Below are 107,718 nucleotides of genomic sequence, written 5' to 3'. Positions count from 1 at the left end.
GATGGCGCGCAAGCTGATGCGTTTCACCACCATTCTGGCGGTGCCGGCCCTGGCCCTCGGGCTGTGGCTCTGGCTGGGCTACGGCATTGGCCGGGGGGCGGGCAACGGCTGGATGCACGCCAAGCTTGCCGCGGTTGTCCTCATCCTGGGCTATCACCATGCCTGCGGCCTGCTGTTGCGCCGGTTCGTGGAAGGTACCCAGCGGCGCAGCCACGTCTGGTACCGCTGGTTCAACGAAGTGCCTGTGATCCTGCTGGTGGCCGTGGTGGTGCTGGTGGTGGTCAAGCCCTTCTGACGCTTTGAAAACCCGCTCCTCCGCCTGGCCGCTGGCACTGTTGTTTGCCGGCGTGGTGGTGTACGCCAGCCTGTACCCCTTCACGGGATGGCGCGTGCAGGGCGTGTCGCCGTTGGCCTTCCTGTGGGCGCCGCTGCCGCAGTATTGGACCGGTTTCGACGTGGCCTCCAACCTGCTGGGCTACGCCCCCCTGGGTTTTTTGTTGAGCCTGGCGATGCTGCGATCGGGCTGGGGGCGGTGGTCCTGGTGGTTGGCGTTCGGGGTGTCGGCTTTGTTGTCCCTGGCGGTGGAGACTCTGCAGAATTACCTGCCTATGCGGGTGCCGTCCAATGTCGACTTCGTGCTCAACAGCGCTGGCGCGGCCCTCGGCGCGGCCTGTGCCTGGGGGTTGGAGCGCCTGGGGGTGCTGCGCCACTGGAGCCAGTTTCGCGCCAACTGGTTCGAGCCCTCGGCCCACGGCAGCCTGGTGCTGCTGGCGCTCTGGCCGTTTGCGCTGCTCTACCCGCTGTCGGTGCCGTTTGGTCTGGGCCAGGTCTGGGATCGGCTGGAGGCTGGCCTGGTGCTCTTGCTGGAGGACACCCCTTTCCTGACCTGGGTGCCCGTGCGTTTGGAAGCTCCCGACCCGCTCAGCCCGCTGGCCGAGGCCTTCTGCATTTCGCTGTGCTTGCTGTCGCCTTTGTTGATGGGGTTTGCCGAAATGCGATCGGTGCTGCGCCGGGTCTTCTTCCTGCTGACGTTCTTTCTGGCCGCGGGGGGCGCGGCGGGCCTGTCGGCCGCCCTCACCTATGGGCCATCCCATGCCTGGGCGTGGGTCAGTCCGCAGGCCACCATGGGTCTGGTCATGGCGGTGCTGCTGGGCCTGGCGATGCTGGGCCTCCCGCGCCGGTTGTGCAACGTGGTGATGCTGCTGACCCTGGCGGTGTCGCTGACGCTCCTCAACCTCGCGCCCGACAGCCCCTACTTCGCGCAGTCGCTGGAAGTCTGGGAGCAGGGGCGCTTCATCCGTTTCCACGGAATTTCGCAGTGGCTGGGCTGGCTGTGGCCCTTTGCCGCCCTGATCTTCGGCCTGCGCGTGGTCGCGCGTGCACCGCTGGCCTCGGAGCGGACCACTAAAATTCCGCCATGAGCGAAAACAAGTCCTACTACGAGCGGCACATCTTCTTCTGCCTCAATCAGCGAGAAGGTGGCGAAGCCTCGTGCGCCCAGCACCGGGCGCAGGCCGCATTCGATCGCTGCAAGTCGCAGGCCAAGGCGCTGGGCCTGTCGGGCGCGGGCAAGGTGCGCGTCAACAAGGCAGGATGCCTGGACCGCTGTGCCGGTGGCCCGATCGCCGTCGTGTACCCGGAGGCGGTCTGGTACAGCTACGTGGATGAGCACGACATCGATGAAATCGTGCAATCGCACCTGCGCGACGGTGTGGTGGTGCAACGCCTGCTGACGCCACCGGACGTGGGGCGTTGAGGCGCGATGAACGCACAAACCGAGTTTCTGTCGATCATTGGCCCCGCGGGCCAGCTGGAGCTGGCGATCGACCGCCCCACGGAAGCGGCGCGAGGCACCGCCGTGATTGCCCACCCCCATCCCTTGCACGGTGGCACGCTGACCAACAAGGTGGTCCAAACCCTGGCGCGGGCCTGCGTGCAAGCCGGCTGGACCTCGGTGCGCTTCAACTTTCGCGGAGTCGGCCAGAGCGAGGGTGTCTACGACGAAGGGCGCGGCGAGCTCGACGATCTGATGGCGGTGATCGAGGCGCAGGCGCCAAGCGGCCCGCTGTGCCTGGCCGGCTTTTCGTTCGGCTCCTTCGTGACCAGCCATGCCGCCGCCCGGCTGCACGACTCGCGGGACATCCAGCACCTGGTGCTGATCGGCACCGCGGCCAGCCGTTTCGAGGTGGCGCCGGTGGCGGCGGAACTTCATGCCCGAACGCTGGTCGTTCATGGCGAGCAGGACGACACGGTGCCCTTGTCGTCCGTCATGGACTGGGCCCGCCCCCAATCGCTGCCGGTGCTGGTGGTGCCCGGTGGCGGCCATTTCTTCCACGGCCAGCTCCCGTTGTTGCGGGATCTGGTGCTGCGTCACCTGCGGGCCTGACCGCTCGCGGGTTCTCTTGTTTTCCCCTTTGAAGGACCGGATTTTGTTGCGTCGTCTCTTTTCCCGTTTTCTGTTGTGCCTGTCCCTCGGTGTGATGGTGCCCGCGCTGGCGCAGATGCCCGCCCCGCCCGAGGTGGCCGCGCGCGCCTACCTGCTGCTGGACGCGACCTCCGGCCAGGTGCTCGCCGCCAAGGACCCGGACCAGGCGGTCGAGCCCGCGTCGCTGACCAAGCTCATGACCGCCTACCTGGTGTTTGACGCGCTCAAGGCCGGCAAGATCAGCCTCACCCAGACCTTTGGCGTGAGCGAGCGCGCCTGGAAGATGCCCGGATCGCGCATGTTCATCGACCCCAAGATGCAGGTGCCGGTGGAGGATCTGATCAAGGGCATGATCGTGCAGTCAGGCAACGACGCGACGGTGGCGCTCGCCGAGGGCGTGGCCGGGTCGGTCGAGCGCTTCGTGCAGCTCATGAACGAACAGGCCAAGGCCCTGGGCATGGCGTCCACCACCTACCGCAACGTGGAAGGCCTCACCGAAGCCGGTCACACCACCACCGCGCGCGACTTGGCTACGCTGGCCACGCGCCTGATGGCCGACTTCCCCCAGTACGTGCCGTACTACGCCATCCAGCGCTACCGCTACCCGGGCACGCCCGCGGCCAACGACACCAATCGCAACCTGCTGCTGTTTCGCGACCCGAGCGTGGACGGCCTGAAAACCGGGCACACCAACGCGGCCGGCTATTGCCTGGTCGCCACCGCGCGCCGGCAGGTGCCAGGCCTGGGTGAGGGTGCCCAAGGGCAGCGGCGCCTGATCAGCGTGCTGCTGGGTGCATCCAGCGAAAACGCCCGTGCCGCCGAAAGCCAGAAGCTGCTCAACTGGGGCTACACCGCGTTCGACGCCGTGCGCCTGATTCCCGTTGGTCAGCCGGTGGCGACGCCCCGCATCTGGAAGGGCAAGGCCGATCAGGTCCGCCTGGGCCGGGCCGAAGGTGTGGTCGTGTCGGTGCCCGCGGGCGAGGGCGCCAAGCTCAAGTCCGAGGTGGTGCGGCCCGATCCGCTGGTGGCGCCCCTGATGAAGGGTCAGTCCGTCGGCACACTGCGCGTGACCACCGCCGGTGGCGCCACGGTGGCCGAAATCCCGTTGACCGTGCTCGAGACGGTCGAGGAAAGCGGCATCTTCGGCCGCGCCTGGGACGCGATCCGCCTCTGGATCCAGTGACGCTTCGAGCTTCACGGCCCTTCTGAGGGGCTCGCGTTGTCAGAAAATCGGCCACGTGCTACAGTAGAGGGCTTTTCGGAATCTTCCGAGGAGTTTTCGTTTTCGCTTTTTTCAAACGTTTAGGGACGTTTTAATGCCAACCATCAATCAACTCGTGCGCCACGGCCGGGAGGTCGAAAAGACCAAATCCAAGAGCCCGGCCATGGAAAACTCTCCGCAGCGTCGCGGTGTGTGCACCCGTGTGTACACCACGACCCCCAAGAAGCCCAACTCCGCTCTGCGCAAGGTTGCCAAGGTGCGCCTGACCAACGGTTTTGAGGTGATCTCCTACATCGGCGGTGAAGGCCACAACCTCCAGGAACACAGCGTCGTGCTGGTCCGTGGCGGTCGTGTCAAGGACTTGCCCGGTGTGCGTTACCACATCGTGCGCGGTTCGCTCGATCTGCAAGGCGTGAAAGACCGCAAGCAGTCGCGCTCCAAGTACGGTGCCAAGCGCCCCAAGAAGGCCTGATCGTTCGAAATTTCCGGTGTTTGTTCCGCCTGGCAGGTGGTTCAAGCGCAGTGGCCCACAACACGGAATGGTCCGTGCGGGTCGAGTAAGTGAGAGTTTTTGCATGACTCTCGCGGCCCCTGAAAAGGTGCCAACTGAAGCAATATGAGGTGAAAAAATGCCACGTCGTCGCGAAGTCCCTAAACGTGAAATCCTGCCGGATCCCAAGTTCGGCAATGTCGAGCTCTCCAAGTTCATGAACGTGATCATGGAAGGCGGCAAGAAGGCAGTCGCCGAGCGCATCATTTACGGTGCGCTGGAGCAGATCGAGAAGAAGAGCGGCAAAGATCCGGTCGAAATCTTCTCGGTCGCCATCAACAACGTCAAGCCCATGGTGGAAGTGAAGTCCCGCCGCGTGGGCGGTGCCAACTACCAGGTGCCGGTCGAAGTCCGGCCCGTGCGTCGTCTGGCCCTGTCCATGCGCTGGATCAAAGAGGCTGCCCGCAAGCGCAGCGAGAAGTCCATGGCCCTGCGCCTGGCCAACGAGCTGATCGAGGCCACCGAAGGCCGTGGCGGCGCCATGAAGCGGCGTGATGAAGTGCACCGCATGGCCGAAGCCAACAAGGCCTTCAGCCACTTCCGCTTCTGATCCGGGCTGCCGTCCAGCAGAGCATCCAGAACCGAGAGCCCGCATTCCCTGAATCAGGGGGGCGGGCTCGTCCCCTTTTCGGAGTATTTCCATGTCCCGCACCACGCCCCTTGAGCGTTATCGCAACATCGGTATTTCCGCGCACATCGATGCCGGCAAGACCACCACCACCGAACGCATCCTGTTCTACACCGGTGTGAACCACAAGATCGGCGAAGTTCACGATGGCGCCGCCACCATGGACTGGATGGAGCAGGAGCAGGAGCGTGGCATCACGATCACCTCGGCTGCCACCACCTGCTTCTGGAAGGGCATGGACCTGTCCTATCCCGAGCACCGCTTCAACATCATCGACACCCCCGGCCACGTGGACTTCACCATCGAGGTGGAGCGTTCCATGCGCGTGCTGGACGGCGCCTGCATGGTGTACTGCGCCGTGGGCGGCGTGCAGCCGCAGTCGGAAACTGTTTGGCGTCAGGCCAACAAGTACAAGGTGCCCCGCCTCGCGTTCGTCAACAAGATGGACCGCACCGGCGCCAACTTCTTCAAGGTCTATGACCAGATGCGTCTGCGCCTGAAGGCCAACCCTGTGCCGATCGTGATCCCGATCGGCGCCGAAGACAACTTCAAGGGCGTGGTCGACCTCATCAAGATGAAGGCGATCATCTGGGACGAGGCGTCCCAAGGCATGAAGTTCGAGTTCCAGGACATCCCGGCCGAACTGCAGGCGCAAGCCGAAGAATGGCGCGAGAAGATGATCGAGGCCGCCGCCGAATCCAGCGAAGAGCTGATGAACAAGTACCTTGAGGAAGGCAACCTGACGGAAGCCGAAATCAAGCAAGGCATTCGCGCGCGCACGCTGGCCACCGAAATCCAGCCCATGCTGTGCGGCACCGCGTTCAAGAACAAGGGCGTGCAGCGCATGCTCGACGCCGTGATCGACTTCCTGCCCTCGCCGGTGGACATTCCTCCCGTGGGCGGCACCGATGACAACGAGGAACCCACCTCGCGCAAGGCGTCCGACGACGAGAAGCTGTCCGCCCTGGCGTTCAAGCTGATGACCGACCCGTACGTGGGCCAGCTCACGTTCGTGCGCGTGTACTCCGGCGTGCTCAAGAAGGGCGACTCGGTCTACAACCCGGTCAAGGGCAAGAAGGAGCGCATCGGTCGTATCGTGCAGATGCACGCGAACAACCGCCTGGAAGTGGAAGAAATCCGCGCCGGCGACATCGCTGCCTGCGTGGGCCTCAAGGACGTGACCACGGGTGAGACCCTGTGCGATCCGGACGCCATCATCATGCTCGAGCGCATGGTCTTCCCCGAGCCCGTGATTGCGCAGGCCGTGGAACCCAAGACCAAGGCCGACCAGGAAAAGATGGGCATTGCGCTGCAACGCCTGGCTTCCGAAGATCCTTCGTTCCGCGTCAAGACCGACGAAGAGTCCGGCCAGACCATCATCTCCGGCATGGGCGAGCTGCACCTGGAAATCATTGTCGACCGCATGAAGCGCGAGTTCGGCGTGGAAGCCAACGTCGGCAAGCCCCAGGTGGCTTACCGCGAAACCATCCGCAAGAGCGTGGACGAAGCCGAAGGCAAGTTCGTGCGCCAGTCGGGCGGTAAAGGTCAGTACGGCCACGTGGTGTTCAAGATCGAACCCAACGAAGCCGGCAAGGGCTTCGAATTCGTGGACGCCATCAAGGGCGGCGTGGTGCCGCGCGAGTACATCCCGGCGGTGGAAAAGGGCGTGATCGAGGCGCTCAACGCCGGTGTGCTGGCGGGCTTCCCCGTCGTGGACGTCAAGGTCACGCTGCACTTCGGTTCGTACCACGACGTGGACTCGTCCGAAATGGCGTTCAAGATGGCCGCCATCTTCGGCTTCAAGGAAGGTTGCAAGAAGGCCAGCCCGGTCATCCTGGAACCCATGATGGCCGTGGAAGTGGAAACGCCTGAAGACTACGCCGGCAACGTGATGGGCGATCTGTCCAGCCGTCGCGGCATGGTGCAGGGCATGGAAGACATGGTGGGCGGCGGCAAGGCCATCAAGGCCGAAGTGCCCCTGTCCGAAATGTTCGGCTACTCGACCACGCTGCGCTCGATGTCGCAAGGCCGTGCCACGTACACGATGGAGTTCAAGCACTACTCCGAAGCGCCGCGCAACGTGTCCGAAGCCATCGTGGCTGCACGCGCGAAGTAAATACCTTGGGGATGGGGCGCTTTCGGGCGCGCTGTCCCCAATTGATCAGCCGGTCTGCGACCATGCGCCGCCCTGTTCCCGTGCGGGGCGATCCAGCAGTGTGGTGCAGACCTTAAACCGTGACACGGGTTTGTTCTTTAGGAATTGAAAATGGCAAAAGAGAAATTTGAGCGGACCAAGCCGCACGTGAACGTGGGCACGATTGGTCACGTGGACCATGGCAAGACGACGCTGACGGCGGCGATCACGACGGTGCTGGCGGCCAAGTTCGGCGGCGCGGCCAAGGCCTACGACCAGATCGATGCGGCACCGGAAGAGAAGGCGCGCGGCATCACGATCAACACCGCGCACGTGGAATACGAAACGGCCAACCGCCACTACGCCCACGTGGACTGCCCCGGCCACGCCGACTACGTCAAGAACATGATCACCGGTGCCGCCCAGATGGACGGCGCCATTCTGGTGTGCTCGGCCGCTGACGGTCCGATGCCCCAGACCCGCGAGCACATCCTGCTGGCGCGCCAGGTGGGCGTGCCTTACATCATCGTGTTCCTGAACAAGTGCGACATGGTCGACGACGCCGAGCTGCTCGAGCTGGTCGAGATGGAAGTGCGCGAGCTGCTGGACAAGTACGACTTCCCGGGCGACGCCACCCCCATCATCCACGGCTCGGCCAAGCTCGCCCTGGAAGGCGACAAGGGCAAGCTGGGCGAAGAAGCCATCATGAAGCTGGCTGACGCGCTGGACACCTACATCCCCACGCCCGAGCGCGCGGTGGACGGTGCCTTCCTGATGCCGGTGGAAGACGTGTTCTCCATCTCGGGCCGCGGCACCGTGGTGACGGGCCGTATCGAGCGCGGCATCATCAAGGTCGGCGAAGAAATCGAGATCGTGGGCATCTCCGCCACGCAGAAGACGACCTGCACGGGCGTGGAGATGTTCCGCAAGCTGCTGGACCAGGGCCAGGCGGGCGACAACGTGGGTATCCTGCTGCGCGGCACCAAGCGCGAAGACGTGCAGCGCGGCCAGGTGCTGTGCAAGCCCGGCTCGATCAAGCCGCACACGCACTTCACGGGTGAGGTGTACGTGCTGTCCAAGGACGAAGGTGGCCGTCACACGCCGTTCTTCAACAACTACCGTCCGCAGTTCTACTTCCGCACGACCGACGTGACCGGCTCGATCGAGCTGCCCGAAGGCAAGGAAATGGTGATGCCGGGTGACAACGTGTCGATCACGGTCAAGCTGATCGCCCCGATCGCCATGGAAGAAGGCCTGCGCTTTGCCATCCGCGAAGGCGGCCGCACCGTCGGCGCCGGCGTCGTCGCAAAAATCATCGCGTAAGGAGCGGGTATGTCCACCAAACAAAAAATCCGCATCCGCCTCAAGGCTTTCGACTACAAGCTGATCGACAGCTCGGCCGCCGAGATCGTTGACACCGCCAAGCGCACCGGCGCGATCGTCAAGGGTCCCGTGCCCCTGCCGACCCGCATGAAGCGCTTCGACATCCTGCGCTCGCCGCACGTCAACAAGACCAGCCGCGACCAGCTCGAAATCCGCACCCACCAGCGTCTGATGGACATCGTGGACCCGACCGACAAGACGGTCGACGCCCTGATGAAGCTCGACCTGCCGGCTGGCGTGGACGTCGAAATCAAGCTGCAGTAAGTTTCTCGCTTGGGCACCGTCGGGCCAGTCGCCCGGCGGTGCTTGCGGAGAAAAAGCCCGCCGGTTATACTGGCGGGCTTTCCGGCTTCTGGCCGGAGATTTCGTGGTGCCGTTTGATCCTGAATCATCGGCCCTTAGCGCGGAGCCTCGGTTCCGCACCATCAGCCCCGGCCAATTGAAGTCGGGAACGGAGAAAACAATGAGTCTTAGCAACTCCCTCGGGTTGTTGGGTCGCAAGGTGGGCATGATGCGTCTGTTCACCGATGACGGGGACGCAGTGCCTGTCACGGTGGTCGATGTGTCGAACAACCGTGTGACGCAGGTCAAAACCCTGGCCCATGACGGCTACGATGCGCTGCAGGTCACCTTTGGTGCCCGCCGTGCCTCCCGCGTGACCAAGCCCGAAGCGGGCCACCTGGCCAAGGCCGGTGTCGAAGCGGGTGAAATCATCCAGGAATTCCGCGTCGCCTCCGACGTCGCTGCCCAGTACCAGCCCGGTGCCGTGGTGGCCCCCAACGCGATCTTCGCGGCGGGTCAGAAGGTGGACGTGCAAGGCACCTCGATCGGTAAAGGCTTCGCCGGCACCATCAAGCGCCACAACTTCAGCTCGCAGCGCGCCTCGCACGGCAACAGCCGTTCGCACAACGTGCCGGGCTCCATCTCCATGGCCCAGGATCCGGGTCGCGTGTTCCCCGGCAAGAAGATGACCGGGCACATGGGCGATGTGACCAAGACCATCCAGAACCTCGACATCGTGCGCGTGGACGAAACCCGTCAACTGCTCATGATCCGCGGCGCCGTTCCCGGCTCCAACGGCGGTTTCGTGACCGTGCGTCCCGCCATCAAGGCCAAATCCGGCAAGGGAGCAAACTGATGCAAGTTGAACTCCTGAACGACCAGGGTCAAGCCTCGTCCAACGTGGATGTGCCCGAGACCGTGTTTGGTCGCGACTACAACGAAGCCCTGATCCACCAGCTCGTGGTGGCTTATCAGGCGAACGCCCGTCAAGGTACGCGTGCACAAAAAGACCGCCAGATGGTCAAGCACTCGACCAAGAAGCCGTTCAAGCAGAAGGGCACCGGCCGCGCACGCGCCGGTATGACGTCTTCGCCGCTGTGGCGCGGGGGCGGTCGCATTTTCCCGAACAGCCCTGACGAAAACTTCACCCAGAAGCTCAACAAGAAGATGTACCGCGCCGGCATGGCGTCCATCTTCTCGCAGCTCGTGCGTGAAGGCCGTCTGGCCGTGGTCGATTCCCTGAAAGTGGACTCGCCCAAGACCAAGCAGCTGGCCGACAAATTCAAAGCCATGAACCTGCAATCGGTGCTGGTGATCGCCGAGGAAGTCGACGAGAACCTGTACCTGGCTTCGCGCAACCTGCCCAACGTGCTGGTGGTCGAGCCGCGTTACGCCGATCCGCTGTCGCTGGTGCATTACAAGAAGGTCATCGTCACCAAGGCGGCGATCGACCAGCTCAAGGAGATGTTCGCATGAGCGTCACGAAATACGACGAAGGTCGCCTGATGCAGGTCCTCGTGGCACCGATCGTGTCCGAGAAGGCCACCCAGGTTGCCGAGCAAACCAACGCCGTGATGTTCAAGGTGTTGCGTGATGCCTCCAAGCCCGAGATCAAGGCGGCCGTTGAACTGATGTTCAAGGTCCAGGTCAAGGGCGTTTCCGTGCTCAACCAGAAGGGCAAGTCCAAGCGCTTTGGCAAGACCGTCGGTCGTCGCGACCACGTTCGCAAGGCCTATGTGACGCTGATGCCGGGTCAAGAGCTGAACTTCGGCGGAGAGGGCGTTTAATCATGGCAGTCATCAAGATGAAACCGACTTCGCCAGGCCGTCGCGGCATGGTGAAGGTCACGCGTGACCAACTGCACAAGGGTGCGGGTTTTGCGCCCCTGCTGGAGCCCCAATTCCAGAAGGCCGGCCGCAACAACAACGGTCACATCACCACCCGCCACAAGGGCGGTGGTCACAAGCACCACTACCGTGTGGTCGATTTCCGTCGCAACAAGGACGGCATCCCGGCCAAGGTCGAGCGCATCGAGTACGACCCGAACCGCACGGCGCACATCGCGCTGCTGTGCTACGCCGACGGCGAGCGCCGCTACATCATCGCCCCGCGTGGCGTTGAAGTGGGCGCAACCCTGCTGTCCGGCTCGGAGTCGCCGATCCGCGTGGGCAACACGCTGCCGATCCGCAACATCCCGGTCGGTTCGACCATCCACTGCATCGAGCTGCAGGTCGGCAAGGGCGCGCAAATCGCCCGTTCCGCCGGCGCCTCGGCTGTGCTGCTGGCCCGCGAAGGCATCTACGCCCAGGTGCGCATGCGCTCGGGTGAAGTGCGCAAGGTCCACGTGGATTGCCGCGCCACCATCGGCGAAGTGTCCAACCAGGAACACAGCCTGCGCCAGTTGGGCAAGGCCGGTGTGAAGCGTCACATGGGCATCCGCCCGACCGTTCGCGGTACCGCGATGAACCCGATCGACCACCCGCACGGTGGTGGTGAAGGCAAGACCGGCGAAGGCCGCGCTCCGGTGGATCCGTGGGGCAACCTGACCAAGGGCTATCGCACCCGCAACAACCGCCGCACGCAGTCGATGATCGTCTCGCGTCGCAAGAAGTAAAGGGTTGACAACATGACTCGCTCACTCAAAAAAGGTCCGTTTGTCGACCATCACCTGTTGGCCAAGGTTGAAAAAGCCCAAGCCACCAAGGACAAAAAGCCCGTCAAGACCTGGTCGCGCCGCTCGATGATCCTGCCCGATTTCATCGGCCTGACCATCGCCGTGCACAACGGCAAGCAGCACGTGCCCGTGTACATCACCGATCAGATGGTGGGACACAAGCTCGGCGAGTTTTCGCTGACGCGCACGTTCAAGGGCCACCCGGCCGACAAAAAAGCGAAGAAGTAAGGACTAACCATGGAAACCCGTTCAATCGTTCGAGGCGTTCGCCTCTCGGTCGACAAAGGCCGACTGGTTGCCGACCTGATTCGTGGCAAGAAGGTCGACCAGGCCCTCAACATCCTGGCGTTCACGCAGAAGAAGGCCGCTGGCATCGTCAAGAAGGCTCTTGAGTCCGCCATCGCCAACGCGGAACACAACGACGGCGCCGACATCGACGAACTGAAGGTCAAGACCATCTACGTCGAGCAAGGCACCACGCTCAAGCGCTTCTCGGCCCGCGCCAAAGGCCGCGGCAACCGCATCAGCAAACCCACGTGTCACATCTACGTGACGGTTGGCAACTGAAGAGGTCACAGGAATATGGGACAGAAAATCAACCCCACCGGGTTCCGCCTCGCAGTTTCCCGCAACTGGGCCAGCCGCTGGTACGCGAGCAACCGTGACTTCGCCGGCATGCTGGCTGAAGACATCAAGGTGCGCGAGTACCTCAAGGGCAAGCTGAAGAACGCCGCCGTTTCACGCGTCGTGATCGAGCGCCCCGCCAAGAACGCCCGCATCACCATCTACTCGGCGCGTCCGGGCGTGGTGATTGGCAAGAAGGGTGAGGACATCGAGAAGCTGAAGAAGGAACTGGCCGCCAAGCTGGGCGTGCCGGTTGCGGTCAACATCGAAGAAGTGCGCAAGCCCGAAATCGATGCCAAGCTGATCGCCGACAGCATCACGCAGCAGCTCGAAAAGCGCATCATGTTCCGCCGCGCCATGAAGCGCGCGATGCAGAACGCCATGCGCCTGGGCGCACAGGGCATCAAGATCATGTCGTCGGGTCGTCTCAACGGCATTGAAATCGCTCGTTGCGAGTGGTACCGCGAAGGTCGCGTGCCGCTTCACACCCTGCGCGCCGACATCGACTACGGCACGTCCGAAGCCAAGACCACCTACGGCATCATCGGTGTCAAGGTCTGGGTCTACAAGGGCGACACCCTGGGTCGCAACGATGCGCCCGTGGTGGCCGAGCCGCGTGTGGAAGAAGAGCGTCGTCCGCGTGGTCCGCGCCGCGAGCGTCCGGCAGGTCCTCCTGCCCGCGCCGCAGTTCGCCGCCCTGGCGCCAATGCCGCTCCGGCCGACGGCAGCGACAAGCCTGCCGAAGCCACCGGCACCGAAACCAAACCCGCCGTTAAGCGCGTTCGCAAAGACGCCGCGCCCGCATCTGCAGCTGCGGACGGCAAAGGAGAATAAACATGTTGCAACCTGCTCGCCGCAAGTTCCGTAAAGAACAAAAAGGCCGCAATACCGGCGTCGCCACCAGTGGCGCCACCGTCGCGTTCGGCGACTTCGGCCTGAAGTCGACCGACCGCGGTCGCCTGACGGCTCGCCAGATCGAGGCCGCACGCCGTGCGATCTCCCGTCACGTGAAGCGTGGCGGCCGCATCTGGATCCGCGTGTTCCCGGACAAGCCGATCTCCCAGAAGCCTGCCGAAGTCCGTATGGGCAACGGCAAGGGTTCGGTGGAGTACTACGTGGCCGAGATCCAGCCTGGCAAGGTGCTCTACGAAATCGTGGGCGTGCCCGAACAGCTGGCCCGCGAGGCATTCACGCTGGCGGCCGCCAAGCTTCCGTTGCGCACCACGTTCGTGACGCGCATGTTGGGTCAGTGATTCAGGAGAACACAAGATGAAAACTGCTGAACTGCGCCAAAAGGATGTGGCCGGCCTCGAAGCCGAAGTGAAGGCACTGCAAAAGGCCCATTTCGGTCTGCGCATGCAAAAAGCCACGCAACAACTCAACAACAACGCCACGCTGGGTGACACCCGCCGTGCGATCGCTCGCGCCAAGACCATCCTGGCCGAGAAGCAGCGCGCCGCCGCCGCGGCCAAATAAGGAGTGACCATGACGGAAGCTAAAACATCCCTCAAGCGCACCTTGGTTGGCAAGGTGGTCAGCGACAAGCGTTCCAAGACCGTGACGGTGTTGGTGGAGCGCCGTGTGAAGCACGAGCTCTACGACAAGATCGTGGCGAAATCCAGCAAGTACCACGCTCACGACGAAAAGAGCGAGTACAAGATGGGCGACGTGATCGAGATCACCGAGAGCCGTCCGCTGTCCAAGACCAAGAACTGGGTCGCCACGCGCCTGGTGCAAAAGGCCGCGCTGGTCTGAGCCCCATTGCGTTGCTTGCAGCGCAGATCGAAAAAGCGACCGACAATCCGGTCGCTTTTTCTTTTTCCGGCCCGACATGAACGGGCCTTCCAGCCACGGCCTGCGGGCCACACAACGAGGAGCACGACATGATCAAAGTGGGTGACAAGATTCCGGCGGCCACGCTGATGGAATACAGCGAAGTCGAAGGCAATGGCTGCAGCATCGGCCCGAACCCGGTGGACGTGCAGAAGGCGTCGGCGGGCAAGACGATCGCCGTGTTCGCGCTGCCCGGTGCGTTCACGCCGACCTGTTCCGCCAAGCACGTGCCGGGCTTTGTCCAGCACGCCGCTGACTTCAAAGCCGCGGGCGTGGACGAGATCTGGTGCCTGAGCGTGAACGACGCTTTCGTGATGGGCGCCTGGGCGCGCGATCAGAAGACGGGTGACAAGGTGCGCATGCTGGCCGACGGCAGCGCCGATTTCGCCAAGGCCACGGGCCTGACCCTGGACCTGACGGGCCGCGGCATGGGCTTGCGCAGCAACCGTTACTCGATGCTGGTCAAGGACGGCGTGGTGCAGTCGCTGAACGTGGAAGGCCCCGGCAAGTTCGAGGTGAGCGACGCCGACACCCTGCTGGCCCAGGCCAAAGCCGGCGCCTGATCCACCACCCATGAAAAAAGCCGCCGGTGTCGCCACCTGGCGGCTTTTTTGTGGGCGCTTGTCCGGCTAGAGATCGACCTTGAGGTAATGCGCACCCGGAATGGGGTTGTGGTAATACGGCGCCACCTCGACAAAACCCATCTCCTGGTACAGCGCGCGCGCCGTTTCCATGTCGCTCAGGGTGTCGAGCAGCATGGTGGTGTAGCCCGACAGCTGGCCGTCCGACAGCACGCGCTCCACCAGCAGGCGGCCCAGGCCGAAGCCGCGAAAGGCCGGGCGCACGAACAGGCGCTTCATCTCGCAGGCGTTGAGGTGGTCGGTGTTGTAGAGCGGGCGCATGGCACAGCAGCCAGCGGGTTCACCGTCCACGCAGGCCAGCAACAGCGTGCCCGCCGGTGGGGCGTAAGCGCCGGGCAGTTCGGCGAGCTCGGCGTCGAAGCCCTGGAAGCACAGGTCGATGCCCAGTCCTGCCTGGTATTCCAGGAAGAGCTGGCGAACGGTCTGCAGATCGTCGGGAAACTGGGCCGGTCTCAGCGAGATCACGGCGGTTCCGGTGTCGGTCATGGCGGTGGGGAGGGCGGGCGCGAAGCCCGGTGGGTGGCGTGGCTGCCACTATACGACAGCATGGGCCGACCGCCGCCCTAGAAGGCGTTGCCCAGGCTGACCAACCAGCCCACCGCCGCGGCGCACAGGCCCAGCACCACCAGGGCGAGCAGGCGCGTGCCCGCCGTGTCGCGGGTGCTGGGCACGGGGACCGGCACCTGCTTGTCGCCCACCACCATGGGCCGCACGAGGCCTTGCTTCTTCACCCACTTGTAGTAGGCGATGGCCAGCAGGTGCAGGCCCACGAGCACGAGGACGATGAGCTTGCCGACCTCCTTGTGGTAACCGGTCGCCAGCGACACCGTTTCGCCCGAGACGAAGCGCACCAGGGGGCCGAAGAAGGCGATCTCGTCGTCGCTCATGAGACCGGTGCCCACTTGGGCAGCGAGGATCAAGAGGAACGCGAAGACCGAGAGGGCCCCCAGCGGGCTGTGGCCCACCGAGTGCTCGGGTCGGCCCCGTCCCCGGAGGTAGGCCATCAGCGACGAGGGTGCATAGATGAAGCGGGTGAAGCGCGACCAGTGGCCGCCGATGAAGCCCCAGATCAGGCGGAACAGCAGCAGGGTCAACACCGCGTAGCCTAGGCGAAGGTGCCAGTTCATCCAGTTGCCGCCGATGCTGCCGGTGACGATCAGCCCGATGACGCAGGCCGCGAGCAGCCAGTGGAACAGACGGGTGGGCAGGTCCCAGACGCGGATGGTGTGCATGGTGATCGTGGAGGTTGGATTCGGAATCGAGGAATAGAGAAGGTATATCGGAAAACGTTCCAGTGGAACTTTGGCCAACTCCCTACACTCCTGAGCGGGTGGCTCCCGGAGCCACGCCGCAACGCCCCACAACCTCCTCAGGAGTTTTCATGAAAATAATCGCTCCCCTCGCCTTGGCCCTGGCCTTCGGCACCCTGTCGGCACCCGCCTTCGCGCAATTCCAGAAGCCCGAAGACGCGGTGAAGTACCGCAAGGGCGCCCTGACCGTGATGGCCAACCACTTCAGCCGCATCGGTGCGATGGCCAACGGCCGCGCGCCCTTCGATGCCAAGGTGGCCGCCGAGAGCGCCGCGATCGTGGAGACCATGAGCAAGCTGCCGTGGGAAGGCTTCGTGCCGGGCACCGACAAGGGCGACACCGGCGCCTTGCCCGTGATCTGGACCGAACAGGCCAAGTTCAAGGAGAACTCGGAGAAGCTCCAGAGCGCCACCGCCCAGCTGGCGGCCGCCGCGAAAACGGGCAACCTCGACAGCGTGAAGACCGCGTTCGGCGCCACGGCCCAGACCTGCAAGGCCTGCCACGACGCGTTCCGCAAATAAGACGGATCGCCTCCAAACAAAAAGGCCGGGAACGATCCCGGCCTTTTTCATGGAAGCTCGCCCGCGAAGGTTCAGGCCTGTTGGGCCAGCAGCTCTTCGATCAGCTTGTGCAGCGCGGGAAAATCAGGTTCCCCCACATAGCGTTTGACGATGCGGCCCTGTTTGTCCACCAGGTAGGTGGTGGGCGTGAGCTTGACGTCGCCCCATTGCTTGGCGATGTCGCCGGTGTTGTCCAGCGCGACCTTGAAGGGCAGCTGGCGCGACTGCGCGAAGTTGAGCACCCAGGCCGGCGGGTCGTACTCCATGGCCACGGCCACAGTCTCGAAGCCCTGTCCCTGGTACTTCTGGTACGTGGCGACGATGGAGGGCATTTCCTTCACACAGGTGACGCAGGTCGTGGCCCAGAAATTCACCAGCGTGACCTTGCCCTTGAGGTCGGCGGTGGTGGCCTTGCTGCCATCGAGCAGCACGAAGGTGGATTCGGGCGCCGCGTCGCGGCCCGCGCAACCCGCCAAGCCCAGGGCGCCGAGGGCACCCAGCGCGGCAGCCGCTTGAAGGGTGCGCCGACGGTGCTGGCCGCGGGGGCTGAGATCGGTCATTGTCTTTTCACTTCCCGGGGGCTACATTGCCCCACGTCATTCATTCATTGAACAGCTTGCTTCCCGGAGGAACCGCCATGCAGCGCCGCCAGTTTACCCAGTCCACCACCGCGATGATCGGCCTTCTGGTCCTCGCTGCCCATCAGCAGGCCAGGGCCTTGTCCTTGGGCGATCTCACCGAAGGCGACGCCAGCCAGGGCATCAAGGTAGCCCTGGAAAAGGGCGCGCTGGCCGCGGTGGCCTTGCTGGGCAAGACGGATGGATTCCTGGGCAACCCAAAAGTTCGGATTCCCTTGCCCGGATTTCTCGAGGATGCGTCCAAGCTGCTCAAGATGACCGGCCAGGGCAAACGGGTCGACGAACTGGTCACCAGCATGAATCGGGCTGCCGAGGCGGCCGTGCCGATGGGGCGCGATGTGTTGGTGGGGGCGGTGAAGTCCATGAACGTGACCGACGCCAAGAACATCCTGGGCGGGGGCGACAACGCCGTGACGCAGTTCTTTGCTGAAAAAACGCGCAGCCCGCTGGGCGAGAAGTTCCTGCCCATCGTGACCAAGGCCACCGAGAAGGTGGGTCTGGCCAACCAGTACAACAAGGTGGCTGGCAAGGCCGCGGGCATCGGGCTGGTCAAGTCGGAAGACGCCAATATCCAGCGCTACGTCACTGGCAAATCGCTCGACGGGCTCTACACCATCATTGGCGAGGAAGAGCGCAAGATCCGCCAGGACCCGGTGGGCACCGGCAGCGCCATCCTGAAAAAGGTCTTTGGCGCCTTGAAGTGAGCGCCTCCTTGCAAATACTTGCCCGAAATTACTTGAGCTTCTGCCTGGCCTCGGCCAGGCGGGCCTCCAGGTACTCACCGTAGAAGTCGGGCACCGCAATGCCGACCAGGCGCTCGGCGAGTTCCCGCCCGTCCGGGCCGAAGAACAGCACCGTCGGCGTGAAGCGGGCCTTCCACGCCCGGGCCAGTTCGGCCGGCGTGCTCAGTTGCCCATCAAAACCCTGCAGGTTGCCGGTGCGGTCCATCACGTCGATCTGCACCGCGTGGACCTTGCCCTCGCGCCGCATGGGCAGCAGGTAGTGGTTGCGCACGATGGCGCAATAGGGGCAGCCGGTCAGCGTGGTCATCACCACCAGAGGCTCGCCGCGGGCGGCAGCGGCTTGCGCGGCGCCGCGCAGCGAGGTGGGGGTGGGCAAGGCCTGCGCGGCGGTGGCGGGTGGGGGCGTGGCGATGTCGCTCATGGGTGTCACGAAGTTGGGGCGTCGTGGTTCAGACCGCGCCGCGGCGTTGAAGTTCGGCCAGGCGCTCGGGCGGGCAGGCCAGCCAGTCATCCAGCACCTCGGCCGTGTGCTGGCCCAACAGCGGTGGCGGCAGGTCGTTGCGCACCGGCGTGGCGCTGAGCTTGAGCGGGCTGGCGACGAGGTCGACCGCATCGGCCAGGGGGTGCGACCAGGTGTGCACCATGTCGCGCGAGCGCACGTGCTCGTCGGCGAACACCTCGGCGAGGTTGTTGATCGGGCCGCAGGGCACCTTGGCGGCTTCCAGCGCGGCCAGCCAGTCGGCTTTGCCGCGCGTCTTGAGCAGGTCGGCCAGCAGGGGCACCAGCACCTCGCGGTGGCGCACGCGGTTCTGGTTCTGCGCGAAGCGCGGGTCGGTGGCGAGCCCGGGCCGTCCGGCCACCGCGCAGAACTTGGCGAACTGGCCATCGTTGCCCACGGCCAGGATGATGTATTGCGCCTGGCCTTGCGCATCCGGCGCGACCTCGAAGGCCTGGTACGGCACGATGTTGGCGTGGGCATTGCCCGCCCGGCCCGGCACCTTGCCTTCGTCCCGGCCGCGCACCAGGTAGTTGGCGCCCAGGTTGGCGAGCATGGCGACCTGGGTGTCGAGCAGCGCCATGTCGATGTGCTGGCCTTCGCCGGTGCGCTCAGCGTGGCGCAGCGCGGCCTGGATGGCGATGGTCGCGTACAGGCCGGTGAACAGGTCGGTCACCGCCACGCCCACCTTCTGCGGGCCGCCGCCGGGCAACGCATCGCGCTCGCCGGTCACGCTCATGAGGCCGCCCATGGCCTGGATGGCGAAGTCGTAGCCCGCGCGGTCCTTGTAGGGGCCGGTCTGGCCGAAGCCGGTGATCGAGCAGTAGACGAGCCGGGGGTTGATCGCGCGCAGTGCGGCGTAGTCCAGGCCGTAGCGCGCCATGTCGCCAACCTTGTAGTTTTCGACGAACACATCGGCCTTGGCCGCCAGCTCGCGGATCAGGGCCTGGCCCTCGGGCGTGGCGATGTCGCAGGTGATGGAGCGCTTGTTGCGGTTCGCACCCAGGTAGTAGGCCGCCTCGGCGGTGTCCTGGCCATCGCGTCCCTGCAGAAAGGGCGGGCCCCAGCCGCGGGTGTCGTCGCCGCCGGGATGGCCCGCGCCCGGAGGGCGCTCCACCTTCACCACATCGGCGCCCAGATCGGCCAGCGTCTGCGTGCACCAGGGGCCGGCGAGCACGCGCGAGAGATCAAGTATGCGGATACCATCCAGAGCATTCATGTTGCCATTGTGCGCGACCCCGCCTTCGCTGCGGTGTCCCGGCGGTGGCCTCTCTGGCTGGAATTCCATGTCTGTCCCCGTTCCCGGCGGTGCGCCGCGCCGCCGCCTGCGCCCGCTGGGGCTCGCGCTGTCCGCCGGGCTGGTCTGCAGTGCGTGCAACCCCACCTTCAACTGGCGCGAATTGCGCCCCGAGGGCACGACTTTGCTGGCGCTCATGCCCTGCAAGCCCGAGTCCGCCGCGCGGCCGGTGCCGCTCGATGGCGGTGCGCCGGCCGAGTTGCACATGCACAGCTGCGACACGGGTGGCCTGACCTTCGCCTTGGCCTGGGCCGAGCTGGGTGACGCCGCCCGCGTGCCCGCCGCGCTGAACGGCTGGCGCCGCGCCTCGCTGGGGGCCGTGCGCGTCGACCCGGCGCGAGCCGACGACCCCGCGACACGCTGGCCGGCGGCCGTGCCCGGCGCCACCCAGGCCCTGGGCCTGGCGGCGCAAGGCACCGACCACCAAGGCCAACCGGTGCAGGTGCGCGCGGTGCATTTCGCTCGCGGCACGCAGGTGTACCAGGCGGCGGTCTACGGCCCCGCGCTGCGCGACGACGTGACCACCGCCTTTTTTGACGGACTCAAGCTGCCATGAACCCGACTGTTCGACCCGGTCCCGTGCGCCTCGACGGCGCGGTGGCGCCGCGCCCCCCGCAAAGCGAGTTGCTCGCGCCGCGCACCGTGGTCATCGTCTTCCTGACCTTCGCGCTCGCGTATTTCCTGTCGGCGCTGTTGCGCGCCATCACGGCCACCCTCTCGCCGACCCTGAGCGCCGAGATGTCGCTCAATGCAGGCGATCTCGGCCTGCTGGCCGGAGGCTATTTCTTCGGCTTCGCGCTCACGCAACTGCCGCTGGGCAACTGGCTGGACCGCCATGGCCCGCGCACCGTGATCCTGTGGTTCCTGGGGGTGGCGGTTGCAGGCTGTGCCGCGTTTGCGCTGGCCACCAGCTTCACCTGGCTGCTGGCCGCGCGCGTGCTCATCGGCATGGGCGTGAGCGCCTGCCTGATGGCGCCGCTCACGGGTTACCGGCGCTGGCTCACGCCCCTGGCGCAGATGCGGGCCAATTCCTGGATGCTCATGACCGGCTCGTTCGGCATGGTGGCCGCCACCTTGCCGGTGCAGTGGCTGATGCCGCTGACCGGCTGGCGCGGCCTGTTCTGGCTGCTGGGCGGGTTGATCCTGGTGTCGATGGTGGGCATCGTCTGGACGGTGCCGCGCTGGCGGCGGACCGAGCCGGCGGAGGCCGCCGCGCCGGTTTCCGAGCCAGGTTACGGCATGGTCTGGCGCCATCCCTATTTCCGCCAGATGGTGCCGATCGGCTTCGTCAACTACGGCGGCATGATCGCCGTGCAGACGCTGTGGGCCGGGCCCTGGATGGTGAAGGTCGCGGGCTACACGCCGGAGCAGGCGGCCGGCGGCCTGTTCGGCATCAACCTCTGCATGCTGTGCACCTTCTGGCTCTGGGGGGTGTTCAACCCGCGGCTGGCGCGCCAGGGCTGGCTGCCCGAGCGCCTGATCGCCTGGGGCCTGCCGCTGAGTTTCGTCGTGCTGGGCGCCATCGTGCTGCTGGGCGAGCGCGCCGGTTGGCCGCTCTGGGCCCTGTATTGCGTGAGCTGCACGGTCGGCTCGCTGTCCCAGCCCGCCGTGGCCCTGGCCCTGCCGGCCGAGGCCGCCGGGCGGGCGCTCTCGGGCTACAACCTGGTCATCTTCGGTGGCGTGTTCGTGGTGCAGTGGGGCATCGGGCTGCTGATCGACGCCCTGGGGCTGTTCGTGGACAACGAGGTCGCCCGCTACCGGGGCGCCATCACCCTCTTTGGCGTCTGTGGCGTTCTCGCCTACGCCGTGTTCCTGCGCGCCCACCTGCGCCGCGCGGCCGGCCGCGCGGGCTAAACTGGGGCCATGAACGGCATCCTCATCATGGCGCACGCGCCGCTGGCCTCCGCACTGCGCCAGTGCGTGCTGCATGTGTTCCCCGACAGCGCTGACGCGGTGTCGGCGCTGGATGTGCAACCCAACGTGCCGCCCGAGGAGTCGCTGGCGCAGGCCCGCGCGCTGATGCGCCAGATGCACCTGCCGCAGACGCTGGTCGTGACCGACGTGTTCGGCGCCACACCCTGCAACGTGGCGCAGAAACTCATCGACGGCATCAACTCCAAACTCATCACCGGCGTGAACCTGCCCATGCTGTTGCGCACCGTGTCGTACCGCCATGAATCGCTGGATGCGCTGATCTCGCGCGCCATGATCGGCGCCACGCAAGGTGTCATCCAGGTGGCGGTGACCGCGCCTCAGAACCAGGCCAAACGAGCCACGCATGATCAAGACCACCGTGACCATCAGCAATAAGCTCGGGCTGCACGCGCGCGCCTCGGCCAAACTCACCAAACTCGCCGGCGGCTTCGCCTGCGATGTGTGGATGTCGCGCGGCGAACGGCGCGTCAACGCCAAGAGCATCATGGGCGTCATGATGCTGGCCGCCGGCATCGGCAGCGTGGTCGAGATCGAGACCGACGGCAAGGACGAGCAACCCGCCATGGACGCGCTCGTCGCTCTGGTCAACGACAAGTTTGGCGAGGGCGAATGACCATCTCCATCCACGGTCTGGCGGTCTCCCGGGGCATTGCCATCGGGCGGGCCGTGATCGTGGCGTCCAGCCGCGTGGACGTGGCGCACTACTTCGTGCAGGCCGAGCAGGTCGAGAGCGAGATCGAACGCCTGCGCCACGCGCGCAACGCGGTGGCCGAGGAGATCGTGAAGGTGCAGCACAGCCTGCACGACCTCGGTCCCAATGACGCGCACCCCGAACTCACCGCGCTGCTCGACGTGCACCTGATGCTGCTGCAGGACGAGCAGCTCACCAGCGGCGTGAAGCACTGGATCGTGGACCGCCACTACAACGCCGAATGGGCGCTGACCACCCAGCTCGAGGTGATCGCGCGCCAGTTCGACGAAATGGAAGACCCGTACCTGCGCGAGCGCAAGGCCGACCTGGAGCAGGTGGTCGAGCGCATGCTGCGCTTCATGCGCGGCGTGGCTTCGCCGGTGGCGCCGGGTGGCGAAGCCAAGGCGGTGCACGACAGCAGCATCGAGGCGCCGCTGGTGCTGATTGCGCACGACCTGTCGCCCGCCGACATGCTGCAGTTCAAGCAGAGCGTCTTCGCCGGCTTCGTCACCGACGTGGGCGGCAAGACCAGCCACACCGCCATCGTCGCGCGCAGCATGGACATCCCGGCGGTGGTGGGCGCGCGCTCGTCCAGCCAGCTGATCCAGCAGGACGACTGGGTCATCATCGATGGGGATGCCGGCGTGGTGCTGGTCGATCCCTCGCCCATCCTGCTGGCCGAGTACGGCTTCAAGCAACGCCAGGGCGAGGTCGAGCGCGAGCGCCTTTCGCGCCTGAAGAACACGCCGGCCGTCACGCTCGATGGCCAGAAGATCGAACTGTTGGCCAACATCGAACAGCCCGAGGACGCCGTGGCGGCGCTCAAGGCCGGCGCCGTGGGCGTGGGCCTGTTTCGCAGCGAGTTCCTGTTCATGGGGCGGGCCGGCAAACTGCCCGACGAGGAAGAGCAGTACCACGCCTACCGGCGCGCGGTCGAGGGCATGCAGGGCCTGCCCGTCACCATCCGCACCGTCGACGTGGGTGCGGACAAGCCGCTGGACCGGGGCGCCTCGCGCGCGGGCGAGGACCACCTCAACCCGGCGCTGGGTTTGCGTGCGATCCGCTGGAGCCTGGCCGAGCCGGCCATGTTCCTGGTGCAGCTGCGCGCCATCCTGCGTGCCGCCGCGCACGGCCCGGTGCACCTGCTCATTCCCATGCTGGCGCACGCCAGCGAGATCCGCCAGACCCTGGCGCTGGTCAACCGCGCCCGCGAACAGCTGGACAACGCCGGCATCGCCCATGGCCACGTCAAGCTCGGCGCGATGATCGAGGTGCCGGCCGCGGCCCTGACTATTCCGCTGTTCCTGCGCTACTTCGATTTCCTGTCCGTCGGCACCAACGACCTGATCCAGTACACGCTGGCGATCGACCGCGCGGACGAAGCGGTGTCGCACCTCTACGACCCGGTGCACCCGGCGGTGCTGCACCTGCTGGCCAGCACCATCGAGCAATGCCGGGCCAAGGGCAAGGGCGTGAGCGTGTGTGGTGAGATGGCGGGCGACGTGAGCCTCACGCGGTTGCTGCTGGGCCTGGGGCTGCGCAGCTTTTCCATGCACCCCTCGCAGATCCTGGCGGTCAAGCAGCAGATCCTGCGCTGCGACACCACGCGCCTGCAGACCTGGGCGCAGAGCGTGCTCGCCGCGGAAGACCCCGCAGCCCTGATGACCGACTAGTTGCCGTGCTCCGGCGCCGGCTGCGGCTGGTGCGCCGAGATGCCCGCCAGCACGCTGGCGCTCACCAGCACCATGGCCAGGGCCTCCAGCGCGGTGGGCCAGCGCGCCTCCCACAGGAAGCCGTAGAGCAGGGCGAACAGGGTCTCGAACAGGATCATCTGCCCGATCATGGTCAGCGGCAGCAGGCGGCTGGCCCGGTTCCAGAACGCGTTGCCGAGGATCGAGGCCAGGATCGCCATGCCGGCGGCCACGCCGATGAAGCTTCCCCATTGCGCGCCGGTGTGGTCGCTCAGGCGGCTGCCCATGAAGGCTGGCACCGCCAGCAGCAGGGCCAGCCCACCCGTCACCAGGCCGGTGAGCAGGCTCCAGTCGTGCGAGGACACATGGTCCAGGCGCACCAGCCAGCGGCTGTTGCTCACGGCGTAGGCGGTCCAGGCCGCCAGCGCACCGAGGGCGCAGAGAAAACCTGTGAGGCGGTCGGCCACCGGCGCCTCGGACGGCACGCCCAACGCCTGCCAGGCCACGCAGGCGATGCCCGCGATGCCCAGCGCCAGGGTGAGCGCGAGCCGGCGCAGCGGCACGGCCCCGTGGCCCCGGCTGCCGATGAGCGTGACCGCCACCGGCAGGAAACCGATGACCAGCGAAGTCATGGCCATGCCACCGAGCTGAACGGCGGACGCCAACAGCACGTAGTACAGGATGTTGCCCAGCAGGCTCAGGCGCAGCAGGGCCCACCACTCCGGTCGGCCCAACCGGGGCGCCACGGCGCGCCAGCGCGGCGCGATCAGGGCCAGCGCCACCAGGCCATAGGCCAGGTAGCGGGCGGCCGAGAGTTGCAAGGGCGAGAAGTCGCGCGCGAGTTCGGGGGCCAGGAACACGAAGCCCCAGGCGGCACCGGCGGCGGCGCCAAAGCCGATGCCCAGTGCCAGGGAGTGGTTGGGCCGGCTCATCGGTGGCCGGGCAGGAAGGAGAGGCTCATGCCCGGAGCTTAGCCCGGGCCTTCGTCGCGATCCGCCGATGTGTCGTCGCGTTTCGCGGGTCTTGAGTGGCGCTCAGCCGCGTGGCGGCTCGCGGCGCAGGGCGGCCGTCAGGGCCGAGGGCGAGCGGTAACCGATGCGCCGCGCCGTGTCGGCCACGCTCAGCCCATTGGCGCGCCAGGCGCGGGCCTGGGCCAGGCGCTGTCGGCGCAGCCACTGCATGGGGCTGTCGCCCTGCTCGGCCTGGCAGCGCGCGGTGAACTGCGATGGGCTCAGGTGCACCTGCGAGGCCAGGTCGGCCACGGTCAGCGGGGTTTGCCAGCGCGCTTGCAGCCACTGGTTCAGCGCGGCCCAGTCGATGGGGCGGCGAGGCCGTTCCAGGGGCAGGGCGGTGGCGGGGCCGTGTTGCAACCAGGCTTCGAGCAGCAGGCCGGCGCCGGCCTGGCGGGCGCGTGGCAGGCCCGCCGACACGGCGGCGGCCAGGTAATGCGCCAGGGCCTGCACCCCGGGGGGCGGCGCCGCGACGGCCCGGGCCCAGGCGGGGTCGTGCGAGTCCAGCACCAGGCAGCGCGTAGCGTCCCGTCCTTCGAAATCGTGGTGCTCGCCCGGCGACACCACGCAGCCGTCGCCGGCGGCGATGCGTTGCCCGCGTCCCGCCACCTCCAGTTCGAGCACACCTTCCAGGCCCACCAGGATCTGGAAATGCTCGTGGTCGTGGCTGCCGTGCGAGGCGCCGTAGTCGCGCACGCTCAGGTGGTCGTGCGCGGCGGGCATGTCACTTCACTTCGGGATTGAGCACGCCATGGGCCTGCTGGTCGGCGTGGTACGAGCTGCGCACCATGGCGCCCACGGCGGCATGCGTGAAGCCCATTTCGTAGGCCTTGGCCTCGAACATCTTGAAGGTGTCGGGGTGCACGTAGCGGCGCACCGGCAGGTGGTGGCCGCTGGGGGCGAGGTACTGGCCGATGGTCAGCATGTCGATGTGGTGCGCGCGCATGTCGCGCATCACCTCGAGGATTTCCTCGTCGGTCTCGCCCAGGCCGACCATGAGGCCGCTCTTGGTCGGCACGTGCGGGAACAGCGCCTTGAACTTCTTGAGCAGGTTCAGGCTGAACTGGTAGTCCGAGCCCGGGCGTGCCTCCTTGTACAGGCGCGGCACGGTCTCGAGGTTGTGGTTCATCACATCGGGCGGCGCGGCCTTGAGGATGTCGAGCGCGCGGTCGTCGCGGCCCCGGAAGTCGGGCACCAGCACCTCGATCTGCGTCTGGGGCGAGAGGGCGCGGGTCTTCTCGATGCAGGCGACGAAGTGGCCGGCACCGCCGTCGCGCAGGTCGTCACGGTCCACGCTGGTGATCACCACGTACTTCAGGTTCAGCTGCGCGATCGTCTTGGCCAGGTTGTCGGGCTCGTTCACGTCCAGCGGATCGGGGCGGCCGTGGCCCACGTCGCAGAACGGGCAGCGGCGCGTGCACTTGTCGCCCATGATCATGAAGGTGGCAGTGCCCTTGCCGAAGCACTCGCCGATGTTCGGGCAGCTCGCTTCCTCGCACACCGTCACCAGCTTGTTGGTGCGCAGGATGTCCTTGATCTCGTAGAAGCGGGTGGTCGGGCTGCCGGCCTTGACGCGAATCCACTCGGGCTTTTTCAGCACCTCGGCCGGCACGATCTTGATCGGGATGCGCGAGGTCTTGGCCCGGCTTTTCTGCTTGGCCGTGGCATCGTAGCTGGCAGCGGGCTGGGCGTCGCGGACGGTGCTGCTGGCGGGGGCCGTAGGGGTGTCGAGGCGGGTCATGGCATGGGCGCGGGTGGCGCGGTTGGGGTCAGGGGCTCAGGGTGGCGACGAGCTTCTGGCTCAGCACCGCCGCGGCGTCGTCCCAGGAAGCCGCGACCCCGATTGTAGAAAGGTCGACCGTGGGCAGGCCCGCGTAGCCGCAGGGGTTGATGCGATCGAAGGGTTGAAGATCCATCGCCACATTGAGCGCCACGCCGTGGTAGGTGCAGTGGCGGCTGACCTTGATGCCCAGCGCGGCGATCTTGCCCAGGCCGGTGAAGTCGGGTGGGGGCAGGGGCTCGCCCGGGTTCCGTTTCTGCGGCCGCTGCGGCAGCAGGGCGTGGCTGCCGGGGTCGTCCAGCCGCACGTAGATGCCGGGCGCGCCGGCCACGCGGTGGCCGGTCACGCCGAAGGTGGCCAGGGTGCGGATCACCGCCTCTTCCACGCGGTAGACATATTCCTTGACGAAGTAGCCCGCGCGCTGCAGGTCGACCAGCGGGTAGGCCACCACCTGGCCCGGCCCGTGGTAGGTCACCTGGCCGCCGCGGTTGGTCGACACCACCGGGATGTCGCCCGGGGCCAGCAGGTGGTCTTCGCGACCCGCCAGGCCCTGGGTGAAGACGGGCGCGTGCTCGCAGATCCAGAGTTCGTCGGGCGTGTCGGCCGTGCGCGCCGCGGTGAAGGCCCGCATCGCCTCGTAGGTGGGCGCGTGATCCACCCGGCCCAGTGTGCGAATGATCACAGCACGACTTTGACCATCGGGTGTGTGGTCAGCGTGCGGTAGAGCTCGTCGAGCTGCTCGCGGCTGGTCACGTGCACCGTGAGCGTGAGGCCCAGGTAGTTGCCGGCCTTGCTCGGGCGCTGTTCGATCGTGCTCTCGTCGAAGCCGGGGTCGAAGGCGCGCGCCACATGCGTCATGGCGGTGGCAAAACCTTCCACGTTGGCGCCCATCACCTTGATGGGGAAGTCGCTCGGGTAGGTGATGAGAGATTGTTCGGGGGGGATGTCGGGCGGGAGTTCCATCGGTCCATTTTCCAGTTCTTCAGATCGATTGAGCGGCCACCGCGCGCTGGTAGCCCGCATAGAGGCTCGCGCACACGGGGCCAGGCTGGCCGCGCTGGGCGCCATGCCCCACCGGCGCGCCGTCCAGCGTGGTGATGGGCAGCACTTCCTTGGTGGCCGAAGACAGCAGCAGTTCGTCGGCCGACAGCACCTCCGCGCGCGTGACGCGGCGAAGCTCGTGCCGGAGGCCTTGCTGCCGGCAGAGTTCCTCGATGAGCCCGAAGCGGATGCCCTCGAGCACGAGGTTGTCCTTGGGCGGTCCCATGACCACGCCATCCTTGACCACCCACACGTTGCTGGACGCGCCTTCGCTCAGAAAGCCGTCGCGGAACATCACGACCTCCACCGCGCCCGCATCGGCGGCGATCTGGCGCGCCATCACCGAGCCCAGCAGGCTGGTGGCCTTGATGTGGGCCTTGCGCCAGCGGAAGTCGTCGGCGGTGACGCAGGCCACGCCGTGGGCGCGTTGCTCCGGGGTGGCCAGCTTCATCGGGTTGGCCATCGCGAACACCGTGGGTTGGAGGCCGGGTGGCATCACGTGGTCGCGCGGGGCCACGCCCCGGGTGATCTGTATATAGACGAGCTGGTCGTGCACGCCGCGGGTCTGCTGGTCGGCGATCAGGCGCCGCGCGATGCCCAGCCATTCGTCGGGCGAAAACGGGTTGGGAATGCGCAGTTCGCGCAGCGAGCGCTCCAGGCGCGCCATGTGCTCGGCGAAGCGGAACACGCGGCCGCCATAGGCGGGGAGCACCTCGTAGATGCCGTCGCCAAAGATGAAACCACGGTCGAGCACACTCACGCGGGCCTCCCGCAGCGGACCGTAGTCCCCATCCAGGAAGCACAGGGAGTCGGGCAGGTCGGTCATGGCCGGATTATCGGCCGCGCCCTCGGGGCGCGTGGCGGGCACGGTTATCCCGTCCGCCGAATATTGACGGAGGGCTGGGGTTTCTACGTATAATGAGCGGCTTTGCAACCCAGGCGCTTTGTCGTCTGTTTGTCACGCGCGAGGTCGAACATGACGCAAGGCCATTCGATCCCGCCCGGTTGGACAGACCAGGAAGATGGGGAGCAGGAATCCGATTTCAAGCCATTGACGCGCGAAGAAGCGCAGCGGTGGCGGGTTGGCCAGCCAGTGCTCTCGCTCTGGCGGCTGGTGATGGTGCAGTGGCTGGTGGGGCTGGCGGCGAGCATCGTGGGTGGACTGCTGTGGCAGTCGTCCTCGGTGGCGTGGTCGGTTCTGTATGGCGCGGCGGCGGTGGCAATTCCTTCGGCTCTCATGGCCTACGGGTTGACCTCCAGTGCAATGTCCCGTGTGTGGGCGGCGCACGCCAACGCGGCATTTGCCGGCTTCCTGCTGTGGGAGGGCGTCAAGATCCTGTTGGCGGTGGTCATGTTGGCCGCAGCCCCCTGGGTGGTCTCTCCGTTGAATTGGCTTGGCCTTCTGGTCGGGCTTGTGTTGGTTCTCAAGGTTTACTGGTTTGGATGGTTCATCCAGGCCGGGCGATCAAAAGCAAACAGTTGACTCTCCGGCTCATCGGACACATACGAACATGGCTGCTGAAGGCACTTTGACCCCGGGCGAATACATCCGCCATCACCTCGTCCACCTGACGAACCACAAGCAGGAATCCATCGTGGATTTCTCGGTGATCAACCTCGACTCCGTCGTGGTGAGCGCGCTGCTGGGTCTGCTCACGGTGTTCGTGCTCTGGCGTGCCGCCCGCGTGGCCACGGCCGGCGTGCCGGGCCGCTTCCAGGCCGCCGTCGAGATGCTGGTGGAAATGGTCGATTCGCAGGCCAAATCCGTCATCCACAACGCCCAGAGCCGCAAGCTCGTCGCCCCCCTGGCGTTGACGGTGTTCGTCTGGATCTTCATGATGAACTTCATGGACATGATCCCGGTGGACCTGATTCCCCAGATCTGGCACAGCGCCGGCCCGGCCATGGGCTTCAAGGACTACCTGCGCGTCGTGCCCACCGCCGACCTGTCGACCACCCTGGGTCTGTCGGTGTCGGTGCTGCTGATGTGCCTGTTCTACAACATCAAGATCAAGGGGCTGGGCGGCTGGGCGCACGAACTCGTGAGCGCGCCTTTCGGCACCAGCAAGAACCCGGTCTGGGCCCTGCTGCTGGGCATCGTCAACTTCCTGATGCAGATGATCGAGTTCGTCGCCAAGACGGTCTCGCACGGCATGCGGCTGTTCGGCAACATGTTCGCCGGCGAGCTGGTGTTCATGCTGATCGCCCTGCTGGGCGCCTACGCCACCCTGTCGCTGGGCGGCTCGCTCTTCTTCATCGGTCACCTGATCGCTGGCACGGTGTGGACCTTGTTCCACATTCTGGTCATCACCTTGCAAGCGTTCATCTTCATGATGCTGGCCCTGATCTATCTGGGGCAGGCGCATGACGCGCACTGACGCGGCTCTCTAGGTCGCATTCGGTTTCTCTCGTTTCTTTCCTTTCTCAACAAACTTCCACTTCATAGGAGTCATCATGGAAAACGTTCTGGGTCTTGTCGCACTGGCTTGCGGTCTCATCGTCGGTCTGGGCGCCATCGGCGCATCCATCGGCATCGCGCTGATGGGCGGCAAATTCCTCGAATCGTCGGCCCGTCAGCCCGAGCTGATGAACGACCTGCAGACCAAGATGTTCATTCTGGCCGGTCTGATCGACGCTGCCTTCCTGATCGGCGTGGCCATCGCCCTGCTGTTCGCTTTCGCGAACCCGTTCACGCTGTAATTCGGCTCGCTGCCCCGCGCGGGCTGGTGTTGCGGTGACGGCCTTCCATCCCGTCGCCACCATCCGCCACCCGTGTCGGCAGTCGGTGCGTCACCCCTCTTGTCAACACACAGAAAGGCGTTGCGATGAACATCAATGCAACCCTCTTTGCGCAGGCCATCGTCTTCGCGATTCTGGTGTGGTTCACGATGAAATTCGTGTGGCCACCCATCGCCAAGGCGCTCGATGAGCGTGCGTTGAAGATTTCCGAAGGCCTGGCCGCTTCCGAAAAAGCCAAGACCGAACTGGCCGTGGCCAACAAGCGGGTGGAAGAAGAGTTGAGCAAATCGCGCAACGAATCCGCCACCCGTCTGGCCGATGCCGAGCGACGTGCCCAGACCGTGATCGAAGAAGCCAAGGCCCGTGCCACCGAAGAGGCTTCGAAGATCGTGGCGGCCGCCCGCCAGGACGCCGATCAGCAGGTCGTCAAGGCCCGCGAAGCCCTGCGCGAGCAGGTGGCTGCCTTGGCCGTCAAGGGTGCCGAGCAGATCCTCAAGCGCGAAATCAATGCCGGCGTTCACGCCGAATTGCTGGGCCGCCTGAAGACCGAGCTCTGATCCGAGCCTGACGCCACCGACCGGCATTCAAAGGACCACCATGGCAGAAATCGCCACCATTGCCCGCCCCTATGCGGAAGCGCTGTTCAAGGCCGCAGGCCCTGACGCGGCTGGCGCCGCGGCCTGGCTCGACGAGCTGGCTGCCCTGGCCGCCAATGAACAGCTGCGTCAGTTCGCCGACAGCCCCAAGACCGAACCCGATCAGGTGCTTTCGCTCATGACCGGCCTGCTCAAGAGCAGCCTGCCCGCCATCGGCCAGAACTTCCTGCGCACCGTGATCGAGAACGGCCGCATCGAGGCCCTGCCCGAGATCGCCGCCCAGTTCCGCGCGCTGAAGAACGCGCAGCTGGGGGCGTACGACGCGGTGGTTCACAGCGCCTTCGAGGTGGACGGCGCCACGCTGGCCGAGCTCTCCGGGGTGCTGGAAAAGCGCTTTGGACGCAAGCTCAACCTCCAGGTGAAATTGCAGCCCGATCTGATCGGCGGCATTCGCGTGGTGGTGGGCGACGAGGTGCTCGACACCTCGGTCAAAGCCCGCCTGGAACAAATGAAGATTGCCCTGACGGCCTGACGGCTGTTTTTCCGGGCGCGCCTGCACACCATTTAACGAAAGAAGGAAAGAGTCATGCAACTCAATCCCGCCGAAATCTCCGAACTGATCAAGTCCCGCATCGAAGGTCTGGGCGCATCCAGCGATGTGCGCAACCAGGGCACTGTGGTCTCGGTCACCGACGGTATCGTCCGTGTCCACGGCCTGTCCGACGTGATGCAGGGCGAAATGCTGGAATTCCCGGCCAACAAGGATGGCGTGCCTTCCTTCGGTCTGGCACTGAACCTCGAGCGCGACTCCGTCGGCGCCGTGATTCTGGGCGAGTACGAGCACATTTCCGAAGGCGACACCGTCAAGTGCACGGGCCGCATCCTGGAAGTGCCGGTCGGTCCCGAGCTCGTTGGCCGCGTGGTCAACGCCCTGGGCCAGCCGATCGACGGCAAGGGCCCGGTCAACGCCAAGATGACCGACGTGATCGAGAAGGTCGCCCCGGGCGTGATCGCCCGCAAATCGGTGGACCAGCCGGTGCAGACCGGTCTGAAGTCGATCGACTCCATGGTGCCCGTCGGCCGTGGCCAGCGCGAACTGATCATCGGTGACCGCCAGACCGGCAAGACCGCCGTGGCGATCGACGCGATCATCAACCAGAAGGGTCAGAACATGACCTGCGTCTACGTCGCGATCGGCCAGAAGGCCTCGTCGATCAAGAACGTGGTGCGTGCCCTGGAGCAGGCTGGCGCGATGGACTACACCATTGTCGTGGCCGCTTCGGCTTCCGAATCCGCTGCCATGCAGTACCTGTCGGCCTACTCCGGCTGCACCATGGGCGAATACTTCCGCGACCGCGGCCAGGACGCGCTGATCGTTTATGACGATCTGTCCAAGCAGGCCGTGGCCTACCGCCAGGTCTCGCTGCTGCTGCGCCGCCCGCCAGGCCGCGAAGCCTACCCCGGCGACGTGTTCTACCTCCACAGCCGTCTGCTCGAACGCGCAGCCCGCGTGAACGCCGACTACGTCGAAGCCTTCACCAAGGGTGAAGTCAAGGGCAAGACCGGTTCGCTGACCGCACTGCCCATCATCGAAACGCAGGCCGGCGACGTGTCCGCTTTCGTGCCGACCAACGTGATCTCGATCACCGATGGCCAGATCTTCCTGGAAACCAGCCTGTTCAACGCCGGTATCCGCCCCGCCATCAACGCCGGTATCTCGGTGTCGCGCGTCGGTGGTGCTGCCCAGACGGACCTGATCAAGAAGCAGTCCGGCGGCATCCGTACCGACCTGGCCCAGTACCGTGAACTGGCTGCGTTCGCGCAGTTCGCTTCCGACCTGGACGAAGCCACCCGCAAGCAGCTCGACCGCGGTGCCCGCGTGACCGAACTGCTGAAGCAGGCCCAATACGCGCCGCTGTCCATCAGCCTGATGGCCGCCTCGCTGTTCGCTGTGAACAAGGGCTATCTGGACGACATCGACGTCAAGAAGGTGCTGCCGTTCGAAGCCGGCCTGCACGCCTTCCTGAAGGACAAGCACGCCTCCCTGCTGCAGAAGATGGAAGGCGGCAAGGCGCTGGACAAGGACAAAGAAGCCGAAGCCCAGCTCGCCGCCGCAGTTGCCGATTTCAAGAAGACCGGCACGTACTGATCCGCCCCATTGACCAGCTAAGGAGCCCCAATGGCAGCAGGTAAGGAAATACGCGGCAAGATCAAATCGGTGGAGAACACCAAGAAGATCACCAAAGCCATGGAAATGGTCGCCGCCTCCAAGATGCGCAAGGCGCAGGAGCGCATGCGCTCCGCGCGTCCCTACGCCGAGAAGGTGCGCCAGATCGCTGGCAACCTGAGCCGGGCCAACCCGGAGTACACGCACCCGTTCATGCAGACCAACGACGCCAAGACCGCCGGTTTTGTCGTGGTCACGACCGACAAGGGTCTGTGCGGCGGTCTCAACACCAACGTGTTGCGTGCGGTGACGACCCAGCTCAAGGAACTGCAGGCCCAGGGCGTGAGCGCCGAGGCCGTGGCCATTGGCAACAAGGGCCTGGGCTTCCTCAACCGCATCGGTGCCAAGGTGGTGTCCAGCGTGACCGGGCTGGGCGACACGCCTCACCTGGAAAAGCTGATCGGCCCCGTCAAGGTGCTGCTCGATGCGTACACCGAAGGTCGCATCAACGCGGTCTACCTGTCGTACACCAAGTTCATCAACACGATGAAGCAGGAATCGGTGATCGAGCAACTGCTGCCGCTCAATGCAGGCACCTTGCAGGACAACGCCGGCGGCCGCGACTGGGACTACATCTACGAACCCGATGCAGCCACCGTCATCGACGAACTGCTGCTGCGCTACGTGGAAGCCCAGGTGTACCAGGCGGTCGCCGAGAACATGGCGTCCGAGCAATCCGCCCGCATGGTGGCCATGAAGGCCGCCACCGACAACGCCGGCAGCGTCATCGGTGAACTCAAGCTGGTCTACAACAAGACCCGTCAGGCCGCGATCACGAAAGAACTTTCGGAAATCGTCGCCGGTGCCGCCGCGGTCTGAAGCAGCCGCCCAACCGAATCCAGAGAAAACAGAAGGTATCCATCATGTCTCAAGTACAAGGCAAGATCGTCCAGTGCATCGGCGCCGTCGTGGACGTGGAATTTCCGCGCAACCAGATGCCGCGCGTTTACGACGCGCTGAAAATGGAAGGCTCCACCCTGACGCTGGAAGTCCAGCAGCAGCTGGGCGACGGCGTGGTGCGCACCATTGCGCTGGGCTCGTCCGACGGCCTGCGCCGCGGCATGGTGGTGTCCAACACCGCCAACCCCATCATGGTCCCGGTCGGCAAGGCCACCCTGGGCCGCATCATGGACGTGCTGGGTGCGCCGATTGACGAGCGTGGCCCGGTCGACCAGGCTCTGACGGCTTCGATCCACCGCAAGGCTCCCGCCTACGACGAACTGTCCCCCTCGCAGGAACTGCTGGAAACCGGCATCAAGGTGATCGACCTGGTCTGCCCGTTCGCCAAGGGCGGCAAGGTGGGTCTGTTCGGTGGCGCCGGTGTGGGCAAGACCGTGAACATGATGGAGCTCATCAACAACATCGCCAAGGCCCACAGCGGTCTGTCGGTGTTCGCTGGTGTGGGTGAGCGCACCCGCGAAGGCAACGACTTCTATCACGAGATGGCCGACTCCGGCGTCGTGAACCTCGAGAAGCTCGAGGACTCGAAAGTGGCCATGGTCTACGGCCAGATGAACGAGCCGCCGGGCAACCGTCTGCGCGTGGCCCTGACCGGCCTGACCATCGCCGAGTCGTTCCGCGACGAAGGCCGTGACGTGCTGTTCTTCGTGGACAACATCTACCGCTACACCCTGGCCGGTACCGAAGTGTCCGCCCTGCTGGGCCGCATGCCTTCCGCCGTGGGCTACCAGCCGACGCTGGCCGAAGAAATGGGCCGTCTGCAAGAGCGCATCACCTCCACCAAGGTCGGCTCGATCACCTCCATCCAGGCCGTGTACGTGCCTGCCGATGACTTGACCGACCCGTCGCCCGCCACCACCTTCGCCCACTTGGATTCCACCGTGGTGCTGAGCCGTGACATCGCCGCGCTGGGCATCTACCCCGCCGTGGACCCGCTGGACTCCACCAGCCGCCAGCTCGACCCGCTGGTGGTGGGCCAGGACCACTACGAAACCGCCCGCGCCGTGCAAGGCACGCTGCAGCGCTACAAGGAACTGCGCGACATCATCGCCATCCTGGGCATGGACGAACTGGCGCCGGAAGACAAGCTGGCCGTGGCCCGCGCCCGCAAGATCCAGCGTTTCCTGTCGCAGCCCTTCCACGTCGCTGAAGTGTTCACCGGCTCGCCCGGCAAGTACGTGCCGCTGGCCGAAACCATCCGTGGTTTCAAGATGATCACCGCCGGTGAATGCGACCACCTGCCCGAGCAGTCGTTCTACATGGTCGGCACGATCGACGAAGCCTTCGAAAAGGCCAAAAAGGTGGCGTAAAGCGGCGCCCCGGGGCGTCTGGCGTTGTTGCCGTGCTCGCCGTACCTTGGTACGGCTCCGCGCGGCGCCTAGCCAGCCACCCCGCTGCTTGCTTTCCACTCACCTTTTTTATTGGAGTAACTATGAGCACCATCCGCGTCGATGTGGTCAGCGCCGAAGAATCCATCTTCTCCGGCGAAGCCAAGTTCGTGGCGCTGCCGGGCGAGGCCGGTGAGCTGGGCATCCTGCCCGGCCACATTCCGCTGATCACCCGCATCAAGCCCGGCGCCGTGCGCATCGAGAAGGCCGATGGCGGTGAAGAATTCGTGTTCGTGGCCGGTGGCATTCTGGAAGTGCAACCGCACCACATCACCGTGTTGTCCGACACCGCGATCCGTGGCCACGACCTCGATGAGGCCAAGGCGACCGAAGCGCGCCGGCAGGCCGAAGAGGCCGTGAAGAACGCCAAGAGTGATCTCGATTTGGCCAAGGCCACGTCGGAACTCGCGGTCATGGCCGCGCAGATCGCCGCCCTGCGCAAATACCGCCAAAAGAAATAAGCGACGACTTCGTGTCGTTTATCAAAGAAGGACCGGCCTCGTGCCGGTCTTTTTGTTGGCTTTTGCGGCGAGCCGTGTGACAGTCCGCATACCATCTCGGACAAGACAAGAACACGTTGGGAGCATCGCCGATGTCATCCATTTTTGAGAGCCCCGACATGGCCCCGGAAGAGGTGGCAGCCCGTTTGCTGGTCACCTCGTCGGCGCTGGCCGACCTCACCCTGAGCGATGCGCTGAAAGTGGTGGGCTACATGCGGCCCAAGCTCATCAAGGCGGGCGCGGTCATCATCCAGGAGGGGGAGGTCAAGCAGACCGACTACATGCTGCTGGTGCTGGAAGGCGACATCGCGGTCGAGAACGAGCTGCCCGGCCTGCATGAGAGCATGGTGGTGAACATCATGGGCCCCGGCCACCTGATCGGGGAAATGGGCGTGCTCGATGGCGCGCCGCGCTCGGCCACCTGCACCGCCAACACCGACATCGCGGCGGCCGTGCTCTCGCGCACGGCCTTGATGCGCCTGCTCAAGGACGACCCGAGGTTGGGCGCCCGCTTGCTGCTGGCGATCTCCAAGCGCATGGCCGATCGACTGCGCGAGACCACGCGCAAACTCAAGACCTTTGCCCAGATGAACAAGGCGCTGCAGCAGGAGTTGAATGTGGCGCTCAACAACGGCCGCACCGCGCAGGAGAAGCGGCGCGGCTGAGTCCTCCGGCGCTCGTCAGCGGCGCACGACGCCGTCGGCCAGCTCGTTGCGCCGGGTGGCGCCGGCGTCGGCCGGGAAGTGCAGCACCAGCAGGGCGGACACTTCTTCCAGGGCCTGCGTGAGCCCATCCTCGAACGCCCCCTCGCGCAGGCGCGCGCCCAGACGGTCCACGATGGCCTGCCATTCGGCCGGCGCGACGCGTTGCGCCAGCGCCCGGTCGGCCACGAACTCGATGGCGTGCTCGGCCAGCAGCAGGTAGATCAACACACCGTTGTTGTGCTCGGTGTCCCAGATGCGCAGGCGGCCGAACCAGGTCAGCGCTCGCTCGCGCACCACGGTGGACAGCGGGGTGCTGGCATTGATGCGCCAGAGGTAGCTCAGGGGCAGGGCGGCTTCGACGCACAGCCGCACCTCGCCGCTGTGCCGGCCTTCGCTGGCGGCCACGCGCCGCGCCAGGCGCTCGGCCATGTCGTCGGGCACCGCGCGCGCGGTGTCCGAGGCGTCCAGCCAACGGTGCTTCAGGATGCGGGCGAGTTTGTTCATGGCCTGCTGCCCTCACCAGCCGCCGGAAGCGCCGCCGCCGCCGAAATTGCCGCCACCGCCCGAGCTGAAACCACCACCGCCAAAACCCCCTCCGCGTCCTACGCCCCCACCTCCGAAGCCGCCACCGCCCCAGCCGCCGCCACGCCCGCCGCGGCCGGAGCCTCCCGAAGTGGGTGCCGGCAGGAACTGCAGGAACAGCGCGGCCAGCATGCCGAGCAGGCCGGCGCCGATGGCCACCCAGACCACGGCGGTCAGCACCCAGGCCAGGCCACCGGCACCGATGCCCGTGAACACCGTGCCCAGCTTGTTGCCGAAGATGCCGCGCAGCACGGCCGAGAACATGGGCACGGCAAAGACCAGGAACACCAGCACCTCCATGCCGTCGAAATCGTCGAGGCCGGCGCCATCGCGCGTGGCCTGTTCCGCGGGCAGGGGCAGATTCTCTCCCCGGATGCGCGCCAGGATCTGATCGACCCCGGCCTCGATGCCGGCGGCGTAGTTGCCGATGCGGAACGCGGGCGTCACCGCGCCGTCGATGATGCGCTTGGCCATCAGGTCGGGAATCGCGCCTTCCAGCGCCTTCGCGGTGGCGATGCGCAGGCGCCGGTCGTCCTTGGCGATCACGAACAGCACGCCGTCGCCCACATCGCGCCGGCCGATCTTCCAGGCGTCGCCCAGGCGCTGCGTGTAATCGGCGATGTCTTCGGGTGCGGTGGTGGCCACCATCACCACCACCACCTGTGAGCCGTTCGTCTTTTCAAATGCCGCGAGCTTGGCTTCGATGGCGGCGAGGCTCGCCACATCGAGCGTGCCCGTCTGGTCGATCACGCGCGCGCGCAATTCGGGGATGGGCTGCAGGCCTTGCGCCAGCGCCCAGGAGGGGAAGAACCAAAGCCCCAGGGTGGCCAGCAGCCACCGGGCCAGGCGCAGCGTCATGGCTTCTTGAAGTCCACCGTGGGCGGTGTCGAGATCGCGGCCTCGTTGGCGACCTGGAAGTTGGCCTTGGGGCTGTAGCCGAAGACCATCGCGGTGAGGTTGGTGGGGAAGCTGCGCGCGAGCACGTTGTACTCCTGCACGGTCTGGATGTAGCGGTTGCGCGCCACGGTGATGCGGTTCTCGGTGCCTTCGAGCTGCACGCGCAGGTCGCTGAAGCCCTGGTTGGCCTTGAGGTTGGGGTACTGCTCCACCACCACCATCAGGCGGCTGAGCGCGCTGCCCAGTTCGCCTTGCGCGGCCTGGAACTGCTGCATCGCGGCCGGGTTGTTCAAGGTCTCGGGCGTGACCTGGATCGACGTGGCCTTGGCGCGGGCCTCGATCACGCGGGTGAGCGTTTCCTGCTCGAAGTTGGCCTCGCCCTTGACGGTGGCGACGATGTTGGGGATCAGGTCGGCTCGGCGCTGGTACTGGTTGAGCACCTCCGACCAGGCCGACTGGCTCTGTTCGTCCAGGCGCTGGAAGTCGTTGTACCCGCAGCCCGTGAGGCTGGTGGCGAGCAACAGGGCGGCGGCCCAGGTGGACAGGCGTCGAATGGATGTGCGCATAAAACCTCCGCTGGATGAGATCAGGTCGATCAGCGGGAATATACCCGGGGGTGCACCCGGGCAGCCGGGCACTGGCGGCAAAATAGCCCACATGCGAAAACCCAAACTGCCCCCCGGTTCGGCGGACGACACGGAGGCGGCCTTCTACGACGCGCTGCAACACGCCGACATCGAGCGCCTCATGGCCTGCTGGGCGGACGAGGACGACATCGTGTGTGTGCATCCGGGTGGTCCCCGGCTCGTGGGGCACGCCGCGGTGCGCGCCGCGTTCGAGACCATGTTCGCCAGTGGCAGCGTGCAGGCCCAGCCCGAGAAGGTGCGCCGGCTCGATGCCGGTGGCTGCAGCGTGCACAGCGTGGTCGAGCGCGTGGCCGTGATGACGGACGATGGCATGCAACACGCCTGGGTGGTGGCCACCAACGTCTATGCCAAGACCGCCCAGGGCTGGCGCATGGTCGCGCACCACGCCAGCCCCGGCTCACGCACCGAGCCGCTCGAGGCCTTTACCACCCAGCCGGTGCTGCATTGAAGTCCGACCGCTTTTCCTACCGTGCGCCGTGGTGGTTGCCGGGAGGCAACCCGCAGACGGTGTGGGCCGCGCTGGCCAGCCGCCGCCATTTCGGACCGCCGCCGCGCTGGAAGCGCAGCCGATGGCAGACGCCCGATGGCGACTTCATCGACGTGGACCAGGCCTTGCACAGCAGCGCGCCGGAGGCGCCTCTGCTGGTGCTGTTCCATGGGCTGGAGGGTTCTTCCGCGAGCCAGTACGCCGTGGCCTTCGCCGATTTCGCCGCCGCCCACGGCGTGGCCTACGCGGTGCCCCACTTCCGGGGATGCTCGGGCGAACTCAATCAGGCGCCACGCGCCTACCACTCGGGTGACTTCCAGGAGATCGACTGGATCCTGCGCCGTTTTGCCGAAGAACATCCGGGCCGGCCGCTGATCGCCGTGGGCGTGTCGCTGGGTGGCAATGCGCTGATGCGCTGGGCCGGTGAGATGGGCACGGAAGCGACCTCCTGCGTGCGCGCCATCGCGTCGGTGTGTTCCCCGCTGGACCTGGCCGCGGGCGGCCACGCCATCGGGCGCGGCTTCAACCGCGTGGTCTACACCCGCATGTTCATGCGCTCCATGGTGCCCAAGGCGCTCGGCAAGCTGGAGCAGCACCCTGGCCTGTTCGACCGGCAGAAGCTGCTGGCCGCGCGCGACCTCTACGAGTTCGACAACCTTTTCACCGCGCCCCTGCACGGCTTCAAGGACACGACCGACTACTGGGCGCGCGCCTCGGCCAAACCGGTGCTTCACAGCATCCGCGTGCCCGCGCTCGCGCTCAATGCGCGCAACGACCCCTTCGTGCCCGCCGAGTCCCTGCCGACCCAGCAGGACGCGGGCCATCACGTCACCCTGTGGCAGCCCGAGCAGGGTGGCCATGTGGGCTTTCCGGTCTCGCACGGACCCCTTGGCCTTCCCGGGCATGTGCGCGCGATGCCCGAGGCCGTGGGAAACTGGCTGCTCGCCCACCTTTGAGGAGCCTCGCCATGGACGACATCGTCAAGGCCGCGATGGCCAAGTGGCCCAATGTGCCGCACTGTTATGGCTGGCTGGGTCTGGATGCCCGCGGCAACTGGTACATGCGCGACGACCGCACGCAGGCGCAAGGGCCTTTTCCCGCCAGCAAGGGCTCGCTGCTCAAGCACGACAAGCTCATCGAGTTCATCCACCGCAACTACGCGGCCGACGCGCAAGGCCAGTGGTACTTCCAGAACGGGCCGCAGCGCGTGTACGTCGAACTCGAAGCCATGCCGTGGATCTGGCGCCTGCAGCCCGAGGGTGGCGTGTTGTCCCACACCGGCCTGCCGGCGCGCGTGCAGGAAAGCCTGCTGGACGAATCGGGCCGGCTGTACCTGGTGACCGATCTGGGTGTCGGGCTGGTGCACAGCGCCGACATGAACCTGGCCGCCGACGCGGTCGAAGCCGGCCGCTGGCGCCCGGCCGAGGTGCGTGCCGATGCGCTGCCGGTGCGGTTCGGTTTCATTCCCCATCCCCAGGCGCTACAAGCCGCTTGAGGGCAGCCGCGCGCGGGCACAAAAAAGCCGGCACGGGGCCGGCTTTTTAGGGGGAAGTGGACGCGCCTTACCTCACCGCGTTCAGCATGTACTGCACGGCGGCCTTGATGTCGGCCTCCGCGGCGGCGCCTGCGCCGCCCTTGGGTGGCATCGCACCCTTGCCCTTGATGACCGTGGCGGTCAGGGTGTCCAGGCCAGCGCCCACGCGGGGTGCCCAGGCGGCCTTGTCGCCGAACTTCGGTGCACCGGCCACGCCGGCCACGTGGCACACGGCGCAAGCCTGCTTGTACAGGGCCTCACCGGCGCCAGCGGCCACGGTGGCCGAGGCGGCAGGTGCGGGCGCAGCGGCAGCGGGTGCGGCTGCGACTGCGGCAGGGGCCGCCGCTGCCACGGCAGGAGCTGCAGCGGCCGGAGCAGCGGCCGCGGGGGCTGCTGCAGCGGCGGGTGCCGGTGCCTGGGGCTCGGGGAACTTGCCGCCAGCGGCGTTGGCCAGGTGCACCACGGCGCGGCCGATCTCGGCATCGCGGAACGCGCCGCCGCCTTGCGCGCCCATGGCGCCCTTGCCCTTGAGGGCGGAGGTCAGCAGGGCTTCATAGCCGGTGGCGATGCGGGGGCCCCAGGCGGCGGCGTCGCCGAACTTGGGCGCGCCGGCCAGGCCCGCCGCATGGCAGGCCGCGCACTGGGCGGTGTACACCGACTCGCCGGAAGCCAGCGGGCGGTTGGCGTCGCGCAACTCCACCGTGCCCACGCGCTGGATGCGCTGGGCAACGGCTTGCTCCATGTCCACCGCGCCGGCCGCCGGCTTGTTGGCCGAGACCACGTAGTACACCAGGCCGATGATGATGAAGATGGGCGCGACGAACGCAAAGAAGGCCGTCCACATCAACTGGGTTGGCGTCTTGATGGGACCGGTATGGTGTTCTTCGTGCGCGTGGTCGCTCATGATGTCCTCAGGGGGTGGCGAAGCAAGGCCTGTTCGGGTGTGGGGCGTGCCCGTGTCAGGCCGGGCAAACAGCCTTGGATTATAGCCAAGCCCCCTTGGCACCCGCCGGGCGTCGCCCCCTCGGCTGATAGAATCGCTGGCGTTGCGGCTGTAGCTCAGTGGATAGAGTATTGGCCTCCGAAGGCTGTCGTCATCGGAGCAAAACGCAACAGATAGACTATCGGTCTCCAAGCAGCATGCGGCTGTAGCTCAGTGGATAGAGTATCGGCCTCCGAAGCCGAGGGTCGTGGGTTCGATCCCCGCCAGCCGCACCAAGCCTTGCTTTTCAAGCAAGTGCCCGCACACATCGTGCGACACTTTTCATCGCTCTCCGCAACTGAGCCCCACTGACTTGGGCACATCTCGCAGTTGGACCAATATTCGCCAATACTCCATCGGAAACATCCTGTGCCCGATGTGTGCCTTGCTCGTGCCGCGATGGCCCCACCAGATCAGCCCCATTCCTGAAAACGACCCTTGCACTCGTGCCGTCGCTTAATTGGTCAAGGCACTCCCCTTAGCTGTCCACGTGTACCTTGACCCAGGGGGGGTGGTTTGCAGCGATTATTGACGTTTGAGACATCGCACACGATGCGCGCTCTAAATCATGCTGAGGTCGTTTGTACCTTACAAGACTCGGTCCACCGCTTGATGGCGGCATGGTCGCGGCTAGACTGCCTCCATCGGTCAGGCCCGGTCGCTCATCAACTCGTCCACTGTATCGCGCGGTTACACGTTCAAACGTCAGCTTATCTCATAGCTTTCAGCGAATGGAGGGGGACTTTGCCATGATGAATTTCAGTCTTTACCAGTCTCACTGGTACCGGTCGGCGGGTCTACATTTATTGCGGATTTTTGGTGGGCGCCATACTGCGACGATTAGCATCCATGTGCATTGCGTAGTCAGTGTTGATAGCGACCCACGCTGACCAAGAACATCGCTTGCAGTGCACACAATTGAGTGTGTTCTGCTGGATACGTCTCCCACAGCACGCAAATGGAGGTGGGGCGCAGTGTGGCGATATCGGTTAAAAAGTCGCCATGTCCCGACCCGATTTCCTTCTGCACCGGGCCACCGAGGCCCTCTACGACGCTGTGATCGACCCAGCCGCCTGGGATGAGGGCATGCCGACGCTGCGCACGCTGTTCCAGTCTCGGGTGGAAGCCTTGTATTGCCTGGACCTGCGCGCGCACACCCTTCGACCTGTGCGCATCGAAGGCGTCGAGCGCGCACAACTCAAGCGCTTCTCGGCCAGTTTCTACCTGCCCGACAACCCTTGCCTGCAAACGCCCGAACTGCACCGACCCGGCGTTGTGCGCACCGATGAAAGCATGCTCGCTCACTTGGGCGACCCGGGTGCATTGAGGCGCTCGACCTACTTCAACGAATGGCTGCGGCCGCAGGATCTTGCGCACACCATGGGCATCACGCCATGGATACAGGAGGGGTTGGTGCTCAATTTCAGCTTGCTGCGCGAGCCAGGTCGTGGCGGCTTCGGCATGGCCGAACAGCGCCGCCTGGGCCAGCTCGCGCGACACATGGAGCGCGCCATGCGCATGGTGGTGAAGCTTGACACCCTGACGCAACGCTGCAGTGACAGCACCATGGCTCTGGACCAGGTTGCGCAGGGCATGGCGGTGCTCGATGCGCACGGCGCGTTGCTGCAAGCCAACCGGGCAGCGCTGCAGTTGCTCGCATGTGGCAAGGGCTTCTGTTTGCGCGGCGGAAGGCTCGCAGCGCGCGAGCCGCAACACCAGGCACGACTTGAAGCCTTGCTGAGCGCCTGCACGGCCGGCGGCACCGCGCCTGAACCGGCGCAGCAAGCCGCCCTCGTGGCACAAGGCCTCGTGCTGCAGATGACGCCCCTGCGCAGCACCCGCAGCGTGTTCGTGTCGCCGAGAGCGGCCGTGCTCGTGAGCCTGTCCGAACCGCTGGCACCGCCAGTGGCACAGGCGCGCGAGACACTGACCGCGCTCTTCGGTTTCACCGCTGCCGAAGCGCGACTCGCCCTTTCACTGATGGACGGTGGCGGACTGCGCGAAGCCGCCTCGAGAGCGCGCATGAGCTATGCCACTGCGCGCTGGTATCTGAAAATCCTGTTTCAAAAGACCGGGTCCACGCGCCAGAGCGAACTGACGGCGCTGCTGGTTCGGGTCACGCAGTCGGCCCGACCGCTCCAGATGCACTGAGGCCATGACCCCGTCCGCTGTCGACGACCTCACCTCGGCCATCTACGATGCCGCGCTCGACGCACTGCACTGGCCCGCGGTTCTCGCGCGACTCAAGACCTGCTTCCGCACCGAGGCTGAAACCTTCTATGTCCTCGATTTCGGCAACCGCCGCCTCACCCAGGCGCACCTGGCCGGCATTGAACCCCGCTGGATGACTTGTTTCGACGCGCTGTACTTCGCACCCGACAACCCTTGGAACGTGCACTCCGAAGCGCTGCACCGGCTCGGCATGGTGCGCACCAACGAACGCCTCGACGCCCACACCCGAGAGACCGGCATCCTGTACCGGTCGGGTTACTACCAGGAGTGGATGCGGCCGCAGGGGTTTCGCTACAGCCTGGGCAATACCCTCACCACCGAGCGCAGCGGCATCGCCAACGTAACGCTGCTGCGCGCACCCGACCTGCCCACCTTCAGCGATCGCGAGGTTCGCCTATTCGAGCTTCTCAGCGGGCACTTCGTGCGTGCGCTGCGCATCCGCGAGCGGTTGGGCACGGCCTCGCTGCGCCGCGATCAACTCGCCGGCGCGCTCGACAGCCTTCAAGGCGGCATGCTCATCGTGGCACCAGATGGCAGCTTGGTGCACGCCAACCAGGCCGCACTGCAGGTGCTCGCTCAGGCCGACGCACTGGTGTACCAGCGAGGCCGCGTGCAGGCCGCCAACAGCGCATCGCGGCCCGCGCTCGCAGCGCTGCTGCAGATCCACGCGCCGCGGCCCGAGGGACGGGCCTCGCACGCCGACACGCTGGTGCTGCCACGCACGGGCGGGGGAGCGCCCCTGCGCGTCCAAGCGGCGGCACTTGCGTTACCGCTGTCGTCGGCCCAGGCGCACCGGCCTTGCGTGCTGCTGGCGCTCTCGGGCACGGCCCACGACCCGCCACCCTCTCGCGCCGACTGGCTGCGGCTTGCGCACGGACTCACACCGGCCGAGGCGCGGCTGACCGAGGCCCTGCTCGATGGATGGAGCCTGCGAGACGCCGCATCACTCCTCGGCCTGACCTACGGCACCGCGCGCACGCGCCTCAAGTGCGTGTTTCAAAAGACCGGTGTGCGGCGCCAGGCCGAACTGATTGCGCGTTTGCAGCGCGAGCTCGCCTTGCCGCTGCGCTCGTCCTGAAGCCGCAGTTTGAGTTTCGGGCCTCTCATTTGGGAGGTGCCTCGTGCGCTGGTGCGACCTAGCATGAGCTCACCTCATCCGAAGGGAGTTGATATGCGTCACACCATTTCCCGGCAGGCTGCTGCCGGGCTGCTCGCCATGGCCTGCGCACTGTGCCTGCCCGCCACAGCCCAACCGTCGTTCGACATCGTGGGCTTGCGCCCGGGCATGAGCGAGGCCGAAGTGATGGCTGTGCTCAATGCCCACCGACCCGGCATTCGCGTACAAAAACGCAATATGACCTACAACTACAGCGACGGCGTTCAGCAACTGAGCACGCAGCCTTTCCTGTACGAGCTGTGGGCCACTTTCGACGATGCGCAAGGCCGCGAGGATTTCAGGCTGTACTTCTCGCCACCACCCAGCGCGCCACGCGTGCTCGGCATGACGAGGCAAATGAGTCTGAACTCACCACCCACGCAGGCACAGCTCGGTGCCCAGTTGGCGCAACGCTACGGTCAGCCCACCACGAGCGGCAAGAACTATTCCACCACCAACAGCGTCTGGGGCGAACCCGGCAAGCCCATGTGCTGGCGCAGCACGCCCAAAACCACCGTGATTGGTGTGGGCGAAGCAAACGACATCCTGAGCGGCCTCAAACGTGGCCAGGAGAAGGGCTATGTGCCGCGAGACCCATCAACCTGCGGGTTGGCTGCGGCAGCCAGCATGGCTGGCGAGCCGGTGCGCAACCTTGTTGTGCGCCTGGTGGACTACGGTGCTTGGGCCAGCTCGCACCAGAAGGCCAAGGACTGGGTGGAACAGAAGCGACAAGAGGCTGTGAAAGCGCGGCTGTCGAGCGGCGCGACGCCCAAGCTCTGAGCGCCCGATGAATGTGCGTCTTTTCTGGCTGGCCGCCATCGGGCTCACCACCGCTGCGGTGGCCTGGGCCCAGCCTGCGGGTCCACGCCTGCTGTTCGGCGATCTGGCCAGTCGCCTGCCTGCAGCCGACCAGTTGGCCATCTTCCGTTTGCTCGACTACCGCGTCGCCCCGGGCGGCAAGGCCCTGATGGCCCCCGATTGCGGCGAGATCGCACACGAGACCCAGGTGCTTGACCTGAACAGCGACGGCGTGCCCGAGGTGCTGGTGACCGCGGGCAATGGCTGCACTTCAGGCCACACCGGTTCTTCGGTGTTTTTGTTCGTGAAAAACGCGCAGGGCCGCTACACGCAGCAACTCGGTTTCCCAGGCGCTGGCGTGACGCCCCTGCCCACACGCACCCAGGGCTGGCAGGACCTGCGCATCGGCACTGCGGGCTTCTGCGAACCGGTGTGGGCGTGGAAGGGCGCCGCCTACGACCTGCACTGCAGTGTGGAAACGCAGCGCCGCGGTTGCCAGGAGCTCGGGCCGGTGAAGCTGTGCCGGCGTTGAAGTTTTCGAGTTGTGATGTGAGCTCACAGCATTCTGCGTGCGAAGCGAATGTCGCCGGAATCGCCGCCAGATGAAACCGTCACATGCGCTCTTGAAGGTCCGCGACGTACCAAAAATCTCGCACTTGGGTATTCAGCATCGAGGGACAGCAATCGATGTGAAGGAGCCATACACGGCCTAACGCCGAACGGCTCCATTCAGTCTGGAGCAGTCACCCAGCCATTCAACATGCCCGGCATCTGTGTGACGTCACAGCCGGGTGGGCGAGCGATACACCTTTACGGGTCCAGCGCCCTTGTACACCACCTCGCCATTCGCGATCAGGATCACGATCACGATCTCCAAGCTGGGCACCTCGATGACGTGGTAGTCGTGCGGTTCCAGTGGAAGGCGTGTCTCGCAGTAGGGACTCGCACCATCGGGCGTGGGATGCCACAGCAGCGTCGGATGCTCGTTCATCAGAAAGGCGCTGCGGATACGAACACTTCGACCGGCCCTGGACCTTGATACACCGCTTCACCGGTGGCCCCGATCCGCACGATCCACCAGTCATCTCGCTGCTCCACCTCATACCCGACCGCAGGCAATTCGAGCACCGTCTCCACCGGGAAAGGAAGTCCATCTGGCACGGGATGTCGCAACAGTGTGGGATGCCCTGGAGGAAAGTTCACGGTGGGCATCATACGGGCGGAGGTATGTGGACTGGCGCTGTTCACGCCCTCGCCACCGGCACATCCTCAAGCCGCGTCGTGTACTGCGGCGTGCGGCGCTCCTGCTTCATGCCCCACACCCGCTGCGGACCGACCTTGCCCGTGGAGGCGGCATGTACCGTCCCCTTGCCGTATCGCCCGTTGATAGCATCCATCGCGCCCATGAGCTGTGAGCGGTTCCGCTTCGGCTCGTCTTCCGCGGGTGTCTCCAGGTCCAGCTCACGCTGCAACACATCCGCGGATTGCAGGTCCACCAGGATGACGCCGGCCTTGATGAACCGGTACCCCGGCACGTACATGTAGCGCATGCCATCGGCCGCGGCCTGAGCCAGTGCCAGCGTGTCGTCGGTCGGTCGGCGCAGCGGCACGACCACGCTGCGCGAGAGCTGCGGCCCGGGTCGGTAGGGTGAGGTGTGCATGAACACCAGCAGCTCAGTGGCCAAGCTCTTCTGCGAACGCAGCTTCTCAGCCGCTCGCCCTGCGAACTCGCTCACCGCCTCAAGGAGCGGCGCCAGCTCGTGCATGGGCTTGCCGAACGACCTCGTGCAGGCGATCTGCTGTTTTTGTCCGGGCGCGTCGTCGAGCTCAATGCAAGGTTTGCCCTGGAGCTCGCGCACCGTGCGCTCAAGGGTCACGCCCCACCGGCGGCGGATGGTGGCAGGGTCCATGCGCGCCAGGTCGAGCACGGTGCGCACGCCTTCTTCCTGGAGCTGCTTGCCGATGCGGGGTCCGACACCCCAGACGGCACCCACTTCGGTGGCCCGCAGCACGTCCTCCAGATCTTGCGCAGGGAGAATGGCCAGGTTGCAAACTTGGGTCAGCTCGCTGGGGTAGCTGCCAGGCTTGCGTTCCGCGGTCTTGGCAATGTGGTTCGCCAGCTTCGCCAGCGTCTTGGTGTGTGCGATGCCGATGCAGCATGGAATGCCAACCCACTGCAGGATGCGTTCCCGGACGGTCCTGGCCCGCTTCACCAGGTCACCACGCACCCCTTGAAGCCCGATGAAGCTTTCATCGATTAGATCTCCTGGGCTGGGCCCAGGCCAGCGGCCAGGCTCATCATCCGGTCACTCATGTCGCCGTACAGCGTGAAGTTGGCCGACAGAGCCACCAGACCCGCTTCCTGCTCCAGATGCTTGATCCCGAACCAGGGCGCGGCCATCTTGATGCCCAGGTCCTTCGCTTCATTGGAGCGCGCGATGGCGCAGCCATCGTTGTTGGAGAGAACGACGACAGGCCGGCCGTTCAGGCTGGGCCGGAACACCCGTTCGCACGAGACGTAGAAATTGTTGCCATCGACCAGGGCGTACATGGCCGCATTGCTCGCATCGGGTGAATGGGAGTCAGACGGCGAAGCGCTTGATGCAGGAACTGACCACACCCCACACTTCGATCGTCTGACCGTCCCGGGGCACGATGTCCGGGAACGTAGGGTTGGCCGCCTTCAGGCGAACCCGCCCAGCGCGCTGGTGCAGGTACTTCACCGTGAACTCGCCATCGACCACGGCCACGACCACCTGGCCATGGTGGGGTTTGATGGCACGGTCCACCACCAGCGTGTCACCGTCGTCGATGCCGGCGTCGCGCATGGACGTGCCCGCCACTCGCAGCAGGAAGGTGGCCTGAGGGTGCGTGACCAGGATCTGTGTAAGGTCCAGCCGGTTGACCGAGAAGTCCTCCGCTGGCGAAGGAAACCCGGCCCGAACAGGCACTGCGGGCATGGGTAGCTCCAGCGGGGACGCCAAAAAGGGCATAGGCGTGGAGCTGGCACAGATACTGTTCATGCATACAGTATACGGCGGGGTGCCTTTTCCGACCAGAATTCCTCATGTGTTCGAACTATGTGGCCGTGACCTCGGATTTGGACGCATTCGTGACGGCCGCCAGCTCGAACTCTTGATTCAAGTCTGGCCGGTGCTACTCGTTCGCTCGAGCAACTCAGGCAAATCGATGACGAAGTAGTCGCACAGTTTGTCCAGCACGTCGATCTCTACTCGTTCAGCCGTCTCGTAGTACAGCCGCGTCAACGTGCCGCGGTTGATGCCCGTATCCCTGGCCACGTCGGCAATCTTGAGCTTGCGCTCCCCGAGAAGTCGGGCGAAATGGCAGCGGATCATGACCTTGTTTTGTAAAAAATGATCTTCTGCAGACCAAAAAGTCTTGCACTGGTGCAAAACTCAGATATACTGACCTACAGGAGATCAAAAAGATCAGAGTTTTTGCAAACTGGTCTCCCAGTGTAACTGTTCAATGAAAGGAGAGCCATCCATGCAAGTGCCAATCCTTGAGGCATCGCCTCAAACCTATCTGACGACCGCAGAGTTGTCAGCCTTGATCAAATACGACTCGAGGACGATCCGCGATCGCCTGAAGGACAGCGTGCTGATTGAGGGGCGCCATTACATCCGCCCATTCGGGGGCCGTAAGACCCTCTACATCTGGGAACACATTCAGGAAGACATGGCGCGCCATTCGCATATGTCGAGTGCCCCCATTCCAATGACCAATGGAGGAGCGCTCCGTGGGTAGTATTCGCCGCCGCTCCGAATCGGGACTGCTTTTCCTGGACTTCGTGTTTCAAGGCCAACGCCTGCGGGAGCAGACCTCTTTGCCCGACACCCCGGTCAATCGCAAGCGCCTGCAAAAGGCCATGGAGCGCGTCGAGGGCGAAATCGCCCTCGGCTCCTTCGACTACGAAAAGACCTTTGGAAAACCGCTGCCCTCAACTCAGCCGGTGGCCGAAGCGAGCGCGCCCGAACTTCAACGCCAACCCTCGTCCCGCACCGGCACACCCACCTTCAAGGTGTTTGCCGAGCAGTGGTTCGCGGAGTCGGAGGTGTCGTGGCGGCGCAGCTACCGCGTCACGCAGCGTGGGTCGATCGACCAGTACCTCATTCCCTACTTCGGGGAGAAGGAGGTCGGCCAGATCACCAAGGCAGACGTACTGGCATTTCGGGCAACACTCGCCAAAGTAACCACCCGAAAATCCCAGAGCACATTGTCCAACCGTCGCATCAACTCCGTGATGAAGCCGTTGCGCCAGATCCTCAACGAAGCGGCCGACCGGTTCGAGTTTACTTCGGCGTTTCGCAACATCAAGCCGCTGAAGATGAAGCGCAGCGACGTGATGCCGTTCACCCTGGACGAGGTGCAGCAGATCCTCACGACGGTGCGCGCGGACTACCGCCAGTACTTCACCGTGCGCTTCTTCACTGGCATGCGCACGGGTGAGGCCCATGGCCTCAAGTGGAAGTACGTCGACTTCGAGCGGCGGCTCATCCTGGTGCGCGAGGCCATCGTGCTGAAAGAAGAGGACGAACTGAAAACCGATGGCAGCGTGCGCGACATCCAGATGAACGACCTGGTGTTCGATGCGCTGCAAGAACAGTTCAAGGTGACCGGCAAGACCTCGGAGTTTGTGTTCTGCAATCGCAATGGCACGCCCATCGACAACCAGAACTTCCTCAACCGCGTGTGGGCCCCGCTGCTGCGTCATCTGGAGATCCCGCATCGCCGGGCGTACCAGATGCGGCATACGGCGGCCACGCTGTGGTTGGCATCGGGCGAAGCGCCGGAGTGGATTGCGCGTCAGCTCGGTCACACCAGCACCGAGATGCTGTTCCGCGTCTACAGCCGCTACGTGCCCAACCTGACGCGCCGCGATGGGTCGGCCATGGAGCGCTTGCTCAAGCAGCACATCTCGGTCACGCCGGTGCGCGGGATCGTGGTGCAGTTGCCGGAGGAGCGCGTGGCCATCGCGGCTGAGGAGGGCGGGGCGACTGCGGCCGCGGATGTTTCGACCAATGTCGCGGACCTGGCGCCTGTGCTGGGGGACGACGACGGCGACGACATCCTGGCGCTGGACGAGCTGGCCCTGGATGACAAGGGCAACACCGGTGTCTCAGTAGCTCACACCCGCCGGCGGCGTTCTCCGCGCGACTCACCGTCACTGGTGGCGATCCTCAAGAACCCGGAGCTTCCGGCGTTCCTGAAACAGGACTAGCCCACTACCTCACCGATCACAGCTTCTCGCTGGCCGACCCGGGCAATTGCGCCCAAACAGCCAGGCAGGCGGAGCTTTGCCCAAACGAAATCCGAGACCGAAACGACACCCTCGTTTCAGACCCATTCATTCACACGAAACACTGGAACCAACATGAACCTCAACATCCTCAAAGTCCTCGCCGCCGACCTCAACGACTTCGAATCCCAAGTGCGCGAGCGCGCCGCCCGTGCCGCTGCACCTGCTACGGCAGGTGCATCAACGCGAGCCAGCTCAGGTCTCAGCTTCTATCACTCCGATCCGCTGGATGAATGCACCAACGCCCTGGGCCACCTGGCCGACCCGTGGTCGGTGGCGCGTGTGACGGCGCATGTGAGCAAGCCTTTCGCCTGTGGCCTCACCGGCCCGAACCTGGACGCACAGGGCGAGCTCTGGGATGCACGACCGTCCTGTGTCGCCATCGCCCGTCTGGGCGGCGGTGACCAGACGGTGGTGTTCTCGACACCGGACGCCGCGACCTGGTTGCACAAGCCCGGCGTGTATGAACTCAAGCTCATGAAGCGGGCTGTACCCCACGTCCCGTCCGATGCGCTGGTGGTGCAGCGCGTGGGCGTGACCCGCAAAGGCCCGGCCGCCACACCCTGGTTGCTCGACCACCTCGGCCTGCCCGATCGCATCGAGTTCGACCTGCACCGGGTGCTGGCCAGCATGAAGCCGGTGCACCAGGCGGTTTTCATGGCAGCGGTGAGCCGACCGGACATCGAGCACAAGCTCTCGGTGGTTGTCTCCGAGGACTCAGCTGCGGCGCAGATGACGCCCACCACGCACCCCCTGAGCCAGGGCATCCGCGCGGCCATGGTGCTGGACACGTTGGACCTGCAACGCGACGAAGCGTCGCTCACGCGCCTGGCCTGCCTGATCAGCGACCTGGGTGAGCTGGCAGCGTCTGAACAGTTGCCGGGCTCGGAGCCGGGCGCTGGTTCCGCCAGGAAGCACGGAACCCCCGAGGCAAACACGCGCTGCGCGCATCCGCTGACCGCCACCTTCCTGGGTGCGTTGATCAACCGCTTCGAGGAACTGGAGCCGCTAGATGCCGCCGATCTTCGCGAACTGCTTGGGCAGGAAGCGTTCTGGCCGTACCGCGTGGGGAGCAAGCACGGGCCGCTGAGCGACCATCCGGTGGACCCGGTGCTCTCGCGCATGGGCTGCGCCCTGGGCGATGCGCTCTCGCAAGCGCGGGTGTCGATGGCGCGGGCGCTGCCTGCGCCCGTGCAGGAAGGCGATGATCATTCGGATCTTTTCACGCACGCCGACTCGCTGCAGGATGCCAGTCCTGTTCCTACGATCTCTGATGCGCAAGTGAGCGCCTCCTCCGATTCCCTGGACGACTTCGACGATCTGGAAGACGAGGGTCCATTGAATCCGCTGCCCGAAGTGGATGGATCGTTTGAAGCACGCCAGCCGGGGGAGGGCGGCGAGGGCACGGGGGATGAATCCGGTGACTCCAATGCGAACGCCCTGGCCGTGATCGCGGCCGATCCGCTCGCGTCCCTGGACGACCTTCGCGCCGAGCTCGACCTGTTCGGTGCCGCTGGTGACGCACCAGTCCCCAGCCTGGAATGGGCAGCCGGCATGCTCGATGGCGACGGCTGCATCGCCATCATCAAACAACCGTTTCAGCACCGCAAGCCGATTTACCGCCTGGTCGTCTCCATCTGCCAGAACTGCCTGCAGACCCTGGAGCACTTCCGCCGCTGCGTGGGGGTGGACGGTGCTATCTACCCGGTCAAGCGCAAGCTCGAGCACAACAAGCAGGTCTACAACCTGAACTACTCGGGACCGAAGGCCTTGCTCGTGATCCGGCGCCTGCGCGCGTACCTGGTCCGCAAACGCCCGGAAGCGCTGGTGGCGATCTCGTTCTGCCTGAACGGCCAGATCAGTCGGCGTTTTGGTCCCCACGGCGTGCCTGCCGCGGTGGAGGCGGTGCGCGTGTCGCACTACCTCAAGCTGCGCGCCTTGAAGTGATGGCAGGGAGCAGCACGACCATGAGCCACGACGAACCCGAATCTACTCCGCCCGCCCAAGCGGGGAACAACGACCCCTTGAGCCAAACGCCACCCTCCGAGGCGGCACCAGGTGCACGGGACATCCTGGAGGACAACGCATCCACCCCGGCCGCCACAAAGGCTCGGTGGTACCCGGACAACTGCTTTACGGAACTACTCTATCGGCAACGCCACGTTGACGCGCGGCACTTGCTGGTTCCCATTGAATTGCGCGATCTAGTGATGCGGGAGCGCAAGGAGGAGGACGAGGAGAAAGAACGGCAAACGATCGAGCAGGCCAACGCCGAAAGGCTCGACAGCGCCCACTACCCTGGTACGGTCGACCCTGGGTCGCAGAAGCCAGAGGCTGTGGCGGGTGCCGAAGCGGAGGGCTCTTCATCCCAGGAAAGCGTCAAAGACGATGCTTCCGCTGAAAAGGTGCGTGCCAAGCGCCCCCGCCGTCAACCGCCCAAGCCCATCAGCAGCAAGGTCAATGTGACGGGCTTCCATATTCAGCTCCTGGAAGCCCACGCCAAGGACAAGCTGCGTGTTCACAGCGATGAGGCTAGCTCGCAACTGCTCAAGAGCTCGCAATCGGTGGATTCGGATGTGAACAAGCGCAACAAGGGTATCGCTGACATGCTCCAGCGCAAAGGGCCGTTTCGTCGCATCGGTGCGCCGCGCCGGATTGCGGATGTGCTCTCTCTCAAGTCCTCCCACCCACACTTCGGGGCGGTGATCGACTTCGTGGCCAACCAGCTCGAACTGGCCAGGGTGAGCAAACGCCCGGTGCGCATCCCGCCCATGCTGTTGTCCGGCCCGCCGGGGGTGGGCAAGACCCATTTCAGCGATGCGCTGGCGAAGGTCCTGGGAGTGCCCACCCGCCGGCACCAGATGGACCAGGCAGAAACCTCATCTGCCCTGTTGGGTTCGGAAGCGACCTGGAGCAACTCACGCACCGGCCTGGTGTTCGAAGAGCTTGTGCACGGCGACTATGCCAACCCGGTGATCCTGCTCGATGAGCTGGACAAGGCTCCGAGCCACGACATGCGCATGAACCCGGTGAACGTTCTGCACACCCTACTGGAGCCGGTGAGCGCGGCACGGGTGCGTGACCTCAGCGTGGACCTGGAGATCGATGCCAGCATGGTCACCTGGATTGCCACCTGCAACTATCCCTGGCGGGTGCCGCTCACCTTGCGCACGCGCATGAAGGAGTTCTTCATCGGCATGCCCACGGCCGAGCAGGCGCTGCTGGTGGCGCGCTCCGTCATTCACCGGGCGCTGGCCGATGCCGGGGTGCCGGGTTTCAAACAGCCTGGGCGTGACGTGATCGTGGCCTTGGCGCCCTTGAGCGCGCGGGAGATCTACCAGGTTGTCATCGCCGCGGTGGCCACGGCGGTCAAGCAGCGACAGCGGTTCATCGGGACCCAGCACCTGCCACCGGATCTCTTGCTGGACGACGGCTCGGAAGAGGGCGGTGGTGCGCCACGCGCGCGGCTGCATTGACCACCGAATACACCGGTCGATCATTCATTCACACAAGACAGAGGACACAGCTATGTTGAAGGAAGTGCTTTTCATGGGCGTGCGCGAAGCGATGAAGCTCAAGCCGCGGCAGGACACGGTGGTCATCTCGATCCTGGATCAGTTCGAGGAACACAACCGGCCCGATCACCTGCACAAGTTCCGGGATCACCTGATCCTGAACTTCGTGGACACGTTCGAGCGGCCAGGCGATCCCGACTGGCCGGATCAGATGTCAGAGGCTGAGCACAAGCTGGCCTGCAAGTGGGACGAGGACAAGGCGCCCGAGCTCAGTGATGCGCAGCGCATTGTCGATTTCATCAACAGGCATCGTGATGCGCCTGAAGAAGTGCGGCTGATCGTGCATTGCCATGGGGGCGTGAGTCGATCGGCGGCAGTGGCCAAGTGGGCCGGGGAGATCTATCGTGTTCCGCTGCCGCAGTTGGGCGACGGCATGCATCTGCTGGATGGGGCGAATCCGCGTGTGTTGCGGTTGCTAGCCAAGGCTGCAGGACGAAGCTGAAGAGGGCCCAAGGGCTGGAGTCTGCGTGCTCTGCAGACTCCGGAAACACAAAGCGCTCAGGCTTGAATGCGTGCCAGTGCTTCGCGCTTGCCGATCTTGCGGATGGCGAGGATCTTCTGAAGCTGCGCGGCTCTTGGGGTGACCTGCCCGTTCTCCCACTTGTAGATGGATACGGAAGAGGTTCCTACGAGCTTGCCCATCTGTGCTTGCGTGAAACCTAGATGCTGACGCAATGCCAGAAACTCAGCCGCGCCAAAGATGACTTTTCGGCCGGGCTTTCCACGCGGCGCCTCGTTGAGGCTGGGCGTCTTGCGCGCGGGTTCAGCTTGAGGCGTTGATCGGCTCAGGGCCTTGACCTGGGACTCGAGTGACTTGAGCTTGCGCTTGAGTTCGGCGATCTCGGATCTATAGGTTGCGGAGCCCTTGCGAAGGGATGAGATCTCGTCACGGAGCTCTTTTCGAGCAACGCGTGCGATCTCCTTTTTAAGAGAAGAGGCAAATGTGGTCATGCGACATTTTGCCGCTTTCCGAAAGCAGGACCAGATTTCAGCGTCATCGGTCGTTGCTGGTCGCGCCCGCAGTTCATTGTCATGGCCACATAGCAGTCATACGTCGCCAACAGAGTCGCTGGCCGAATGGCTTGTCATGGAGGCAATGCTGACGTTGCCTCTGTCCACGGAACCAAGACCGCTCGAGCGTCCGCTGACTGGTCTGTCTAACTGGCACTGCCGACCCATTGCAGCCCGAGCCCTATTTCCAGAGCGGTCATTCAGGTGACCACTCAACCCAAAGTCACGCTGGTCGACGGCCTGCGAGAAAGCTCAGAATGGCGATCACTTGAACCGCGGCCACAGTCAGCAAGAAGGCCGACGTTTTCATGCCCAGATGCGGACCCCCAGCGGCCGCGGCGCTCAGCACGAAACCGAGCACCGCAGGCGCAAACGCATCGCTGGCCTGCGCCATTGCCACAGTCAACGCCACGACGCGCGGCACGTCTTCCTGGGCGAACTCCACTTGCGCGATCAATGGCGGCAGCGAGGTCGCGTTGCCGATGCCCGAGCCGAACAGCGCGACGCCAAACAGAATCCATGCGCTTTGCTGTTCGTCGACGCACAGCAGGACGATCGAACCGGCCAGTTGCACGCCGTAGGCCAGCACAGCAACAACGCGATGGTTGGCGCCTGCCGGCAGCAAGCGTGCCACGAACATGCGCCCGCCGATCGCGCAGGCCGTCGCGAAGCCCATGGCCAACCCGGCGGCGTGCGCACCCAGCGCGGGCGCCAACACCGAGAACAGGTGCGCCAGCAAGCCAATTTGCGCAAACAGGCCGGCCGACATGCCCAACGCCAGACTCAGGAAGCGGCCGTTGCGCCACAGCAGACGGCCGGGAAGCGCTCGCGCTTGCGGCGGCGCCATGCCAGGCGCTGCACCGCCGAGGCCTTCGCCGTCCGGTCCCTGTCCCAACTGCTCGGGCGTCTTTGTGAAGACGGTGGCCGAGAGCAGCATCATCACCGCCACCATCACCAGCCCGACGAGGCAAGCGCCGACGGGGAAGCCCAGATGTGCAATCAGCAACACCCACAAAGGCGAGAACATAACGCCGCCAATGCGGCGTCACAGCGCGCCCGACGACAATTGAACAGTAGAGTTCGAACGACGCCATTCTTGACGGATCATGAGCGCCTCGGGAATTCGCGTCGCTTCAATGTCTAGTGTCGATAAGCTTTTGATGGGCTTCCCCCAGTTTCCCGGACACATCCAATGACATGATGTGTTCAGGAGATAGGCATGACAAGAACCAGAAGGAGCTTCACGGACGAGTTCAAACGTGAGGCAGTGAAGCTGTGCAAGCAGCCAGGAGCAACCGCCACGCACATTGCGCGGGACCTGGGTATTCAGACCAGCGTGCTCAGGCGGTGGGTCACCCAGGAGCGTGGCGGGGTGTTGGACCTCAGGCCGAATCGGCCGTTGCGCAGTGAGGCTGCAACGGAGGTGGAGCGGTTGCAACGAGAACTGCGACGTGTGACCACGGAGCGCGACATCCTAAAAAAAGCGCTCGGCTACTTTGCCAAGGACCCGCAGTGAAGTACGGCTTCATTGCGCGGCATCGTAGTGTCTGGCCCACCCGCACCATGTGCCGGGTTCTGGCGGTCTCCCACCGCGGCTTCTATGAATGGATGGACAGAGCGCCGAGTCAGCGCAGCCAGGACGACGCCAGGCTCACCCGCCTCATCCGAGAGAGCTTCGAGCTCAGCGACCGCACCTACGGCAGTCCACGCGTCTGGCACGACCTTCGAGCGCTGGGCGAGAGTTGCGGGATGAACCGGGTCATCCGGCTGATGCACCTGGCCAAGCTGCAAGCCCGCCACAAGCGACGCAGGCTACCTGGCGATACGGGCAGCAGGCTTGAGAGCCACATCGCGCCCAACCATCTGCAGCGCGACTTCGAGGCCATTGGTCCGAACCAGAAGTGGGTGGCCGACTTCACCTACATCTGGACGGCCGAGGGCTGGCTGTATGCGGCAGCAGTGATGGACCTGTACTCACGCCGCATCGTGGGGTGGTCGATGAGCGACACCATGCAGGCCAAGATGGTGAGCGACGCATTGCTGATGGCCCTTTGGCGGTGCGGCAAACCTAGCTCGCTGATGCACCACTCGGACCAGGGCAGTCAAGGCGGATTCAACCGGTCGTCGCAACACCTTCAACCAGGAGGTGTTTATGGGACGACCCGCAGGATGGATGAAGCAATTGACAGGGAGAGACGCAATGCGCTGTCCGGGTGCGCCTTCGCTTCGACGTGAGATCGAGCGGCAATTCTGGAAGCAAATCGCGACCGGGATCACGAGCGAGAAGGCCGCGGAGGCCGTAGGTGTCTCCCAGCCGGCTGGTGGCCGCTGGTTCCGTCATCGTGGCGGCATGCCATTGTTTCTTTCAAACCCCATATCTGGACGGTATCTTTCATTCGCCGAGCGAGAAGAGATCGCTCTTCTGCGAGCCCAAGACGTTGGGGTAAGGGAGATTGCTCGCGTCATAGGGAGAAGTCCCTCGACAGTCTCACGAGAATTGGCCCGCAATGCTGCCACGCGCAGTGGGAAGCTCGAATATCGGGCGTCGGTCGCACAGTGGAAGTCCGAGTTGGTCGCCAGAAGGCCCAAGCCGGCCAAGCTCGTGAAGGACCAGCGTCTGCTCCAATATGTCCAAGACCGCTTGGAGGGCAAGATCCGTGATGCTCAAGGGCGCGAGATTGCGGGGCCTCGGCAAGCTCCATTTATCGGGCGTAACAAGCCCCATCGTGGTGACCGCAAGTGGGTCAATGGATGGTCGCCAGAACAGATCGCAAACCGACTGCAGGTCGACTTCCCGGATGATCCGTCCATGCGCATCTCACACGAAGCCATCTACCAGGCGCTCTATATCCAGGGTCGAGGCGCCCTCAAGCGCGAGCTGGTCACCTACCTGCGCACAGGGCGTGCCTTGCGCACGCCACGGGCCAGGTCCCAGGCCAAAGCGTGGGCACATGTCAGTGAAGATGTGATGATCTCCAGCCGCCCTGCTGAGATAGAAGATCGTGCTATCCCTGGTCACTGGGAGGGGGACCTGATCATCGGCCTGGACAGGTCGGCCATTGGCACGCTGGTGGAACGGTCAAGCCGTTTCACCATGCTCGTGCACCTGCCGCGCGAGGAAGGCTATGGACTGACTCCTCGAACAAAGAATGGTCCTGCGCTGGCGGGTTACGGAGCCGTGACCATGGCCAACGCGCTCAAGAGAACAGTGACGAAGCTGCCTACCCAGCTATGGCAGTCATTGACTTGGGATCGTGGCAAGGAGCTGTCCGACCATGCACGGTTCACTATCGAATCGGGGGTGAAAGTCTTCTTCGCCGATCCTCGCAGTCCATGGCAGCGCGGTACGAACGAGAACACAAACGGGTTGCTGCGCCAGTACTTCCCCAAGGGCACCGACCTGTCTCGGTGGAGTGAGCAAGACATTCAAGCCGTGGCACTGACCTTGAACAACAGACCTCGCAAAACGTTGGGCTGGAAGACGCCGGCTGAAGCGCTGAATGACTACCTAAAATCGGCTGATCAACCCGGTGTTGCATCGACCGGTTGAATCCGCCCAATACACCAGCGACGACTTCCAACAGTTGCTCAAGGCTCAAGGCATCACCTGCAGCATGAGCCGTCGCGGTGAATGCTGGGACAACGCCGCGATGGAGAGCTTCTTCTCATCCAGGAAGACCGAACGGCTCAGCCGCAAGGTCTACCGGACAAGGGAAGAAGCCAGGTCCGATGTGTTCGATTACATCGAGCGCTTCTACAACCCGGTGCGCAAACACTCAAAGCTAGACTTCCTCAGCCCAGTGGACTTTGAGCAAGGCTTAATGGGCTAAGCAAACCGTCCGGGAAACTGGGGGAAGCCCATTACAGCCCTTCATCATGAACGCTTTGGCCGAAACGAGAGAGGTATCGCCAGAACTTTCACCCGACTTCTAAGCCCGAAGTCAGACAATGCTATCTATCGTCATAGGTCTTCTACTTGTTCCGTTTTTAGATGCGTTCTAGCACTAGCGCAATGCCCTGCCCCACGCCGATGCACATGGTGCACAGCGCGTAGCGGCCACCGGTGGCGTGCAGGCGGTTGACCGCCGTGGTCGCCAGCCGCGCGCCGCTGGCGCCGAGCGGGTGCCCCAGGGCGATCGCGCCGCCCCAGGCGTTCACGCGCTCGTCGTCGTCCTTCAGGCCCAGCATGCGCAGCACCGCCAGGCCCTGCGCGGCAAACGCCTCGTTGAGCTCGATCACGTCCAGCTGCTCCAGCTTGAGCCCGGTGAGTGCCAGCACCTTCTCGGTGGCCGGCGCCGGGCCGATGCCCATCACGCGCGGCGCCACACCGGCCGTGGCCATGCCCACGATGCGGGCCTTGGGCGTGAGGCCGTTCTTCGCCGCCGTGGCCTCGTCGGCCAGCAACAGCGCACAGGCACCGTCGTTCACGCCGCTGGCGTTGCCCGCCGTCACCGTGCCATCGGGCCGCACCACGCCCTTGAGCTTGGCCAGCGCTTCCAAACTGGTCTCGCGCGGGTGCTCGTCCTTGTCCACCACCAGCGGATCGCCCTTCTTCTGCGCGATGGTGACCGGCGTGATCTCGCGCGCCAGGTGGCCGGCCTTCTGCGCGGCCACGGCCTTGAGCTGGCTGGACAGCGCCATTCGGTCCTGCGCCTCGCGCTCGATCTTGTAGTCCACCGCCACGTTCTCGGCCGTCTCGGGCATGGCGTCCACCCCGTACTGCGACTTCATGAGCTTGTTGACGAAGCGCCAGCCGATGGTGGTGTCGTAGACCGCGTTGTTGCGACTAAAGGCGCTTTCGGCCTTGGGCATCACGAAGGGCGCGCGGCTCATGCTCTCCACGCCCCCTGCGATCATGAGGCCGGCCTCACCGGCCTTGATGGCGCGCGCAGCCGAGCCCACGGCGTCCAGGCCCGAGCCGCACAGGCGGTTGATGGTGGCGCCGGGCACCTCCAGCGGCAGCCCGGCCAGCAGTGCGGCCATGCGCGCAACGTTGCGGTTGTCCTCCCCGGCCTGGTTGGCGCAGCCGTAGAGCACGTCGGAGACGGCTGCCCAGTCCACGTTCGGGTTGCGCTGCATGAGCGCCTTGATGGGCAGTGCGCCCAGGTCGTCGGCGCGCACACTGGAGAGACCACCGCCGTAGCGGCCAAAGGGGGTGCGGATCGCGTCGCAGATGAAAGCTTGGGTCATGGGGATGTGTGGTGTCTCGAAGTGGGTCGGCGTCAGGCCGGCAGAATGGGAAGGCCCACGAGCTGTTCCAGCTCTTCACGGCCCAGGCCATCGACGATGTCGATGAGTTGGAGGCCGCAGGGGGTGCAGGCGAGGGTGGCGAGGTCGCTGTAGATGCGCTTGACGCAGCCAATGCCGGTGAGGGGGTAGGTGCATTGCGGCACGAGCTTGCTCTCGCCCTTCTTGGTGAGCAGGTCCATCATGACCCAGGTCTGCTTGGCGCCGATGGCCAGGTCCATGGCGCCGCCCACGGCGGGAATGGAGCCGGGCTCCCCGGTGCTCCAGTTGGCCAGGTCACCGGTGGCCGAGACCTGGAAGGCGCCGAGCACGCAGATGTCCAGGTGGCCGCCGCGCATCATGGCGAAGCTGTCGGCATGGTGGAAGTACACGCCGCCGGGCAGCAGCGTCACCGGTTGCTTGCCGGCGTTGATCAGGTCGTAGTCTTCCTCGCCAGCCGCCGGCGCCGGGCCCATGCCCAGGATGCCGTTCTCGCTGTGCAGCACCACCTCGATGCCCGGGGGCAGGTGGTTGGCCACCAGCGTGGGCTGGCCGATGCCCAGGTTGACATAGGCGCCGTCGTGAATGTCCTGCGCCACGCGGCACGCGAGTTCGTCCTTGGTTCTGCGGGTGTAGCTCATGGGGAGGGGGATCTCACGCGGCGTTTTTGAAGCCGCCGGCCTGGGTGGCCACGCGGGGAATGCGCACGATGGTGCTGACGTGGATGCCAGGCGTCACGACCGCCTCTGGGTCGAAGCTGCCGAGCTTGGCGATCTCGTACACGCTGGCGATGGTGCGTTTGGCGGCGGTGGCCATCACCGGGCCGAAGTTGCGCGCGGCCTTGCGGTAGGTGAGGTTGCCCCAGCGGTCGCCGCGCTCGGCCTTGATGAGCGCCACGTCGCCGAAGATGGGGTACTCCAGCACATAGGACTTGCCGTTGATCACGCGCGTTTCCTTCGCGCTGCCGTCGGCGTTCTTCGCGAGCTCGGTGCCGAAGCCCGTTGGCGTGAAGAAGGCGCCGATACCGGCCCCGGCGGCGCGCAGGCGCTCGGCCAGGTTGCCCTGCGGCACCAGTTCGAGTTCGAGCTTGCCACTGCGGTAGAGCGCGTCGAACACATGGCTGTCGGCCTGGCGCGGGAAGCTGCAGATGACCTTGCGCACGCGCCCGGTCTTGAGCAGCGCGGCCAGGCCCGTGTCGCCGTTGCCGGCGTTGTTGTTGACCACGGTGAGCTCGCGCGCGCCCTGGTCGATCAGGCCGTCGATGAGTTCACCGGGAATGCCGGCGGTGCCGAAGCCACCGATGAGCACGGTGGCACCGTCTGCGATGCCGGTGAGGGCCTCGGCAACCGAGGCGACGATCTTGTTGATCACGAAAAACTCCTCACCCGTTTATCAGTCCAGCGAAGCGCCGGTGAGGTCGCGAATGCGCGTCCACAGTTCGATTTCGGACTTGATGAAGTCGCGGAACTGCGCGGTCGTGGCGGGGGCAGGCGTACCGCCGATGGCGTTGAAACGCTCGGCCACGCCGCCGGTGGCAAGCACTTCGCGGCTCACCTTGTTGAGCTTTTCCAGGATGGCAGGGGGCAAGCCCTTGGGGCCGACCACACCGAACCAGGCCACCAGCTCGTAGCCCGGCAGGCCCGCTTCGGCGATGGTGGGCACGTCTGGCAGTGAAGAGCTGCGCTCTTTCGAGGTCACGGCAATCGCACGCAGGCGGCCGGCCTGGATTTGCGGAACGATGACCGAGGCCGTGCCGAAGACGAGGGGCACCTGGCCGCCGACCGCGTCGTTGATGGACTGGCCTTCGCCGCGGTATGGAATGTGGGCAATGTCCACCTTGGCCATGGACTTGAGCAGCTCACCGCTGAAATGCTGTGCCGTGCCGTTGCCGCCAGACGCATAGCTGTACTTGCCCGGGTTGGCCTTGAGCAGGGCAATCAGTTCGCCGAGGTTCTTGGCCGGCACGCTGGGGTGCACCGCCAGGATGTTCTGGATGCTGCCCAGACGGGCGACGGGCGAGAGGTCCACCATCGGGTTGTAGGTGGGGTTCTTGAAGAGCGCGTAGTTGCTGGCCAGCGGGCCGTTGGACGAGAACGCGAGCGTGTATCCGTCAGCCGGGGATTTGGCCACCAGATCGATGCCGATGCTGCCGGCCGAACCGGTGCGGTTCTCGACGATGACAGGCTGCCCCAGCGCCGTCGATAGCTGCTGGCCGTAGAGACGGCCCAGCACGTCGGTGATGCCGCCCGCCGAGTAGGGAATGATCAGCCGGATGGGCTTAGTGGGGTAGTCCTGCGCCATGGCGGCGCCGGAGGTGAATGCCAGCACGCACGCTGCGGTTGACAGGATTTTTCGGATATTCATGTTGTCTCCTGGGGCGGTTGATGAAAAGGGTGGTGGGGGCCTACAACCCCATTTGTTTGGCGATGACGTTCTTCATGATCTCGGTGGTGCCGCCGCCGATGGTGCCCACGCGGCAGTCGCGGTAGTACATCTGCATGTCGTGCTCCATCATCCAGGCGGCGCCGCCCATGATCTGCACGCCCATGTCGGCGCAGCGGATGTTGCTTTCGGTGCAGTACACCTTGGTGGCCGAGGCTTGCAGCGCGGGGGCGAGGCCCGCATCGAGCATGTCGGCCGTGCGGTGCACGCTGGCCACCGAGGTCTCGTACATGATCTGCAGTTCGGCGAACTTGTGCGCGATGGCCTGGTGCGAAGAGATGGGCTTGCCGAACTGCTGGCGTTGCAGCGCATAGTCGCGCGCGTCGTCGATGATGCGGCGGATGTTGCCGGCGGCCGAGGCCGACAGGCACAGGCGCTCCAGGTTGAGGCCGCGCATGAGCAGCTTCCAGCCCTGGTTGAGTTCACCCAGGCGCTGGGCCGCAGGCACGCGCACGCCGTCGAAGAACACATCGTTGGTGTGGATCATGCGGCGACCCAGACCCTTGAGCGGGCGGATGGTGAGGCCGGGGCTCTTCGCATCCACCAAGAGGAGCGTGATCCCGCGGTGTCCGGCCTGGGGGTCGGTCTTGGTGGCAACGATCAGGTAGTCCGCCACGTGGGCGCAGGTGATAAAGGTCTTTTGTCCGGTGATCACGAAGTCGTCTCCGTCGGCCACGGCGCGGGTGCGGATGCTGCTGACATCGCTGCCGGTGTCGGGCTCGGTGATGCACAGCGCGAGCTTGACGCTGCCGTCGATGATGCCGGGCATGAGCTTGGCGCGCAGATCGGGCGGCGCATTGAGGCAGACCTGCATGCCACCGTAGATCACGGTGGTGAGCCAGGCGCTGGCCATCTGCGTGTTGTGGTGGGAGACGGTTTCCACGAACACGGCCAGGTCCTTGTAGGAACCGCCCGCGCCGCCGCAATCGGTGGAGTAGGGCAGGCCCATCCAGCCGGCCTTGGCCAGCGCGGCGTAGGCGTCGTGCGGGAATTCGGCGGCTTCGTCCATGCGGCGGGCAGTGGCGCGAGGCAGTGCGTTCTGCAGCAGCGGCGGCACGCTCTCGGCAATCATGCGCTGTTCTTCCGTGTAGCCGAAGGTGTGGTCTGTGGTCATGAGAAAAAGGGGTCCTTGAATTGACGGATGCGCTAGTGTTTTGCGCTGGAGGCGAGCCCCTGTGTGCAAATGCCATGCCTGCCGAAATTGCGTTGCCATCGCATTGAAAAGTGGCGTTATGCGTCTGGCGATCGAGCAATGTGTCTTGCGCGGAGACACATTCGGTGTGCTTGGCTCAGACATCCGCGCGAGCCATGGTGGCGGGCCCTGTGTGGCGCTCTTGCTCTCCGCGTCTATGAAGTGGCTTGCCAGCGATGGCAAGGTATTTGCATTTGATCTCCGTGCAAGGCACTTCAAAACAACCCACACAGGAGACATTCATGGGCTTTCGACGACTGTTCGCTACCGTCTTCACTGCGGCACTGCCGCTGGCCGCCATGGCGCAAGGAACACCCACCAGAATCATCGTGCCGTTCACCGCAGGCGGCGCTACGGATGTGGTGGCGCGCGGGCTTGCAAGCCAGCTCTCGCGCATGTGGAACCAGCCGGTGGTGGTGGAGACCAAGACCGGCGCGGGTGGCACCATCGCCGCGCGCTATGTGGCCTCGGCACCACCCGATGGCCGCACGCTGGTGATTGTGGCCAGCGGACACGCGATCAACGAACTCGTGCACGACAAGCTGCCCTACCGCACGGTGGAAGACTTCACCGCCGTGGCGCAGGTGGTCGACGTGCCCAATGTGTTGCTCGTTCCCAAGAGCAGCAATTTCAAGAATGTGTCGGAGCTGATTGCTGCGTCAAAAAAGAACCCCGACCAGCTGTCCTACGGTACCTCGGGCATGGGAACCTCGGTGCACTTGGCGGTGGAGCTGTTCAAGTCCATAAGCGGTGCCAAGATCGATGCGGTGTTCTTCAAGGGCGACGCGGAATCGCTGGCCAACGTGATGGGCGCGCACGTGCCCATGAGTATGAACACCGTGCCGGGCGCCAAGACGCAGATCGACGCAGGCAGTGTTCGCGCGCTCGCCGTGACCTCGGGCGTGCGGGTGCCGAATCTGCCCAACATTCCCACCATGGCCGAAGCCGGGGTGCCGGGCTACGAGATGAGCACCTGGTTCGGCATCCTTGGCCCCAAGGGAATGGACCCCGCAGTGGTCCAGAAAATCAATGCCGACATTCAGACCGCCATGCGCAACCCCGAGCTGGCCGGGCCGCTGCAGGACAAGGGCATGATCGTGAACGTTGGCACGCCGGCCGACTTCGATCGCCTGATTCGTGGCGAGATCGAGAAGTGGCGCGCCATCGTGGCCCAGTTGGGCCTGCGGGGAAAGTACTGAAGCCGCAGCGAAAGGACGACCCCTCATGTCTCGCAACGCTGCTCCTTCCCGCTCGCCGCTCCAGGGCGTTCGGGTGATCGACTTCAGCACCCTGCTGCCCGGCCCGATGTGCAGCCTGCTGCTCGCGCGTGCGGGGGCCGAGGTGATCAAGGTCGAACGCCCGGGTAACGGCGACGAAATGCGCAGCTACACACCCCGGTTCGGCGCTGACTCGGTCAACTTCGCCCTGCTGAACCAGGGCAAGCGTTCGGTGGCACTCGATCTCAAGAACGCAGCGGATGTCCAACGGGCCAAGGAGCTGGTGGCGGGTGCCGACGTGTTGATCGAACAGTTCCGCCCAGGCGTCATGGACCGCCTGGGCCTGGGATACGAGGCCATGAGGGCGTTGAATCCGCGCCTGGTGTATTGCGCGATCACGGGCTGGGGCCAGACCGGTCCGCTGGCTTCCATGGCCGCGCACGACCTCAACTACCAAGCAGAAGCGGGGCTGCTGGCGCTCACCGCCACGCCGCAAGGCGAGCCCACGCTGCCCAGCATTCTCGCGGCCGACATTGCCGGTGGCGCCTACCCGGCCATGATGAACATCCTGCTTGCATTGCGCGCGCGCGATGCCGATGGGCACGGGTGCATGCTGGACGTGGCCATGGCCGACAACCTGTTCAGCTTCAACTACTGGGGCCTGGGCAACGGTTTCGCCGAGGGCCTCTGGCCCGAACCCGGCCGCGATCTCGTCACCGGGGGCACGCCGCGCTATCAGGTGTACCGCACCAAGGATCACCGCTTTCTGGCGGCGGCGCCACTGGAGCAGAAGTTCTGGGAAAACTTCTTGACCGTGCTGGAAGCGCCGCACCTGCTGAACGACGCCGATGCGCCCGATGCGGTGCGCGAAAAGGTGGCGACCATCGTGGCCAGCCGCACGGCGCAGGAGTGGATGCAGCGGTTCCAGGGCGTTGACGCCTGTGTGTCGCTGGTGAAGTCGCTGCGGGACGCAGCCGCATCGGAGCACTTTCGGGCACGCGGCCTGTTTTCAGAGCGCATCTCCGACGGTGCGGGTCGCGAGATCCCTGCGCTGCCGATTCCGGTCGACCCATCCCTGCGGGTGGCGGCTGCGGCCGTGGCGCCCTTGCTGGGGGAGGCCGACGCACGCGAGGTGGTGCGCAAGGCGTGAGGCTTCGCGGCCACAGAGCCGCTGCTCCAGTGCACGACTCAGGCCGTGAGCGCGGCGCGGCTGCTACGTGATGCCCAGTTCGCCCAGCCGCTTGTAGAGGTAGGAGCGCGAGATGCCCAGTTCGGCGGCGGCCTGCTTCTTGTTGCCGCGGCATTTCTCCATGGCCGCGCGAATGAGTTGCTCCTCCACCTCGCCCACTGCCTGGCGCACGCCAATGGCGGCCCTGCGTGGTGCGGCGTCTGCGGCGGGTGGCGTTGCCCCGCCTGCCGGTGTGGCGGGGGGGGGATCATGCCCGGCAAGGCCAGGTCGGTCGATTCCAGCACGCCAAAATCCGGCGGTTCGATGACTTCGCTCTCGCTGAAGATAGCGGCGCGTTCCACCACGTGCATCAGCTGGCGCACGTTGCCGGGCCAGTCCAGCTGCTGCAGGAACGCGATCGAGTCGGACGACAGCCGCTTCGTCGGCTGGGCGTGCCGGGTTGCAAAGTTCTGCAGCGCCACAGCCGCCAGCAGAGGGATGTCTTCGGTGCGTTCCCGCAGCGCGGGCAGCCGTATGGTGACGGCGCTGATGCGGTAGAACAGGTCGAGGCGGAAGGTGCCGGCCGCGATCATCTGCTCGAAGTCGCGGTTGCTGGCGCTGATGAGGCGAAAGCGCGAGTGGCGTGGCTCGTGGCTGCCCACGCGCTCGAAGCTGCCGTCCTGCAACACCCGCAGCAGCTTGACCTGCACCTCCGAGGGCATGTCGCCCACTTCGTCGAAGAACAGGCTGCCCTTGTCGGCCTTTTCAATCTTGCCGCGGCGGCCTTTTTTCTCGGCGCCGGTGAATGCGCCGGCCTCATAGCCGAACAGCTCGCTCTCCACCAGTGAGGCCGGCAGCGCCGCAGCGTTGACGGTCACCATGTTTTCGTCGCGCCGCGTACTCAGCAGATGGACGGCGTGCGCCGCCAGCTCCTTTCCGGTGCCGCTCTCGCCCGTGAGCAACACGGGAATGTCCATGGACGCCACCTTGGCGATCTGGCGCTTCAGACGCTCGATTGCCGGGCTGGTGCCGACGATGTGGTCCAAGCCCTGCCGCTGGTGGTGAAAGCTGCTGATCTCCCGCCGGTAGAACGCCACCTCGGTCTGCAGGCGCTTGAGCTCGGCCGACATGACCTCCAACTGCTCCGGCCCCTTGAACATCACCTGCCCCAGAGCGCCGACGACTTCGCCGTCGCGGTTGAGCACCGGATGGCGCGAGACCACGCGGCTGACACCCTTCATGGGTTGTATCGAGCCGACCTCGGACTTGCCCGTGGAGGCCACGGTGTGCAGGCGTGTGTTCTCGATCACCTGGGTGACGTGGCGGCCTGTGCCGGCGCCCGGCGCGATGCCAAAGAATTTTTCATGAACCGGGCTGATGTAGCGAAGCACACCCGCGTGGTCCACCACCGTCAGGGCTTCGAACGGATTGGTGAGCAGATGCTCCAGGATCTCGCCCGAGAACTCGACCGAAGCCACGAGTTCGATCAGCGCGTCGCGCTGATCGGGTTTGAGCACGGCGAGCACCGTGGCACCGGTGCTGGCAAGGGCCACCACGACGTGGGCCGCCTCGGTGAGGGGGTCTTCCACCAGGAACACCGCCTGGCCCAGGCCGCGCGCTTCCTGCCAGCGATCCTGCAGCACAGAAGCAAATTCGCCGCGTGAGGCCACGCCCAGCGCGGCCACCTGTTGGCCGGAGGCACCGACGACGAGCACACCGCGCAACGCCGATGTGGGGTCCGTTTCTCGCCTCGATGCTCCGCTTGTCTCGCGCGGTGGTTCCCGTGTATTCATGGCGGACATGTTAGCAACTGCCGGTGTCTTCAACGCCATGCCCACCGCGAAACGCACCGCGCTGTCAGGCGGTTCGTTCCATCCAATTGGCTGGCACAGGCGTTGCGAGGTGTGGCGGCGGGCACGTTCCGGGCCGCGGAACGGCCGACTAACTGAAATACACCTGTTGTTGAAAGGTGGGGAGACATATGGTTGAACAGAATTGCATCGTGGTCACAGGCGCCAGCCGTGGCATTGGCGCAGCGATTGCGTGGCGCCTGGCGAGTGAAGGCCACTACGTGGCGTGCCTGTCGCGTTCGGGGCGCATGCCGGCGCGCGCAGACGCCACCCCGGAGATCATCAGCCGCTGGATCACCGTGCAGGCCGACGTGACCGACGCCACCAGCCTGCGCGTGGCCTTCGAAGCCCTGATTGGCCGGGGCCTGCGAATCACCGGGCTGGTGAACAACGCGGGCGTGTACCAAGAAGGGCCGTCCGCCGAGGTCTCGGCCGATCATTGGCGCGAGGTGATGGACACCAACGCCATGTCGGTGCTCACAGCCTGCCAGGTGGCCTTCCCCGCGCTGCTGGCCGCTGGCGGCGGTCTGATCGTGAATATCGGCTCCTTCTTTGACAAGCTGGGCGTCAAGCGCAACGTGGCGTACTGCGCCAGCAAGGCGGCGGTGGGTGCGATCACGCGCTGCCTGGCGGTGGAGTGGGCGGCCAAGGGCATCCGCGTTATCGACGTCGCGCCGGGCTACATCCAGACCGACCTGAACGCCAAGGCCTTGAACCAGGGCCCTCTGCGGGCCTACCTGGAAAAACGCATTCCGGCGGGCAGCCCTGGCACCGCCGATGACGTGGCTTCGCTGGTGCATTCGCTGTTCGCGGACGGGGGGCGCTTTCTGACCGGGGAAACGATCTACGTCGACGGGGCCCAGGGCATCGCGCACTGAAAGCGCCTGCACCATGGGCGAACGCGGGGAACCCCCAAGGGGTGCCCCGCGTCTGGCGTCTGCGGCCCGTTCTGCCGGGGCTGCTGCGTTTACTCCACCTTGACGCCGGATTCCTTCACCAGGGCTGCCCAGCGGGGGATCTCGTTCTTGATGAAGAGCGAGAACTCCTGCGGCGAATTGCCCACCGTGCTGCCACCGATGTCATTGATCACCTTCAGCACGTCGGGTGACTTGAGGCTGGCAACGGCGGCGGCGTGGATGCGCTCGACGGCGGCGGCCGGAATGCCGGCCGGTCCGGAGAGGCCGAACCAGGGCCCGATTTCAAAGCCTTTCAGGCCCGATTCGTCCAGCGTGGGCACGTTCTGCATCTGGGGCACGCGTTGCTTGGACATCACGGCGAGCACCAGCAGCGAGCCGCTCTTGTAGTGCGGGCCGATGGAAGAGAAGCTCCCCACACCGACCGGCACGTGGTTGCCCAGCACGTCGCTGATGGCCGGTGCCTCACCGCGGTAGCCCACGGCGCCTACGGTGGCCTTGATGGCGCTCACGAAACCCTGCCCGGCGAAATGCGCGGCCGTGCCCATGCCGCCGTGCGCGAAGCTGTACTTGCCCGGGTTGTCTTTCAGCAGGGTGATCAGCTGCTGAATGTTGGTCACGCCCAGCGAGGGGTGGACCGTGATCATGTAGGGCACGGAAAACAGGCCGGTGATGTGGGTGAAGTCCTTCTCCGAGTCGAACGGCATCTTGGAGTACAGCGCGCGGTTGGCGGCCATGGTGCCGTTGGTCACGATGCCGACTGTGTAACCGTCGGGGATCGACTTCGCAATCGCCTCGGCACCGATGTTCCCACCGCTGCCGGTGCGGTTTTCCACCACCACGGATTGCTTCAGATTTTCAGACATGGCCTTGGCGACGGCACGCGTCACCACGTCGGTCACGCCGCCGGCGGCGAACGGAACAATCAGCCTGATGGGGCGGTTGGGGAAGTCTTGCGCCCAGGCATTCAGGGTGCCCAGGGCCAGGGCGCCGATGGCGGCCAGTTTCAGGATGCGAGTATTCATGCGTGTCTCCAGTCGTTGTGCTTCGGGTCTTTGAGCCCCTGGCGATGCCCGGGGGCCCGGCGGGTTTTTTCGTTGCTCCCTGCTTTCTCTTTTTCTAGTTCGCCACGTACTTGAGCCAGCGTCCACCGTCGACCACCAGGTTGTCGCCCGTGGTGTAGGCAGCGAGGTCAGAGGCGAGGTAGACCGCGGCGTTGGCAATGTCGGCCTTGGCGCCGAAGCGGCCCAGCGCAGTCTTCTTCTGTTCGAGTTCGCCGCGGCCGGTGTCGAGGTACATGCGCTTGACGCCCTCGGTGTCGCCAATCGGGCCGGGGGAAATGGTGTTCACGCGGATGTTGTCGCCGCCCCACTCGACGGCCAGCGTCCGGGAAAGCGAAAGAATCCCGGCCTTGGCCGCGGCAGCGTGCGCGGCGCCGGGCCAGCCCATCACGCCGAGCATGGTGATGATGCTGATGATGTTGCCGCCGTGGGTCGACTGCTTGAGGTGCTCGTAGGCCGCCAGGCAGCCGTAAAACGTGCCGTTGAGGTCGATGTCAATGACCGTCTTCCAGCCGTTGGGCGTGAGGCCGGCGGTGGGGCAATGGAAGTTGCCCGCGGCGTTGTTCACCAGGATGTCGAGAGCGCCGTACTTTGCAACGGTGTCATCGATGGAGCGCTTGACCTGGTCGAAGTTGCGCACGTCTGTCACGAAGGCCGTGGCCTCGATGCCCTGCGCCTGCAGCTCGGCCTCCGCCTTCTTCAGGCGCTCTTCGTTGCGGCTCGCGATGACGACCTTGGCGCCCATGCGCCCATAGGCCTGGGCGATGTCGAAGCCGATGTCTCCCGCACCGCCCGTGATGAAGGCGACGCGGTCTTTGAGGGTATGGGGGGCGAACATTGTGTCTCCTGGGTGTTGTGTGGAAAGTGCGTTCAGCGGGTGGTGAAACGTTCCACCAGCCCGCTGGCGTTCATGCAGATAGCAACATCGGTGCCATTCGTTTCGGCCTTGCTGTCACGAGATGGGTGAGGCAGGACGATGCATTCGCAAAGGACGTTCGTGGCTTCCGTGCACATGAAGTGATCTTGGCGGAGACATTCGCCAGACCCCGATCAAGGGTGTCCTCGAAGAAGACACGAGGGGTTCACAGCCTGTGCACCCCGCGCGGCTCGGCCGTGCTTCAGAGGCCCAGATCACGGGCAATCAACTGCCGCTGAATCTGGGACGTCCCGCCGCCGACGGTGGCGTTGCGTGCATCCCGCCAGTGCCGCTGGATGGCGTAGTCGGTGGTGTACGCGTGGCCGCCGAGGATTTGCATGCCCGCGGCGGTCACACGCTGCAGCATTTCGGAAACGAAAAGCTTGGCCATGGAGGCTTCCTTGCGGCAGGGCAGGCCCTGGTCGTAACGCCACGCGGCCACGGCCGTCATCCAGCGACCGGCTTCCAGTTCGGTGGCCATGTCCGCCAGGCTGTGGGCAATCACCTGGAACTGGCCGATGGCCCGACCAAACTGGCGCCGTTCTTTCGCATAGCCAACGGCCTCGTCGAGCACGCTGCGGGCACACCCGATGTAGTTGGCTGCCAGCGTGATGCGCTCGCGCTCGAGGTGGCGGCCAATGTAGGACCATCCGCGCCCTTCTTCGCCAATGAGGTAACGCTGGGGAATGCGCACATCGTCGAAGAACACTTCCGTGAGGCCGAGGACGCGGCGGCCAATGATGTCGAGCCGATTGATGGTGATGCCGGGGAGGTCGTTGGGCACCAGAAAGAGCGAGATGCCTTCGTGGCGGTCTTTGTGCGAGCTCGTGCGTGCGGCCACGATCATGTGGTTGTCGGGCGCATCGGCGCCGCTCGAGAACAGCTTCTGCCCCTTGAGCAGCCAATCGCCGCCATCGCGGCGTGCCGCGGTGCTCAACGATGCTGCGTCCGATCCCGAGCCGGGTTCCGTCAGGCTGAAGGAGAGCTTCATCTCGCCCCGCACGACCTTGGGCAGGATGTCCTGCCGCAGCTCTTCGGAGGCGAAGTCGGCGAGGATCATCGACCCCCAGCCTTGAAGGGCGATGCGTGTGGCGAAATCCACGCTGGGGCGGGCGACTTCTTCATACAGGATGGCGCAATCGGCCATGGGGCTTCCCATGCCCCCGTAGGCGCTGGGCACGACCATGGCCACGAAACCGGCATCGACCATGGCCTTGTACACCTCCTCCGGGTACACGCCATCGCGGTCCCACTCGCGCACTTTGTTCGGTGGGCATTGGTCCTGCACCAGTTTTTCAATGGCCGCGCGCAAGGCGACCTGGTCTTCGGAAGGCTCGAAATTTTGCACGTCTTTTCTCTTCGTCGGGTTGGGTAATGGGGTTGGGTCGGTTGTGCCGGGGGCTCAGGATTTGCGCGCCAGCGACGCCTGCATCGCAGATATCGCGCGCTGGTGGCCCTGGGTTGAGGTGGCCAGTGCGAAGGCTTCGGACTCGTGTGCCAGAACGGGCTCCAGTCCACGCGCCCAGTGCTGTGCGCACAACGCCTTCGTGAGCATCAGGGCCTCCCACGGCAGCTTCAGCATTTCTTTGGCCAGCGACAGGCTGCTGTCCTGCAGGTCCTGTGCCGGCACCACCCGCCGCGTGAGGCCGATGCGAAGGGCTTCCTGCGCGGTGAGCGTCCCTGCGGTCAGCATCAGATCGATGGCGGTCGCCGGGCTCGTCTTGGCTTGCAGCAGGGCAGAGGCCCCACCATCGGGTACCACGCCAAGTCGCACGAAGGGAAAAACCAGCTTGGCGTCTTCTGCCATGACCATCACGTCGGCAGCCAGGGCCAGCGATGCCCCGCCCCCAATGGCCCGACCCTGCACGGCTGCGATGACGGGCTTGTTCATCCTGACGATCGTCAGGTGGTGGGCCTGGGCCATCTGGATGCGCTCGCGCCAGGCCAGGGGTTCGGAGGGTGCCCCCACCAGATCTGCGCCTGTGCAGAAGTCAGTGCCTTCTGCGCGGATCAGCACCAGCTTGATGGAGGTGTCCTGTGCCACTTGAGCTAGGCAGGTGCCCAGTGACATGCGCATGTGGGGCGACAGCGCATTGAGCTTCTGCGGTCTGGACAGCACGATGATGCCCAGGCCTTCCGACTGTTCAAGCCGGACTTCGCCTTGTTCGTTCATGGAATGTGTCTCCTGTGTCTGTTTCTTCGCGGTATTCGTGCTGCCCAGCCTGCGGGCCGGGCGCGGGGTTTACCGGGATCCGAGTGCTCCGGCGCTGCGCAGCAACTCGATCTTTGCGGCGTCGTAGCCCAGCACGTCCCTCAGCACCTCGTCGGTGTGCTGGCCCAGCAGCGGCGGCGCCACGGGGTCTGTCACCGGAGTGCCGAACATCTTGAAAGGCGCGCCGATGCCGGGCACGTTGTCCACGGACGGGTGGTCCATGCTGAACAGCAGTTCCTGGCTCTGCATTTCGTCGGACGAATACGCTTCCGCAATGCTGCGCACCCTGCCAAGGGGAACGCCATGTTGCAGCGCGCTCTGCAGCAACGCGCTTTGCGTGATCTGCGAGAAGCAGGCGTTGAGCACCTCGTCGAGCGCCTTGGCGTTGGCCACGCGCTTCGAATATGTGCAGTAGTCGGGGTGGTCGGCCAGATCCGGGCGCCTGAGCACTTCCACCACCAGTTGGCGGAAGGTCTTGTCGTTGGCGCAGGTGAGGTAGAGCTCGCCGTCGGCACATTTGTAGAGACCAGCCGGTGCCGCGTTCTTGGATGCATTGCCCACGCGCACTTCGTCTTCACCCGTGATCAGGTAGTTCAGGCCGATCGGCCCGATCAGCGCGACCGAGGAATCCCACAGCGAGGCTTCCACATACTGGCCATGGCCCAGGCGCTCGCGGGCCATGAGTGCGCCCAGGATCACGTTGCTGGCAATGATGGCTGTGGTGATGTCCACGATCGACCCTCCCACGCGCACCGGTGGCTGGTCGGGGTAGCCGCTCAACGAGAAGAGGCCGCTTTCTGCCTGGGCGATGGGGTCGAAGCCCGGGCGTGATGCGTACCGCCCACGGCGACCGAAGGCGGAAATGGCGCAGTACACGATGCGCGGGTTGATGGCCGAGAGATCGTCGTAGCCCAGGCCGAAACGGTCCATGACGCCGGCCGAGAAGTTCTCGATCACCACATCGGCGTCGGCCACCAGGTCGCGCACGATCTGCCGGGCCTCTTCCTGCCGCAGATCCAGCGTGATGCTGCGCTTGTTCCGGTTCGTCCACAGGTACATGGCCCCCTGTCCCTCAAGCGCCGGGACCACGAGCTTGCGCGCATCGTCCCCGCCCTGCGGGTTCTCGATCTTGATGACGTCGGCGCCCATGTCGGCCAGAAGCTGCGTGGCGTAAGGGCCCGCGATCAGGCGACTCAGGTCGACCACCCGGATCCCGCTGAGGGCGAGAGGGGCTTGCGGATCGCGTTTTTTGGGACGGGGCAACTGCGGTCGGGTCGTTGTCATGGATGTCTTGTGTGTGTGTGTGGAAAACCCGACTTCTGCATTTAGCGTGCCAATGGCGTGGCGGCATGCGCGCGTGTGCGCACGCCGTGTGCGGGCCTGTCAACCAGGGCCGTGCGCGGCGCGAGTGTGCGTGCCAGTGGCAATGGCTGTCTTCGCGGCAGTCACTCGAATGCACGCGGCGCGCGTTTGTTCACCATGCAAGGCAGTTCTCACGGGGGAATACACCGACGCAAGCGTGCTGGCCTGCTCTTTGCAATGGGAAGGGAATCCACGCTGGACTTCAGGCGTGGGAACAGCAAGGAGACACCGAATGACCACGCCCCTGGTCACCACCGAGCAGCAAGGCCCGGTGCTGATCATCAAACTCAACAGTCCCGAGACCCGCAACTCGCTGACCCTGGAGCTGCGCGAGCAACTCGGGCAGGCCATTGCCCTGGCCGAGCGCGAGCGCAGCGTGCGCAGCGTGTTCCTCTCGGGCACCGGCCCCGCGTTCTGCTCGGGCGGGGATTTCAAGATGCTGCAGCAGGCCAGCACGCCCTGGCCCGTGCACCGGCGCTTTCGCCAGTACAGCCGCTGGCTCACCCCGCTGAGCACGCTGGAGAAGCCGGTGGTGGTGGGCGTGCACGGCTACGCCGTGGGCGGGGGCATGGGCTTGGCGCTCACGGGCGATGTGCTCATCGCCGGCGAGAGCACCAAGCTGGTGGCGGGCTTCTTCCGCCTGGGGGCGGTGCCCGACATTGGCGTGATGTACCAGTTGCCGCGCCTCATTGGCATGGCACGCGCGAAGAACTTCCTCTTTGGTGGCGACACGCTGGATGCGCAGGAGGCGCTGGCGCTGGGGCTGGTGAGGAAGGTGGTGCCCGATGCGCAGCTGCACGATGCGGGGCTGGAGGAAGCGCAGCGCCTGGCCAGCGGGCCGGCCGAGGTGATGGGCCTGGCCAAGCTGCTGATGGCGCGCAGCTTCGAGCACTCGATCGAGCAGATGTTCACTTACGAAGGGCTGGGGCAGGCGCTGGCCATGTCCAGCGGGGAGTTCCGCGAGGGCTTTGACGCCGCCATGAACAAACGCAGCCCGGATTTCATCGCCGCAGCCGCTCAGGCCGCACAAAACGGCCAATAGGCCTCGCACAAACCCATTCGTTCAACCTGAGACAACACCATGAATCCTCAGCTTCCTGTCCCGACTCCCAACCCCGACTCGCAGCCCTACTATGACGCGGCGCGCAACGACGAGCTGGTCATCCGCCAGTGCAAGGACTGCAACGAGTTCCACTTCATGCCGCGCTACCTGTGCCCGCATTGCTGGTCGACCAACCTCGCCTGGGTGAAGGCCAGCGGCCGCGGCACCGTGCACAGCTACTCGGTCGTTCGCCGCGCGCCCACGCCGTCCTACGCGGACCGCGTGCCTTACGTCGTTGCGCTGGTGGACTTGGAAGAGGGGCCGCGCATGCTGACAAACATCGTGGGCGAGGACGCCCTGACCACCCAGGTCGGTTCTGCCGTGCAGGTCTCCTTCGAGCAGCGCGGCGAATACAAGCTGCCGCAGTTTGGTCTGGCGAAGTAACCCATCCGAGAACCCGAGAGCACAAACATGATTGACAACGATTCCCTTCACAACCGCATCGCCATCGTCGGCGTTGGCGAGTCCGACATCGGCAAGGTCCCCGGCATGAGCGGTTTGGGGTTGAACGCCCAGGCGGCCAAGCGCGCGCTGGACGACGCAGGCCTCAAGGTCAGTGACATCGACGGCCTGCTGACGGCCTACTCCTTCACGGAGCCTTACTTCATGCTCGGTTCCGTGATGTGCGAGTACCTGGGCATCAAGCCGCGCTTCAACGCATCCATGGTGGTCGGCGGATGCTCGCCGGCCATCATGCTCAAGCACGCGGCCGAGGCCATCGCATCGGGCCAGTGCCACACGGTGCTGGTGTGTGCCGGCGAGAACCGCGCCACCGGCCAGTCGCGCGACCAGGCCATCTCCGCGCTGATGGCGGTGGGCCATCCGTACTACGAGCAGCCCTACGGCCCGTCCATCCCCAGTTTTTATGCGCTGATCGCACAGCGGCACATGGCGGAGTTCGGCACCACGCAGGAACAGCTCGCTTCCGTGGCGGTCACCACGCGCGAGCACGCGCTGCTGCACCCGAACGCCCACATGAAGAAGCCGCTCACGATGCAGGAGGTGCTCGCCTCCAAGCCCATCGCCGATCCGCTCAAGATGCTCGACTGCTGCCTGCTGTCGGACGCTGGCGGCGCCTTCATCGTGACCTCGGCCGAGCGTGCCAAGGACCTGAAGTGCAAGCCCGCTTACCTGGCCGGCATTGGCGAGTACCACACGCACGAGCACATCATGTGCGCGCCCAGCCTGACCGAGTTCGGTGCGAAGGAATCGGGCGAGGTGGCGTACCGCATGGCGCGCATGAATCCGTCGGACATCGACGTGGCCCAGCTCTACGACTGCTTCACCATCGTTCCGATCATCGAACTGGAGGAACTGGGTTTCTGCAAGCGCGGCGAGGGCGGTCTCTTCTACGAAGAAGGCCACACGCGCGTCGGTGGCAAGTTGCCCGTCAACACGCACGGCGGCATGTTGTCCCACGCACATGCTGGCGCGGCGGGTGGCCTGCTCGGCATCGTCGAGGCAGTGCGGCAGTTGCGCGGCGGCCTGGGGGCGCGGCAGGTGGAAGGTGCCGAAGTGGCGCTGGTCCACAACGAGGGCGGCATCCTGTCGTCGCACTGCACCGTCATCCTCACCAAAGACAAGTACTGATCGCCATGAGTTCAACGGTTCAAACGCAGCAGCCCCTCAAAGGGCTGCGGGTGCTCGACTTTTCGACGTTGCTGCCCGGCCCCTATGCCACGCTGCTGCTGGCAGAGGCGGGCGCCGAGGTCATCAAGATCGAGAAGGCCCAGGGCGGCGACGAGCTGCGCACGGGCGTGCCGCGCTGGGGTGACGACTCCATCAACTTCAACCTGCTCAACGCGGGCAAACGCAGCATCGCGCTGGATCTCAAGCAGACGCCATCGCGCGCGAAGCTGCTGCCGCTGATTCGCGAGGCCGATGTGCTGGTGGAACAGTTCCGCCCGGGCGTGATGGACCGCCTCGGGCTGGGCTATCAGGAACTGCGGCAGATCAACCCCCGGTTGATTTATTGCTCCATCACGGGCTATGCCGCAGACGGTCCGTCGGCGAAGACGGCGGGGCATGACCTGACGTACATGGCCGATGCGGGCCTGCTTTCCCTTAGCTGCGGCAATGGGGGCGAGCCCACGCTGCCGCCGGTGCTGGTGGCCGACATTGGCGGTGGCACCATGCCCGCGGTGATGAACATCCTGCTGGCGCTGGTGCAACGCAACCACACCCAGGCGGGCACGCACATCCAGGTGTCCATCACGGACAACCTCTTCGCCTGGCCTTATGCGAGCGTGCAACGGGGCATGGTGTTCGGGGAGTGGCCGAAAACGGGTGGCGAGCGCCTGACCGGGGGGACGCCCCGCTACCAAATCTACCGTGCCAAGGACGGCCGCTACATCGCCGTGGCTGCGTTAGAAGACCGCTTCTGGCAGGTGTTCTGCGACTGCATCGAGTTGTCGCCGCGGTGGTGCGACGACAGCAAGGACCCGAAGTCGACGCAAACGGCGGTGGCTGCCCTGATCGCAGAAAAGGACAGTGGCACCTGGCGGGCCATCTTCGCCGGCAAGGACGCATGCGCCAGCGTGGTCCGCACGCTGGAAGAAGCCGCACAGGATCCGCAGTTCGCGCGCCATTTCCAGCGCGGCATCCGCCGCGGCGACCGGGAAGTGCCTTCCGTGGCAACGCCGATTGCACCGCAGTTCCGGCGCGCCGAGCTCACGGCCGCCCCGGCATTGGGTGCGGACAACGCGACCTTGCTGGGTCCATGAGCGCTCGTTGCGACGGCGCGAGGGCATGATCCGCGGGGCGCGCGTTGCCCGCATCCTGCCCGCCGTCGCAACCACGCCGAACGCCCGTTCCGCCAAGGCTGGGTCGGTAGAATCGCGCCATGCAACGCAGCGATTCCGTCCTTGATTTCGGCCTTGTCGTCGTGGACGCGATGGGTGCGCCGAAGTTTGCACACGGGCTAGGCAAAGACCCCGACATTCTTGACGCACTGCAGCGCCGCCTGGCGGATGCGGAACCTCAACCGATCGACGTGTTCTGCGTGAAGGCGCGTGGCGACTGGCTCGTCGCCTGCCGCACCGACCGCTCGGGATCGGTCTGCCTGATCCAGCGCCAGGACAGTGCCGCCGGTCTGCTGAATCTGCTCATGGCGACGGACTTCGCCGGTCCCGTACTCGAACAGTTGATCGAGGGCCTGACCATGGGGATGGTCGTGACGGACGCCCAGTCGAGCGTGCGCCATGTCAGCGCTTCCATGAAAGACGTGCTGGGCCTGGACGGGGCCGCTGGCGTAGAGAACCTTCCCTCCGACGCGCTGGCGAAATTCGAACTGCCGCAGGCGCTGCAGACCGGGCAGACGCGGGCGGGAGAGCTCGTCGATGCCGACGGCGTGCGGCGCCCCCTGATGACCTGGCCGATCGCCGGGCGGCAAGGCTGGCTCGGTGCGGTGGGCGTGGTGCTGCCGCAGGCGGCGGACGGCGGCACTTTCGCGCCCGTTCGCACCCCGGGCCGAAGCAGCTCTAAGGGCGCGACCGGCACCGTCCGGTCCGATGAGGGCGCGATCAAGCTCGATCACATGGTCGGCAGCAGCGAGGCCATCATGCAGCTCAAGTCCGACATCGCGAAAATCGCGCCGCTGGATGTGCCCGTGCTCATCGTGGGCGAAAGCGGAACCGGCAAGGAGCTGGCCGCAAAAGCCATTCATGCGCTGAGCGCGCGCGCCGACCAGACCATGGTGTTCGTCAACGCAGCGGCGCTGCCTTCGGGGCTTGTGGAGAGCGAGTTGTTCGGCTATGAGGCGGGCTCGTTCACCGGGGCGGAGCGCGCCGGGCGCAAAGGCAAGTTCGAACTGGCCGACAAAGGGTCTCTGTTTTTCGACGAAGTCGGCGACATGCCGCTTGAAGTGCAAGTCAAGTTGCTGCGCGTGCTGCAGGATGGTGTGTACGAACGAGTGGGGGGACACCGCTCGTTTCGCTCCAGCTTCCGCCTCATCAGCGCCACCAACCGGAATTTCCAGGACATGATTGCCGCCGGGAATTTTCGGCTCGATCTGTTCTACCGCATCAGCGGTGTGACGATCCGCATGCCCAGCCTGCGGGAGCGGCTGAGCGACCTGCCCTTGCTGGTCCGGGGCTTTCTCGATGCCTTCGCGCAGCGCCACCAGGGGCAGGCCAAGGGGATCGGCAAAGGGGTGATCGAGTTTCTCTCCGAGGGTACCTGGCCCGGCAACATCCGCCAGCTGGTGCATGAAGTAGAGAAGGCGGCCATTTTCTGCGACGGCCCCGAGATCACGGTGGAAGACTTCCGTTTTCTCGGCACCGAGGCGGCGCAGCAGCCGGTGTCACCGGTGGCCGCGCCGCAGGTGCCCATGCCGTCGCAGGGCTTGCACGATGCCGTCGCGAGCCTTGAAAAGGCCATGATTCAAGAGGCCATGGCGAAGTACCGGGGCAACAAGAAGAAGGTGGCGGAAGAGCTGGGCATCTCCCGCGCCTACCTGTACAAGATCCTCGGCGAGACGCAGGAGCGGAGCTAGGCTTCAGCGCTGGTGCGCCGAGAGCAGGCTGTAGCCGAGGATGGAGCCGATCAGCAGGCCCGAGCTGGCGCTGTTGCTCGCCAGCAGTTCGGCGTGCATGGCAGGGGTGGTTGCGTTGCGGTTTGAGCTGCCCAGGAACAACACCCAGTTGGTGTAGTTCTCGAGGTTCTCGCGGCTGCTCACATCGGCGGCAGCGGTTAGTTGAGAATCGGCTTCCCAGAGCGCCACGCGCACGATGCCGCCCTGGTTCAAGAGCCGCGGTGCGAGTTGCTCGGCCAGATAGCGGCGGGCCTCCTGTTCACGTCCCTTGACCGGCGAGCACTGCACGATCACGGCGCCGCCACCCAGGCCAGACCCGACCGACCACGTTTCACGGCACACCGACCACTGCAGGTTGCGAAAGCCTTTGCGCACGCGCTGCCGCCACGCGCTGGGCGAGGCGATCTGCTGGCGGTAGGTCTCCGAGAGGATGGCCTGGATCGACTCGCAACGGTAGACCACCATGTACGAGAAGTGGCCGCCCACAGCGTGGTAGCGCTGTGCGGCCAGGAAGCCCGGCAGCGCAAGCCGCTCGGGGATGGCTTCGTGTTCGTACCAGTCGTTGAAGTCCGCCTCGAGCTCGGGCGTCACATTGCTCAACGCCAGAATCACGCCGGGGTAGGAGGCGGCATCCATATTCGATGGGGCGGATTGACCGCCTGCGGAAAGACTGGGTGTTGTGTTCAAGAGGGCCCCCGACAGGAATGCAGATGAGGTTCTATTCACTGGGCGGGCACATCGGCCATTCCGAGAGATGGTGGGTCAATCGGTCGCGAAATTATATGGTAGACGCCCTGCGCAGACGCGATGACGGGACCGCCATCGGACGCGAAAACCGACATGCTGGAGAAGTAGAGCGAGCGGCTTTTTCGCGTCACCTCAGCGCGTGCCTGCAAGCGCATGTCTTCACGCCATTTGGCGGCGTGCAGGAACTGCGCATTGAGCGACACCGTGGCGGCGCGGGGCGTTGAATGGTGCGACGCGCCAGCCCACAGGCCGGCCACGTCCATGAGCGTGAGCAGCACGCCGCCGTGCACCATCCCCTGGCGGTTGCACAGCGCGGGCACCACCGCGATCTCGATCAACGCATGGTCCTCAGGGGCTGGCAGGTGCGCCAGCCCGATCAGATCGCCGAAGTGGGCGTGTGTCATCGACGCAGGCACATCACTGGGGGCGGCGACGGTACAGCAGCTTGGCCTGCATCTCCTGCACGGTTTCGTCGCGCTGGTTGACGATGGTGCGCTTGAGCGTGACCACGCCGCGGTCGGGCTTCGAGGCAGACTCCTTCTTTTCGAGGATCGTGGTGATCATGCGGACGGTGTCACCGTGAACCACGGGAGCGATCATGCGCCAGCCGTCGATCTGCAGCAGCGCGAGCAGCGTGCCGTCGTTGACGCCGCTGGCGTACTGCAGGCCTGCCGAGAGGGCATACACCAGGGGGCCGTGCGCAATCGGCTCGCCTGAAGCGGTGCTCTTTTTGCAGTACTCGAAGTTGGTGTGCACCTCGTTGAAGTCGCCGGTCAGGCAAGCGAAGTTGACGATGTCGGTGCTGGTGATGGTTCGGCAAGGCGTGCTGAACACGTCGCCGATCTTGAAGTCCTCAAAGTACTTGCCGCGAACGGGAACGGGTGGGAGGGTGGTGTTGGTTGTCATATCAATCCTTTCGTTGTGTTGGCCTCCGTGTGTCAGCAACAGCCGTGCCACCGCCGGTTGCGCATGAATGCGAGCCAAAGGCCTGCTGGCGTGCGCGAGCGACAGGCAATGTGTCTGACCTGTGGACATGGGATGTGTGCACGCTCCAGACAAACGGACCGCGGCGCTGCGCGCGTGGCCTGCGTTCCCCCGGTGATCCGGTGCTCGCGCGATTGGCATGTGTCTTGCGGACGCACTCTGGAGACAGGGGCGACGGAAGTGCCCCGCATGAACCAACTCTGCAGGAACAAGAATGAGCAAGACTGTGTCGCCGCTGGAAGGCATTCGCGTCATCGACATGACATCGCTGGGCATGGGGCCCCTGGCGGCGCAGATCCTGGGTGACAACGGCGCCGACGTGATCAAGCTCGAGTCGCCCGACGGTGACATCTTCCGCCACGTGTTGCCCCAGCGCTCTGCGGGCATGAGCCACGCGTTCATCCAGTTCAACCGCAACAAGCGCAGTGTGGCGTTGGACCTCAAGACCGCCGAAGGCAAGGAGGCGTTCTTGAAGCTGCTGAAGACGGCCGATGTGCTGCTGTCGAACATGCGGCCCGCCGCCATGGCGCGCCTGGGCCTCACGGTCGAGGCCCTGCGGGAGATCAAGCCCGACCTCATCTATTGCGCGTGCTACGGTTACTCGGAGCGTGGCCCGTACGCGGGGCGCCCCGCCGCGGACGACACCATCCAGGCCATGTCTGGCCTGACGGGGCTGCAGCAGATGGCCACCGGTGCGCTGCAGTACGTACCTTCCGTGGTGGCCGACAAGGCCGTGGGCCAGGCGGTGGCCAACGCCATTCTGGCGGCGATCATCCACCGGCTGCGCACCGGCGAGGGCCAGGCCGTTGAAGTGCCGATGTTCGAGACCATGGTCTCGTTCGTGATGCCGGAGCATGTGTCGGGCCGCACCTTCGTGCCGCCCATCGGCGAGGCGGGCTACGCGCGCATCATCACGGCCCAACGCAGGCCTTTCCGCACCAAGGATGGCTACCTCTGCGTGATGCCCTACACCACGCCGCAATGGCTGCGCTTCCTGCGGCTGATTGGCCGCCACGATCTGGCGGACGACCCCGATGTGGCCGATATGGGGGGGCGCAGCCGCCGCTTTGAAGAACTCTACGCCGTGATCTCGGATGCCATGCCGCAGCGCACCACCGACGAGTGGATCGCGGATCTGGTCGAGCACGACATCCTCTTCGGGAAGGTGAATTCGCCGGAGGACCTGATGCAGGACCCCCACCTGAAGGCGGTGGACATGTTCCCGGAAGTCGATCACCCCACCGAAGGCCGGCTGCGCATGCTGGGCTTCCCTGTGAATTTTTCGGGTACGCCGCAACGCCTGCGCCACCTGCCCCCCACGATTGGTCAGCACACGCGCGAACTGCTGCGCGAGCTGGGCTACGACGACGCGGCCATCGACGCGATGCAAGCCAGGCGCGCGCTCGTGGCTGCATGACGCCGGTGTACGGGGCGCAGGCAGCGATGTCTGTGAATGGCATCCAAGAGTGTCTTTGACGCGGGCAAAGCAGCGCGCCACGCGCGATGCGGGGGCGTATCTGCCCCAACTGCAAGGGATTTTTCCTCTGGCGCCGACTGGCACACCCCTTGCTCAACCAGGTGGTCGCGATCCCGCGGGCAGTATGGCCCGCCGGGGTGATCGAAGCCACACATCCCTGCAATCCGCACGCACCGTGCAATGGAGACAAGCATGAGTTATCAAGAAATCGTCTACGAAGAAAATGGCCCGATCGGCACCATCACGCTCAACCGCCCGCAAGACGGCAACATGTTCACCGAACGGATGTGCCACGAGATCCGCGATTGCATCAACGACATCCGTCGCGAGACGCGCACCCGCGTGATCGTGCTCACCGGCGCAGGAGACAAGTTCTTCTGCACCGGGGGCCGCAAAGACGGCATGGAAGACACCCAGCTCTATGCTGGCGTGCTGCCCACGCTGGAGATGTACGAAAGCATCGACCGCCTGCAGAAGCCGGTGATCGCTTCGGTCAACGGCTTTGCCGTGGGTGGCGGCAACGTGCTGCAGATGGTGTGCGACATCACGATCGCCAAGGAAAGCGCGGTCTTTCGTCAGGTGGGCCCCATGGTGGGCAGCTTCGACGCCGGCTACGGCACCTGGTACCTGGAGGACCTGGTTGGCAAGAAACGGGCGAAGGAGATGTGGTACCGCAACCCCAAGCTCAGCGCGAAAGAAGCGCTGGAGTGGGGCCTGATCAACCACGTGGTGCCGGACGCCGAGCTCGGTGCCTTCACCACGAAGATTGCGCTGGAGATTGCCAACCGCGGCGCGTTTGCCCTGGCCAGCATTAAGGCCGCATTCAATGCGCGCCACGGGGGTGTCTCGGGCCTGTCGCGCATGGCGCACGACCTGCTGCTGCGCGGCTACCTGGACTCTGGCGAGCACGACGAACTCGCGAAGGCATTTGCGGAGCGCCGCGAACCCGATGCCTCGCGCTTTGGCCACTGAGCGGGCAGGAAGGGAGACGCATCTTGTCCACCTTGCTCACATTGCATGATCCCGCGCGGGCCGCGGTTTACTACCGCGCCGGCACCTGGCGGCCCGAGACGATGTACGCCCTGGCGTCCCGCCACGCGCATCAGCGAAGCCAAGCCTATGCGCTGCGCGATGCGCGGCGCCGCATCACCTGGTCGGCCCTGGTCGATTGGGCCGACGCGGTGGCGACGAGCCTGCACGACAGCGGGTTGCGGCCAGGTGACCGGATGTCCGTCTGGCTGCCCAACCGGCTGGAGAACGTGGTGGTGCAACTGGCCTGCTCGCGGAACGGCTACGTGTGCAACCCGTCGCTGCACCAGAACTACACCACAGCCGAAATCGTGGCCTTGCTCTCGCGCATCGAATGCCGTGCCCTGTTCGCGCAGCCCGGCTGGGGCGCGGATGCGGCATCGACAGACATCTTTGGTGACGCCTCGCGGCTGGGCCATGTGAAGGCCGTCTACGCACTGCCTCCGCTGGAGGCGGGCGATGTTTCCCTGCCCGACGGCGCATCGGCAATGCCCATGCCCGGCGCACGCGGCTCAGGCGAACAGCCTGCGCCCAGCGACAACCCGGACCAGATCGTCTACCTGGCGTTCACCAGCGGCACGACCGGCCCTCCCAAGGGCGTGATGCACAGCGACAACACCTTGCTGGCCAACGGGCGCGCGATGGTGAGCGACTGGTCGCAGAACGAGAACACTGTGCTGCTCTCGCTCAGCCCCATGAGCCACCACATTGGCACGGTGGCACTGGAGCAGGTGCTGGTGTCGGGGTGCGAACTGGTGATGTTCGACCCCACGGCGGGCATGGCCGCGCTGGACTGGATCGTGTCGACCGGCGCCACGTATGTGATGGGCGTGCCCACCCATGCCATCGACCTGCTGCAGGAGATCGACCGGCGCGGCATGACGGCGCTGGGTAGCGTGAAGGTTTTCTACATGGCGGGGGCGCCCATTCCCACCGAGGTCGCGCGGCGCCTGCTCGCGCTGGGCGCCATGCCGCAGAACGTCTATGGCATGACGGAGGACGGATCGCACCAGTACACTTTGCCCACCGATCCCATCGAGGTGATCACTGGAACCTGCGGCAAGGCCTGCGCGGGCTACGAAGTGCGCCTGTGGAATCCGGAACATCCCGACATCGAGGCCGAACCCGGTGCCGTGGGCGAGATCGGCAGCCGGGGGGCCTTGCTGATGCTGGGCTACTTCAACAACCAGAGCGCCACGGAAAACTCCTTCAATCGCGCCGGCTGGTTCCTCAGCGGCGACTTGGGCCGCTTCGACGCGCAAGACAACCTGGAAATCGTGGGCCGCAAGAAGGACCTCATCATCCGCGGTGGCCACAACATCCATCCGGCGCACATAGAGGAATACGCCCACCGCCACCCGGCCGTGCGCAAGGCGGCCGCCTTTGGCGTGCCCGACGAGCGCCTGGGCGAGAAGGTGTGCCTGGCCATCATCGCCCCAGCAGAAGCGCCCAGCGGCGACGCGATGCTGCAACACCTGGCAAGCGAAGGCCTCTCCAAATTCGACATGCCGGAGTACTTCATCGTCGTGCCCGAGTTCCCCCTGACGGCCAGCGGAAAGATCCTCAAGCGGGAGCTGACCCAGTGGGCGCGCGAAGGCCGTCTTCAACTTCAACCGGTCCGCTATCGGGCACCCCAGTCATGATCGAACTGAAACAAGACGAGGAGTTCGCCGTCCTCACCATTCGCAGGCCATCGGCACTGAACGCGCTGAGTTTTGAATTCATCGAGCAGATTGGCGATGCCATTGCGCAAGCAGGTCGCACGGATGCCCGTGCGCTGATCATCACCGGCGAAGGCGAGAAATCCTTCTGCGCGGGTGCCGACATCAAGGAGCTGCAGGACCGCCCCCTGGCACAGCAGCGGCGCGGCGCGCAGCTCGGGCAGCAGGTGTTCGCGCAACTCGACAACCTGCCGATTCCTTCGATTGCCATGGTCAACGGTTTCGCTTTTGGTGGTGGGTGCGAGCTGGCGCTGGCCTGTACCTTCCGCCTGGCCTTGCCGCAGGCCAAGTTCGGCCTGCCCGAAGTCAAGCTCGGGCTGATACCGGGCTACGGCGGAACGCAACGGCTGCCGCGGCTCGTGGGGGTGGGGCGTGCGCTGGAGATGGTGATGTCGGGTCGCACAGTCGGTGCCGAAGAGGCGCTGGCCATGGGCCTGGTCAACCGCATCGTGCAGGCCCCTGCGCTGGATGCGGCCAAGGCCTACGCACGCGAGTTTTCGGGCTACGGGTTGCTGGCCCTGCAATTCGCGCGCGAAGCCGTGCAGCGCTCGCTCGACATGCCGCTGCACGAAGGGCTTCGCCTGGAAGCGGATCTGTCAACGCTGGCCTACCGCACGGGCGATGCCGAAGAAGGCATGCGCGCCTTTGTGGAAAAGCGCAAGGCGAACTTCCGCGACGCGTGAGCGCCCTTACAGAGCAGAACATGAACATGAACAAAGATTGCATCATCGTCACCGGCGCCAGCCGCGGCATCGGCGCCGCCATCGCACTGGCGCTCGCCACGCAGGGCCATGCCGTCGCCTGCATGTCGCGCTCCGGCGCTTTCCCCAACGTGGGCGACGCGCCCGAAGACGTGAAGTCGAGACTGCTGGGCGTGCGCGCTGACGTGACCGACCCGCAGGGCGTGCGCGACAGCATGCGCCAGTTGCAGGAAGACGGCTGGCGCATCACCGGGCTGGTGAACAACGCCGGCGTCCACACCGACGCGGCATCGGCCGAGCTCACCCTGGAGGACTGGCACCACGTGATGGATGCCAACGCCACCTCGGTGATCACGACAAGTCAGGCGGCCTATCTGTACCTGGTCGAGGCTGGCGGCGGTGTCATCGTCAACATCGGCTCCTTTTTCGACAAGCTGGGCGTCAAACGCAACGTGGCGTATTGCGCCAGCAAGGCGGCCGTGGGTGCCATCACGCGTTGCCTGGCGGTGGAGTGGGCCGGCAAGGGGATTCGCGTGGTCGACGTGGCACCCGGCTACATCGTGACGGATCTCAACGCAGATGCCATGGCCCCCGGGGGCCCCCTGCGCAACTACCTGGACAAGCGCATTCCGGGGCGTGAACCCGGCACCGCGGCAGACATTGGCGCCCTCGTGGCCCTGCTGTTCTCACCCGCCAGCCGCTTCCTCTCCGGCGAAACGCTCTATGTCGATGGTGCCCAGGGCATCGCTCACTGAAACGGACCGAACATGAATCTCCTGGAACGACTGGACGCCCGCGTTGCTCTCGACAACGAGGAACGCATGCTGCTCGACAGCGTGCGCGCGATGGCGCGAGATGAAATCGCCCCGCGCGCCGAACACCACGACCGCACGGGCGAGTTTCCCTGGAAGAACGTCGAGGCGATCAACACCCTGGGCCTGAACGCGATGTTCATTCCGGAGGCCTACGGCGGTGCGCCCATGTCCTATGCGGCCTACCTGTCGTGCGTGCGTGAGGTGAGCAAGGCCTGCGCATCGACCGGCATCATCTGGGCGACCAACTACCACGCCATGAAGCCCCTGATCGACTGGGGCAATGAAGAGCAGAAGCAGCGGCTGCTGCCGAGGATCGCCGAGGGCGGCCTGGGTGCGCTGGCGATCACCGAACCGGGCGCCGGTTCGGACGCGACCGGCATGCGAACCACCTTCCGCGAGGATGGCGACCACATCGTCATCAATGGTGGCAAGACCTTCATCACCAACGGCGATGTGGCCGACCTGTACTTGCTGTTCGGCAAGTGGGAGGGCATTGCCGGCGCCAAGGAAAGCATCTCGGTGCTGATCCTGGAAAAAGGCACGCCCGGCCTGTCGGTGGTGCGGCTCGAAGACAAGATGGGCACGCGCGCTTCCAGCACGGCTTCGCTGTCGTTCGACAACTGCCGCGTGCCGCGCGCCAACCTGCTGGGGCAACCGGGTGACGGCCTCAAGATCCTCTTCGCGTCTTTGAACAAATCCCGGCCCAGCGTGGCCGCGCACGCGCTCGGCATCGCCCGCGCGGGTTTTGAAGACGCCGTGGCCTACATCAACGAGCGCCGCCAGTCGGGCAAGAAGATTCTGGAGTTCCAGGGCATTCAGTTCATGGTGGCTGACATGGCATCGGAGCTGGCGCTGGTTGAAGGCTGGCTCTGGCAACTTGCGTCGTGGGTGGATGCCGGTGCCACCGATTTCGGACAGGAAGCTTCCATTCTCAAGATGCGGGCCAGTGACCTCGCCATGCGGATTGCCACCGATGCGGTGCAGTTGCTCGGTGGCTACGGCTACTGCAAGGACTACCGCGTTGAACGCCTGATGCGCGACGCGAAGATCACCCAGATCTGGGAGGGCACCAATCAGGTTCACCGGCAACTGGTCGGTCGCAGTTTCCTGCTCAAGTGAGAGATCCAAGGAGAAAACATGAGTGACATAAAAACCATTGGCATCGCAGGCGCGGGCACCATGGGCGTGGGCATCGCCATCGTGTGCGCGCGCGCGGGCTTTCGCACACGCATTTTTGACTTGCGCCAGGACGCGGTGGACCGCGCTCGCCAACAAGCCGAACTCTTTCTGCGGAAGAGCGTGGAGCGCGGCAAGCTGACTGCGGAGCGCCTGACCGAGATCATGAATCAGTGGGAGGGCACCAGCGAGCTGACCGACCTCAAGGATTGCGACCTCGTCATCGAGGCCGTCTTCGAGAGCCTGCCCGTGAAGCACGAGCTGTTCTCCAAGCTCAATGAGGTGTGCCCGGAGCACACCCTCTTTGCCAGCAACACCTCCACCATCAGCATCACGGAAATCGCGGGCGGATCGGGCCGCCCGGACCGCTTCGTGGGCATGCACTTCTGCCTGCCGGCGCAGCTGATGAAGCTGGTGGAAATGTCCCCCGGCCTGGCCACGAGCGAGCAGACCTTCACCAAAGCGTGGGCGCTGTGCGAGGCGCTGGGGCAAAAGCCGGTGAAAACCCTCGACACCCCCGGCTTCGTGCTCAATTACTTCCTGATTCCGTTCAACAACGACGCCATCCGCCTGGTTGAACAAGGCGTGGCCAGCCCTGCTGACATTGACCTCGCGATCAAGACCGCGATGGGGTATGCCATGGGGCCGATGGAGCTGCTCGATCTCGTGGGCATGGACACCCAGAAGCTGCTGTGCGAGGCCATGCACGGCATCACGAACGAGCCTCGTGCGGCCTGCCCGCCATTGGTCAAGCGCATGATCGCCGCCGGCTGGCTGGGCAAGAAGAGCGGGCGTGGTTTCCACACCTATGCCGACAACAAGACGTTTGGAGCCTGAACCATGAGCAGCTATCGAATCGTTCAACAAGGTGAAAGCCGCTCTTTTCCGGTGGCGCATCCCTTCCTGGAAAACGCCGCGCCCGATGGGGCCTCTTGCGTCTTCCTCGGCGCACAGGCCGGTGACGCGTTTCAGAAAGCCCGTGGCAGCCGCGAACAGGCCGCCTTCATCGCCATCGAGCTGGGCACCGAGTGCCTGGGCGTGCACACCGGGGAGTCCAGTGGCGAAGAGGGGTCCAACGTGGTGGGCATCGCACGGTTCCGCATGGGCAACAGCGACCCTTCGCCCGTGGTGGAGCTGGTGCGGCAACCCAACACGCAGGACAGCGCCATTGCTGCGGCGCGCGCCGCTTTCGAGGCCGCAGGCCTCAAGGTCGCCGTGTGTGGTGATTTCCCGGGTCGCATCGTCGATCGCCTGATCCGTCCTTACCTCAACGCCGCGCTGCGCCGCCTGGACGAGAAGCTGGCCACCGCGAGCGACATGGACAAGACCTTGTGCCTTGGCCTGGGTTACCCCGAGGGGCCCATTTCGCTGCTGCACCGCACGGGCCTGGCCGCGCACCACGACGTCACGCTCGCGCTGTACCAGGCCCTGGGCCAGGAAGCCTACGCACCCGCGCGTCGCGCCCAGGTCGCCAAGGCCAGCGGTCGGGCTTGAACATGGGCGGCCCGACCCAGAACCACACGCAGGACATCGAGACCCTCGAGCGCCTGTACGCCCAGCGCTACAGCTGCCGGGCCTACCTGGACACCCCCGTTCCCCGGCCTGTCATCGAACGGATCCTGCGCGTCGCCCAGCGAACGGCGTCCTGGTGCAATGCGCAGCCCTGGAAGCTGCGGATCACCTCCGGCGAGGAAACCGAACAGCTGCGGCAGGCCCTGCTCGAAGCGGTAGATACGGTGCCGGCGCAGCCCGACTACGAATGGCCCCGCGAGTACCTGGGCGTACACCTGGACCGGCGCAGGGAATGCGGCCTTGCGCTGTACGAGAGTGTCGGGATCGCACGGGGTGACAAGCAGGCGGCCCAGCAACAGGCGCGTGAGAACTTCCGCCTCTTCGGGGCTCCGCACGCCTTGATCGTGACCTGCGAAGCCTCGCTGGGCGACTACTCGGCCATCGACAGCGGCGCGTACGCCGCCAGCTTCATGCTGGCCGCCCGGGCCATGGGCGTGGCCAGCATTGCCCAGGCGTCGCTGGCGGCCCGCCCCGATCTGCTGCGCCGGCACTTCGGTATGTCTGACAGCGACCGCGTGGTGTGCGGCATTTCGTTTGGCTATGCCGACGAGCAGCACCCCATCAACCAGTTCCGCACCACACGGGCCGAACTGGCAGACGCCGTGGTGTGGACCGGTTCATCGAACTGAAATTGAAATGGATGCCAGGAATATGAAAGTCATCGTCCCTGTGAAGCGCGTGGTGGACTACAACGTCAAGGTACGCGTGAAGAGCGACGGCAGTGGCGTGGACATCGCCAACGTCAAGATGAGCATGAACCCGTTCGACGAGATCGCGGTGGAAGAGGCGGTGCGCCTGAAGGATAAGGGCGTGGTCACGGAAGTGATCGCGGTCTCCTGTGGCGTGGCGCAGTGCCAGGAGACGCTGCGCACGGCCATGGCCATTGGCGCGGACCGCGCGATTCTGGTGGAGAGCGCGGAAGAGCTGCAGCCGCTGGCGGTGGCCAAGCTGCTCAAGGCGCTGGTGGACAAGGAACGACCGCAACTGATCATCCTGGGCAAGCAGGCGATCGACGACGACTGCAACCAGACCGGCCAGATGCTGGCCGCGCTGGCGGGCCTGCCGCAGGCGACCTTCGCCTCCAAGGTCGAAGTGGCCGATGGCAAGGCGAATGTGACGCGCGAAGTGGACGGCGGCCTGGAAACGCTGTCGATCAGCCTGCCGGCGGTCATCACGACCGACCTGCGCCTGAACGAGCCGCGTTACGTGACGCTGCCCAACATCATGAAGGCCAAGAAGAAGCCGCTGGAGACGGTCAAGCCCGAAGACCTGGGTGTGGACGTGAAGCCGCGCATCAAGACCCTCAAGGTCAGTGAGCCGCCCAGGCGCGGTGCCGGCGTGAAGGTAGCCGACGTGGCCGCCCTGGTGGACAAACTCAAGAATGAAGCGAAGGTGATCTGAATGCCCGTCCTCGTCATTGCCGAACACGACAACGCGGCTCTCAAAGGCGCGACCCTCAACACCGTGACCGCCGCCACCCAGTGCGGTGGTGATGTGCATGTGCTGGTGGCCGGCCACAACGCCGCCGCTGCCGCCCAGGCCGCCAGCCAGATCGCCGGCGTGGCCCAGGTGATTCACGCCGACGCCCCGGGCTTCGAGCACGGCCTGGCCGAGAACGTCGCTGCCCAGGTGCTCACCATCGCAGGGGCCTACAGCCACATCCTCTTCCCCGCCACCGCCAGCGGCAAGAACGTCGCCCCGCGCGTGGCCGCCACGCTGGACGTGGGCCAGGTCTCCGACATCACCAAGGTGGTGAGCGTGGACACGTTCGAGCGGCCGATCTACGCGGGCAACGCGATTGCGACGGTGCAAGCCAGCGACGAGAAGAAGGTGATCACGGTGCGCACGACGGGCTTCGACCCGGCGGCGGCGACGGGCGGCAGCGCGGCGGTGGAGAGCGTGACGGCGGCGCTGGGCGAGGGCAAGAGTGAGTTCAAAGGCAGCGAGATTGCCAAGAGCGACCGGCCGGAACTCACGGCGGCCAAGATCATTGTCTCGGGTGGGCGCGCGCTGGGCAGCAGCGAGAAGTTCAACGAGGTGATGACGCCGCTGGCCGACAAGCTGGGCGCGGCTATTGGTGCGAGCCGTGCGGCGGTGGACGCGGGGTACGCGCCCAACGACCTGCAGGTGGGGCAGACGGGCAAGATCGTGGCGCCGCAGCTCTACATAGCCGCGGGCATCTCGGGGGCGATCCAGCACCTGGCTGGCATGAAGGACTCCAAGGTGATCGTGGCGATCAACAAGGACCCGGAGGCCCCGATCTTCTCCGTCGCCGACTACGGCCTGGAGGCCGATCTGTTCGAGGCCGTGCCCGCGCTGGCACAGGCCGTTTGACAGACCACCACCCTGAATCCATCGGAGAACCGTTTCATGAATGTATCCATCATCGGCGCGGGCAGCATCGGCGTGGCATTTGCCGTGGTCTTCAGCCGCGCGAATGCCCGCGTGCGCCTACAAGACCCGGACGAAAACCGGCGGCAGGCCGCGCTCTCGGAAATCACGCAATGCCTGCAGGATCTGAAGGCCCACGGCCTGCTGGACGAAGATCCCCTGGCGGTGGCCGCGCGCGTGGAAGTGACCGAGTCGCTGGAGTATGCGGTGCAGGACGCGGACCTGGTGCAGGAATGCGCGCCGGAGCGGATGGAGCTGAAGCAGCAGATCTTCCAGCGCATCGCCGCTGCGGTGCCGGCCACCGCCGTGCTGGCCAGTTCCAGCTCCGCGCTGCCCGCCTCGACCTATGCACCCGAGGGGCCGATGCGCGAGCGCTGCCTGGTGGGCCACCCGGGCAACCCGCCGTACCTGATTCCGGTGATCGAGATTGTTCCGGCACCGTTCACCAGCGCGGCATGTGTGCAGCGCGCGGATGAGCTGTATCGGCAATTCGGCTTGTCGCCCGTGCGCGTGCGCAAAGAGGTGGAGGGGTTCATCTTCAACCGCCTGCAGGGTGCGGTGCTGCGCGAGGCCTACTGCCTGGTGCGCGATCAGGTGGCGGACGTGGAAGACATCGACACCGTGATGCGCGACGGTCTGGGCTTGCGCTGGAGTTTCATGGGTCCGTTCGAAACCTCGGACCTCAACACGCGCGGTGGCATTTCGTCCCATGCAATCAAGATGGGACCGGCATATGCGCGCATGGGCGCGGAGCGCGGCCAGAAAGATCCGTGGTTGCCCGAGCTGGTGGAGAAAGTGGACGGCCAGCGCCGTGCGCTCCTGCCGCTGGACAAGTGGGCGGACCGCGTGCGCTGGCGCGATCAGATGCTGATGCGCTTGCGGCGCATGCGCCGCCAGGACAAGGGCGGCGCGGCGCAATGAGTGTGACCGTACCCCAGGCGGCGCCCGCCGTCGGGCGCCAACTGGTCCACCAGCGGCGGGTTCATCTGCAGGCCTACCGCCGCGACGACGGTCTTGTGGACCTGGAGGCGGTGCTGGAGGACGTCAAACCCCACACGTTTGCTTCGTCGGGGCGGCAATTTCTCGCTGGGGTACCGGTTCACCACATGGTGTTGCGGGTGACGATCGACGAGCAATGCAATGTGGTCGAGGTCGCGGCGGACATGCCGTCCACACCGTTCCCCGACGTGTGCCCCACCGCCGTCGAGCGCATGCAGCGGCTCGTGGGCTGCAACCTGTGGCGGGGTTTTTCGCGCGATGTCGCCACGCATCTTGGCGCCACCGAGCGCTGCTCGCACCTCGTCATGCTGGCCAAGCAACTGCCGGCGCTGGCGGTGCAGGCGCTCATGCACCGTGAGCAGCCGGCGGACAAGCGGCCTTTGAAAATCGATGGCTGCCACGCTTGGCAGGCATCTGGGCCACTGGTGAAAGAACACGTGCCCGTCTGGTACACCGGCCCGGCGTGAACGCCGTGGCGCGGTTGCCACGGCGCCACGGCGCGCGTCAGCCTTCGACGGTGCCCTTCGCAAGCAACTGATCGACCCTCTCAGGGCTCCAGCCGAGCATGCCTTCGAGCACGTCGCGCGTGTGCTCCCCACGCCGGGGTGCAGGCGTGGGTGTGGCGGACTGCCCCTCGGACATGCGGATGGGAAGTCGCACATGCGGGCTCCAACCCAGGACGGGGTCTGGCACGCGCGAGACCAGCCCGCGCGCCATTGCCTCTTTTGACTTCAGGCTCTTTTCCACGTCGCGGTACTCTCCCGCGGGAACGCCGGCGTTGCGCAGCAGCGGCTCCAGATCCGCCCAGGCGTGTTGCGCAAACGCTTCGCCCAACACCTGCATCAAGGCTTCCCGGTTCGCCAGACGAGCCTTGGCTTGGGCGAAGCGCGGGTCTTCCAGCAAGTCGATGCGACCGAGGGCATTGGCCAGCTTGGCAAAGATGCGGTCGCTGGTACAAGACATGTAGAAAGAAGCGTCCTTGCACGCGAACACGCCGGTGGGGCAGGTGTCGAGGCTGCTGTTGCCATGGCGCCCCGGCACTTTGCCGCTCATCAGGTATTGGACGCTGATGTATCCCAGCATCGAGATGGCGGTGTCGAACAGAGCGACCTCGATTTCCTGACCGGCGCCGGTCCTGCTGCGCTGGTGAAGTGCCGCGAGCACTGCATTCACGGCGAACAGACCCGAGGAGACGTCCATGATCACCGCACCGGTGCGCACGCCTTCGCGGTCGGGATGCCCGTTGAGGGACATGAAGCCGCTTTCCGCCTGCGCAATTGGGTCGTGCCCTTTTCGGTCGCTCATGGGTCCGGTCTTGCCGTAGGCGGTGACCGAGCAGTAAATCAACCGCGGGCTGATGGCCCGGCACGCCTCATAGCCCAGACCCAGGCGCTCCATCGTGCCGGTGGAGAAGTTCTCGACCAGCACGTCGGCCTGGGCGATCAATGAGCGTGCAATCTCGATGCCTTCGGGCGACTTGAGGTTGACGGCCAGGCTCTTTTTGTTGCGGTTGGCCCATAGAAACGCCGCGCCTTCGCCATCGAGTTCGGCGGGGAACGGCGGGTAGTAGCGAAATTCGTCGCCGCGCCCGGTCGACTCGATCTTGATGACATTGGCACCCATGTCGGCCAGCATCATCGAGCACGCTGGGCCCGCCACAAAGTGGGTGAAATCGACGACAACCATGTCTTGCAGCGGCGTCTGCTGACGGGTGCCGCCGCCGGCATGCTCGGGAAACGCGTCGATGGGCCGATCGTGCTTGCGGGTCTGGCGGGTCATTTGCGGATCAAGTTGTGGTCTTTGACGGCCTGGGCGGACAAGGTCAGCTGTTCACGCACGAAGGCCGTGAAGTCGTCTGGCGACGCCGAGGTGGCGACGGTGATGTAGTGCTCGGCCAGTGCATTCACCACGACCGGTTGGGTCAGCACTTCATTAAACTCACGCGCGAGTTTCTGCGCCACCGGCTTGGGCATGCCTTTGGGGCCGAAGAACCCGCCCCAAGGCAGGAGTGGTATGCCCGTGAAGCCCGACTCGCGCATGGTGGGCAGCGCGGGAAAGCGCGACAAACGCTTCTTGGTCGTCGTCATGAGCGCATTCAACTTGCCGTCGGCCAGGAAACCCATGGTGGTGGTGGGCGTGGCGAACATCATGTCGATGGTGCCGCCGACCAAGTCCAGCACCGCGGGGGGCTCGCTGTTGTAGGGGATGTGGTTCAACTGGATGCCGGCGGTGCCGATCAGTTGTGTCATGGCGAAGATGGCCGATGAACTCCCCGACGCGTAGTTCAGCTTCCCGGGGTTGGCTTTGGCATGCGCGATGAAGTCTTCGGTTGTCTTAAAGCCGTGGCGCGGATGGCTGACCAGCACGAAGGCAAATTCGCCCACCTGGGTGAGCGGCGTCAGGTCGGTCAGGGGGTCGAAATGGGGCTTCTCGGCCAGCGTGTTGATGCCAGTGATCGCGGTGTTGGTCGACATCAGCACCACATCACCGGACGGGTCGGCGCGGATGACCTCTCGCGCGGCGAGAAGGCCCGCGGCCCCCGGCTTGTTGTCAACGATGACGTTTCGCTGGGTGGCTTTGCCGAAGTGGTCGGCGATGACACGGGCGGTCGTGTCGGTGGCCGAGCCGGCCTGGAAGGGAACAACGATGCGCAGCGTTCTGTTGGACGCGAAAGCGGGCGCACTCACGGACAGCGCGAGGGCGGAGGCGAGCAGGTTTCGTCTTTGCATGGGAGCTCCAGTGAAAGAATGAGGTTGTGCTTGGCCACCCGCAGGGCGCTGCGGCTTGCGAGGGGCGTGGGATGGAGGCCGACCTCAGTCGGCCTGGATACCGGCCTTCTGCACCACGGCGCGCCAGCGGCGGGTTTCCGAATCGATCAGCTTGGCGAGCTCCGCCGGGGTGCTGCCCACCGCTTCCAGACCGCGGGAGGCCATCTGCTCGCGGAACTCCGGCTCACGCGCCATCTCCATCAGCGTCTTGCTGAGTTTGTCGAGCACCGGTTGGGGCGTGCCCTTGGGCGCGAGCACGCCGTACCAGCCGAACACCTCGAAGTTGGGCACGCCGGCTTCGGCCATGGTGGGCACATCGGGCAGCAGCTTGCTGCGTTCCTTTGTGGCGATGGCCAGCGCGCGCATCTTGCCCGTCTGTACCAGGGGCAGCGTTCCACCCAGGGTGGCGAACATGCCGGACAGGCGGCCGCCCATGAGTTCCGTGAAGGACTGGGCCTCGCCGCGGTACGGCACGTGGGTGATGTCGATGCCGACCTGGTCCTTGAACAGTTCCATGGTGAGGTGGGCGGTGGAGGCATTGCCCGCAGAACCATAGGTGAGCGCGCCCGGCTTGGCCTTGGCCATGGAAATGAACTCCGACACGCTGGCGGGGAGCGCAGACGCCTGGCCCACGAAGACCATCGGGAAGGTGGCAATCATGGTGAGCGGGGCGAAGTCGCGCACGGTGTCGTACGGGAGGTTCTTCTGGATGCTGCCGTTCACACTGGCCAGGCCTTGTCCCACCAGCACGATGGTGTAGCCGTCCGGGGTTGCCTTGGCGGCCGTGTCCACGCCGATCACCCCGCCGGCGCCGGTGCGGTTCTCAACCATCACGGGCTGGCCCAGCCGCTCCGACAGTTTCTTGGACAGCATGCGGGCGAGCACATCGGTGAGGCCGCCAGCAGCGTACGGGCTGATCAGCCGGATAGGCTTGTTCGGATAGTCCGTGTTGGCGAGCGCGCCCGGGCTGAGCGCGACGAGGGACATGGCGGCGACTGCGGCTGCGGTGAGCTGTCGAATGGTTTTCGGTGTCATGGTGAGTCTCCTGACTGAGTGGTTTGTGCGAGGCCTATTGGCCGTTTTGTGCGGCCTGAGCGGCTGCGGCGATGAAATCCGGGCTGCGTTTGTTCATGGCGGCGTCAAAGCCCTCGCGGAACTCCCCGCTGGACATGGCCAGCGCCTGCCCCAGCCCTTCGTAAGTGAACATCTGCTCGATCGAGTGCTCGAAGCTGCGCGCCATCAGCAGCTTGGCCAGGCCCATCACCTCGGCCGGCCCGCTGGCCAGGCGCTGCGCTTCCTCCAGCCCCGCATCGTGCAGCTGCGCATCGGGCACCACCTTCCTCACCAGCCCCAGCGCCAGCGCCTCCTGCGCATCCAGCGTGTCGCCACCAAAGAGGAAGTTCTTCGCGCGTGCCATGCCAATGAGGCGCGGCAACTGGTACATCACGCCAATGTCGGGCACCGCCCCCAGGCGGAAGAAGCCCGCCACCAGCTTGGTGCTCTCGCCGGCGATGAGCACATCGCCCGTGAGCGCCAAGCCCATGCCCCCGCCCACGGCGTAGCCGTGCACGCCCACCACCACCGGCTTCTCCAGCGTGCTCAGCGGGGTGAGCCAGCGGCTGTACTGGCGAAAGCGCCGGTGCACGGGCCAGGGCGTGCTGGCCTGCTGCAGCATCTTGAAATCCCCGCCCGAGCAGAACGCGGGGCCGGTGCCCGAGAGGAACACGCTGCGCACGCTGCGCTCGCGCTCGGCCAGGGCAATGGCCTGCCCGAGTTGCTCGCGCAGCTCCAGGGTCAGCGAGTTGCGGGTCTCGGGACTGTTGAGTTTGATGATCAGCACCGGGCCTTGCTGCTCGGTGGTGACCAGGGGCGTGGTCATTCGGTGTCTCCTTGCTGTTCCCACGCCTGAAGTCCAGCGTGGATTCCCTTCCCATTGCAAAGAGCAGGCCAACTATTTCTGCGTTGATTTCAAAAGAGTTTTTGTTTTCAAATCGCTTTAGGTGACCGCGCCATGGAATAGTGTCTACGAGGTGTACATGTTGAACTCCAGGGGGTGCGGACAAATACTTGGACTGGTTTATGACGTAAGCCCGAGACTTTCCCGGTTCGATGGGGCTGAGAGAGCCCAGGGAGATCTTGATCCGTTTCTCGTTGTACCAGCGGATGTAGGAGTCCACGGCTTCAATGAATTGCACAACAGTGATGCTTCTCCAGTTCCGAGGGTAAAACAGTTCGGTCTTCAGCCGACCGAAGAAGCCTCCGCAGGCCGCGTTGTCAGGTGAACAGGCTTTGCGAGACATCGAGCGAGTGAGGTTCGCATCGCTCATTCTTGCCAGCCAACCTGGCCAGTGATAGTGGCCACCACGATCGGAGTGAACCGCAGGCCGGTCGGTGGTTTCCGCCACCGTCTCAATGGCGGCATCCAGCATCGTGTTGACGAGTTCGGCATCTGGGCTGGTTCCAATGGTCCAGCTCACCACCATCCCATCGAAGCAATCGATGATGGGCGACAGGTACACCTTGCCAGCCGGGATCTGGAACTCCGTGATGTCAGTGAGCCACTTCTCATTGAGCGCTGTGGCTTGGAAGTCTCGGTTGATGATGTTCTCAGGCGCTGCCTGTTTAGCGACGCATGCAGCCTGCGGTAGCGCGCGATAGCCGCCTGCTTCTGTTCCTGAGAGTACTTGGGAGGTCGGCCCGCATAGCCCACAGGCAGAGCCGAAGGTGGCGCTGCCTTGCGTCACTGCATTTTTGCGACGAGCTCTGGTAGGGCGTTGAACAGGTCGGCCTCCAGGCCGTAGTCGGCAATCGAGAAGATGGGCGCTTCGGGGTCCGTGTTGATCGCCACGATCACCTTGGAGTCCTTCATACCCGCCAGATGCTGGATCGCACCCGAGATGCCCGCGGCAATGTAGAGCTGCGGTGCGACGATCTTGCCCGTCTGGCCCACTTGCAGGTCGTTGGGCGCGTAGCCCGCGTCCACCGCGGCACGGCTGGCACCGATGGCTGCACCCAGCTTGTCGGCCAGCGGCGTCATCACCTCGTTGAACTTCTCCGCGCTGCCCAAGGCCCGGCCACCGGAGACGATGATCTTGGCCGCGGTCAACTCGGGGCGGTCGCTCTTGGCGATCTCGCTGCCCTTGAACTCACTCTTGCCATCGCCCAGGGCCGCCGCCGTGGCGGTCTCCACTGCGGCGCTGCCGCCGGTGGTGGCTGCCGAGTCGAAGCCGGTGGTGCGCACGGTGATGACCTTCGTGTCGTCCGTGGCCTGCACGGTGGCAATGGCGTTGCCCGCATAGATCGGGCGCTCGAAGGTGTCGGCGCTGATGACTTTGGTGATGTCCGAGACTTGGCCCACGTCGAGCGTGGCGGCCACGCGGGGTGCCGCGTTCTTGCCCGAGGCCGTGGCGGGGAAGAGGATGTGGCTGTAGCCGGGGGCGAGCGAGAGCACCTGCGCGGCCACGTTCTCGGCCAGGCCGTGCTCAAAGCCGGCGGCGTCCGCGTGGATCACCTTGGCCACGCCAGCGATCTGCGCGGCAGCCTGCGCGGCGGCGGCGGCGTTGTGGCCGGCCACCAGCACGTGCACGTCACCACCACACTGGGCGGCGGCGGTCACGGTGTTGAGGGTCGCGCCCTTGATGGAGGCGTTGTCGTGTTCGGCAATAACGAGTGCGGTCATTTGTCAGGTCCTCAGATCACTTTGGCTTCATTCTTGAGCTTGTCCACCAGAGCGGCCACATCGGCTACCTTCACGCCGGCACCGCGCCTGGGCGGCTCACTGACCTTGAGGGTCTTGATGCGCGGCTTCACGTCCACACCCAGGTCTTCGGGCTTGACCGTCTCCAGCGGCTTCTTCTTGGCCTTCATGATGTTGGGCAGCGTCACGTAACGCGGCTCGTTCAGGCGCAGGTCGGTCGTGATGACCGCCGGCAGGCTGATCGACAGCGTTTCCAGGCCGCCGTCCACTTCGCGCGTCACATTCGCCTTGCCATCGGCCACTTCGACCTTGGAGGCGAAGGTCGCCTGCGGCAGGCCCGCCAGCGCGGCCAGCATCTGGCCGGTCTGGTTGCAGTCGTCGTCGATCGCCTGCTTGCCCAGGATGATCAGTTGCGGTCGTTCCTTGTCCACCAGCGCCTTGAGCAGCTTGGCCACCGCCAGCGGCTGCAGCTCTTCCGCGCTCTCCACCAGAATCGCGCGGTCCGCGCCAATGGCCATGGCCGTGCGCAGCGTCTCCTGGCACTGCGCCACGCCACAGGAGACCGCGATCACTTCCGTGACCACGCCCTTATCCTTCAGGCGCACCGCCTCTTCCACCGCGATCTCGTCGAACGGGTTCATGCTCATCTTGACGTTGGCGATGTCCACGCCACTGCCGTCGCTCTTCACGCGTACCTTGACGTTGTAGTCCACCACGCGCTTGACGGGGACGAGAACTTTCATATTTCACTCCGAGGGTTGGGATTTGAAGGGGATGTGCGGGTGCGCCAGCCGGTCAGAACGGTCTCTGCGGAAACCGCCGCAGCAGCGCTGGTTGCATGCGCAGCAGAAGGCGTGCGCGAGAACCGGGGCGCGGGGGCTGTGTGGGTGACACCATCGATCTGCATAAAGCCGCCGCGCGCCTGGATGTGCGGGTGCTGCTGCGCTTCGTCGAGCGTTAGCACAGGCGCGAAGCAGACATCGCTGCCCTCCAGCTTCGCGCTCCACTCCGCCAGCGTGCAGCGACGGAAGGCCGCCGCCATCGCGTCGCGCAGGGCCGGCCAGCGCTCGCGGTCGTTCTGCGCGTCGCGCAGCGCGTCGGGCAGGTCGAGTTGCTCACACAGTTTGGCAAAAAAGCGCGGTTCGATCGGCCCCACCGAAGTGTACCTGCCGTCGGCAGTCTCGTAGGTGGTGTAGTAGGGTGCGCCGCCGTCGAGCATGTTGGCACCACGTTCGTCGCGGTACAGGCCGCGCAGCCGGTGCGACTGGTTGTTGCTCAGCAGAGAGAGCACACCGTCGCAGATGGCGGCGTCCACCACCTGGCCCTGACCGGTGGCGCGGGCGTGCATGAGCGCGGCGAGCAGGCCCGTCACCAGATAGAGGCTTCCGCCTCCGTAGTCGCCCACCAGATTGAGCGGTGGCACAGGAGCTCGGCCGGCTTCTCCCACCGTGGCCAGCGCCCCACTCAATGCGATGTAGTTGATGTCGTGCCCGGCCGATTGTGCCAAGGGGCCGCTTTGGCCCCAGCCGGTCATGCGGCCGTAGACCAGGCGCGGGTTGCGCTGCGCGACCGCATCGGGCCCGAGCCCGAGCCGTTCCATGACGCCGGGTCGGAAGCCCTCCACCAGCGCATCGGCCTGTTCCAGCAATCGCATGACCTGCTCAATCGCTGCGGGTTGCTTCAGGTCCAGGAACACCGTGCGGCGGCCCCTCGCGACGATGTCCCTGGGGTCGGTTGGCGCTGCGTCCGGGCGGTCGATGCGCACGACGTCGGCGCCCATGTCGGCCAGCAGCATGCAGGCAAAGGGCCCGGGACCCAGCCCGCCGAACTCGACGATGCGCAATTCTGAGAGAGGGCCGGTGCGGGGGGAGTGTGGGGAGGATTGCATGAATATCCTGATCAACGCGCAATGGCACGGGCCATCAGGCCCAGCAGACCGGCTGAGCCGCCTAGCGCTAGAAGCACAAACACAGCGTTGGCGCGCAGGCTGATGGTTAGCAGTGGGAGGCCCGACCAGCGGCTGGCCATGCCGCTGATCACGGAAAACGGCGTGACGATGATCGCCAGTCCCCACCCCACGAGCACCGCGCTCAGGTGCGGCAGCATCGGCAAGCCCAACTGCGCGGGGCCCAGGCTGGAGCCGACGATGATGGCGCTCAACATGGGGTGCAGCGCGCCCGCCGAGAGTGCGACGATGGTCGCCGACACCGTCAGGCAGGCCAGCTCGGGAGATCCGGCGACCGCCGCACCGATGGCGGCAATCCAAGCCTTGGGAATGGCGCTTCCGATCACCGTTCCTGCGCAACCCGAGGCCATGAAGATCGCCACCTCGCCGGCCATGATGCGAAAGTCCGACAAGTCTGCCGCCATCAGGCCCGCTGCCCCGCGGAAACGCGGGCGCAGGCTGCCCCCCATGTGGGCATTAAGCAGCCAGGCGGCGAGCGGCGCGCCCGCGATGATGACGGCCGATATGGGCAAGGCAAGGCCGCGGCTGGCCAGCACCATCACCACGACAAAAACGCACATGCCCAGCAGCACAGGCCACCCCTGGTGCAACAGCGAGGCGAAGCTCGCGGCCTGCCCAAACCCCGGGGCTTGCCGAGCACGACCCGACAGGCGTTCGAGCGCGGTTCCGAGCACCAGGAAAAATGCCGCGACCAGCAATGCTGCGGGCAGCACGCTCACCCACTGTGCACCCTGGTACAGGGCTAGTGTGATGCTCATGTTGCTGTACATCGGGCTCCACAGGCTCAGGGCGGCGTAACCCCGCGTGATCGCCGAGAACGACGCCAGCCTGTCCTTGTGCGACAGGTCTTTCTGCTGAGCTGCAGACTCCATCATCATGGTGACGCCGGCCAGACCCAAGAGCCCCCCGAAGAACTGACTGGCCACACTCTGCACCCCGTAGCGGTGACTGGGTGCGACGCGGTGCAGGCTGTCCAGCAGCGCACGGGTGCGCGGCACCCGGCCAATGGCGCGGGACACCAGCTTCGTGCTGACCAGCAGTGAAGCAATCAGTACACCGATGCGCAGACCGCGCTCCAGAGCGGCACCGGGCTCGGGCAACAAGGGAAGAAGCAATCCGGTCACGACCAGCAGAAACAGCACCGTGCGCTGCACTGGCGGGGTCATGTGCCGGCGCTGGCACGCGACGAAGACCCCGGCCATCAGTGCGGCGCCCCACAAAGACCAACGCCACTGCAGAAGCAGGTCGCCCAGCGTCAAAAGGGGGATCGAGACCGTCACGGCCAGCTCGGCGCCAGAGCTGCGCACGGGCTTCGCCACCACCGGGCGAGCTGTAACCCCTTCACTCATGCCGACAGCTCCTGGCAACCCGCAAGAGGCTGGGGTTATTGCATGGACTTGGAATCGGCATGGCACAACTATACAATCATTGGATCAACCATTGATAAATTGCCGCATGTGCGCCGCGGTCGTACCACCCAACCAGGAGATGACAAACATGAACGCAAGCAAGAGGGCTCTGATCGTCGCTTTTTCCGTCCTCGCCGCAGGCGCGGCCTGGGCCCAGGCAGACGCCTACCCCTCGCGCCCCATCACCATCGTTGTTCCCTATCCCGCCGGTGGTACCAGCGATGGTCAGGTGCGCATGATTCAGGATCGTCTGAGCAAGCTGCTGGGGCAGCCCGTGGTCGTGGACAACAAGGCCGGCGCGTCTGGTGCCATCGGCGCGCAGTTCGTCGCTCGTGCCAAGCCGGACGGCTACACCTTGCTCTACCCAAACACCGGCCTGTTGCTATCTCCGTTGCTCAATGAGAAAGCCGGCTACGACGCGGTCAAGGACTTCAAGCCCATCACCCTGACGACCGCCGTGCCGCTGGCACTGGTGACCAACAAAGCGGTTCCGGGCAACACCCTCGAAGAATTCTTCAAGCACGTGCGCAGCCAGGCTCATGGCGTTCAGTACGCGTCGGCCGGCACGGCGTCCTACGGCCACATCGCGAGCGCCCGCCTCGCGCAGATGGCAGGCGTCAAGCTTGAGCATGTGCCGTACAAGGGCGAGGCCGTGACCACGCTGGCGGTGCGCACGGGAGAGGTGCAGATGTTGTTGACGACGCCATCCTCTGCGATGCTGGGTCTGGTGAAGCAGGGCGATCTCAAGCTGCTCGGTGTTGGCACCGAAAAGGCCTCACCGTTGTTGCCCGGTACGCCGACCATCAACCAGACCGTGCCTGGATTCAACGCAGAGATCTGGTTCGGCATGCTCGCCCCGGCCGGTACGCCCGATGCGATCGTGTCCAAGTTGCACGCCACCATCACCAGCATCATGGCCGACGAGGCGATCCGCGAAAAGTTGCAGCCGACGGGCGCGCTGCCCAAGACCTCGACCCCGGCCGAGTTCGGCCAGTTGATGAAGGCCGAAACGGCCCAACTGCGCGACGTCATCACCAAGTACAACCTCAAGGCCGAGTGAGAATTCGATGAAGAACGAATACGACCTGATCGTCGTCGGTTCCGGCGCTGCCGGCCTGGCATGCGCGGTGACCGCGAAGAAGCGCGGCCTGGACGTGCTGGTGCTGGAGAAGGAACCCGTCTTTGGCGGTACTACCGCACTCTCGGGCGGTGTGCTGTGGGTGCCGTTGAACCAACACGGTCGCCGGCAGAATCCGCAGGACTCCGTGGAGGCTGTGCGCACGTTCATGCGTGCCGAAACCGGGCAGTTTTACGACGACGATGCCGTCGAGTGCTTCATCGAAAACGGCCCAAAGATGGTCGAGTTCTTTGAACGCGAGACGCAGGTCAAGTTCGTGCCCACGCTCTACCCGGACTACCACCCTACGGCGCCGGGCGGTGTCGACATCGGCCGCTCCATCCTGGCAGCGGCCTATGACATCCGTGGGCTGGGCAAGGACATCGACCGCCTAAAGCCGCCGCTCAAGAGCATCACCTTCATCGGGATGATGTTCAATTCGTCCAACGCTGACCTCAAGCACTTCTTCCGCGCCACGAAATCGCTGACCTCGTTCTTCTACGTGGCCAAGCGGTTGGCCAACCACATGAAGGAACTCGTGCTGTACCGTCGCGCTGTGCAGGTCACCAGTGGTAACGCGCTGGCCGCCCGGCTGGCGAGGTCGGCGCTCGATCTGGACATTACGATCGCCACAGACACACCCGTGCGCCAGATCGTCATGGCAGGCGAGCGAGCCATTGGGGTGCTGGCGGCCACATCTGGCGGCGATCAGCGCATCACGGCGCGTCATGGCGTGGTGCTGGCCACCGGCGGCTTCCCGCACGACGTCAAGCGTATCGCGCAAGCCTATCCGCACGTCAAGCGCGGTCATCAGCACCTCTCGCCCACGCCCACCAGCAACACGGGCGATGGCCTGAACATGGCCGAAGCCGTGGGCGGTGTGGTCGACATCCGCTTCCCCGAACCGGCTGCCTGGATGCCCGTGACGAAGGTGGACTTCGGCAAGGGTGAGACGGGTGTGTTCCCACACCTGCTGGACCGCTACAAGCCGGGCGTGATCGGCGTGCTTGCCAACGGCAAGCGCTTCACCAACGAATCCAACTCGTACCACGACGTGGGCGCTGCGCTGGTGAAGGCCTGCGCGGGCATGAAGGAAACCGCCATGTGGCTGGTCTGCGACAAAGCCGCGTTGTCCAAGTACGGCCTGGGCTATGTGAAACCAGCGCCCATGCCGATCGGCGGTTTCGTGCGCAACGGCTATCTGCTCAAGGGCAAGACGCTGACCGAACTGGCGCACAACGCCGGTATCGATGCTGCGGGGCTGGAGGCCACAGTGCGCGAGTACAACTGTGACGCCGTCAACGGCAAGGATCCTGCCTTCGACCGCGGCGGCAACAGCTTCAACCGCTACCTGGCCGACCCTGAGCAAAAGCCCAACCCGTGTGTGGCCCCTCTGGATCAAGGCCCCTTCTACGCCGTGAAGGTGCTGATGGGTGACCTGGGCACCTTCGACGGCTTGAACACAAGCGTGGTGGGTGAGGTACTGTGCAGAGACGGTTCGCCCATCGACGGGCTGTATGCTGTGGGCAACGATCGTGCCAGCGTCATGGGCGGTAACTACCCTGGCGCAGGTATTACACATGGCCCGAACATGACGTTCGCCTATGTAACTGCCAACCACATCGCTGCGCGTGCCTCGGCGAAACCGGCAAGCGCGAGTGCCCTCGATCGTGAGCAGGTGACCGCATGAATTCATCGCTCTTGCCGCTGACCCACCCACTGGTGGACCACCGCGTCTATACGATCGCGCTGCGCAAAATGCCCGAGTTTCTTGACGTCTTTGGGCGCCTCGCCATGCCGGTGCTGCTGGAGACGCTGGGCCATCCGTTGGGCTTCTACACCAGCGTGGTGGGGCCACAAAACCAGTTCGTGCACTTGTGGGGCTATCAAGACCTGGCCGACTATGAGCGCCGCAGCCGGGCCCGTGACGCCCACCCCGACTTTCCGGCCTATCTGGCCGCGTCGGGCCATCTGATCTCTGCACAGGAGACACGCCTGATTCGCACCGTACCCATGACCTCGGGTCTTGCCAC

The 107,718-nt window shown here is 65.2% G+C and carries 119 protein-coding genes, 1 tRNA gene and 4 pseudogenes (2 of these 124 cut by a window edge); 79 read left to right on the top strand and 45 right to left on the bottom strand.

Features of this window, described 5'->3' with window-relative positions:
- The 21 genes from ABSY19_RS12630 to ABSY19_RS12530 all read left to right on the top strand — a co-directional run.
- Positions 1 to 295, top strand: the 3' portion of a protein-coding gene (locus ABSY19_RS12630) for a CopD family protein (protein ID WP_382163157.1). Its footprint begins 134 nt before the window's first position; the window shows 295 of its 429 coding nt (coding positions 135-429); its start codon lies off the left edge, out of view; the stop codon is at positions 293 to 295.
- A 4-nt stretch (positions 296 to 299) separates the two neighbouring features.
- Positions 300 to 1,421: a VanZ family protein gene (locus ABSY19_RS12625; protein WP_382163156.1), complete on the top strand. Its 1,122-nt coding sequence runs from the start codon at positions 300 to 302 to the stop codon at positions 1,419 to 1,421.
- Positions 1,418 to 1,756, top strand: coding sequence for a ferredoxin (locus ABSY19_RS12620; RefSeq protein ID WP_382163155.1), 339 nt, complete (start codon positions 1,418 to 1,420; stop codon positions 1,754 to 1,756). Before ABSY19_RS12625 ends, ABSY19_RS12620 begins: the two co-directional genes overlap by 4 nt.
- 6 nt (positions 1,757 to 1,762) lie before the next feature.
- Positions 1,763 to 2,386, top strand: a complete 624-nt coding sequence (locus ABSY19_RS12615; RefSeq protein WP_382163153.1) for an alpha/beta hydrolase — start codon at positions 1,763 to 1,765, stop codon at positions 2,384 to 2,386.
- Positions 2,387 to 2,480: 94 nt separating this feature from the next.
- The gene (locus ABSY19_RS12610; RefSeq protein ID WP_382163782.1) at positions 2,481 to 3,608 is read left to right on the top strand and encodes a D-alanyl-D-alanine carboxypeptidase family protein; all 1,128 of its coding nucleotides are present in this window, start codon (positions 2,481 to 2,483) and stop codon (positions 3,606 to 3,608) included.
- A gap of 133 nt (positions 3,609 to 3,741) precedes the next feature.
- Complete coding sequence (gene rpsL, locus ABSY19_RS12605; protein WP_068169701.1) at positions 3,742 to 4,119, top strand: 30S ribosomal protein S12; 378 nt, start codon at positions 3,742 to 3,744, stop codon at positions 4,117 to 4,119.
- Between the two features lie 157 nt (positions 4,120 to 4,276).
- The gene (gene rpsG, locus ABSY19_RS12600; protein WP_137918320.1) at positions 4,277 to 4,747 is read left to right on the top strand and encodes a 30S ribosomal protein S7; all 471 of its coding nucleotides are present in this window, start codon (positions 4,277 to 4,279) and stop codon (positions 4,745 to 4,747) included.
- A gap of 91 nt (positions 4,748 to 4,838) precedes the next feature.
- On the top strand, positions 4,839 to 6,941 hold the full coding sequence (gene fusA / locus ABSY19_RS12595; RefSeq protein WP_291116159.1) for an elongation factor G: 2,103 nt from the start codon (positions 4,839 to 4,841) through the stop codon (positions 6,939 to 6,941).
- A gap of 150 nt (positions 6,942 to 7,091) precedes the next feature.
- A complete protein-coding gene (tuf, locus tag ABSY19_RS12590; protein WP_382162668.1) occupies positions 7,092 to 8,282 on the top strand; it encodes an elongation factor Tu in 1,191 nt (396 codons plus the stop codon).
- A gap of 9 nt (positions 8,283 to 8,291) precedes the next feature.
- Positions 8,292 to 8,606, top strand: coding sequence for a 30S ribosomal protein S10 (gene rpsJ / locus ABSY19_RS12585; protein WP_056266806.1), 315 nt, complete (start codon positions 8,292 to 8,294; stop codon positions 8,604 to 8,606).
- A 199-nt stretch (positions 8,607 to 8,805) separates the two neighbouring features.
- On the top strand, positions 8,806 to 9,480 hold the full coding sequence (rplC, locus tag ABSY19_RS12580; RefSeq protein ID WP_137918338.1) for a 50S ribosomal protein L3: 675 nt from the start codon (positions 8,806 to 8,808) through the stop codon (positions 9,478 to 9,480).
- On the top strand, positions 9,480 to 10,100 hold the full coding sequence (gene rplD, locus ABSY19_RS12575) for a 50S ribosomal protein L4 (RefSeq protein ID WP_291114572.1): 621 nt from the start codon (positions 9,480 to 9,482) through the stop codon (positions 10,098 to 10,100). Before rplC ends, rplD begins: the two co-directional genes overlap by 1 nt.
- A complete protein-coding gene (gene rplW, locus ABSY19_RS12570; RefSeq protein ID WP_068174618.1) occupies positions 10,097 to 10,411 on the top strand; it encodes a 50S ribosomal protein L23 in 315 nt (104 codons plus the stop codon). The genes rplD and rplW overlap by 4 nt, the downstream gene beginning before the upstream one ends.
- 2 nt (positions 10,412 to 10,413) lie before the next feature.
- Positions 10,414 to 11,238, top strand: coding sequence for a 50S ribosomal protein L2 (rplB, locus tag ABSY19_RS12565; protein ID WP_291114567.1), 825 nt, complete (start codon positions 10,414 to 10,416; stop codon positions 11,236 to 11,238).
- Positions 11,239 to 11,250: 12 nt separating this feature from the next.
- Positions 11,251 to 11,526, top strand: coding sequence for a 30S ribosomal protein S19 (rpsS, locus tag ABSY19_RS12560; protein ID WP_204735724.1), 276 nt, complete (start codon positions 11,251 to 11,253; stop codon positions 11,524 to 11,526).
- A gap of 9 nt (positions 11,527 to 11,535) precedes the next feature.
- The gene (rplV, locus tag ABSY19_RS12555; RefSeq protein WP_137918325.1) at positions 11,536 to 11,865 is read left to right on the top strand and encodes a 50S ribosomal protein L22; all 330 of its coding nucleotides are present in this window, start codon (positions 11,536 to 11,538) and stop codon (positions 11,863 to 11,865) included.
- A gap of 15 nt (positions 11,866 to 11,880) precedes the next feature.
- Positions 11,881 to 12,756 (top strand): 30S ribosomal protein S3, encoded by an 876-nt coding sequence (gene rpsC, locus ABSY19_RS12550; RefSeq protein ID WP_291114559.1) that lies wholly within the window; start codon positions 11,881 to 11,883, stop codon positions 12,754 to 12,756.
- Between the two features lie 2 nt (positions 12,757 to 12,758).
- Positions 12,759 to 13,175, top strand: coding sequence for a 50S ribosomal protein L16 (rplP, locus tag ABSY19_RS12545; protein ID WP_066089098.1), 417 nt, complete (start codon positions 12,759 to 12,761; stop codon positions 13,173 to 13,175).
- Between the two features lie 16 nt (positions 13,176 to 13,191).
- Positions 13,192 to 13,398, top strand: coding sequence for a 50S ribosomal protein L29 (rpmC, locus tag ABSY19_RS12540; RefSeq protein WP_291114553.1), 207 nt, complete (start codon positions 13,192 to 13,194; stop codon positions 13,396 to 13,398).
- 9 nt (positions 13,399 to 13,407) lie between these two features.
- Positions 13,408 to 13,677: a 30S ribosomal protein S17 gene (rpsQ, locus tag ABSY19_RS12535; protein WP_291114550.1), complete on the top strand. Its 270-nt coding sequence runs from the start codon at positions 13,408 to 13,410 to the stop codon at positions 13,675 to 13,677.
- 128 nt (positions 13,678 to 13,805) lie between these two features.
- Positions 13,806 to 14,318 (top strand): peroxiredoxin, encoded by a 513-nt coding sequence (locus ABSY19_RS12530; protein WP_291114547.1) that lies wholly within the window; start codon positions 13,806 to 13,808, stop codon positions 14,316 to 14,318.
- Between the two features lie 66 nt (positions 14,319 to 14,384).
- On the opposite strand, the gene ABSY19_RS12525 is transcribed toward ABSY19_RS12530, so the two are convergent.
- Entirely contained in the window at positions 14,385 to 14,882 is a 498-nt protein-coding gene (locus ABSY19_RS12525; RefSeq protein ID WP_291114544.1) for a GNAT family N-acetyltransferase, read from the bottom strand.
- Between the two features lie 77 nt (positions 14,883 to 14,959).
- Positions 14,960 to 15,628: a cytochrome b/b6 domain-containing protein gene (locus ABSY19_RS12520; RefSeq protein WP_382163151.1), complete on the bottom strand. Its 669-nt coding sequence runs from the start codon at positions 15,626 to 15,628 to the stop codon at positions 14,960 to 14,962.
- A gap of 149 nt (positions 15,629 to 15,777) precedes the next feature.
- Here ABSY19_RS12520 and ABSY19_RS12515 point away from each other — a divergent pair, with 149 nt between their 5' ends.
- A complete protein-coding gene (locus tag ABSY19_RS12515) occupies positions 15,778 to 16,227 on the top strand; it encodes a c-type cytochrome (protein WP_382163149.1) in 450 nt (149 codons plus the stop codon).
- A 71-nt stretch (positions 16,228 to 16,298) separates the two neighbouring features.
- Here ABSY19_RS12515 and ABSY19_RS12510 read toward each other — a convergent pair whose 3' ends face one another.
- Positions 16,299 to 16,826 (bottom strand): TlpA family protein disulfide reductase, encoded by a 528-nt coding sequence (locus tag ABSY19_RS12510; RefSeq protein ID WP_382163147.1) that lies wholly within the window; start codon positions 16,824 to 16,826, stop codon positions 16,299 to 16,301.
- A gap of 77 nt (positions 16,827 to 16,903) precedes the next feature.
- Between ABSY19_RS12510 and ABSY19_RS12505 the strand changes: the two genes are divergently transcribed.
- Entirely contained in the window at positions 16,904 to 17,608 is a 705-nt protein-coding gene (locus tag ABSY19_RS12505) for a DUF4197 domain-containing protein (protein WP_382163146.1), read from the top strand.
- 28 nt (positions 17,609 to 17,636) lie between these two features.
- Here the strand turns inward: ABSY19_RS12505 and ABSY19_RS12500 are convergent, their stop codons facing one another.
- A complete protein-coding gene (locus ABSY19_RS12500) occupies positions 17,637 to 18,068 on the bottom strand; it encodes a thioredoxin fold domain-containing protein (protein ID WP_382163144.1) in 432 nt (143 codons plus the stop codon).
- 28 nt (positions 18,069 to 18,096) lie between these two features.
- Entirely contained in the window at positions 18,097 to 19,362 is a 1,266-nt protein-coding gene (locus tag ABSY19_RS12495) for a CaiB/BaiF CoA transferase family protein (protein ID WP_382163142.1), read from the bottom strand.
- Between the two features lie 67 nt (positions 19,363 to 19,429).
- Here ABSY19_RS12495 and ABSY19_RS12490 point away from each other — a divergent pair, with 67 nt between their 5' ends.
- Genes ABSY19_RS12490 through ptsP form a run of 5 tightly spaced genes read left to right on the top strand, consistent with a single transcriptional unit; the run spans position 19,430 to position 23,739 of the window.
- Positions 19,430 to 19,996 carry a hypothetical protein gene (locus ABSY19_RS12490; protein WP_382163140.1) on the top strand — a complete coding sequence of 189 codons (567 nt, stop codon included), beginning with the start codon at positions 19,430 to 19,432 and terminating at the stop codon, positions 19,994 to 19,996.
- The gene (locus tag ABSY19_RS12485; RefSeq protein WP_382163139.1) at positions 19,993 to 21,294 is read left to right on the top strand and encodes an MFS transporter; all 1,302 of its coding nucleotides are present in this window, start codon (positions 19,993 to 19,995) and stop codon (positions 21,292 to 21,294) included. Before ABSY19_RS12490 ends, ABSY19_RS12485 begins: the two co-directional genes overlap by 4 nt.
- Before the next feature lie 9 nt (positions 21,295 to 21,303).
- Entirely contained in the window at positions 21,304 to 21,750 is a 447-nt protein-coding gene (locus ABSY19_RS12480) for a PTS sugar transporter subunit IIA (protein ID WP_382163137.1), read from the top strand.
- Complete coding sequence (locus ABSY19_RS12475; protein ID WP_297398850.1) at positions 21,719 to 21,988, top strand: HPr family phosphocarrier protein; 270 nt, start codon at positions 21,719 to 21,721, stop codon at positions 21,986 to 21,988. Before ABSY19_RS12480 ends, ABSY19_RS12475 begins: the two co-directional genes overlap by 32 nt.
- A complete protein-coding gene (gene ptsP / locus ABSY19_RS12470; protein ID WP_382163135.1) occupies positions 21,985 to 23,739 on the top strand; it encodes a phosphoenolpyruvate--protein phosphotransferase in 1,755 nt (584 codons plus the stop codon). The genes ABSY19_RS12475 and ptsP overlap by 4 nt, the downstream gene beginning before the upstream one ends.
- Here ptsP and ABSY19_RS12465 read toward each other — a convergent pair.
- From ABSY19_RS12465 to ABSY19_RS12440, 6 genes are all read right to left on the bottom strand, one after another.
- On the bottom strand, positions 23,736 to 24,689 hold the full coding sequence (locus ABSY19_RS12465; protein WP_382163133.1) for a DMT family transporter: 954 nt from the start codon (positions 24,687 to 24,689) through the stop codon (positions 23,736 to 23,738). The two genes, ptsP and ABSY19_RS12465, sit on opposite strands and share 4 nt — an antisense overlap.
- A 102-nt stretch (positions 24,690 to 24,791) precedes the next feature.
- Entirely contained in the window at positions 24,792 to 25,490 is a 699-nt protein-coding gene (locus ABSY19_RS12460; RefSeq protein WP_382163131.1) for an AraC family transcriptional regulator, read from the bottom strand.
- A 1-nt stretch (position 25,491) separates the two neighbouring features.
- On the bottom strand, positions 25,492 to 26,508 hold the full coding sequence (lipA, locus tag ABSY19_RS12455; RefSeq protein WP_382163129.1) for a lipoyl synthase: 1,017 nt from the start codon (positions 26,506 to 26,508) through the stop codon (positions 25,492 to 25,494).
- Between the two features lie 28 nt (positions 26,509 to 26,536).
- Positions 26,537 to 27,229 (bottom strand): lipoyl(octanoyl) transferase LipB, encoded by a 693-nt coding sequence (gene lipB, locus ABSY19_RS12450; RefSeq protein ID WP_382163127.1) that lies wholly within the window; start codon positions 27,227 to 27,229, stop codon positions 26,537 to 26,539.
- On the bottom strand, positions 27,226 to 27,510 hold the full coding sequence (locus tag ABSY19_RS12445) for a DUF493 family protein (protein ID WP_382163125.1): 285 nt from the start codon (positions 27,508 to 27,510) through the stop codon (positions 27,226 to 27,228). The genes lipB and ABSY19_RS12445 overlap by 4 nt, the downstream gene beginning before the upstream one ends.
- Before the next feature lie 19 nt (positions 27,511 to 27,529).
- Positions 27,530 to 28,414: a D-amino acid aminotransferase gene (locus ABSY19_RS12440; RefSeq protein ID WP_382163123.1), complete on the bottom strand. Its 885-nt coding sequence runs from the start codon at positions 28,412 to 28,414 to the stop codon at positions 27,530 to 27,532.
- Positions 28,415 to 28,564: 150 nt separating this feature from the next.
- Between ABSY19_RS12440 and ABSY19_RS12435 the strand changes: the two genes are divergently transcribed.
- The 10 genes from ABSY19_RS12435 (at position 28,565) to ABSY19_RS12390 (ending at position 36,663) form a co-directional block, all read left to right on the top strand.
- Positions 28,565 to 29,071 (top strand): ATP synthase subunit I, encoded by a 507-nt coding sequence (locus ABSY19_RS12435; RefSeq protein WP_382163121.1) that lies wholly within the window; start codon positions 28,565 to 28,567, stop codon positions 29,069 to 29,071.
- 28 nt (positions 29,072 to 29,099) lie between these two features.
- Positions 29,100 to 29,966, top strand: a complete 867-nt coding sequence (atpB, locus tag ABSY19_RS12430) for a F0F1 ATP synthase subunit A (RefSeq protein ID WP_291114489.1) — start codon at positions 29,100 to 29,102, stop codon at positions 29,964 to 29,966.
- A 76-nt stretch (positions 29,967 to 30,042) separates the two neighbouring features.
- On the top strand, positions 30,043 to 30,288 hold the full coding sequence (gene atpE, locus ABSY19_RS12425) for a F0F1 ATP synthase subunit C (protein ID WP_009519254.1): 246 nt from the start codon (positions 30,043 to 30,045) through the stop codon (positions 30,286 to 30,288).
- A gap of 125 nt (positions 30,289 to 30,413) precedes the next feature.
- Entirely contained in the window at positions 30,414 to 30,884 is a 471-nt protein-coding gene (locus ABSY19_RS12420; protein ID WP_382163119.1) for a F0F1 ATP synthase subunit B, read from the top strand.
- Positions 30,885 to 30,924: 40 nt separating this feature from the next.
- Complete coding sequence (locus ABSY19_RS12415) at positions 30,925 to 31,455, top strand: F0F1 ATP synthase subunit delta (RefSeq protein WP_382163117.1); 531 nt, start codon at positions 30,925 to 30,927, stop codon at positions 31,453 to 31,455.
- 54 nt (positions 31,456 to 31,509) lie between these two features.
- Entirely contained in the window at positions 31,510 to 33,072 is a 1,563-nt protein-coding gene (atpA, locus tag ABSY19_RS12410) for a F0F1 ATP synthase subunit alpha (RefSeq protein WP_382163115.1), read from the top strand.
- Between the two features lie 30 nt (positions 33,073 to 33,102).
- Complete coding sequence (gene atpG, locus ABSY19_RS12405; RefSeq protein ID WP_291114477.1) at positions 33,103 to 33,969, top strand: F0F1 ATP synthase subunit gamma; 867 nt, start codon at positions 33,103 to 33,105, stop codon at positions 33,967 to 33,969.
- A 44-nt stretch (positions 33,970 to 34,013) separates the two neighbouring features.
- Positions 34,014 to 35,420, top strand: a complete 1,407-nt coding sequence (gene atpD, locus ABSY19_RS12400; RefSeq protein ID WP_382163113.1) for a F0F1 ATP synthase subunit beta — start codon at positions 34,014 to 34,016, stop codon at positions 35,418 to 35,420.
- 122 nt (positions 35,421 to 35,542) lie between these two features.
- The gene (locus ABSY19_RS12395; RefSeq protein WP_291114471.1) at positions 35,543 to 35,959 is read left to right on the top strand and encodes a F0F1 ATP synthase subunit epsilon; all 417 of its coding nucleotides are present in this window, start codon (positions 35,543 to 35,545) and stop codon (positions 35,957 to 35,959) included.
- 158 nt (positions 35,960 to 36,117) lie between these two features.
- Positions 36,118 to 36,663 carry a cyclic nucleotide-binding domain-containing protein gene (locus ABSY19_RS12390; protein WP_382163111.1) on the top strand — a complete coding sequence of 182 codons (546 nt, stop codon included), beginning with the start codon at positions 36,118 to 36,120 and terminating at the stop codon, positions 36,661 to 36,663.
- 15 nt (positions 36,664 to 36,678) lie between these two features.
- Here the strand turns inward: ABSY19_RS12390 and ABSY19_RS12385 are convergent, their stop codons facing one another.
- From ABSY19_RS12385 to ABSY19_RS12375, 3 genes are read right to left on the bottom strand one after another with little or no spacing between them, the layout of a single operon-like run.
- A complete protein-coding gene (locus ABSY19_RS12385; RefSeq protein WP_382163109.1) occupies positions 36,679 to 37,206 on the bottom strand; it encodes a TPM domain-containing protein in 528 nt (175 codons plus the stop codon).
- Between the two features lie 12 nt (positions 37,207 to 37,218).
- Complete coding sequence (locus ABSY19_RS12380) at positions 37,219 to 38,142, bottom strand: TPM domain-containing protein (RefSeq protein WP_382163107.1); 924 nt, start codon at positions 38,140 to 38,142, stop codon at positions 37,219 to 37,221.
- Complete coding sequence (locus ABSY19_RS12375) at positions 38,139 to 38,747, bottom strand: LemA family protein (RefSeq protein ID WP_382163105.1); 609 nt, start codon at positions 38,745 to 38,747, stop codon at positions 38,139 to 38,141. Before ABSY19_RS12375 ends, ABSY19_RS12380 begins: the two co-directional genes overlap by 4 nt.
- Before the next feature lie 91 nt (positions 38,748 to 38,838).
- On the opposite strand from ABSY19_RS12375, the gene ABSY19_RS12370 reads away from it, so the two are divergent.
- Genes ABSY19_RS12370 through ABSY19_RS12360 form a run of 3 tightly spaced genes read left to right on the top strand, consistent with a single transcriptional unit; the run spans position 38,839 to position 40,810 of the window.
- A complete protein-coding gene (locus tag ABSY19_RS12370) occupies positions 38,839 to 39,276 on the top strand; it encodes a nuclear transport factor 2 family protein (protein WP_291114456.1) in 438 nt (145 codons plus the stop codon).
- On the top strand, positions 39,273 to 40,271 hold the full coding sequence (locus ABSY19_RS12365; RefSeq protein WP_382163103.1) for a YheT family hydrolase: 999 nt from the start codon (positions 39,273 to 39,275) through the stop codon (positions 40,269 to 40,271). The genes ABSY19_RS12370 and ABSY19_RS12365 overlap by 4 nt, the downstream gene beginning before the upstream one ends.
- Positions 40,272 to 40,282: 11 nt before the next feature.
- Positions 40,283 to 40,810: a DUF2946 family protein gene (locus ABSY19_RS12360; RefSeq protein WP_382163101.1), complete on the top strand. Its 528-nt coding sequence runs from the start codon at positions 40,283 to 40,285 to the stop codon at positions 40,808 to 40,810.
- Between the two features lie 67 nt (positions 40,811 to 40,877).
- Here the strand turns inward: ABSY19_RS12360 and ABSY19_RS12355 are convergent, their stop codons facing one another.
- Complete coding sequence (locus ABSY19_RS12355) at positions 40,878 to 41,753, bottom strand: c-type cytochrome (protein WP_382163099.1); 876 nt, start codon at positions 41,751 to 41,753, stop codon at positions 40,878 to 40,880.
- Between the two features lie 238 nt (positions 41,754 to 41,991).
- On the opposite strand from ABSY19_RS12355, the gene ABSY19_RS12350 reads away from it, so the two are divergent.
- The 5 genes from ABSY19_RS12350 to ABSY19_RS12330 all read left to right on the top strand — a co-directional run bounded on the left by ABSY19_RS12350 (position 41,992) and on the right by ABSY19_RS12330 (position 46,549).
- A tRNA-Arg gene (locus ABSY19_RS12350) sits at positions 41,992 to 42,067 on the top strand.
- Between the two features lie 766 nt (positions 42,068 to 42,833).
- Positions 42,834 to 43,982 (top strand): helix-turn-helix transcriptional regulator, encoded by a 1,149-nt coding sequence (locus ABSY19_RS12345; protein ID WP_382163098.1) that lies wholly within the window; start codon positions 42,834 to 42,836, stop codon positions 43,980 to 43,982.
- A 4-nt stretch (positions 43,983 to 43,986) separates the two neighbouring features.
- On the top strand, positions 43,987 to 45,141 hold the full coding sequence (locus ABSY19_RS12340) for a helix-turn-helix transcriptional regulator (protein WP_382163096.1): 1,155 nt from the start codon (positions 43,987 to 43,989) through the stop codon (positions 45,139 to 45,141).
- Between the two features lie 93 nt (positions 45,142 to 45,234).
- Positions 45,235 to 45,999: a hypothetical protein gene (locus ABSY19_RS12335; RefSeq protein WP_382163094.1), complete on the top strand. Its 765-nt coding sequence runs from the start codon at positions 45,235 to 45,237 to the stop codon at positions 45,997 to 45,999.
- A gap of 7 nt (positions 46,000 to 46,006) precedes the next feature.
- The gene (locus ABSY19_RS12330) at positions 46,007 to 46,549 is read left to right on the top strand and encodes a hypothetical protein (protein ID WP_382163093.1); all 543 of its coding nucleotides are present in this window, start codon (positions 46,007 to 46,009) and stop codon (positions 46,547 to 46,549) included.
- A gap of 249 nt (positions 46,550 to 46,798) precedes the next feature.
- Here ABSY19_RS12330 and ABSY19_RS12325 read toward each other — a convergent pair whose 3' ends face one another.
- The 4 genes and pseudogenes from ABSY19_RS12325 to ABSY19_RS12310 all read right to left on the bottom strand — a co-directional run bounded on the left by ABSY19_RS12325 (position 46,799) and on the right by ABSY19_RS12310 (position 49,373).
- On the bottom strand, positions 46,799 to 47,008 hold the full coding sequence (locus ABSY19_RS12325) for a hypothetical protein (protein ID WP_382163091.1): 210 nt from the start codon (positions 47,006 to 47,008) through the stop codon (positions 46,799 to 46,801).
- A 253-nt stretch (positions 47,009 to 47,261) separates the two neighbouring features.
- Positions 47,262 to 48,568, bottom strand: a pseudogene (locus ABSY19_RS12320) (Y-family DNA polymerase).
- A 31-nt stretch (positions 48,569 to 48,599) separates the two neighbouring features.
- Positions 48,600 to 49,040: a LexA family protein gene (locus tag ABSY19_RS12315; protein WP_382163089.1), complete on the bottom strand. Its 441-nt coding sequence runs from the start codon at positions 49,038 to 49,040 to the stop codon at positions 48,600 to 48,602.
- 117 nt (positions 49,041 to 49,157) lie between these two features.
- Complete coding sequence (locus ABSY19_RS12310; RefSeq protein ID WP_382163087.1) at positions 49,158 to 49,373, bottom strand: helix-turn-helix domain-containing protein; 216 nt, start codon at positions 49,371 to 49,373, stop codon at positions 49,158 to 49,160.
- A gap of 151 nt (positions 49,374 to 49,524) precedes the next feature.
- Between ABSY19_RS12310 and ABSY19_RS12305 the strand changes: the two genes are divergently transcribed.
- The 5 genes from ABSY19_RS12305 (at position 49,525) to ABSY19_RS12285 (ending at position 55,354) form a co-directional block, all read left to right on the top strand.
- Positions 49,525 to 49,785: a hypothetical protein gene (locus ABSY19_RS12305; RefSeq protein WP_382163086.1), complete on the top strand. Its 261-nt coding sequence runs from the start codon at positions 49,525 to 49,527 to the stop codon at positions 49,783 to 49,785.
- The gene (locus ABSY19_RS12300; RefSeq protein WP_382163084.1) at positions 49,778 to 51,259 is read left to right on the top strand and encodes a tyrosine-type recombinase/integrase; all 1,482 of its coding nucleotides are present in this window, start codon (positions 49,778 to 49,780) and stop codon (positions 51,257 to 51,259) included. Before ABSY19_RS12305 ends, ABSY19_RS12300 begins: the two co-directional genes overlap by 8 nt.
- Before the next feature lie 153 nt (positions 51,260 to 51,412).
- A complete protein-coding gene (locus tag ABSY19_RS12295) occupies positions 51,413 to 53,284 on the top strand; it encodes a hypothetical protein (protein ID WP_382163082.1) in 1,872 nt (623 codons plus the stop codon).
- Positions 53,285 to 53,304: 20 nt separating this feature from the next.
- Positions 53,305 to 54,813: an AAA family ATPase gene (locus ABSY19_RS12290; RefSeq protein WP_382163080.1), complete on the top strand. Its 1,509-nt coding sequence runs from the start codon at positions 53,305 to 53,307 to the stop codon at positions 54,811 to 54,813.
- Between the two features lie 52 nt (positions 54,814 to 54,865).
- On the top strand, positions 54,866 to 55,354 hold the full coding sequence (locus ABSY19_RS12285) for a protein-tyrosine phosphatase family protein (RefSeq protein WP_382163078.1): 489 nt from the start codon (positions 54,866 to 54,868) through the stop codon (positions 55,352 to 55,354).
- 56 nt (positions 55,355 to 55,410) lie between these two features.
- Here the strand turns inward: ABSY19_RS12285 and ABSY19_RS12280 are convergent, their stop codons facing one another.
- Complete coding sequence (locus tag ABSY19_RS12280) at positions 55,411 to 55,863, bottom strand: helix-turn-helix domain-containing protein (protein ID WP_382163076.1); 453 nt, start codon at positions 55,861 to 55,863, stop codon at positions 55,411 to 55,413.
- A gap of 283 nt (positions 55,864 to 56,146) precedes the next feature.
- Positions 56,147 to 56,950: a hypothetical protein gene (locus ABSY19_RS12275; RefSeq protein ID WP_382163074.1), complete on the bottom strand. Its 804-nt coding sequence runs from the start codon at positions 56,948 to 56,950 to the stop codon at positions 56,147 to 56,149.
- A 192-nt stretch (positions 56,951 to 57,142) separates the two neighbouring features.
- On the opposite strand from ABSY19_RS12275, the gene ABSY19_RS12270 reads away from it, so the two are divergent.
- From ABSY19_RS12270 to ABSY19_RS12255, 4 genes and pseudogenes are all read left to right on the top strand, one after another.
- On the top strand, positions 57,143 to 57,439 hold the full coding sequence (locus ABSY19_RS12270) for a transposase (RefSeq protein ID WP_026437472.1): 297 nt from the start codon (positions 57,143 to 57,145) through the stop codon (positions 57,437 to 57,439).
- Positions 57,436 to 58,158 (top strand): IS3 family transposase, encoded by a 723-nt coding sequence (locus ABSY19_RS12265; RefSeq protein WP_382163073.1) that lies wholly within the window; start codon positions 57,436 to 57,438, stop codon positions 58,156 to 58,158. Before ABSY19_RS12270 ends, ABSY19_RS12265 begins: the two co-directional genes overlap by 4 nt.
- Positions 58,097 to 59,473, top strand: a complete 1,377-nt coding sequence (locus tag ABSY19_RS12260; protein ID WP_382155535.1) for an IS30 family transposase — start codon at positions 58,097 to 58,099, stop codon at positions 59,471 to 59,473. The genes ABSY19_RS12265 and ABSY19_RS12260 overlap by 62 nt, the downstream gene beginning before the upstream one ends.
- Positions 59,474 to 59,477: 4 nt before the next feature.
- Positions 59,478 to 59,753: pseudogene (locus ABSY19_RS12255) on the top strand (IS3 family transposase); the annotation flags it as partial.
- 157 nt (positions 59,754 to 59,910) lie between these two features.
- Here ABSY19_RS12255 and pcaF read toward each other — a convergent pair.
- Genes pcaF through ABSY19_RS12230 form a run of 5 tightly spaced genes read right to left on the bottom strand, consistent with a single transcriptional unit; the run spans position 59,911 to position 64,705 of the window.
- Positions 59,911 to 61,113: a 3-oxoadipyl-CoA thiolase gene (gene pcaF, locus ABSY19_RS12250; protein ID WP_382163071.1), complete on the bottom strand. Its 1,203-nt coding sequence runs from the start codon at positions 61,111 to 61,113 to the stop codon at positions 59,911 to 59,913.
- 32 nt (positions 61,114 to 61,145) lie between these two features.
- The gene (locus tag ABSY19_RS12245; RefSeq protein WP_382163069.1) at positions 61,146 to 61,790 is read right to left on the bottom strand and encodes a 3-oxoacid CoA-transferase subunit B; all 645 of its coding nucleotides are present in this window, start codon (positions 61,788 to 61,790) and stop codon (positions 61,146 to 61,148) included.
- Positions 61,791 to 61,803: 13 nt separating this feature from the next.
- Entirely contained in the window at positions 61,804 to 62,520 is a 717-nt protein-coding gene (locus ABSY19_RS12240; RefSeq protein ID WP_382163067.1) for a 3-oxoacid CoA-transferase subunit A, read from the bottom strand.
- 21 nt (positions 62,521 to 62,541) lie between these two features.
- Positions 62,542 to 63,513 (bottom strand): Bug family tripartite tricarboxylate transporter substrate binding protein, encoded by a 972-nt coding sequence (locus ABSY19_RS12235; protein WP_382163065.1) that lies wholly within the window; start codon positions 63,511 to 63,513, stop codon positions 62,542 to 62,544.
- 40 nt (positions 63,514 to 63,553) lie between these two features.
- Entirely contained in the window at positions 63,554 to 64,705 is a 1,152-nt protein-coding gene (locus ABSY19_RS12230; RefSeq protein ID WP_382163063.1) for an acyl-CoA dehydrogenase family protein, read from the bottom strand.
- A 320-nt stretch (positions 64,706 to 65,025) separates the two neighbouring features.
- Between ABSY19_RS12230 and ABSY19_RS12225 the strand changes: the two genes are divergently transcribed.
- Positions 65,026 to 65,982, top strand: coding sequence for a Bug family tripartite tricarboxylate transporter substrate binding protein (locus tag ABSY19_RS12225; RefSeq protein WP_382163062.1), 957 nt, complete (start codon positions 65,026 to 65,028; stop codon positions 65,980 to 65,982).
- Positions 65,983 to 66,007: 25 nt separating this feature from the next.
- Entirely contained in the window at positions 66,008 to 67,150 is a 1,143-nt protein-coding gene (locus tag ABSY19_RS12220) for a CaiB/BaiF CoA transferase family protein (protein ID WP_382163060.1), read from the top strand.
- 63 nt (positions 67,151 to 67,213) lie between these two features.
- Here ABSY19_RS12220 and ABSY19_RS12215 read toward each other — a convergent pair whose 3' ends face one another.
- Both ABSY19_RS12215 and ABSY19_RS12210 read right to left on the bottom strand, forming a co-directional pair.
- Complete coding sequence (locus ABSY19_RS12215; protein WP_382163780.1) at positions 67,214 to 67,312, bottom strand: helix-turn-helix domain-containing protein; 99 nt, start codon at positions 67,310 to 67,312, stop codon at positions 67,214 to 67,216.
- Positions 67,313 to 67,746: 434 nt separating this feature from the next.
- Positions 67,747 to 68,145, bottom strand: a pseudogene (locus tag ABSY19_RS12210) (sigma 54-interacting transcriptional regulator); the annotation flags it as partial.
- A 1,004-nt stretch (positions 68,146 to 69,149) separates the two neighbouring features.
- Here ABSY19_RS12210 and ABSY19_RS12205 point away from each other — a divergent pair.
- Entirely contained in the window at positions 69,150 to 69,896 is a 747-nt protein-coding gene (locus ABSY19_RS12205; protein ID WP_382163058.1) for an SDR family NAD(P)-dependent oxidoreductase, read from the top strand.
- Positions 69,897 to 69,985: 89 nt separating this feature from the next.
- Here the strand turns inward: ABSY19_RS12205 and ABSY19_RS12200 are convergent, their stop codons facing one another.
- The 5 genes from ABSY19_RS12200 to ABSY19_RS12180 form a co-directional block, all read right to left on the bottom strand.
- Positions 69,986 to 70,957 (bottom strand): Bug family tripartite tricarboxylate transporter substrate binding protein, encoded by a 972-nt coding sequence (locus ABSY19_RS12200; protein ID WP_382163057.1) that lies wholly within the window; start codon positions 70,955 to 70,957, stop codon positions 69,986 to 69,988.
- Between the two features lie 94 nt (positions 70,958 to 71,051).
- The gene (locus tag ABSY19_RS12195; protein ID WP_382163055.1) at positions 71,052 to 71,831 is read right to left on the bottom strand and encodes an SDR family oxidoreductase; all 780 of its coding nucleotides are present in this window, start codon (positions 71,829 to 71,831) and stop codon (positions 71,052 to 71,054) included.
- A 280-nt stretch (positions 71,832 to 72,111) separates the two neighbouring features.
- Positions 72,112 to 73,221: an acyl-CoA dehydrogenase family protein gene (locus ABSY19_RS12190; RefSeq protein ID WP_382163053.1), complete on the bottom strand. Its 1,110-nt coding sequence runs from the start codon at positions 73,219 to 73,221 to the stop codon at positions 72,112 to 72,114.
- Between the two features lie 90 nt (positions 73,222 to 73,311).
- Positions 73,312 to 74,082 carry an enoyl-CoA hydratase/isomerase family protein gene (locus ABSY19_RS12185; RefSeq protein ID WP_382163051.1) on the bottom strand — a complete coding sequence of 257 codons (771 nt, stop codon included), beginning with the start codon at positions 74,080 to 74,082 and terminating at the stop codon, positions 73,312 to 73,314.
- A 69-nt stretch (positions 74,083 to 74,151) separates the two neighbouring features.
- Positions 74,152 to 75,405: a CaiB/BaiF CoA transferase family protein gene (locus ABSY19_RS12180; RefSeq protein ID WP_382163050.1), complete on the bottom strand. Its 1,254-nt coding sequence runs from the start codon at positions 75,403 to 75,405 to the stop codon at positions 74,152 to 74,154.
- A 310-nt stretch (positions 75,406 to 75,715) separates the two neighbouring features.
- On the opposite strand from ABSY19_RS12180, the gene ABSY19_RS12175 reads away from it, so the two are divergent.
- The 5 genes from ABSY19_RS12175 (at position 75,716) to ABSY19_RS12155 (ending at position 81,077) form a co-directional block, all read left to right on the top strand.
- The gene (locus tag ABSY19_RS12175; protein WP_382163003.1) at positions 75,716 to 76,525 is read left to right on the top strand and encodes an enoyl-CoA hydratase/isomerase family protein; all 810 of its coding nucleotides are present in this window, start codon (positions 75,716 to 75,718) and stop codon (positions 76,523 to 76,525) included.
- Between the two features lie 39 nt (positions 76,526 to 76,564).
- A complete protein-coding gene (locus tag ABSY19_RS12170; protein WP_382163049.1) occupies positions 76,565 to 76,969 on the top strand; it encodes a Zn-ribbon domain-containing OB-fold protein in 405 nt (134 codons plus the stop codon).
- A gap of 27 nt (positions 76,970 to 76,996) precedes the next feature.
- The gene (locus tag ABSY19_RS12165) at positions 76,997 to 78,175 is read left to right on the top strand and encodes an acetyl-CoA acetyltransferase (protein ID WP_382163047.1); all 1,179 of its coding nucleotides are present in this window, start codon (positions 76,997 to 76,999) and stop codon (positions 78,173 to 78,175) included.
- A gap of 50 nt (positions 78,176 to 78,225) precedes the next feature.
- Positions 78,226 to 79,308 carry a CaiB/BaiF CoA transferase family protein gene (locus ABSY19_RS12160; protein ID WP_382163045.1) on the top strand — a complete coding sequence of 361 codons (1,083 nt, stop codon included), beginning with the start codon at positions 78,226 to 78,228 and terminating at the stop codon, positions 79,306 to 79,308.
- 119 nt (positions 79,309 to 79,427) lie between these two features.
- Positions 79,428 to 81,077 (top strand): sigma-54 interaction domain-containing protein, encoded by a 1,650-nt coding sequence (locus tag ABSY19_RS12155; RefSeq protein WP_382163043.1) that lies wholly within the window; start codon positions 79,428 to 79,430, stop codon positions 81,075 to 81,077.
- Between the two features lie 3 nt (positions 81,078 to 81,080).
- Here ABSY19_RS12155 and ABSY19_RS12150 read toward each other — a convergent pair whose 3' ends face one another.
- The 3 genes from ABSY19_RS12150 to ABSY19_RS12140 all read right to left on the bottom strand — a co-directional run bounded on the left by ABSY19_RS12150 (position 81,081) and on the right by ABSY19_RS12140 (position 82,769).
- On the bottom strand, positions 81,081 to 81,752 hold the full coding sequence (locus ABSY19_RS12150; protein ID WP_382163041.1) for a hypothetical protein: 672 nt from the start codon (positions 81,750 to 81,752) through the stop codon (positions 81,081 to 81,083).
- A gap of 86 nt (positions 81,753 to 81,838) precedes the next feature.
- Entirely contained in the window at positions 81,839 to 82,201 is a 363-nt protein-coding gene (locus ABSY19_RS12145; RefSeq protein ID WP_382163039.1) for a PaaI family thioesterase, read from the bottom strand.
- Positions 82,202 to 82,280: 79 nt separating this feature from the next.
- Entirely contained in the window at positions 82,281 to 82,769 is a 489-nt protein-coding gene (locus ABSY19_RS12140) for a MaoC/PaaZ C-terminal domain-containing protein (protein WP_382163037.1), read from the bottom strand.
- 292 nt (positions 82,770 to 83,061) lie between these two features.
- On the opposite strand from ABSY19_RS12140, the gene ABSY19_RS12135 reads away from it, so the two are divergent.
- From ABSY19_RS12135 to ABSY19_RS12075, 13 genes are all read left to right on the top strand, one after another.
- Positions 83,062 to 84,264 carry a CaiB/BaiF CoA transferase family protein gene (locus ABSY19_RS12135; RefSeq protein ID WP_382163035.1) on the top strand — a complete coding sequence of 401 codons (1,203 nt, stop codon included), beginning with the start codon at positions 83,062 to 83,064 and terminating at the stop codon, positions 84,262 to 84,264.
- A 252-nt stretch (positions 84,265 to 84,516) separates the two neighbouring features.
- Positions 84,517 to 85,296, top strand: a complete 780-nt coding sequence (locus ABSY19_RS12130; protein WP_382163034.1) for an enoyl-CoA hydratase-related protein — start codon at positions 84,517 to 84,519, stop codon at positions 85,294 to 85,296.
- 23 nt (positions 85,297 to 85,319) lie between these two features.
- Complete coding sequence (locus ABSY19_RS12125; protein ID WP_382163032.1) at positions 85,320 to 86,996, top strand: class I adenylate-forming enzyme family protein; 1,677 nt, start codon at positions 85,320 to 85,322, stop codon at positions 86,994 to 86,996.
- On the top strand, positions 86,993 to 87,757 hold the full coding sequence (locus tag ABSY19_RS12120) for an enoyl-CoA hydratase/isomerase family protein (RefSeq protein ID WP_382163030.1): 765 nt from the start codon (positions 86,993 to 86,995) through the stop codon (positions 87,755 to 87,757). Before ABSY19_RS12125 ends, ABSY19_RS12120 begins: the two co-directional genes overlap by 4 nt.
- Positions 87,758 to 87,783: 26 nt before the next feature.
- Positions 87,784 to 88,530 carry an SDR family NAD(P)-dependent oxidoreductase gene (locus ABSY19_RS12115; RefSeq protein ID WP_382163028.1) on the top strand — a complete coding sequence of 249 codons (747 nt, stop codon included), beginning with the start codon at positions 87,784 to 87,786 and terminating at the stop codon, positions 88,528 to 88,530.
- Between the two features lie 12 nt (positions 88,531 to 88,542).
- A complete protein-coding gene (locus tag ABSY19_RS12110; protein ID WP_382163026.1) occupies positions 88,543 to 89,709 on the top strand; it encodes an acyl-CoA dehydrogenase family protein in 1,167 nt (388 codons plus the stop codon).
- Positions 89,710 to 89,727: 18 nt separating this feature from the next.
- On the top strand, positions 89,728 to 90,603 hold the full coding sequence (locus ABSY19_RS12105; RefSeq protein ID WP_382163024.1) for a 3-hydroxyacyl-CoA dehydrogenase family protein: 876 nt from the start codon (positions 89,728 to 89,730) through the stop codon (positions 90,601 to 90,603).
- Positions 90,604 to 90,606: 3 nt separating this feature from the next.
- Positions 90,607 to 91,260 (top strand): 3-hydroxyacyl-CoA dehydrogenase family protein, encoded by a 654-nt coding sequence (locus ABSY19_RS12100; protein WP_382163022.1) that lies wholly within the window; start codon positions 90,607 to 90,609, stop codon positions 91,258 to 91,260.
- 2 nt (positions 91,261 to 91,262) lie between these two features.
- Positions 91,263 to 91,967 carry a nitroreductase gene (locus ABSY19_RS12095; RefSeq protein ID WP_382163020.1) on the top strand — a complete coding sequence of 235 codons (705 nt, stop codon included), beginning with the start codon at positions 91,263 to 91,265 and terminating at the stop codon, positions 91,965 to 91,967.
- Positions 91,968 to 91,989: 22 nt separating this feature from the next.
- Positions 91,990 to 92,739 carry an electron transfer flavoprotein subunit beta/FixA family protein gene (locus ABSY19_RS12090; protein WP_382163018.1) on the top strand — a complete coding sequence of 250 codons (750 nt, stop codon included), beginning with the start codon at positions 91,990 to 91,992 and terminating at the stop codon, positions 92,737 to 92,739.
- Positions 92,740 to 93,672, top strand: a complete 933-nt coding sequence (locus tag ABSY19_RS12085; protein WP_382163016.1) for an electron transfer flavoprotein subunit alpha/FixB family protein — start codon at positions 92,740 to 92,742, stop codon at positions 93,670 to 93,672. It begins immediately after the preceding gene.
- Positions 93,673 to 93,708: 36 nt separating this feature from the next.
- Positions 93,709 to 94,650, top strand: a complete 942-nt coding sequence (locus ABSY19_RS12080) for a 3-hydroxyacyl-CoA dehydrogenase (RefSeq protein WP_382163014.1) — start codon at positions 93,709 to 93,711, stop codon at positions 94,648 to 94,650.
- A complete protein-coding gene (locus ABSY19_RS12075) occupies positions 94,647 to 95,195 on the top strand; it encodes a DUF2889 domain-containing protein (RefSeq protein WP_382163012.1) in 549 nt (182 codons plus the stop codon). Before ABSY19_RS12080 ends, ABSY19_RS12075 begins: the two co-directional genes overlap by 4 nt.
- Positions 95,196 to 95,232: 37 nt before the next feature.
- Here ABSY19_RS12075 and ABSY19_RS12070 read toward each other — a convergent pair whose 3' ends face one another.
- From ABSY19_RS12070 to ABSY19_RS12030, 9 genes and pseudogenes are all read right to left on the bottom strand, one after another.
- Positions 95,233 to 96,507, bottom strand: coding sequence for a CaiB/BaiF CoA transferase family protein (locus ABSY19_RS12070; protein WP_382163009.1), 1,275 nt, complete (start codon positions 96,505 to 96,507; stop codon positions 95,233 to 95,235).
- Positions 96,504 to 97,457: a Bug family tripartite tricarboxylate transporter substrate binding protein gene (locus tag ABSY19_RS12065; RefSeq protein WP_382163007.1), complete on the bottom strand. Its 954-nt coding sequence runs from the start codon at positions 97,455 to 97,457 to the stop codon at positions 96,504 to 96,506. The genes ABSY19_RS12070 and ABSY19_RS12065 overlap by 4 nt, the downstream gene beginning before the upstream one ends.
- A gap of 84 nt (positions 97,458 to 97,541) precedes the next feature.
- Entirely contained in the window at positions 97,542 to 98,531 is a 990-nt protein-coding gene (locus ABSY19_RS12060; protein ID WP_382163005.1) for a Bug family tripartite tricarboxylate transporter substrate binding protein, read from the bottom strand.
- Between the two features lie 34 nt (positions 98,532 to 98,565).
- Entirely contained in the window at positions 98,566 to 99,375 is an 810-nt protein-coding gene (locus ABSY19_RS12055; protein ID WP_382163003.1) for an enoyl-CoA hydratase/isomerase family protein, read from the bottom strand.
- 198 nt (positions 99,376 to 99,573) lie between these two features.
- A pseudogene (locus ABSY19_RS12050) lies at positions 99,574 to 100,111 on the bottom strand (IS3 family transposase); the annotation flags it as partial.
- A gap of 125 nt (positions 100,112 to 100,236) precedes the next feature.
- Positions 100,237 to 101,175, bottom strand: coding sequence for an electron transfer flavoprotein subunit alpha/FixB family protein (locus tag ABSY19_RS12045; RefSeq protein WP_382163001.1), 939 nt, complete (start codon positions 101,173 to 101,175; stop codon positions 100,237 to 100,239).
- Positions 101,176 to 101,186: 11 nt separating this feature from the next.
- Positions 101,187 to 101,936 (bottom strand): electron transfer flavoprotein subunit beta/FixA family protein, encoded by a 750-nt coding sequence (locus ABSY19_RS12040; protein WP_382162999.1) that lies wholly within the window; start codon positions 101,934 to 101,936, stop codon positions 101,187 to 101,189.
- Complete coding sequence (locus tag ABSY19_RS12035; protein WP_382162997.1) at positions 101,933 to 103,081, bottom strand: CaiB/BaiF CoA transferase family protein; 1,149 nt, start codon at positions 103,079 to 103,081, stop codon at positions 101,933 to 101,935. The genes ABSY19_RS12040 and ABSY19_RS12035 overlap by 4 nt, the downstream gene beginning before the upstream one ends.
- An 11-nt stretch (positions 103,082 to 103,092) precedes the next feature.
- Positions 103,093 to 104,508, bottom strand: coding sequence for a hypothetical protein (locus ABSY19_RS12030; protein WP_382162995.1), 1,416 nt, complete (start codon positions 104,506 to 104,508; stop codon positions 103,093 to 103,095).
- Between the two features lie 148 nt (positions 104,509 to 104,656).
- On the opposite strand from ABSY19_RS12030, the gene ABSY19_RS12025 reads away from it, so the two are divergent.
- The 3 genes in view from ABSY19_RS12025 to ABSY19_RS12015 are tightly spaced (at most 7 nt apart) and all read left to right on the top strand, a layout consistent with a single transcriptional unit that may run on beyond the window.
- Positions 104,657 to 105,628, top strand: a complete 972-nt coding sequence (locus tag ABSY19_RS12025; protein ID WP_382162993.1) for a Bug family tripartite tricarboxylate transporter substrate binding protein — start codon at positions 104,657 to 104,659, stop codon at positions 105,626 to 105,628.
- 7 nt (positions 105,629 to 105,635) lie between these two features.
- Entirely contained in the window at positions 105,636 to 107,375 is a 1,740-nt protein-coding gene (locus ABSY19_RS12020) for an FAD-dependent oxidoreductase (RefSeq protein ID WP_382162991.1), read from the top strand.
- Positions 107,372 to 107,718, top strand: the 5' portion of a protein-coding gene (locus ABSY19_RS12015; protein WP_382162989.1) for an NIPSNAP family protein. It continues 7 nt past the right edge of the window; 347 of the gene's 354 nt are visible here — the first part of the coding sequence; its start codon is at positions 107,372 to 107,374; its stop codon lies beyond the right edge, outside the window. The genes ABSY19_RS12020 and ABSY19_RS12015 overlap by 4 nt, the downstream gene beginning before the upstream one ends.

The sequence above is a fragment of the Hydrogenophaga sp. ANAO-22 genome (assembly GCF_042466645.1).
In the GTDB taxonomy this organism is placed as follows: domain Bacteria; phylum Pseudomonadota; class Gammaproteobacteria; order Burkholderiales; family Burkholderiaceae_C; genus Hydrogenophaga.
Note: the sequence above shows the minus strand (reverse complement) of the source record. Positions and strands in the feature narration are given on the sequence as shown.

What these genes read in the sequence shown, in the direction of transcription:
- ABSY19_RS12620 (WP_382163155.1), top strand. Translation starts at nt 1,418, where the DNA reads ATGAGCGAAAACAAGTCCTACTACGAGCGGCACATCTTCTTCTGCCTC.
- ABSY19_RS12615 (WP_382163153.1), top strand. Translation starts at nt 1,763, where the DNA reads ATGAACGCACAAACCGAGTTTCTGTCGATCATTGGCCCCGCGGGCCAG.
- ABSY19_RS12610 (WP_382163782.1), top strand. Translation starts at nt 2,481, where the DNA reads ATGGTGCCCGCGCTGGCGCAGATGCCCGCCCCGCCCGAGGTGGCCGCG.
- rpsL (WP_068169701.1), top strand. Translation starts at nt 3,742, where the DNA reads ATGCCAACCATCAATCAACTCGTGCGCCACGGCCGGGAGGTCGAAAAG.
- rpsG (WP_137918320.1), top strand. Translation starts at nt 4,277, where the DNA reads ATGCCACGTCGTCGCGAAGTCCCTAAACGTGAAATCCTGCCGGATCCC.
- fusA (WP_291116159.1), top strand. Translation starts at nt 4,839, where the DNA reads ATGTCCCGCACCACGCCCCTTGAGCGTTATCGCAACATCGGTATTTCC.
- tuf (WP_382162668.1), top strand. Translation starts at nt 7,092, where the DNA reads ATGGCAAAAGAGAAATTTGAGCGGACCAAGCCGCACGTGAACGTGGGC.
- rpsJ (WP_056266806.1), top strand. Translation starts at nt 8,292, where the DNA reads ATGTCCACCAAACAAAAAATCCGCATCCGCCTCAAGGCTTTCGACTAC.
- rplC (WP_137918338.1), top strand. Translation starts at nt 8,806, where the DNA reads ATGAGTCTTAGCAACTCCCTCGGGTTGTTGGGTCGCAAGGTGGGCATG.
- rplD (WP_291114572.1), top strand. Translation starts at nt 9,480, where the DNA reads ATGCAAGTTGAACTCCTGAACGACCAGGGTCAAGCCTCGTCCAACGTG.
- rplW (WP_068174618.1), top strand. Translation starts at nt 10,097, where the DNA reads ATGAGCGTCACGAAATACGACGAAGGTCGCCTGATGCAGGTCCTCGTG.
- rplB (WP_291114567.1), top strand. Translation starts at nt 10,414, where the DNA reads ATGGCAGTCATCAAGATGAAACCGACTTCGCCAGGCCGTCGCGGCATG.
- rpsS (WP_204735724.1), top strand. Translation starts at nt 11,251, where the DNA reads ATGACTCGCTCACTCAAAAAAGGTCCGTTTGTCGACCATCACCTGTTG.
- rplV (WP_137918325.1), top strand. Translation starts at nt 11,536, where the DNA reads ATGGAAACCCGTTCAATCGTTCGAGGCGTTCGCCTCTCGGTCGACAAA.
- rpsC (WP_291114559.1), top strand. Translation starts at nt 11,881, where the DNA reads ATGGGACAGAAAATCAACCCCACCGGGTTCCGCCTCGCAGTTTCCCGC.
- rplP (WP_066089098.1), top strand. Translation starts at nt 12,759, where the DNA reads ATGTTGCAACCTGCTCGCCGCAAGTTCCGTAAAGAACAAAAAGGCCGC.
- rpmC (WP_291114553.1), top strand. Translation starts at nt 13,192, where the DNA reads ATGAAAACTGCTGAACTGCGCCAAAAGGATGTGGCCGGCCTCGAAGCC.
- rpsQ (WP_291114550.1), top strand. Translation starts at nt 13,408, where the DNA reads ATGACGGAAGCTAAAACATCCCTCAAGCGCACCTTGGTTGGCAAGGTG.
- ABSY19_RS12530 (WP_291114547.1), top strand. Translation starts at nt 13,806, where the DNA reads ATGATCAAAGTGGGTGACAAGATTCCGGCGGCCACGCTGATGGAATAC.
- ABSY19_RS12525 (WP_291114544.1), bottom strand. Translation starts at nt 14,882, where the DNA reads ATGACCGACACCGGAACCGCCGTGATCTCGCTGAGACCGGCCCAGTTT.
- ABSY19_RS12520 (WP_382163151.1), bottom strand. Translation starts at nt 15,628, where the DNA reads ATGCACACCATCCGCGTCTGGGACCTGCCCACCCGTCTGTTCCACTGG.
- ABSY19_RS12515 (WP_382163149.1), top strand. Translation starts at nt 15,778, where the DNA reads ATGAAAATAATCGCTCCCCTCGCCTTGGCCCTGGCCTTCGGCACCCTG.
- ABSY19_RS12510 (WP_382163147.1), bottom strand. Translation starts at nt 16,826, where the DNA reads ATGACCGATCTCAGCCCCCGCGGCCAGCACCGTCGGCGCACCCTTCAA.
- ABSY19_RS12505 (WP_382163146.1), top strand. Translation starts at nt 16,904, where the DNA reads ATGCAGCGCCGCCAGTTTACCCAGTCCACCACCGCGATGATCGGCCTT.
- ABSY19_RS12500 (WP_382163144.1), bottom strand. Translation starts at nt 18,068, where the DNA reads ATGAGCGACATCGCCACGCCCCCACCCGCCACCGCCGCGCAGGCCTTG.
- ABSY19_RS12495 (WP_382163142.1), bottom strand. Translation starts at nt 19,362, where the DNA reads ATGAATGCTCTGGATGGTATCCGCATACTTGATCTCTCGCGCGTGCTC.
- ABSY19_RS12490 (WP_382163140.1), top strand. Translation starts at nt 19,430, where the DNA reads ATGTCTGTCCCCGTTCCCGGCGGTGCGCCGCGCCGCCGCCTGCGCCCG.
- ABSY19_RS12485 (WP_382163139.1), top strand. Translation starts at nt 19,993, where the DNA reads ATGAACCCGACTGTTCGACCCGGTCCCGTGCGCCTCGACGGCGCGGTG.
- ABSY19_RS12480 (WP_382163137.1), top strand. Translation starts at nt 21,304, where the DNA reads ATGAACGGCATCCTCATCATGGCGCACGCGCCGCTGGCCTCCGCACTG.
- ABSY19_RS12475 (WP_297398850.1), top strand. Translation starts at nt 21,719, where the DNA reads ATGATCAAGACCACCGTGACCATCAGCAATAAGCTCGGGCTGCACGCG.
- ptsP (WP_382163135.1), top strand. Translation starts at nt 21,985, where the DNA reads ATGACCATCTCCATCCACGGTCTGGCGGTCTCCCGGGGCATTGCCATC.
- ABSY19_RS12465 (WP_382163133.1), bottom strand. Translation starts at nt 24,689, where the DNA reads ATGAGCCGGCCCAACCACTCCCTGGCACTGGGCATCGGCTTTGGCGCC.
- ABSY19_RS12460 (WP_382163131.1), bottom strand. Translation starts at nt 25,490, where the DNA reads ATGCCCGCCGCGCACGACCACCTGAGCGTGCGCGACTACGGCGCCTCG.
- lipA (WP_382163129.1), bottom strand. Translation starts at nt 26,508, where the DNA reads ATGACCCGCCTCGACACCCCTACGGCCCCCGCCAGCAGCACCGTCCGC.
- ABSY19_RS12445 (WP_382163125.1), bottom strand. Translation starts at nt 27,510, where the DNA reads ATGGAACTCCCGCCCGACATCCCCCCCGAACAATCTCTCATCACCTAC.
- ABSY19_RS12440 (WP_382163123.1), bottom strand. Translation starts at nt 28,414, where the DNA reads ATGACCGACCTGCCCGACTCCCTGTGCTTCCTGGATGGGGACTACGGT.
- ABSY19_RS12435 (WP_382163121.1), top strand. Translation starts at nt 28,565, where the DNA reads ATGACGCAAGGCCATTCGATCCCGCCCGGTTGGACAGACCAGGAAGAT.
- atpB (WP_291114489.1), top strand. Translation starts at nt 29,100, where the DNA reads ATGGCTGCTGAAGGCACTTTGACCCCGGGCGAATACATCCGCCATCAC.
- atpE (WP_009519254.1), top strand. Translation starts at nt 30,043, where the DNA reads ATGGAAAACGTTCTGGGTCTTGTCGCACTGGCTTGCGGTCTCATCGTC.
- ABSY19_RS12420 (WP_382163119.1), top strand. Translation starts at nt 30,414, where the DNA reads ATGAACATCAATGCAACCCTCTTTGCGCAGGCCATCGTCTTCGCGATT.
- ABSY19_RS12415 (WP_382163117.1), top strand. Translation starts at nt 30,925, where the DNA reads ATGGCAGAAATCGCCACCATTGCCCGCCCCTATGCGGAAGCGCTGTTC.
- atpA (WP_382163115.1), top strand. Translation starts at nt 31,510, where the DNA reads ATGCAACTCAATCCCGCCGAAATCTCCGAACTGATCAAGTCCCGCATC.
- atpG (WP_291114477.1), top strand. Translation starts at nt 33,103, where the DNA reads ATGGCAGCAGGTAAGGAAATACGCGGCAAGATCAAATCGGTGGAGAAC.
- atpD (WP_382163113.1), top strand. Translation starts at nt 34,014, where the DNA reads ATGTCTCAAGTACAAGGCAAGATCGTCCAGTGCATCGGCGCCGTCGTG.
- ABSY19_RS12395 (WP_291114471.1), top strand. Translation starts at nt 35,543, where the DNA reads ATGAGCACCATCCGCGTCGATGTGGTCAGCGCCGAAGAATCCATCTTC.
- ABSY19_RS12390 (WP_382163111.1), top strand. Translation starts at nt 36,118, where the DNA reads ATGGCCCCGGAAGAGGTGGCAGCCCGTTTGCTGGTCACCTCGTCGGCG.
- ABSY19_RS12385 (WP_382163109.1), bottom strand. Translation starts at nt 37,206, where the DNA reads ATGAACAAACTCGCCCGCATCCTGAAGCACCGTTGGCTGGACGCCTCG.
- ABSY19_RS12380 (WP_382163107.1), bottom strand. Translation starts at nt 38,142, where the DNA reads ATGACGCTGCGCCTGGCCCGGTGGCTGCTGGCCACCCTGGGGCTTTGG.
- ABSY19_RS12375 (WP_382163105.1), bottom strand. Translation starts at nt 38,747, where the DNA reads ATGCGCACATCCATTCGACGCCTGTCCACCTGGGCCGCCGCCCTGTTG.
- ABSY19_RS12370 (WP_291114456.1), top strand. Translation starts at nt 38,839, where the DNA reads ATGCGAAAACCCAAACTGCCCCCCGGTTCGGCGGACGACACGGAGGCG.
- ABSY19_RS12360 (WP_382163101.1), top strand. Translation starts at nt 40,283, where the DNA reads ATGGACGACATCGTCAAGGCCGCGATGGCCAAGTGGCCCAATGTGCCG.
- ABSY19_RS12355 (WP_382163099.1), bottom strand. Translation starts at nt 41,753, where the DNA reads ATGAGCGACCACGCGCACGAAGAACACCATACCGGTCCCATCAAGACG.
- ABSY19_RS12345 (WP_382163098.1), top strand. Translation starts at nt 42,834, where the DNA reads ATGTCCCGACCCGATTTCCTTCTGCACCGGGCCACCGAGGCCCTCTAC.
- ABSY19_RS12340 (WP_382163096.1), top strand. Translation starts at nt 43,987, where the DNA reads ATGACCCCGTCCGCTGTCGACGACCTCACCTCGGCCATCTACGATGCC.
- ABSY19_RS12335 (WP_382163094.1), top strand. Translation starts at nt 45,235, where the DNA reads ATGCGTCACACCATTTCCCGGCAGGCTGCTGCCGGGCTGCTCGCCATG.
- ABSY19_RS12330 (WP_382163093.1), top strand. Translation starts at nt 46,007, where the DNA reads ATGAATGTGCGTCTTTTCTGGCTGGCCGCCATCGGGCTCACCACCGCT.
- ABSY19_RS12325 (WP_382163091.1), bottom strand. Translation starts at nt 47,008, where the DNA reads ATGAACGAGCATCCGACGCTGCTGTGGCATCCCACGCCCGATGGTGCG.
- ABSY19_RS12315 (WP_382163089.1), bottom strand. Translation starts at nt 49,040, where the DNA reads ATGAACAGTATCTGTGCCAGCTCCACGCCTATGCCCTTTTTGGCGTCC.
- ABSY19_RS12310 (WP_382163087.1), bottom strand. Translation starts at nt 49,373, where the DNA reads ATGATCCGCTGCCATTTCGCCCGACTTCTCGGGGAGCGCAAGCTCAAG.
- ABSY19_RS12305 (WP_382163086.1), top strand. Translation starts at nt 49,525, where the DNA reads ATGCAAGTGCCAATCCTTGAGGCATCGCCTCAAACCTATCTGACGACC.
- ABSY19_RS12295 (WP_382163082.1), top strand. Translation starts at nt 51,413, where the DNA reads ATGAACCTCAACATCCTCAAAGTCCTCGCCGCCGACCTCAACGACTTC.
- ABSY19_RS12290 (WP_382163080.1), top strand. Translation starts at nt 53,305, where the DNA reads ATGAGCCACGACGAACCCGAATCTACTCCGCCCGCCCAAGCGGGGAAC.
- ABSY19_RS12285 (WP_382163078.1), top strand. Translation starts at nt 54,866, where the DNA reads ATGTTGAAGGAAGTGCTTTTCATGGGCGTGCGCGAAGCGATGAAGCTC.
- ABSY19_RS12280 (WP_382163076.1), bottom strand. Translation starts at nt 55,863, where the DNA reads ATGACCACATTTGCCTCTTCTCTTAAAAAGGAGATCGCACGCGTTGCT.
- ABSY19_RS12275 (WP_382163074.1), bottom strand. Translation starts at nt 56,950, where the DNA reads ATGTTCTCGCCTTTGTGGGTGTTGCTGATTGCACATCTGGGCTTCCCC.
- ABSY19_RS12270 (WP_026437472.1), top strand. Translation starts at nt 57,143, where the DNA reads ATGACAAGAACCAGAAGGAGCTTCACGGACGAGTTCAAACGTGAGGCA.
- ABSY19_RS12260 (WP_382155535.1), top strand. Translation starts at nt 58,097, where the DNA reads ATGAAGCAATTGACAGGGAGAGACGCAATGCGCTGTCCGGGTGCGCCT.
- pcaF (WP_382163071.1), bottom strand. Translation starts at nt 61,113, where the DNA reads ATGACCCAAGCTTTCATCTGCGACGCGATCCGCACCCCCTTTGGCCGC.
- ABSY19_RS12245 (WP_382163069.1), bottom strand. Translation starts at nt 61,790, where the DNA reads ATGAGCTACACCCGCAGAACCAAGGACGAACTCGCGTGCCGCGTGGCG.
- ABSY19_RS12235 (WP_382163065.1), bottom strand. Translation starts at nt 63,513, where the DNA reads ATGAATATCCGAAAAATCCTGTCAACCGCAGCGTGCGTGCTGGCATTC.
- ABSY19_RS12230 (WP_382163063.1), bottom strand. Translation starts at nt 64,705, where the DNA reads ATGACCACAGACCACACCTTCGGCTACACGGAAGAACAGCGCATGATT.
- ABSY19_RS12225 (WP_382163062.1), top strand. Translation starts at nt 65,026, where the DNA reads ATGGGCTTTCGACGACTGTTCGCTACCGTCTTCACTGCGGCACTGCCG.
- ABSY19_RS12220 (WP_382163060.1), top strand. Translation starts at nt 66,008, where the DNA reads ATGTCTCGCAACGCTGCTCCTTCCCGCTCGCCGCTCCAGGGCGTTCGG.
- ABSY19_RS12215 (WP_382163780.1), bottom strand. Translation starts at nt 67,312, where the DNA reads ATGGAGAAATGCCGCGGCAACAAGAAGCAGGCCGCCGCCGAACTGGGC.
- ABSY19_RS12205 (WP_382163058.1), top strand. Translation starts at nt 69,150, where the DNA reads ATGGTTGAACAGAATTGCATCGTGGTCACAGGCGCCAGCCGTGGCATT.
- ABSY19_RS12200 (WP_382163057.1), bottom strand. Translation starts at nt 70,957, where the DNA reads ATGAATACTCGCATCCTGAAACTGGCCGCCATCGGCGCCCTGGCCCTG.
- ABSY19_RS12195 (WP_382163055.1), bottom strand. Translation starts at nt 71,831, where the DNA reads ATGTTCGCCCCCCATACCCTCAAAGACCGCGTCGCCTTCATCACGGGC.
- ABSY19_RS12185 (WP_382163051.1), bottom strand. Translation starts at nt 74,082, where the DNA reads ATGAACGAACAAGGCGAAGTCCGGCTTGAACAGTCGGAAGGCCTGGGC.
- ABSY19_RS12180 (WP_382163050.1), bottom strand. Translation starts at nt 75,405, where the DNA reads ATGACAACGACCCGACCGCAGTTGCCCCGTCCCAAAAAACGCGATCCG.
- ABSY19_RS12175 (WP_382163003.1), top strand. Translation starts at nt 75,716, where the DNA reads ATGACCACGCCCCTGGTCACCACCGAGCAGCAAGGCCCGGTGCTGATC.
- ABSY19_RS12170 (WP_382163049.1), top strand. Translation starts at nt 76,565, where the DNA reads ATGAATCCTCAGCTTCCTGTCCCGACTCCCAACCCCGACTCGCAGCCC.
- ABSY19_RS12165 (WP_382163047.1), top strand. Translation starts at nt 76,997, where the DNA reads ATGATTGACAACGATTCCCTTCACAACCGCATCGCCATCGTCGGCGTT.
- ABSY19_RS12155 (WP_382163043.1), top strand. Translation starts at nt 79,428, where the DNA reads ATGCAACGCAGCGATTCCGTCCTTGATTTCGGCCTTGTCGTCGTGGAC.
- ABSY19_RS12150 (WP_382163041.1), bottom strand. Translation starts at nt 81,752, where the DNA reads ATGGATGCCGCCTCCTACCCCGGCGTGATTCTGGCGTTGAGCAATGTG.
- ABSY19_RS12140 (WP_382163037.1), bottom strand. Translation starts at nt 82,769, where the DNA reads ATGACAACCAACACCACCCTCCCACCCGTTCCCGTTCGCGGCAAGTAC.
- ABSY19_RS12135 (WP_382163035.1), top strand. Translation starts at nt 83,062, where the DNA reads ATGAGCAAGACTGTGTCGCCGCTGGAAGGCATTCGCGTCATCGACATG.
- ABSY19_RS12130 (WP_382163034.1), top strand. Translation starts at nt 84,517, where the DNA reads ATGAGTTATCAAGAAATCGTCTACGAAGAAAATGGCCCGATCGGCACC.
- ABSY19_RS12120 (WP_382163030.1), top strand. Translation starts at nt 86,993, where the DNA reads ATGATCGAACTGAAACAAGACGAGGAGTTCGCCGTCCTCACCATTCGC.
- ABSY19_RS12115 (WP_382163028.1), top strand. Translation starts at nt 87,784, where the DNA reads ATGAACAAAGATTGCATCATCGTCACCGGCGCCAGCCGCGGCATCGGC.
- ABSY19_RS12110 (WP_382163026.1), top strand. Translation starts at nt 88,543, where the DNA reads ATGAATCTCCTGGAACGACTGGACGCCCGCGTTGCTCTCGACAACGAG.
- ABSY19_RS12105 (WP_382163024.1), top strand. Translation starts at nt 89,728, where the DNA reads ATGAGTGACATAAAAACCATTGGCATCGCAGGCGCGGGCACCATGGGC.
- ABSY19_RS12100 (WP_382163022.1), top strand. Translation starts at nt 90,607, where the DNA reads ATGAGCAGCTATCGAATCGTTCAACAAGGTGAAAGCCGCTCTTTTCCG.
- ABSY19_RS12095 (WP_382163020.1), top strand. Translation starts at nt 91,263, where the DNA reads ATGGGCGGCCCGACCCAGAACCACACGCAGGACATCGAGACCCTCGAG.
- ABSY19_RS12090 (WP_382163018.1), top strand. Translation starts at nt 91,990, where the DNA reads ATGAAAGTCATCGTCCCTGTGAAGCGCGTGGTGGACTACAACGTCAAG.
- ABSY19_RS12085 (WP_382163016.1), top strand. Translation starts at nt 92,740, where the DNA reads ATGCCCGTCCTCGTCATTGCCGAACACGACAACGCGGCTCTCAAAGGC.
- ABSY19_RS12080 (WP_382163014.1), top strand. Translation starts at nt 93,709, where the DNA reads ATGAATGTATCCATCATCGGCGCGGGCAGCATCGGCGTGGCATTTGCC.
- ABSY19_RS12075 (WP_382163012.1), top strand. Translation starts at nt 94,647, where the DNA reads ATGAGTGTGACCGTACCCCAGGCGGCGCCCGCCGTCGGGCGCCAACTG.
- ABSY19_RS12070 (WP_382163009.1), bottom strand. Translation starts at nt 96,507, where the DNA reads ATGACCCGCCAGACCCGCAAGCACGATCGGCCCATCGACGCGTTTCCC.
- ABSY19_RS12065 (WP_382163007.1), bottom strand. Translation starts at nt 97,457, where the DNA reads ATGCAAAGACGAAACCTGCTCGCCTCCGCCCTCGCGCTGTCCGTGAGT.
- ABSY19_RS12060 (WP_382163005.1), bottom strand. Translation starts at nt 98,531, where the DNA reads ATGACACCGAAAACCATTCGACAGCTCACCGCAGCCGCAGTCGCCGCC.
- ABSY19_RS12055 (WP_382163003.1), bottom strand. Translation starts at nt 99,375, where the DNA reads ATGACCACGCCCCTGGTCACCACCGAGCAGCAAGGCCCGGTGCTGATC.
- ABSY19_RS12045 (WP_382163001.1), bottom strand. Translation starts at nt 101,175, where the DNA reads ATGACCGCACTCGTTATTGCCGAACACGACAACGCCTCCATCAAGGGC.
- ABSY19_RS12040 (WP_382162999.1), bottom strand. Translation starts at nt 101,936, where the DNA reads ATGAAAGTTCTCGTCCCCGTCAAGCGCGTGGTGGACTACAACGTCAAG.
- ABSY19_RS12035 (WP_382162997.1), bottom strand. Translation starts at nt 103,081, where the DNA reads ATGCAATCCTCCCCACACTCCCCCCGCACCGGCCCTCTCTCAGAATTG.
- ABSY19_RS12030 (WP_382162995.1), bottom strand. Translation starts at nt 104,508, where the DNA reads ATGAGTGAAGGGGTTACAGCTCGCCCGGTGGTGGCGAAGCCCGTGCGC.
- ABSY19_RS12025 (WP_382162993.1), top strand. Translation starts at nt 104,657, where the DNA reads ATGAACGCAAGCAAGAGGGCTCTGATCGTCGCTTTTTCCGTCCTCGCC.
- ABSY19_RS12020 (WP_382162991.1), top strand. Translation starts at nt 105,636, where the DNA reads ATGAAGAACGAATACGACCTGATCGTCGTCGGTTCCGGCGCTGCCGGC.